100 protein-coding genes, 1 tRNA gene and 2 pseudogenes (2 of these 103 running past the window's edge) are annotated in these 114,537 nt (G+C 62.8%); 48 read left to right on the top strand and 55 right to left on the bottom strand.

The genetic code is table 11. The features are described from left to right. From mutS to MKD49_RS02145, 4 genes are all read right to left on the bottom strand, one after another. Positions 1–1,792: the 5' portion of a DNA mismatch repair protein MutS gene (gene mutS / locus MKD49_RS02160; protein WP_252695327.1), read on the bottom strand. The gene continues 890 nt to the left of window position 1, outside the view; the window shows 1,792 of its 2,682 coding nt (coding positions 1–1,792); the start codon lies at positions 1,790–1,792; its stop codon lies beyond the left edge, outside the window. Between the two features lie 379 nt (positions 1,793–2,171). Continuing rightward, complete coding sequence (locus MKD49_RS02155) at positions 2,172–3,755, bottom strand: DHA2 family efflux MFS transporter permease subunit (protein WP_199725124.1); 1,584 nt, start codon at positions 3,753–3,755, stop codon at positions 2,172–2,174. Between the two features lie 27 nt (positions 3,756–3,782). Next, entirely contained in the window at positions 3,783–5,015 is a 1,233-nt protein-coding gene (locus MKD49_RS02150; RefSeq protein WP_166675609.1) for an HlyD family efflux transporter periplasmic adaptor subunit, read from the bottom strand. 5 nt (positions 5,016–5,020) lie between these two features. Further along, positions 5,021–6,580, bottom strand: a complete 1,560-nt coding sequence (locus tag MKD49_RS02145) for an efflux transporter outer membrane subunit (RefSeq protein ID WP_256497418.1) — start codon at positions 6,578–6,580, stop codon at positions 5,021–5,023. 243 nt (positions 6,581–6,823) lie between these two features. Here MKD49_RS02145 and MKD49_RS02140 point away from each other — a divergent pair, with 243 nt between their 5' ends. Next, positions 6,824–7,426 carry a TetR/AcrR family transcriptional regulator gene (locus tag MKD49_RS02140; RefSeq protein ID WP_039784739.1) on the top strand — a complete coding sequence of 201 codons (603 nt, stop codon included), beginning with the start codon at positions 6,824–6,826 and terminating at the stop codon, positions 7,424–7,426. 79 nt (positions 7,427–7,505) lie between these two features. Here the strand turns inward: MKD49_RS02140 and MKD49_RS02135 are convergent, their stop codons facing one another. The 7 genes from MKD49_RS02135 to MKD49_RS02105 form a co-directional block, all read right to left on the bottom strand. After that, positions 7,506–7,769 carry a hypothetical protein gene (locus tag MKD49_RS02135; RefSeq protein WP_034338522.1) on the bottom strand — a complete coding sequence of 88 codons (264 nt, stop codon included), beginning with the start codon at positions 7,767–7,769 and terminating at the stop codon, positions 7,506–7,508. 136 nt (positions 7,770–7,905) lie between these two features. Next, positions 7,906–9,204 (bottom strand): guanine deaminase, encoded by a 1,299-nt coding sequence (gene guaD / locus MKD49_RS02130; protein ID WP_252695326.1) that lies wholly within the window; start codon positions 9,202–9,204, stop codon positions 7,906–7,908. A gap of 188 nt (positions 9,205–9,392) precedes the next feature. Beyond that, entirely contained in the window at positions 9,393–10,460 is a 1,068-nt protein-coding gene (gene xdhC, locus MKD49_RS02125; RefSeq protein ID WP_252695325.1) for a xanthine dehydrogenase accessory protein XdhC, read from the bottom strand. Between the two features lie 19 nt (positions 10,461–10,479). Next, positions 10,480–12,849 (bottom strand): xanthine dehydrogenase molybdopterin binding subunit, encoded by a 2,370-nt coding sequence (gene xdhB / locus MKD49_RS02120; protein ID WP_252695324.1) that lies wholly within the window; start codon positions 12,847–12,849, stop codon positions 10,480–10,482. 31 nt (positions 12,850–12,880) lie between these two features. Beyond that, entirely contained in the window at positions 12,881–14,365 is a 1,485-nt protein-coding gene (gene xdhA, locus MKD49_RS02115) for a xanthine dehydrogenase small subunit (RefSeq protein WP_252695323.1), read from the bottom strand. 326 nt (positions 14,366–14,691) lie between these two features. After that, positions 14,692–15,993 (bottom strand): NCS2 family permease, encoded by a 1,302-nt coding sequence (locus tag MKD49_RS02110; protein ID WP_039784743.1) that lies wholly within the window; start codon positions 15,991–15,993, stop codon positions 14,692–14,694. 847 nt (positions 15,994–16,840) lie between these two features. Then, a complete protein-coding gene (locus MKD49_RS02105; protein ID WP_252695322.1) occupies positions 16,841–17,758 on the bottom strand; it encodes a LysR family transcriptional regulator in 918 nt (305 codons plus the stop codon). Between the two features lie 161 nt (positions 17,759–17,919). On the opposite strand from MKD49_RS02105, the gene gcl reads away from it, so the two are divergent. From gcl to pyk, 4 genes are all read left to right on the top strand, one after another. Continuing rightward, positions 17,920–19,695 (top strand): glyoxylate carboligase, encoded by a 1,776-nt coding sequence (gene gcl, locus MKD49_RS02100; protein WP_252695321.1) that lies wholly within the window; start codon positions 17,920–17,922, stop codon positions 19,693–19,695. Between the two features lie 17 nt (positions 19,696–19,712). Continuing rightward, positions 19,713–20,501, top strand: coding sequence for a hydroxypyruvate isomerase (gene hyi / locus MKD49_RS02095; protein WP_252695320.1), 789 nt, complete (start codon positions 19,713–19,715; stop codon positions 20,499–20,501). Positions 20,502–20,543: 42 nt separating this feature from the next. After that, positions 20,544–21,431 carry a 2-hydroxy-3-oxopropionate reductase gene (locus tag MKD49_RS02090; protein ID WP_252695319.1) on the top strand — a complete coding sequence of 296 codons (888 nt, stop codon included), beginning with the start codon at positions 20,544–20,546 and terminating at the stop codon, positions 21,429–21,431. 195 nt (positions 21,432–21,626) lie between these two features. Further along, complete coding sequence (gene pyk, locus MKD49_RS02085; protein ID WP_252695318.1) at positions 21,627–23,045, top strand: pyruvate kinase; 1,419 nt, start codon at positions 21,627–21,629, stop codon at positions 23,043–23,045. A gap of 79 nt (positions 23,046–23,124) precedes the next feature. Here the strand turns inward: pyk and MKD49_RS02080 are convergent, their stop codons facing one another. From MKD49_RS02080 to MKD49_RS02050, 7 genes and pseudogenes are all read right to left on the bottom strand, one after another. After that, positions 23,125–23,556 (bottom strand): DUF2846 domain-containing protein, encoded by a 432-nt coding sequence (locus MKD49_RS02080; protein ID WP_252695317.1) that lies wholly within the window; start codon positions 23,554–23,556, stop codon positions 23,125–23,127. Between the two features lie 43 nt (positions 23,557–23,599). Further along, positions 23,600–24,094 carry a hypothetical protein gene (locus MKD49_RS02075; protein WP_252695316.1) on the bottom strand — a complete coding sequence of 165 codons (495 nt, stop codon included), beginning with the start codon at positions 24,092–24,094 and terminating at the stop codon, positions 23,600–23,602. Positions 24,095–24,310: 216 nt separating this feature from the next. Then, a pseudogene (locus tag MKD49_RS02070) lies at positions 24,311–25,857 on the bottom strand (methyl-accepting chemotaxis protein). Positions 25,858–25,879: 22 nt separating this feature from the next. After that, positions 25,880–27,256 carry an 8-oxoguanine deaminase gene (locus MKD49_RS02065; RefSeq protein ID WP_252695315.1) on the bottom strand — a complete coding sequence of 459 codons (1,377 nt, stop codon included), beginning with the start codon at positions 27,254–27,256 and terminating at the stop codon, positions 25,880–25,882. 666 nt (positions 27,257–27,922) lie between these two features. Then, a complete protein-coding gene (locus tag MKD49_RS02060; protein ID WP_252695314.1) occupies positions 27,923–29,686 on the bottom strand; it encodes an allantoate amidohydrolase in 1,764 nt (587 codons plus the stop codon). A gap of 255 nt (positions 29,687–29,941) precedes the next feature. Beyond that, positions 29,942–31,336 carry a nucleobase:cation symporter-2 family protein gene (locus tag MKD49_RS02055; protein ID WP_252695313.1) on the bottom strand — a complete coding sequence of 465 codons (1,395 nt, stop codon included), beginning with the start codon at positions 31,334–31,336 and terminating at the stop codon, positions 29,942–29,944. A gap of 277 nt (positions 31,337–31,613) precedes the next feature. After that, entirely contained in the window at positions 31,614–32,558 is a 945-nt protein-coding gene (locus MKD49_RS02050) for a LysR substrate-binding domain-containing protein (RefSeq protein WP_034332623.1), read from the bottom strand. Positions 32,559–33,064: 506 nt separating this feature from the next. Here MKD49_RS02050 and MKD49_RS02045 point away from each other — a divergent pair. After that, a complete protein-coding gene (locus tag MKD49_RS02045; protein WP_252695312.1) occupies positions 33,065–34,306 on the top strand; it encodes a urate hydroxylase PuuD in 1,242 nt (413 codons plus the stop codon). A 28-nt stretch (positions 34,307–34,334) separates the two neighbouring features. Then, on the top strand, positions 34,335–35,963 hold the full coding sequence (gene hutH, locus MKD49_RS02040) for a histidine ammonia-lyase (protein ID WP_252695311.1): 1,629 nt from the start codon (positions 34,335–34,337) through the stop codon (positions 35,961–35,963). A 119-nt stretch (positions 35,964–36,082) separates the two neighbouring features. On the opposite strand, the gene MKD49_RS02035 is transcribed toward hutH, so the two are convergent. From MKD49_RS02035 to MKD49_RS02025, 3 genes are all read right to left on the bottom strand, one after another. Next, positions 36,083–36,763, bottom strand: a complete 681-nt coding sequence (locus MKD49_RS02035; protein ID WP_252695310.1) for a Fe2+-dependent dioxygenase — start codon at positions 36,761–36,763, stop codon at positions 36,083–36,085. Between the two features lie 145 nt (positions 36,764–36,908). Continuing rightward, a complete protein-coding gene (locus tag MKD49_RS02030) occupies positions 36,909–39,146 on the bottom strand; it encodes a catecholate siderophore receptor Fiu (RefSeq protein ID WP_252695309.1) in 2,238 nt (745 codons plus the stop codon). 419 nt (positions 39,147–39,565) lie between these two features. Further along, positions 39,566–41,845, bottom strand: coding sequence for a catecholate siderophore receptor Fiu (locus tag MKD49_RS02025; protein WP_252695308.1), 2,280 nt, complete (start codon positions 41,843–41,845; stop codon positions 39,566–39,568). Here MKD49_RS02025 and MKD49_RS02020 point away from each other — a divergent pair. Next, positions 41,844–42,182 carry a hypothetical protein gene (locus MKD49_RS02020; RefSeq protein ID WP_252695307.1) on the top strand — a complete coding sequence of 113 codons (339 nt, stop codon included), beginning with the start codon at positions 41,844–41,846 and terminating at the stop codon, positions 42,180–42,182. The two genes, MKD49_RS02025 and MKD49_RS02020, sit on opposite strands and share 2 nt — an antisense overlap. On the opposite strand, the gene MKD49_RS02015 is transcribed toward MKD49_RS02020, so the two are convergent. Continuing rightward, positions 42,173–42,991 carry an outer envelope protein gene (locus tag MKD49_RS02015; RefSeq protein WP_371925422.1) on the bottom strand — a complete coding sequence of 273 codons (819 nt, stop codon included), beginning with the start codon at positions 42,989–42,991 and terminating at the stop codon, positions 42,173–42,175. The two genes, MKD49_RS02020 and MKD49_RS02015, sit on opposite strands and share 10 nt — an antisense overlap. A 261-nt stretch (positions 42,992–43,252) precedes the next feature. Here MKD49_RS02015 and uraH point away from each other — a divergent pair, with 261 nt between their 5' ends. From uraH to MKD49_RS02000, 3 genes are all read left to right on the top strand, one after another. After that, a complete protein-coding gene (uraH, locus tag MKD49_RS02010; RefSeq protein WP_034333215.1) occupies positions 43,253–43,606 on the top strand; it encodes a hydroxyisourate hydrolase in 354 nt (117 codons plus the stop codon). Between the two features lie 34 nt (positions 43,607–43,640). Beyond that, entirely contained in the window at positions 43,641–43,796 is a 156-nt protein-coding gene (locus MKD49_RS02005; RefSeq protein ID WP_158601279.1) for a hypothetical protein, read from the top strand. A gap of 312 nt (positions 43,797–44,108) precedes the next feature. Further along, positions 44,109–46,433, top strand: a complete 2,325-nt coding sequence (locus tag MKD49_RS02000) for a TonB-dependent receptor (protein ID WP_252695306.1) — start codon at positions 44,109–44,111, stop codon at positions 46,431–46,433. 107 nt (positions 46,434–46,540) lie between these two features. Here MKD49_RS02000 and MKD49_RS01995 read toward each other — a convergent pair whose 3' ends face one another. Both MKD49_RS01995 and MKD49_RS01990 read right to left on the bottom strand, forming a co-directional pair. Next, entirely contained in the window at positions 46,541–46,729 is a 189-nt protein-coding gene (locus MKD49_RS01995; RefSeq protein ID WP_034333213.1) for a hypothetical protein, read from the bottom strand. A gap of 308 nt (positions 46,730–47,037) precedes the next feature. Beyond that, complete coding sequence (locus MKD49_RS01990) at positions 47,038–47,931, bottom strand: LysR family transcriptional regulator (RefSeq protein ID WP_252695305.1); 894 nt, start codon at positions 47,929–47,931, stop codon at positions 47,038–47,040. Positions 47,932–48,086: 155 nt separating this feature from the next. Here MKD49_RS01990 and MKD49_RS01985 point away from each other — a divergent pair, with 155 nt between their 5' ends. Then, a complete protein-coding gene (locus tag MKD49_RS01985; RefSeq protein WP_252695304.1) occupies positions 48,087–48,752 on the top strand; it encodes a peroxiredoxin-like family protein in 666 nt (221 codons plus the stop codon). A gap of 37 nt (positions 48,753–48,789) precedes the next feature. Here the strand turns inward: MKD49_RS01985 and MKD49_RS01980 are convergent, their stop codons facing one another. Genes MKD49_RS01980 through MKD49_RS01955 form a run of 6 tightly spaced genes read right to left on the bottom strand, consistent with a single transcriptional unit; the run spans position 48,790 to position 54,175 of the window. Further along, positions 48,790–50,103, bottom strand: coding sequence for a tetratricopeptide repeat protein (locus MKD49_RS01980; RefSeq protein ID WP_252695303.1), 1,314 nt, complete (start codon positions 50,101–50,103; stop codon positions 48,790–48,792). Positions 50,104–50,144: 41 nt separating this feature from the next. Next, the gene (locus tag MKD49_RS01975) at positions 50,145–51,773 is read right to left on the bottom strand and encodes a methyl-accepting chemotaxis protein (protein WP_252695302.1); all 1,629 of its coding nucleotides are present in this window, start codon (positions 51,771–51,773) and stop codon (positions 50,145–50,147) included. Positions 51,774–51,792: 19 nt separating this feature from the next. Continuing rightward, positions 51,793–52,263, bottom strand: coding sequence for a DoxX family protein (locus tag MKD49_RS01970; RefSeq protein WP_252695301.1), 471 nt, complete (start codon positions 52,261–52,263; stop codon positions 51,793–51,795). A 12-nt stretch (positions 52,264–52,275) separates the two neighbouring features. Then, the gene (locus tag MKD49_RS01965) at positions 52,276–53,031 is read right to left on the bottom strand and encodes a DNA-binding domain-containing protein (protein WP_252695300.1); all 756 of its coding nucleotides are present in this window, start codon (positions 53,029–53,031) and stop codon (positions 52,276–52,278) included. Beyond that, positions 53,028–53,879 carry a DUF692 domain-containing protein gene (locus MKD49_RS01960; protein ID WP_252695299.1) on the bottom strand — a complete coding sequence of 284 codons (852 nt, stop codon included), beginning with the start codon at positions 53,877–53,879 and terminating at the stop codon, positions 53,028–53,030. Before MKD49_RS01960 ends, MKD49_RS01965 begins: the two co-directional genes overlap by 4 nt. Positions 53,880–53,899: 20 nt before the next feature. Beyond that, positions 53,900–54,175 (bottom strand): DUF2282 domain-containing protein, encoded by a 276-nt coding sequence (locus tag MKD49_RS01955; protein WP_121044835.1) that lies wholly within the window; start codon positions 54,173–54,175, stop codon positions 53,900–53,902. Between the two features lie 238 nt (positions 54,176–54,413). Here MKD49_RS01955 and MKD49_RS01950 point away from each other — a divergent pair, with 238 nt between their 5' ends. The 5 genes from MKD49_RS01950 to MKD49_RS01930 are packed head-to-tail and all read left to right on the top strand — an operon-like array spanning position 54,414 to position 57,849. Further along, on the top strand, positions 54,414–55,079 hold the full coding sequence (locus tag MKD49_RS01950) for a DUF1109 domain-containing protein (RefSeq protein WP_252695298.1): 666 nt from the start codon (positions 54,414–54,416) through the stop codon (positions 55,077–55,079). Positions 55,080–55,094: 15 nt separating this feature from the next. After that, positions 55,095–55,724: a sigma-70 family RNA polymerase sigma factor gene (locus MKD49_RS01945; RefSeq protein ID WP_252695297.1), complete on the top strand. Its 630-nt coding sequence runs from the start codon at positions 55,095–55,097 to the stop codon at positions 55,722–55,724. Next, positions 55,721–56,362, top strand: a complete 642-nt coding sequence (locus tag MKD49_RS01940; RefSeq protein ID WP_252695296.1) for a DUF1109 domain-containing protein — start codon at positions 55,721–55,723, stop codon at positions 56,360–56,362. The genes MKD49_RS01945 and MKD49_RS01940 overlap by 4 nt, the downstream gene beginning before the upstream one ends. Positions 56,363–56,380: 18 nt before the next feature. Further along, a complete protein-coding gene (locus MKD49_RS01935) occupies positions 56,381–56,965 on the top strand; it encodes a chlorite dismutase family protein (protein WP_252695295.1) in 585 nt (194 codons plus the stop codon). Then, entirely contained in the window at positions 56,962–57,849 is an 888-nt protein-coding gene (locus MKD49_RS01930; RefSeq protein WP_199725121.1) for an HD-GYP domain-containing protein, read from the top strand. Before MKD49_RS01935 ends, MKD49_RS01930 begins: the two co-directional genes overlap by 4 nt. Before the next feature lie 61 nt (positions 57,850–57,910). On the opposite strand, the gene MKD49_RS01925 is transcribed toward MKD49_RS01930, so the two are convergent. Both MKD49_RS01925 and MKD49_RS01920 read right to left on the bottom strand, forming a co-directional pair. Next, complete coding sequence (locus tag MKD49_RS01925) at positions 57,911–59,719, bottom strand: methyl-accepting chemotaxis protein (protein WP_252695294.1); 1,809 nt, start codon at positions 59,717–59,719, stop codon at positions 57,911–57,913. Between the two features lie 250 nt (positions 59,720–59,969). Beyond that, positions 59,970–60,743: a YdcF family protein gene (locus MKD49_RS01920; protein WP_371925421.1), complete on the bottom strand. Its 774-nt coding sequence runs from the start codon at positions 60,741–60,743 to the stop codon at positions 59,970–59,972. 146 nt (positions 60,744–60,889) lie between these two features. Between MKD49_RS01920 and MKD49_RS01915 the strand changes: the two genes are divergently transcribed. Both MKD49_RS01915 and MKD49_RS01910 read left to right on the top strand, forming a co-directional pair. Next, the gene (locus MKD49_RS01915; protein ID WP_252695293.1) at positions 60,890–62,308 is read left to right on the top strand and encodes an HdeD family acid-resistance protein; all 1,419 of its coding nucleotides are present in this window, start codon (positions 60,890–60,892) and stop codon (positions 62,306–62,308) included. After that, positions 62,305–63,153: an alpha/beta hydrolase gene (locus MKD49_RS01910; RefSeq protein ID WP_252695292.1), complete on the top strand. Its 849-nt coding sequence runs from the start codon at positions 62,305–62,307 to the stop codon at positions 63,151–63,153. Before MKD49_RS01915 ends, MKD49_RS01910 begins: the two co-directional genes overlap by 4 nt. 137 nt (positions 63,154–63,290) lie before the next feature. Here MKD49_RS01910 and MKD49_RS26405 read toward each other — a convergent pair whose 3' ends face one another. From MKD49_RS26405 to MKD49_RS01900, 3 genes are all read right to left on the bottom strand, one after another. After that, the gene (locus tag MKD49_RS26405) at positions 63,291–63,422 is read right to left on the bottom strand and encodes a hypothetical protein (RefSeq protein ID WP_256497413.1); all 132 of its coding nucleotides are present in this window, start codon (positions 63,420–63,422) and stop codon (positions 63,291–63,293) included. Positions 63,423–64,102: 680 nt separating this feature from the next. Further along, positions 64,103–64,522 (bottom strand): hypothetical protein, encoded by a 420-nt coding sequence (locus tag MKD49_RS01905; protein ID WP_039784805.1) that lies wholly within the window; start codon positions 64,520–64,522, stop codon positions 64,103–64,105. Between the two features lie 35 nt (positions 64,523–64,557). Then, entirely contained in the window at positions 64,558–65,157 is a 600-nt protein-coding gene (locus tag MKD49_RS01900; RefSeq protein WP_252695291.1) for a gamma-glutamylcyclotransferase, read from the bottom strand. Positions 65,158–65,395: 238 nt separating this feature from the next. Here MKD49_RS01900 and MKD49_RS01895 point away from each other — a divergent pair, with 238 nt between their 5' ends. Then, complete coding sequence (locus MKD49_RS01895) at positions 65,396–65,539, top strand: hypothetical protein (protein WP_157845704.1); 144 nt, start codon at positions 65,396–65,398, stop codon at positions 65,537–65,539. A gap of 71 nt (positions 65,540–65,610) precedes the next feature. Here MKD49_RS01895 and MKD49_RS01890 read toward each other — a convergent pair whose 3' ends face one another. The 4 genes from MKD49_RS01890 to MKD49_RS01875 form a co-directional block, all read right to left on the bottom strand. Further along, positions 65,611–66,678, bottom strand: coding sequence for a quinone-dependent dihydroorotate dehydrogenase (locus tag MKD49_RS01890; protein ID WP_252695290.1), 1,068 nt, complete (start codon positions 66,676–66,678; stop codon positions 65,611–65,613). A 153-nt stretch (positions 66,679–66,831) separates the two neighbouring features. After that, complete coding sequence (locus MKD49_RS01885) at positions 66,832–67,560, bottom strand: arginyltransferase (protein WP_034341208.1); 729 nt, start codon at positions 67,558–67,560, stop codon at positions 66,832–66,834. Between the two features lie 120 nt (positions 67,561–67,680). Then, positions 67,681–68,424, bottom strand: coding sequence for a leucyl/phenylalanyl-tRNA--protein transferase (gene aat / locus MKD49_RS01880; protein WP_252695289.1), 744 nt, complete (start codon positions 68,422–68,424; stop codon positions 67,681–67,683). A gap of 17 nt (positions 68,425–68,441) precedes the next feature. After that, on the bottom strand, positions 68,442–69,008 hold the full coding sequence (locus MKD49_RS01875; protein WP_252695288.1) for an NUDIX hydrolase: 567 nt from the start codon (positions 69,006–69,008) through the stop codon (positions 68,442–68,444). A 200-nt stretch (positions 69,009–69,208) separates the two neighbouring features. On the opposite strand from MKD49_RS01875, the gene MKD49_RS01870 reads away from it, so the two are divergent. Beyond that, positions 69,209–69,285: transfer RNA gene (locus MKD49_RS01870), tRNA-Met, on the top strand. Between the two features lie 115 nt (positions 69,286–69,400). Here MKD49_RS01870 and MKD49_RS01865 read toward each other — a convergent pair. Beyond that, positions 69,401–69,661, bottom strand: coding sequence for a tyrosine-type recombinase/integrase (locus tag MKD49_RS01865; protein WP_252695287.1), 261 nt, complete (start codon positions 69,659–69,661; stop codon positions 69,401–69,403). 53 nt (positions 69,662–69,714) lie between these two features. Between MKD49_RS01865 and MKD49_RS01860 the strand changes: the two are divergent. Further along, a pseudogene (locus tag MKD49_RS01860) lies at positions 69,715–70,100 on the top strand (capsid portal protein); the annotation flags it as partial. 155 nt (positions 70,101–70,255) lie between these two features. Here the strand turns inward: MKD49_RS01860 and MKD49_RS01855 are convergent. From MKD49_RS01855 to MKD49_RS01845, 3 genes are all read right to left on the bottom strand, one after another. Further along, positions 70,256–70,510, bottom strand: a complete 255-nt coding sequence (locus MKD49_RS01855; RefSeq protein WP_252695286.1) for a hypothetical protein — start codon at positions 70,508–70,510, stop codon at positions 70,256–70,258. Between the two features lie 71 nt (positions 70,511–70,581). Further along, complete coding sequence (locus tag MKD49_RS01850; RefSeq protein WP_252695285.1) at positions 70,582–70,896, bottom strand: hypothetical protein; 315 nt, start codon at positions 70,894–70,896, stop codon at positions 70,582–70,584. Positions 70,897–71,039: 143 nt separating this feature from the next. Further along, positions 71,040–71,396 carry a hypothetical protein gene (locus tag MKD49_RS01845; protein ID WP_252695284.1) on the bottom strand — a complete coding sequence of 119 codons (357 nt, stop codon included), beginning with the start codon at positions 71,394–71,396 and terminating at the stop codon, positions 71,040–71,042. Between the two features lie 423 nt (positions 71,397–71,819). Here MKD49_RS01845 and MKD49_RS01840 point away from each other — a divergent pair, with 423 nt between their 5' ends. Then, the gene (locus tag MKD49_RS01840; protein ID WP_252695283.1) at positions 71,820–72,296 is read left to right on the top strand and encodes a hypothetical protein; all 477 of its coding nucleotides are present in this window, start codon (positions 71,820–71,822) and stop codon (positions 72,294–72,296) included. Between the two features lie 31 nt (positions 72,297–72,327). Here the strand turns inward: MKD49_RS01840 and MKD49_RS01835 are convergent, their stop codons facing one another. The 3 genes from MKD49_RS01835 to MKD49_RS01825 all read right to left on the bottom strand — a co-directional run bounded on the left by MKD49_RS01835 (position 72,328) and on the right by MKD49_RS01825 (position 75,625). Beyond that, positions 72,328–72,552, bottom strand: coding sequence for a hypothetical protein (locus MKD49_RS01835; protein WP_252695282.1), 225 nt, complete (start codon positions 72,550–72,552; stop codon positions 72,328–72,330). A 220-nt stretch (positions 72,553–72,772) separates the two neighbouring features. Next, positions 72,773–73,696 (bottom strand): GGDEF domain-containing protein, encoded by a 924-nt coding sequence (locus MKD49_RS01830; protein ID WP_252695281.1) that lies wholly within the window; start codon positions 73,694–73,696, stop codon positions 72,773–72,775. 294 nt (positions 73,697–73,990) lie between these two features. Further along, positions 73,991–75,625: a methyl-accepting chemotaxis protein gene (locus MKD49_RS01825; protein WP_252695280.1), complete on the bottom strand. Its 1,635-nt coding sequence runs from the start codon at positions 75,623–75,625 to the stop codon at positions 73,991–73,993. A gap of 711 nt (positions 75,626–76,336) precedes the next feature. On the opposite strand from MKD49_RS01825, the gene MKD49_RS01820 reads away from it, so the two are divergent. Beyond that, positions 76,337–76,585, top strand: a complete 249-nt coding sequence (locus tag MKD49_RS01820) for a hypothetical protein (protein ID WP_121042233.1) — start codon at positions 76,337–76,339, stop codon at positions 76,583–76,585. A gap of 79 nt (positions 76,586–76,664) precedes the next feature. Here the strand turns inward: MKD49_RS01820 and MKD49_RS01815 are convergent, their stop codons facing one another. Then, complete coding sequence (locus MKD49_RS01815; protein ID WP_252695279.1) at positions 76,665–77,156, bottom strand: response regulator; 492 nt, start codon at positions 77,154–77,156, stop codon at positions 76,665–76,667. 518 nt (positions 77,157–77,674) lie between these two features. Here MKD49_RS01815 and argE point away from each other — a divergent pair. Further along, complete coding sequence (argE, locus tag MKD49_RS01810) at positions 77,675–78,877, top strand: acetylornithine deacetylase (protein WP_252695278.1); 1,203 nt, start codon at positions 77,675–77,677, stop codon at positions 78,875–78,877. A 79-nt stretch (positions 78,878–78,956) separates the two neighbouring features. Here the strand turns inward: argE and MKD49_RS01805 are convergent, their stop codons facing one another. Together MKD49_RS01805 and MKD49_RS01800 are read right to left on the bottom strand one after the other, a co-directional pair. Then, positions 78,957–80,114 carry an MFS transporter gene (locus tag MKD49_RS01805; RefSeq protein WP_134136150.1) on the bottom strand — a complete coding sequence of 386 codons (1,158 nt, stop codon included), beginning with the start codon at positions 80,112–80,114 and terminating at the stop codon, positions 78,957–78,959. Positions 80,115–80,210: 96 nt separating this feature from the next. After that, positions 80,211–80,867, bottom strand: coding sequence for a 7-cyano-7-deazaguanine/7-aminomethyl-7-deazaguanine transporter (locus tag MKD49_RS01800; RefSeq protein ID WP_252695277.1), 657 nt, complete (start codon positions 80,865–80,867; stop codon positions 80,211–80,213). A gap of 158 nt (positions 80,868–81,025) precedes the next feature. Here MKD49_RS01800 and yddG point away from each other — a divergent pair, with 158 nt between their 5' ends. The 6 genes from yddG to MKD49_RS01770 all read left to right on the top strand — a co-directional run bounded on the left by yddG (position 81,026) and on the right by MKD49_RS01770 (position 87,820). After that, positions 81,026–81,922 carry an aromatic amino acid DMT transporter YddG gene (gene yddG, locus MKD49_RS01795; RefSeq protein ID WP_252695276.1) on the top strand — a complete coding sequence of 299 codons (897 nt, stop codon included), beginning with the start codon at positions 81,026–81,028 and terminating at the stop codon, positions 81,920–81,922. A gap of 169 nt (positions 81,923–82,091) precedes the next feature. Next, positions 82,092–82,814, top strand: a complete 723-nt coding sequence (locus tag MKD49_RS01790; RefSeq protein ID WP_252695275.1) for an energy transducer TonB — start codon at positions 82,092–82,094, stop codon at positions 82,812–82,814. Between the two features lie 22 nt (positions 82,815–82,836). After that, a complete protein-coding gene (locus tag MKD49_RS01785) occupies positions 82,837–83,571 on the top strand; it encodes a MotA/TolQ/ExbB proton channel family protein (RefSeq protein ID WP_252695274.1) in 735 nt (244 codons plus the stop codon). Then, positions 83,571–83,984, top strand: coding sequence for a biopolymer transporter ExbD (locus tag MKD49_RS01780; RefSeq protein ID WP_134136219.1), 414 nt, complete (start codon positions 83,571–83,573; stop codon positions 83,982–83,984). The genes MKD49_RS01785 and MKD49_RS01780 overlap by 1 nt, the downstream gene beginning before the upstream one ends. Before the next feature lie 108 nt (positions 83,985–84,092). Continuing rightward, positions 84,093–86,207 carry a TonB-dependent siderophore receptor gene (locus MKD49_RS01775; protein ID WP_252695273.1) on the top strand — a complete coding sequence of 705 codons (2,115 nt, stop codon included), beginning with the start codon at positions 84,093–84,095 and terminating at the stop codon, positions 86,205–86,207. A gap of 38 nt (positions 86,208–86,245) precedes the next feature. Continuing rightward, positions 86,246–87,820 (top strand): histidine-type phosphatase, encoded by a 1,575-nt coding sequence (locus MKD49_RS01770; RefSeq protein WP_252695272.1) that lies wholly within the window; start codon positions 86,246–86,248, stop codon positions 87,818–87,820. Here the strand turns inward: MKD49_RS01770 and MKD49_RS01765 are convergent. Then, positions 87,811–88,365 carry a hypothetical protein gene (locus MKD49_RS01765; RefSeq protein ID WP_134224133.1) on the bottom strand — a complete coding sequence of 185 codons (555 nt, stop codon included), beginning with the start codon at positions 88,363–88,365 and terminating at the stop codon, positions 87,811–87,813. The two genes, MKD49_RS01770 and MKD49_RS01765, sit on opposite strands and share 10 nt — an antisense overlap. Before the next feature lie 468 nt (positions 88,366–88,833). Between MKD49_RS01765 and hemN the strand changes: the two genes are divergently transcribed. From hemN to MKD49_RS01710, 11 genes are all read left to right on the top strand, one after another. Further along, positions 88,834–90,285, top strand: coding sequence for an oxygen-independent coproporphyrinogen III oxidase (gene hemN, locus MKD49_RS01760; protein WP_209583689.1), 1,452 nt, complete (start codon positions 88,834–88,836; stop codon positions 90,283–90,285). 13 nt (positions 90,286–90,298) lie between these two features. Then, on the top strand, positions 90,299–91,141 hold the full coding sequence (locus MKD49_RS01755; RefSeq protein WP_252695271.1) for a sulfite exporter TauE/SafE family protein: 843 nt from the start codon (positions 90,299–90,301) through the stop codon (positions 91,139–91,141). Between the two features lie 2 nt (positions 91,142–91,143). Next, the gene (locus tag MKD49_RS01750) at positions 91,144–93,660 is read left to right on the top strand and encodes a heavy metal translocating P-type ATPase (protein WP_252695270.1); all 2,517 of its coding nucleotides are present in this window, start codon (positions 91,144–91,146) and stop codon (positions 93,658–93,660) included. Then, positions 93,660–93,833, top strand: coding sequence for a cbb3-type cytochrome oxidase assembly protein CcoS (gene ccoS, locus MKD49_RS01745; RefSeq protein WP_039784822.1), 174 nt, complete (start codon positions 93,660–93,662; stop codon positions 93,831–93,833). The genes MKD49_RS01750 and ccoS overlap by 1 nt, the downstream gene beginning before the upstream one ends. 152 nt (positions 93,834–93,985) lie before the next feature. Further along, entirely contained in the window at positions 93,986–95,413 is a 1,428-nt protein-coding gene (gene ccoN / locus MKD49_RS01740; protein WP_252695269.1) for a cytochrome-c oxidase, cbb3-type subunit I, read from the top strand. A gap of 12 nt (positions 95,414–95,425) precedes the next feature. Next, a complete protein-coding gene (gene ccoO / locus MKD49_RS01735; protein WP_039784824.1) occupies positions 95,426–96,040 on the top strand; it encodes a cytochrome-c oxidase, cbb3-type subunit II in 615 nt (204 codons plus the stop codon). Positions 96,041–96,044: 4 nt separating this feature from the next. After that, on the top strand, positions 96,045–96,239 hold the full coding sequence (locus MKD49_RS01730; RefSeq protein WP_252695268.1) for a CcoQ/FixQ family Cbb3-type cytochrome c oxidase assembly chaperone: 195 nt from the start codon (positions 96,045–96,047) through the stop codon (positions 96,237–96,239). Then, on the top strand, positions 96,232–97,164 hold the full coding sequence (ccoP, locus tag MKD49_RS01725) for a cytochrome-c oxidase, cbb3-type subunit III (protein ID WP_252695267.1): 933 nt from the start codon (positions 96,232–96,234) through the stop codon (positions 97,162–97,164). The genes MKD49_RS01730 and ccoP overlap by 8 nt, the downstream gene beginning before the upstream one ends. Positions 97,165–97,304: 140 nt before the next feature. Continuing rightward, positions 97,305–98,801 (top strand): cytochrome c oxidase accessory protein CcoG, encoded by a 1,497-nt coding sequence (ccoG, locus tag MKD49_RS01720; protein WP_209583697.1) that lies wholly within the window; start codon positions 97,305–97,307, stop codon positions 98,799–98,801. 53 nt (positions 98,802–98,854) lie between these two features. Then, positions 98,855–99,400: a FixH family protein gene (locus MKD49_RS01715; RefSeq protein ID WP_134136138.1), complete on the top strand. Its 546-nt coding sequence runs from the start codon at positions 98,855–98,857 to the stop codon at positions 99,398–99,400. A gap of 75 nt (positions 99,401–99,475) precedes the next feature. Beyond that, complete coding sequence (locus MKD49_RS01710; protein ID WP_121042204.1) at positions 99,476–99,733, top strand: hypothetical protein; 258 nt, start codon at positions 99,476–99,478, stop codon at positions 99,731–99,733. A 91-nt stretch (positions 99,734–99,824) separates the two neighbouring features. Here MKD49_RS01710 and fnr read toward each other — a convergent pair whose 3' ends face one another. The 4 genes from fnr to MKD49_RS01690 form a co-directional block, all read right to left on the bottom strand. Continuing rightward, the gene (gene fnr, locus MKD49_RS01705) at positions 99,825–100,676 is read right to left on the bottom strand and encodes a fumarate/nitrate reduction transcriptional regulator Fnr (protein WP_039784830.1); all 852 of its coding nucleotides are present in this window, start codon (positions 100,674–100,676) and stop codon (positions 99,825–99,827) included. Between the two features lie 362 nt (positions 100,677–101,038). Next, complete coding sequence (locus MKD49_RS01700) at positions 101,039–102,157, bottom strand: fatty acid desaturase (protein WP_252695266.1); 1,119 nt, start codon at positions 102,155–102,157, stop codon at positions 101,039–101,041. A gap of 204 nt (positions 102,158–102,361) precedes the next feature. Then, the gene (locus MKD49_RS01695) at positions 102,362–102,988 is read right to left on the bottom strand and encodes an OmpW family protein (RefSeq protein WP_134222903.1); all 627 of its coding nucleotides are present in this window, start codon (positions 102,986–102,988) and stop codon (positions 102,362–102,364) included. Positions 102,989–103,219: 231 nt separating this feature from the next. Then, positions 103,220–104,287, bottom strand: coding sequence for a 1-aminocyclopropane-1-carboxylate deaminase (locus MKD49_RS01690; RefSeq protein ID WP_039784832.1), 1,068 nt, complete (start codon positions 104,285–104,287; stop codon positions 103,220–103,222). A 198-nt stretch (positions 104,288–104,485) separates the two neighbouring features. On the opposite strand from MKD49_RS01690, the gene MKD49_RS01685 reads away from it, so the two are divergent. Then, a complete protein-coding gene (locus MKD49_RS01685; RefSeq protein WP_017454720.1) occupies positions 104,486–104,947 on the top strand; it encodes an Lrp/AsnC family transcriptional regulator in 462 nt (153 codons plus the stop codon). A gap of 67 nt (positions 104,948–105,014) precedes the next feature. Then, positions 105,015–105,983, top strand: coding sequence for a prolyl aminopeptidase (gene pip / locus MKD49_RS01680; protein WP_252695265.1), 969 nt, complete (start codon positions 105,015–105,017; stop codon positions 105,981–105,983). A gap of 93 nt (positions 105,984–106,076) precedes the next feature. Here pip and MKD49_RS01675 read toward each other — a convergent pair whose 3' ends face one another. Further along, a complete protein-coding gene (locus MKD49_RS01675; protein ID WP_121042196.1) occupies positions 106,077–106,601 on the bottom strand; it encodes a MarR family winged helix-turn-helix transcriptional regulator in 525 nt (174 codons plus the stop codon). A gap of 191 nt (positions 106,602–106,792) precedes the next feature. Here MKD49_RS01675 and MKD49_RS01670 point away from each other — a divergent pair, with 191 nt between their 5' ends. The 4 genes from MKD49_RS01670 to MKD49_RS01655 form a co-directional block, all read left to right on the top strand. After that, on the top strand, positions 106,793–107,998 hold the full coding sequence (locus MKD49_RS01670) for an HlyD family secretion protein (RefSeq protein ID WP_252695264.1): 1,206 nt from the start codon (positions 106,793–106,795) through the stop codon (positions 107,996–107,998). After that, positions 107,995–109,563 carry an MDR family MFS transporter gene (locus tag MKD49_RS01665; RefSeq protein WP_134136131.1) on the top strand — a complete coding sequence of 523 codons (1,569 nt, stop codon included), beginning with the start codon at positions 107,995–107,997 and terminating at the stop codon, positions 109,561–109,563. Before MKD49_RS01670 ends, MKD49_RS01665 begins: the two co-directional genes overlap by 4 nt. Next, complete coding sequence (locus MKD49_RS01660; protein ID WP_121042190.1) at positions 109,563–111,041, top strand: efflux transporter outer membrane subunit; 1,479 nt, start codon at positions 109,563–109,565, stop codon at positions 111,039–111,041. The genes MKD49_RS01665 and MKD49_RS01660 overlap by 1 nt, the downstream gene beginning before the upstream one ends. A gap of 402 nt (positions 111,042–111,443) precedes the next feature. Beyond that, positions 111,444–114,537, top strand: the 5' portion of a protein-coding gene (locus MKD49_RS01655) for a S8 family serine peptidase (RefSeq protein ID WP_252695263.1). It continues 1,082 nt past the right edge of the window; the window shows 3,094 of its 4,176 coding nt (coding positions 1–3,094); the start codon lies at positions 111,444–111,446; its stop codon lies beyond the right edge, outside the window.

Genomic DNA, 114,537 nt, shown 5'->3' with positions numbered 1-114,537 from the left:
GGATGCAGGGCTCATCGACCAGTTGCGGCGCGCACCAGTTGTTGCGCACGGCATGGTCGGCCAGGGCCACCAGGGTGTCGAGCTGGGCCAGCGCATGGGCGATGGATTGCAGGCGCACGATGTGCGCGCCCATGTCATTGAGGAGCTGCTCGTAGAGGAATTTCTCGCGCGACAGTGACCGTTCCTGCGCGGAGAGCGCCTTGTCCTCGAAGGCTTTCAGCTCGGGGATGATGTAGCGTTCGGCATTCTTCAGGGTCTGGCGGCGGCGATAGTCTTCCGGCACCTTGTCGGTCTGGCCGTGGGTGACCTCGATGTAGAAGCCATGCACCTTGTTGTATTCCACCCGCAGGTTGGCGATGCCGGTGCGTTCACGCTCGCGCGCTTCCAGTTCCAGCAGGTACTGGCCGGCGTTTTCCGACAGGCCGCGCAGTTCATCGAGTTCAGCGTCATAGCCGCGCGCGATCACGCCGCCGTCGCGCACCATGGCGGCTGGCTCCAGCATGATGGCGCGTTCCAGCAGGTCCAGGCATTCCACGGGCGTGGCCAGGTCTTCGTGCAACTGGCCCAGCAGCGGTGCTTCAGCGTCGCGGGCGCACATCTCCACGTAGGCACGCAATGAACCCAGCTGCTGCAGGCCGCTGCGCAAGCCCGCCAGGTCGCGCGGACGGGCCGAGAGCAGGGCGATGCGGGTGGTGATGCGTTCGATGTCGGGCACGGCCGCCAGCGTGGCCGACAGGCCCGAGCAGGCATCGGTGCGCATCAGTGCATTGATGGCGGCATGGCGTTCGCGCGCGACTTGCTGGTCGCGCAGGGCGTGATGCAGCCAGTGGCGCAGCAGGCGCGAGCCCATCGCGGTACGGCAGTGGTCCAGCGTGGAGAACAGCGTCGGGGCCAGGGCATTGGCATCCTGCGCGCGGATGGTTTCGGTCAGTTCCAGGTTGCGGCGGGTGGCGGCATCCAGGCCGATGAATTCATTTTCGGATTCGACCGTGAGCGTGCGCACGTGCTGCAGGCCGCGTCCCTGGGTCGATTGCGCATAGCGCAGCAGGGCACCGGCGGCACAGATGGCCGGGCCCAGGCCATCGGCACCGAAGCCGTGCAGGGTGGCCACGCCCAGTTGATCGAGCAGGGCCTTCTCGCTGCTGGGCTGGTCGAAATGCCAGTCCGGCACTGTCACGGCGCGGTTGGGCAGGAGCGGCTCGCACTGCTCCAGCTGGCCATCGGCCACCAGCACCTCGGCGGCCGAGATGCGTTCCAGTTCCTGCTTCACGCGGCCATCGAGCAAGCTGCTCTCGACCGTGATTTCCATCATCTTCAGCGCGCCGCTGGCCATGGACAGCCAGGCCAGGCCGACCTGCATCTGCTTGCGCGACTTCGAGGGCAGCAGCTGCATGGCCAGCAGGCAGCGCTCGGATTTCTCGGGCAAGAGGTCGGAATCGGTCAGGGTGCCGGGCGTGACGACCCGCACCACCTTGCGCTCCACCGGGCCCTTGCTGGTAGCCGGGTCGCCGATCTGTTCGCAGATCGCCACCGATTCGCCGAGCTTGATCAGGCGTGCCAGGTATTGCTCCACCGAATGGAAGGGGACACCTGCCATCTTGATCGGGTTGCCGTTGGAGGAGCCGCGCTGGGTGAGGGTGACGCCCATCAGGCGCGAGGCCTTTTCGGCATCCTCGAAGAAGAGTTCATAGAAATCGCCCATGCGGTAGAACACCAGCGTGTTGGGATGGTCGGCCTTGATGCGCAGGTACTGCTGCATCATTGGCGTGTGGGCGGCGAGGTCTTTGGTCATGAGTCTGGGTGGCGATGCAGGGATCGCTTCTTGCAAGTTCGGGAATGCAGGGCCGCGCGGGCAGGCCACGGTGTGATCAGGCCACGGCGGGCGGCGGGAAGTCAGCCTGGCGGCCGCGCCGGGCGGGCCACCATAAATCAAAAATGCGGACCTTGGTCCGCATGCTTGAGCCGGGATTGTACGCGCATTGGGGGAGTGCAGCCAAGGGTAGCGCCCTGCATGGGGCTGAAGCAGGACAAAGAAGCGAGCGCATGTCCAGAAAGTTCGATTTTTTTGACTGTTCAATCAAGCCTTGGGCCCAAAAAAACAGGCGGCCACCGAAGTGGCCGCCTGCCCAGTCCGCAGGGGGGAGACGGACTGTGGGGGGAGAGCTTGTCGATCAGTGCGCCGAGCTCGTATCGGCCACCCGTGTCGGTTTCGGTGCCAGCCACACCGCCAGCGCCGCCAGCGAGAAGGACACCGCCGCCATCATGAAGATGTGGTTGGTGGCCAGCATCACGGCCTGGTTCTGCACCGTCTGCGCCAGCGAGCCCGTTGCCTGCTCGGCACTCATGCCGGAGGCCATCATGGCATTGACCGCATCGCCGCTGCGATCCACCAGGCCGGACAGTTCGGCGTGGAAGTAGGTGGCGTCGTTTTCCCAGCTGGTATTGACGATGGAGGTCGCAATCGCCCCGGCCATGGTGCGGCAGAAACTCATCAGGCCGGCCGCCGATGCGGTCTCTTCCTCGTTCACGCTGGAGAGCGCCAGGCCGGTGAGCGGCACGAAGAACAGCGGCAGTCCGATCCCCTGCAGGAACAGCGGCCAGCCGATCTGGAAGAACGACATGTCGGTGTTGTTGAAGGCCCGCAGGAAGGTGATGAAGCCCAGCCAGGTCACGCCGATGCAGACCAGCTTGCGCGCATCGACGGTGGTGGACATCTTGGCCACCATGGGGGCGGTCAACACGGCCAGGATGCCGGTCAGCGCCGAAATGCAGCCCGACCAGGTGGCGGTGTAGCCCATGTAGCCCTGTAGCCAGAGGGGTGTCAACACCACCGAGCCGAAGAAGGCACCGAAGGCCAGGCAGATGGTGGTCACGCTGGCGGTGAAGCCGCGATGGCGGAACACCCGCAGGTCGACGATGGGATTGTGCTCGGTCAGCTCCCAGATCAGGAAGGCAATGAAGAACACCACGGCGGTCACGGCCAGCAGCACGATCTCGGTGGAGGCGAACCAGTCCTTCTCCTTGCCTTCATCGAGCATCAGCTGCAGGGCGGCCACCCAGACCACCATCAGGATCAGCCCCACGCGGTCGATGGGCAGCTTGCTGGTTTTGGTCTCGAAGCGCTTGAGCATGCGCCAGCCGAGATAGCCGCAGATCAGCGCCACCGGCACGTTGATCCAGAAGATGTAGGGCCAGCTGTACTGGTCGCACAGCACCCCGCCCAGGATCGGGCCGGCAATCGGCGCCACCAGCGTGGTCATGGCCCACAGCCCCACGGCAGCCGGCGCTTTTTCCTTGGGGAAGATGCGCAGCAGCAGGGTTTGCGACAGCGGCATCAGCGGCCCCCCGGCCAGGCCCTGCATGACGCGGAAGGCGATCAGCATGCCCAGCGAATTGGCCAGGCCGCACAGGGCCGAGAACAGCCCGAACATGACCATCGACAGGATGAACACGCGCACCGTGCCGAAGCGATTGGCCAGCCAGCCGGTCAGGGGCACGGTGATGGCTTCGGCCACCGCATAGGAGGTGATGACGTAGGTGCCCTGGCTGGTCGAGGCGCCCAGCGCCCCGGCGATGGTGGAGACCGAGACGTTAGCAATGGTGGTGTCGAGCACCGCGATGAAGTTGGCGGCGGCCAGCAGGATGCCGGCGCCCACCAGCTGGCCGCCGGTCAGCGGGGCCTCGAAGGGGCCGGGCTGGGCGGCAGGCTTGGGGGCGGGCAGGTCGCCCGCCGCTGCGCTTGTTGTGGATGACATGATGAGTCTTTCCTTGTGCTCGCCGGATTACAGCGCGCCGGCCCGGGTCTCGGTGCTGGCCGACTTGGTCTGGGCGTCACCGGCCTGCATCTGGCCGCGCGTATCGATCTCCACCACCATCGACAGGCCCACCGACAGCGGACGCTGCGCCAGTTCCTTGGGATCCAGCGAGATGCGCACCGGCAGGCGCTGCACCACCTTGATCCAGTTACCGGTGGCGTTCTGCGCCGGGATCACCGCAAAGGCCGAACCGGTACCACCGGAGAGGCCGGTGACCACGCCGTGGTATTCCACCGAGCCGCCATAAATGTCCGCCTTCATGGTCACCGGCTGGCCGATGCGCACCTTGGTCAGTTGTCCTTCCTTGAAGTTGGCATCCACGTGCATCTGCTGCAGCGGCACCACCGACAGCAGGCTGGCGCCGCTCTGCACGCGCTGGCCGACCTGCACCTGGCGGCGGGCAATGACGCCATCCACCGGGGCGCGCAGCACGGTGCGCTCCAGGTCCAGCTTGGCCTGATCCAGCTTGGCGCGGGCCAGGACCACTTCCGGGTTGTCGTCCACGGTGGTATTGGCCGTCAGCACGGTACTGGCCTTTTGCGCACCCTGGGTCGCCTTGATGTTGGCGCGGGACTGCACTTCGGCAGCTTCAGCGGCTTTCAGGTTGGCCTGGGCGGTCAGCAGGGCAGTGCGCGCATTGCTCAGTTCTTCACCCGACACCGAACCCGACTTGGCCAGCGCCTCGCGGCGCTGCAGGTCGATCTCGGCGCGCTTCATATCGGCCTGCGCCGACAGCAACTGGGCACTGGCACGCTTCTGCTCGGCCTCACGGGCCAGCACCTGGGCGGCCAGGCCGGCATCGTTGGCGAAGTAGCCCTTGACCTTGCGCTCGGTGCGGTCCAGGTCGGCCGCGGCCTGGTCCACGGCCAGCTTGGCATCGGCGTCGTCGATGCGCACCAGCACGTCGCCCTTCTTGACGGCCTGGGTATCGACCACGTCAACGGCGGCCACGATGCCATTGATGGCCGGGGTGACGGTGGCCACTTCGGTGGCAGTGTAGGCATTGTCGGTCTCGACGTAGCGCGAGCCGATCAGGTACCAGTAGCTGCCATAGCCGATGGCGGCGATGGCGACCACGCCGCCGAAGATGGCAAAGAGCTTCTTGCGCTTTTGCGCAGCGGCGGCCTTGGTGGCCGCTTCATTGCGCTGACGGGTTTCTTCGGCCAGGGTATGGGCCGCTTGGGAATCGCTGTGGGACATGATGTTCAACCTTTCGCTTGCTGTTCGGTGTGGGGCGCGGTGGCGCTGTCTTGGCTCTTGCTGTCGTCGGCGGCGCGGTAGCCGCCGCCCAGGGCGCGCACCAGCGCGACATCCAGGGTGAACAGGCGCGAGCGCAGGTCGGAGAGCTGGCGCAGGTTGCTGATGAGCGTGTCCTGCGCATTGAGCACGTCGAGGTAGGTGTTGAGGCCGCCGTTGTAGCGGTTGCTGACGATGCGATAGGCCTCTTCGGCAGCGTCGGCTGCAGCTTGTACGTCCTGCAGTCGGCCGGCCAGGGCCTTCTCGCTCACGCCGACGTCGGCCACATCCTGCAGGGCCTGGGTGACGGCCTGGTCATAGTTGGCCACGGCTTCGTCATAGCTGGCGCTGGCCGAGCGGAACTGACCGCGCAGGCGGCCGCCATTGAAGATGGGGAGCGAGATCGCCGGGCCGAAGCTGCCGATGTCGGAGCCGCTGCGGGTGAGCATGTCGATGCCCAGCGACTGGAAGCCGAAGTAGGCCGACAGGTTCACATTCGGATAGAAGGCAGCACGCGCCACCTTGATCTGCTTGCCGGCCGCTTCCGCGCGCAGGCGCGCGGCCACGATGTCGGGACGACGGCCCAGCAGTTCCACCGGCAGTTGCGCGGGCAGGCCGAAGGGCTTGGACAGGTCGATCTGCGGACGCGCCAGCTGCAAGCCGCGATCCGGGCCGGCCCCGGCCAGTGCGGCCAGCTTGTTGCGTTGCAGGGCGATGGATTCGTCGGTGGCTTTGAGGTCGGCCTGGGCAATGGCGCGGCGCGCTTCCATCTGCTTGACCGAGCCACGCGTCTCCAGCCCGTTGGTGAAGCGCTGGTTGAACAGATCCAGCGTTTCTTCACGCACCTTGAGCGCGGCTTCATTGGTATCGCGCTGGGCGTAGAGCTGGGCCAGGTCGGCGTAGGCCGAGGCAATCGAGGTGGCCAGGGTGATGCGCGCCTGGGCGGCGTCCGCACGGCTGGCTTCCAGTTCCGAGGTGGCTGCGGCCAATGCGGCGCGGTTCTTGCCCCAGAAGTCGATTTCATAGCTGAAGTCCAGCGTGGTGCGGGTCTCGTTGTTGTAGCCCTTGGGCACGAAGTCCGGCGGCACGCCGTTGTTGTAGGACTGCTTCATGCGGTCCAGCGAGGCATTGCCGCTCACCTGCGGATAAAGCGCCGCCCCTTGTTGCTGGGCCGTGCCCTCGGCCTTCATCAGGCGGGCCTTGGCGACGGCCATGGAGGGTGCGCTCTGCAGGGCTTCGGCGATGAGCGCATTGAGCTGGGCATCACCGTAGACCGTCCACCACTGGTCGTTTGGCCAGGCCGCTTGCACTCCCGTGGCGGCCAGGGTCTGGCTGCTCTGGTAGTGGTCGATGGACTTGGGTTCGGCGCGCGCACCGAGATCGGTGAAGGAAGCACAGCCGGCCATGAGCGCCGCTGCCAGCACGGCCGCCGAGACCGCCGCCGCCCGCCGCCACGGCAGGGTAGGCCGCTCGGACCGCAGCGCCGGATAGGGCGCGCGCTGGTCGGGGAGAGATGAGTTCTTGTTCATTTGCGTGGAGAGTGGAGTGAACGACTGAATCAGAAAATCAGGTGTTTATTAACTGTACAGTTCAGTATAGTATTGGCTTTCATGAAGTGTCAAGGCGCTTTGCGATAAATTGCTCGTCTTTTCACGGCATTGCCGCAACAGGTTTTTTTGGCCGCGATTTGAGGGCAATCAGGCGGCTTTCGGCGGCATCGTCGCCTATAATTCGGGATTGGCCGGTTTTCTGGCCGGCATTACAGGACAATCATGCGCAAGAAGAGTGAAGAACGGCGGCAGCAGATGATCGACATCGCTGCCGAGGTATTCAACGAAATCGGTTTCGAAGGCGCCTCCATGGCGGAAATCTCGGCCCGTATCGGGGGCTCCAAGGCCACGCTGTACAACTATTTCAGCTCCAAGGAAGAGATCTTCGTGGAGGTGATGATCAAGCAGGTGGGTTGCCAGTTTGAAGAATTGTTCATGGCCTTGCGTAACGAAGACGAAGTACGCGCAGGTTTATTGCGGCTGGCGAATCATTATCTGGGCGTGGTGTTCCGGCCGGAGATTGTGGCGGTGAAGCGGCTGGGGATGTATTACGCCGGCAAGTCGGAACTGGGGCCGCTCTTGTACGAGCGCGGACCCAAACGTGGCTGGACGCGCATTGCCGATTTTCTGAAGGTCAAGATGGACGAGGGCAAGCTGCATGCGGGCGATCCCTGGATTGCCGCCATGCAGTTCCGCGCGCTGATCGAAGCAGAATGGATGGACGTGCGCATGCTCAATGTGGTCACCGAGATTCCGCCGGATCAGCTGCGGACTTCGGCGGAGCGGGCGGTGGAGGCTTTCCTTTATCTTTATCAGCCGCGCTGAGGGGATTCAGAAGCACTCGGTGACCCGGGCGACTGCAAGGCGGGTGTCGGTCAAGTCATCTAAGCAGAGCATTCAATCGCTACTTCTCGCTATGGCAACTCTTTGCCCAGTACATTTCGCGGGCCTTGACCAAGCTGTCTTCCATTTCCATTGTCTGGAAACTTTCTTTGCAGCGCTCGCAGGAGAAATATTGCACCGGTACGATGAACGTCTCTCCTCTGAATGTGCGGTTTTCCGTCGAGACGACATAGTGAACAGTTCCTTGACCGGCACAGGTCGGGCAAATATTAAAGGGCTTCATAGGCTTCGCACATTCCTCGGCAGACCAGAATTGATCCGGCATGGATCTTCCTTTAATTCACGCTTCCACGCATGCGAAAAAGTTGGATCAATGGTCACAAAATGAAGCCGATAAAAAAGCCGGGCTCGCCTCAACGGCAAGCCCGGCTTCCCCCGCATCGGGGCAGATATGAATGATTTCAGCGCTGATGCACCCGCACCCCCGCCGAATAAGTCGCGGCGATGGCACGGTCGTCACCCAGGATGGCCAGTGCGAACAATTGTTCCTCCAGGCTGTCGGTGGTGGCACTGCGGCGCGCCAGCAAGGGTGTGGCCTGCGGATCGAGCACGATGAAGTCGGCATCGCAGCCAGGCGTGAAGCTGCCGATGGTACCTTCCAGCTGGAGCGCGCGGGCACCGCCCAGCGTGGCCAGATAGAACATGCGCTGCGCCGGCAGGTAGGTGCCGCCCATGCGCGCAACCTTGTAGAGCTCGTTCATGGTTTGCAGCATCGAGAAACTGGTGCCGCCGCCCACGTCAGTGGCCAGCGACAGCGGCACCCGCGCCGCATCGGCACGGGCAAAATCGAACAGGCCGCTGCCCAGGAACAGGTTGGACGTCGGGCACAAGGTGGCGGCCGGCTGCGTGGCTGCCATGCGGGCGCGATCCTGGTCGTCCAGCCAGATGCAGTGCGCATACAGCGCACGCTGGCGCATCAGGCCGTAGCCGTCATACACGTCCAGGTAGCTGCGGGCATCGGGATAGAGCTCCTTGACCCATTTCACTTCGTCCGTATTTTCGGCCACGTGGGTTTGTATATACGTGTCCGGATACTGCGCCGCCAGCTCCCCGGCCAGCTTCATCTGTTCATGTGTGGAGGTCGGGGCAAAGCGTACGGTGATCGCGTAATGCTGGCGGCCCTTGTTGTGCCAGCGCGCGATCAGCTCCTCGCTCTCGCGCACACCCGACTCGGCCGTATCTCGCAGGAAATCCGGCGCATTGCGATCCATCAGGCACTTGCCGGCCACCATGCGCAGGTTGCGTGCATGGCTGGCGGCGAAGAAGGCATCCACCGACTGCGGATGCACCGTGCAATACACGGCCGCACTGGTGGTGCCGTTGCGCAGCAGTTCGGCCAGGAAGAAATCGGCCACCTCGGAGGCGTGTTCCGGCTGCTCGAAGCGGCGCTCGGCCGGGAAGGTGTAGTTGTCCAGCCAGGGCAACAAGCCCGGTGCGGGCGAGCCGATGATGTCGGTCTGCGGATAGTGGATGTGGGTGTCGATGAAGCCGGGGCAAAGGATCTTGCCGCGCAGGTCTTCGATGACGGTGCCGGGCGGCAGGGTTGCGGCCAGCGTGGCGTAGTCGCCGGTGGCCTGGATCTTGCCGTCTTGTACCAGCAGCAGGCCATCGCTGTGCCATTGCGTGGCGTGTTCGTCGAAGGCGGGATCGTTGGTGAAATACAGCAGGCTGGCGCGGTAGGCTTGCAGGGATGGGCTCATGGTGTTTCCTCGATGCAGGCGGCGCCGCGCGCAGGGGCGCGGGCCGTCGATTCAGTGGTCATCATACTGGAAGGCATCGTCGTGACGATGCTTTCCGTGTTGCGAGAGTGGAATCGAAGGGGAGTCCGGTGCGATCAGCCAAAAAGTGTCGACAGGATTCCCGGAAGGGGTGACGGCAGGGTGTTCCTTCAGCCTCTGCCGTCCAGAGCGTGTGTGGCCAGACTCAGTGGCCATGCCTTGGGTTTGGGTTGGGTAAAGCGCAGTTCCCACAGTTGCATCAGTTGTGCCACCACCGCAATGGCGATGCTGGCCGGTTCCTTGCCATAGATGCCGGGGATGCCGATGGGGCAGGTGATACGTTCCAGCTGCGCCGCCGAGAAACCGCGCTCCGAGAGGCGATGCTCGAACTGCTTGCGCTTGGTGATGGACCCGATCAGCCCGAACCACGCCGCATCTTCACGCTTGAGGATGCGTTCGCTCAGTTGCTGGTCGAGGGCGTGGCTGTGGGTCATCACGAGATAATACGCGCCGGGTTCGGCCATGTCGACCGCGGCATTGGGCACGTCGGTGGCCTCGATGCGGATCTGCGGCGGCAGGCCCGGCGGGAACATGTCCTCGCGCTCATCCACCCACAGCACCCGGCAAGGCAGGGTCGACAAGACCTTGACGATGGCCGCTCCCACATGCCCGGCGCCGAACAGCACCACCTGCGGCTGATGTGCCCGGCACAGGTCGAGCAGCCAGCGGCGGCCCTGGTCGTCGCGCACCAGCTGTGTCTGGTGTGCGTGACGGATGACCTCCGGCGGCAGGCTGAGGTCAGATGCATCGTTCTCCAGCAGTTGCAGGGGCGCGTCGTGATCCAGCGGCAAGGCGCGCCAGCGGTCAGTTCCGCTGCACCACGCCTGTTCCAGCGCCTGCCAGGTGTGCAAGGAGGTAGCCTCGGTATCGATGCGCTCGAAACAGAGAAACACCACACCGCCGCAACACTGTCCCAGGCTCGGCCCGAGCGCGATGCGCTCCAGTCGTCGCTGATCGGCCAATTCCTCGGAGCCGGCCGCCAGCATGGCCCGCGCGATCTGCGCCGCACGCCATTCGAGGTGGCCACCGCCGATGGTGTCGAACTGGCCCTCGGCGGTGTAGAGCATGCGCGCCCCTGGCTCGCGCGGGGTCGATCCCTGGATCTGCGCCACCGTCACCAGCACTGCCGGGATGCTGTCCTGCTGCATCAGACGTAATACGGTCAACCATGTGCTCATGATGTTTCTCCGCCGCGTATTACTGGGTCAGCGTGGCCGCGCGCACGGCATCGACCGCATCGAGGATGGCCTCACTGGTGGCCGGTGCGCGCAGCGGAGGATTGATGCGATGCGCGCCTATCGACGAGACCGCATCGCGGATCGCCAGGAACACCGAGAACGGCAGCAGCAGCGGCGGCTCACCGACCGCCTTGGAGCGGTGGATGGTGTCGGACACATTGCTGTTGGCATACAGTTCCGTGCGGAAGGCTTCCGGACAATCCGAGATGGCCGGGATCTTGTAGGTGGAAGGGGCATGCGTCATCAGCTTGCCGTCCTTGTTCCACCACAGTTCCTCGGTGGTCAGCCAGCCCATGCCCTGGATGAAACCGCCTTCGACCTGGCCGATGTCCAGCGCCGGGTTCAGGCTTTCGCCGGCGTCATACAGCAGGTCGGCCTGCAGCAGTTTCCATTCGCCGGTGAGGGTGTCGATGACCACTTCCGACACCGCCGCCGCATAGGCGAAATAGAAGAAGGGATGGCCGTGCATGCGCTTGGCATCCCAATGCACCTTCGGTGTGGAATAGAAACCGTCGGACCACAATTGCACCCGTTGCAGGTAAGCCTTCATCACCAGTTCGACGAAGGGCAGGGATTGTTCGCCCGCCAGCACCAGGCCATCGGCAAAGCGCACCGTCGCGGCCTCCACGCCAAAATGACGAGCGGCCACCTCGGCCAGCCGTGCGCGGATCTGCAGGGCGGCATCCTGCGCCGCCTTGCCGTTGAGGTCGCTGCCGGTGGAGGCGGCGGTGGCCGAGGTGTTGGCGATCTTGCTGGTATCGGTGGCGGTGCAGCGCACCTTCTCCAGCGGCACGCCCAAGGCGTTGGCCACTACCTGCGCGACCTTGGTGTTCAAGCCCTGGCCCATCTCGGTCCCACCGTGATTGACCAGCACCGAGCCATCGGTATAGACGTGCACCAGCGAGCCGGCTTGGTTCAGGTGCGGCACGTTGAAGGAAATGCCGAACTTCACCGGCGTGAGCGCCAGGCCTTTTTTCAACACCGTGCTGCCCGCATTGAACTCGGCCACGGCGCGGCGGCGTTCCTGGTAGCGGCTGCTGCGTTCGAGCTGATCAACCAGGCCGTGGATGACGTTGTCTTCCACTTTCTGGCCATAGTGGGTCACGTTGCGCGCCTCCGGTCCCTCGGCATCGCTGGGCCCGTAGAAATTGTTGCGACGGACCTCCAGCGGATCGCGTCCCAGATTGCGGGCGATGTCATCGAGGATGTATTCGATGGCCAGCGCGCCCTGTGGTCCGCCGAAGCCGCGGAAGGCGGTATTGGATTGCGTGTTGGTCTTGCCGCACATGGCGTGGATTTCCACGTCCGAGAGATAGTAGGCATTGTCGAAGTGGCAGACCGCGCGCGTGGCCACCGGGCCGGACAGGTCGGCCGAGAAACCGGCGCGCGAGATCATGTCGATCTTGGCCGCGACGATGCGCCCGTCATCGTCATATCCGATCTCGTAGTCATAGGCAAAACAGTGGCGCTTGCCGGTGACCATCATGTCGTCGTCACGGTCGGCACGCAGTTTCACCGGGCGCCGCAGCTTGGCCGCCGCCACCGCCGCTGCGCAAGCCCACAATGCCGACTGCGATTCCTTGCCGCCGAAGCCGCCGCCCATGCGCCGGCATTCCACCAGCACATCGTGCGAAGCCAGTTTCAGAACGGTGGCAATGTGGTGCTGCATCTCGCTCGGGTGCTGGGTCGAGCAATACACGTGCATGCCGCGTCCCTCCTTGGGGATGGCATAGGAGATCTGTCCTTCCAGATAGAACTGTTCCTGCCCGCCCACATCGAATTGCCCGCGCAGCTTGTGCGGTGCCAGTGCCAAGGCCACCGCCGGTTCGCCACGCGACAGATGCATCGGCGGCAGCACGTAGGATTGCGCCGCATGGGCATCACGCGGGGTCAGGATGGGCGGCAGTTCTTCGTAGTCGATCACGGCCAGGCGCGCCGCGCGGCGGGCCTGGTCATGGCTGTCGGCCACCACGATGAAGACCGGCTGGCCCACGTATTGCACCAGGCCATCGGCCAGTACCGGGTCGTCGTGGATGATGGCACCACATTCGTTCTCGCCCGGAATATCGGCAGCGGTGAAGACGGCACGCACACCGGGGGCAGCCTTGACCTTCTCCAGGTCGATGCCGCGCACCCGCGCATGGGCCTTTTGCGACAGGCCCAGCGCTGCATGCAGGGTGCCGTGCAGCTCGGCGATGTCATCGGTATAGGTGGCTTCGCCGGTCACGTGCAGGATCGCCGATTCATGCGGATGCGGCTTGCCCACGGTGGCCCAGTCCTTGGGCGGCTGCACCAGGGTGTTGAGGAATTGTTCGGTTTGCTTGTTCATGCGGTTCTCCTGCAGGTTCGGTCCAAGGACTTCACGCGGCGCTGACCGCGAAGGCGCGCACATCCTGGCGCGCCAGGGGCGCATCGGTGCGCGTTTCCAGCCAATAGCGATAGAGCAGGTTCTGCGCCGTGCGCAAGCGATAGGCGGCGCTGGCCCGCATGTCCGACAGCGGTGCGTAATCCTGCGCCAGGGCGGCCATGGCCGCCTGCACTTGCGCTTCGCTCCAGGCGCCGCCGTGCAGCAGCGCTTCGGCGTGGGCCGCGCGCTTGGGGGTGGCGGCCATGCCGCCGAAGGCGATGCGCGCCTCGGCGATGGTGTCGCCGTCCATGCGCAGCGCGAAGGCGGCGCAGACTGCAGAGATGTCCTGGTCGAAGCGCTTGGAAAGTTTATAAACCCGGAAGCGCAGGTCCTTGCGCGGCAGCGGGATGCGCACGGCCTGCACCACTTCATCGGGCTGCAGGGCCGACTTCTGGTAAGCCAGGTAGAAGTCTTCCAGCGGCATGACGCGCTGGCCACGTACGCTGGCCAGCACGATCTGCGCGCCCAGTGCGATCAGCCAGGGCATGGAGTCGCCGATGGGCGACCCGTTGGCGACGTTGCCGCCCAGCGTGCCGGCATTGCGCACGGGCAGGGAGGCGAAGCGCTGCCACAGTTCCGACAGCTCTTCCGGATAATGGCGCGCGGCTTCGGCGTAAGCCTCTTCCAGCGAGACGCCGCCGCCGATCTCCAGCATGCCGTCCTGCGCCTGCATGGCGCGCAGTTCTTCCACGCGGCCGATGTAGACGATATCGCCCAGCTCGCGCATCTGCTTGGTCACCCACAGGCCCACGTCGGTGGAGCCGGCCAGGATGCGGGCCTTGGGCAGGTCGGCGCGCAGCTGCACCAGCTGTGCCAGGGTGCGCGGGGCGTGGAAGGTCTGGCCGGCATGCGTGACGGCCAGCGGCGTGTCCTGATCGATGGCGCGCAGGGCAGTCTTGACGGCCTCGCGGTCGAACTCGACCTTGGGCAGTTCGCCCATGCGGCGCGCCGCATCGATGATGGGGCGATAGCCGGTGCAGCGGCACAGGTTGCCGGAGAGGGCGTCGTCGATCTCGCGCTTGTCGGGCGTGATGCCGTCCTTGTCATGCTTCAGGTACAGGCCCCACAACGACATCACGAAGCCCGGCGTGCAGAAGCCGCATTGCGAGCCATGGCATTCCACCATGGCCTGTTGCACCGGATGCAGGCAGCCGTCGGACTGCTTCAGGTCTTCCACGGTGAACAAGGCGCGGCCGTCCAGCGTCGGCAGGAATTGGATGCAGGCATTGACCGTCTTCAGTTCCAGCTGGTCATCGCGCAGTTCACCCACGACCACGGTGCAGGCCCCGCAATCGCCTTCGGCACAGCCTTCCTTGGTGCCGGTGCAATGCAGGTCCTCGCGCAGATGCTGCAGAACGGTGCGGGTCGTGGGTTGGCCTGCTACTTCGTGGGTCTGGCCGCGAAAGTAGAACTGTATGGGGCGGGTGGTCTCTGGCATTTGGCTTTACTCGAATTTGGATTGTCTACAAAACAGACTGCTTTATGGCGCGCTCCAGGGCGTATCGTGGGGCGTGCTTCTTGTTGTTGGATCTGCTTTCAGGCGGCACCTCCGCTTGGGGCGGTGGCCGGCCTGTGGTGTCTCCCGTGGCCAGATGGCATTCAAGAAACGTGCCGGGGTCGTCAAAAGAGGAAACGGATTGTCCGCACGCGATTGTTGCGGACGATTGTCGGGCTCCCTCTTGTCACGATCCCGAAGAGGCGGCCGGTTTGTCACCGGGCTGCCTCTTCGATTTTTCCTTTTGCTTCATGAGGCGTCGTGGCCGCTCATTCACCGCCGAGGTAGATGATCTTGAACAGGAAGATTGCGGCGATGATCCAGATTACCACTGATACATCCTTCATACGACCCGTCAGCAGCTTCAATCCGGCATAGCTGATGAAGCCCAGTGCCAGGCCATTGGCAATGGAGTAGGTGAAGGGCATCACCAATGCGGTGATCACGGCCGGTACGCATTCGGTGGTGTCTTCCCAGTCGATGTGCACCAGTTCGCGCAGCATCAGGCAGGCCACGAAGAACAGTGCCGGTGCCGTGGCGTAGGCGGGGACCACGCCGGCCAGCGGGGCGATGAACAGGCACAGCAGGAACAGCACGGCAATGGCGACCGCAGTCAGGCCGGTGCGGCCACCGGCCTGCACGCCGGCAGCGCTTTCGATATAGGCGGTGGTGGAGGAGGTGCCCAGCAGGGAGCCGGCGACAATGGCGGTGCTGTCGGCCATGAGGGCCTTGTTCAGGCGTTCCATCTTGCCGTCCTTCATCAGGCCGGCACGGGTGGCCACGCCCATCAGGGTGCCGGTAGCGTCAAACAGCTCGACCAGGAAGAACACCAGCACCACATTCAACAGGCCCATGGAAATGGCACCCTTGATGTCCAGCTGCAGGAAGGTCGGGGCGATCGAGGGCGGGGCGGCGAAGATGCCGGAGAAATGGTTGCCGCCAAAGACGAAGGACAGCACCGTCACCAGCAGGATGCCGATCAGCAGTGCGCCACGCACCTTCAATCGGTCCAGCGCCACGATGACCAGGAAGCCGATGATGGCCATCACCGGGGCCGGCTGGTGCAGGTCGCCGAGGGTGACGAAGGTGGCTGGGTTGGCAGCGACGATGCCGGCGCTCTTCAGGGAAATGATCGCCAGGAACAGTCCGATGCCGGCCGGGATGGCCGTGCGCAAGGACTGCGGGATGCTCTTGATGATCAGCTCACGTACCCGCAGTACGCTCACCAGCAAAAACAGGCAGCCCGAAATCAGCACCGCGCCCAGCGCAGCCTGCCACGGGAAACCCATGCCCTTGACCACGGCATAGGCAAAGTAGGCATTCAAGCCCATGCCAGGGGCCAGGCCAATCGGATAGTTGGCATACAGGCCCATGATCAGCGTGCCCACCGCCGCCGCCACACAGGTGGCCACAAACACCGAGTCCTTGGGCATGCCGGCATCGCCCAAAATGCTGGGGTTGACGAAGATGATGTAAGCCATCGTCAAAAAGGTGGTCAGGCCGGCCAGCAACTCCGTGCGGACGGTGGTGCCGTTCTCTTCCAGGCGGAAGAACTTGTTCAAGGCGTTCATTGTGGGTTGTCTCCGTTTGGTCCGTTTTTATGCGCCGGAAAACTTGCCTGGCATTGGCGCTGTGCATGCGCTTGTGCATGCGTCAGGGCCGGGGGCAGGCAAAAAATGGGCGGTGCTGGTGGGGGTGCTTTTCGCATTGTTTTGGCAGCGTTGCTAATGTCGTTGAATTTCATCTGAGGGATGTAAGGGATGGCACATAGCCATTATTAACCTGGAGTTATAAGTGGGATCTTCGGCGGAAATCAGCGCTGGCGCTGGAGATTGTTGCTGCGCATTGGTGACACGGAGGTATGGAATCTTGTGTTTCGCAGGCGAGATTTTGCCAGTTTTATCCGGGTGGGGCTTTTGGGGGCTTGTTTTGTTGTTTCGTGGAAATTATTTACTTGCTTGCTTGTTTGCTTGCTTGCTTGAGTAGTCTGCACGGAATGCTTTCCTGCGCTCTAGCTTAATTCTTGTCTCTCTCCGGTCGGGAGAACGCGCCGGGAGCGGCCCGGCAGCCGCTCACTTTTCTTGTCTCGCCAAGAAAAGTAAGCAAAAGAAGGCGACCCCAAAGAGCCAGCCCTCCTGCGGAGGGTCCCCGCCGCAGCAGAGCGAAAAGTGGGAAGGATAGAGTCGCTTCGCTCCCACTATCCTTCTGATCCACTTTTCGCTCCGCTGCGGCGGCTGGCTCTATGGGGACGGCACCCCCACGGGCTCGCCTGCGGCATCGCCCTTTCTCGCTCGCCTTCGGCCTCGCTAGTACTCGCCTGCGGCTTCGTCGGCTTTGGTTTTTCACCTTGTTTCATCGACGCCCGTTCGTACTGAGTAGGCCCTTCAGGGCCGTACCGAAGGCGCACCATCCCCTGTTTCACACATTCCGCGCCCGATTCCAGTAATCCTGTTGCCCGTAAACGTCCTTCAAATAATCAATGAAGAAACGCGTCTTCGCCGGCAAATGCCGCTGCTGCGGATACACCGCCATGATGTCGTAATGCGGCAAAGCATACTCATCCAACACCGTCACCAACTCCCCCGACGCCAACTGCGCCTGGATCTCCCACGTCGACCGCCACGCCAGCCCCAATCCCTCACTGGCCCAACGATGCAGCAATTCCCCATCGTTGCAATCAAGATTACCCTGTACCTTGGCAATCACCGGCTTGCCGTTCTGCTGGAAATACCATCCGCGCTGCTGCCCACCCTGCAAATTGAACGCCAGGCAGTTGTGCTGCGCCAGATCATCCAGCGTGCGCGGAACACCATGACGATGCAAATACTCCGGCGCCGCACACACCACCCGCCGGTTGCTCGCCAACCGCACCGCCACAAAGCTCGGTTCAATCGCGCCGCCAATGCGGATGCCCAGGTCATACCCCTCACGCACCAGATCGACCACACGATCCGTCAGATTGAATGAAATCTGTACCTCCGGATGCGCCGCCAAAAACGCCGGCGCATGCGGTGCCACATGCAGCCGCCCATACGCCGCCGGGGTCGAGACCACCAGGTGGCCTGTGGCCTTGTGGCGCCCCTCGGCAATGCTCTTCTCGGCCGTGTCCATCTGCTCCAACAACTTGCGGCAATGATCCAGGAACACGCTGCCCTGCTCCGTCAACGTCAAATGCCGCGTCGTGCGATGCATGAGCTTGGTGCCCAAACGCTTCTCCAACGCATCAATGCGCCGCCCCATCATCACCGGCGTCACCTTGTCTTCCAGTGCCGCCGCCGCCAGGCTGCCCTTGTCCACCACCAGCACGAATGCTTCGATCTGCTTGAGTTTGTCCATCAATCCCTCCCGGCCTGAGTGTAATTCAATACTTTTTGGATGTTTCCATACTTTTACTCAGTAATCAGTGGACTCGGATGATACTTATCATCCGGATTTGTAATGACTAGCATGGCCTCCAGCGATCACACATCCACCAACGGACATCCTGGAGAACGAGCATGGCAAAGATGAGAGCAGTCGACGCGGCAGTGCACGTATTGGTCAAGGAAGGCTGCCTGCAAGCCTTCGGCGTGCCCGGCGCCGCCATCAATCCCTTCTACTCGGCATTGAAGAAACACGGCGGCATCAGCCATATCCTCGCCCGCCACGTCGAAGGCGCCTCCCACATGGCCGAAGGCTATACCCGCGCCAAGGCCGGCAACATCGGGCTTTGCATCGGCACCTCGGGTCCGGCCGGGACCGACATGATCACCGGGCTCTATTCGGCCCAGGCCGATTCCATCCCCATCCTCTGCGTCACCGGCCAGGCGCCCCGCGCCCGGCTCTACAAGGAAGACTTCCAGGCCGTCGACATCGAATCCATCGCCAAGCCCGTCACCAAATGGGCCGTCACCGTGCGCGAACCAGCCCTGGTGCCGCGCGTTTTCCAGCAAGCCTTCCACCTGATGCGCTCCGGCCGCCCCGGCCCGGTCCTGATCGACCTGCCCTTCGATGTGCAGATGGCCGAGATCGATTTCGATCCCGATACCTACGCGCCGCTCCCGGTCTATCGTCCCGCCGCCACCCGCGCCCAGATCGAGAAGGCTTTCGACATGCTCAACGCGGCACAGCGCCCGCTGCTCACCATCGGCGGCGGCGTGGTCAACGCCGATGCGGCCGCACTGGCGGTGGAGTTCGCCGAGCTCACCGGCATCCCCGTGATCCCGACCCTCATGGCCTGGGGTGCGATCGCCGATGATCACCCGCAGATGGCCGGCATGGTCGGCCTGCAAACCAGCCACCGCTATGGCAACGCGACCCTGCTGGCCTCGGACTTCGTGCTCGGCATCGGCAACCGCTGGGCCAATCGCCATACCGGTTCCATCGATGTCTTCACCAAGGGCCGTACCTTCGTCCACGTCGATATCGAACCGACCCAGATCGGCCGCGTCTTCGGTCCGGATTACGGCATCGTCAGCGATGCCGGTGCCGCGCTGAAACTCTTCGTCGAAGTGGCCAAAGAGTGGAAGACCGCCGGCCGCCTGCCCGACCGTTCTGCCTGGCTGGCCGAATGCCAGCAGCGCAAGAAGTCGCTGCAACGGCGCACCCACTTCAATGACACGCCCGTCAAGCCGCAACGCGTATATGAGGAAATGAACCGCGCCTTCGGCCGCGAGACCTGCTATGTGGCCACCATCGGGCTCTCGCAGATCGCCGCCGCGCAATTCCTGCACGTCTATCATGATCGTCACTGGATCAATTGCGGCCAGGCCGGGCCGCTGGGCTGGACCATTCCCGCTGCACTGGGTGTGGTGGCGGCCGATCCGCAGAAGAAGGTGGTGGCCATCTCGGGCGACTATGACTTCCAGTTCATGATCGAGGAACTGGCCGTGGGCGCGCAGTTCAAGCTGCCTTACCTGCACGTGCTGGTCAACAACTCCTACCTCGGCCTGATCCGCCAGGCGCAGCGCGGTTTCGAAATGGATTACTGCGTGCAGCTGGCCTTCGAGAACATCAACGCCCCCGAACTGAACGGCTATGGCGTGGACCACGTGGCCGTGGTCGAGGGCCTGGGCTGCAAGGCCATCCGCGTCACCGATCCCAATGCCATCCAGGATGCCTTCGCCCAGGCCCGGCGCTGGATGGCCGAATACCGCGTACCAGTGGTGGTGGAAATCATCCTCGAACGTGTCACCAACATCGCCATGGGCACCGAGATCGATGCCATCAATGAATTCGAACCCCTGGCCGAGCGCGCCGATGATGCGCCCACTGCCATCAGCCTGCTCGACTGAAAACCAAGGAGACTCGCATGACCAAACTCGCCGCCAATCTCACCATGCTGTTTACTGAACAGCCTTTCCTGGAACGCTTCCAGGCCGCATCGCAGGCCGGCTTTCGTGCAGTGGAATTCCTCTTCCCCTACGCCTTCGCGTCGGAACAGATCGCCGATCAATTACGCACGCATCGACTGCAACTCGTGCTGCACAACCTCCCGGCCGGCAACTGGGACGCCGGTGAACGCGGCATCGCCTGCCATCCCGATCGCGTGGCGGAGTTTCGTGCCGGGGTCGATGAGGCGATCCGCTATGCCCGCGCGCTGGAGGTGCCGCAGCTCAATTGCCTGGTCGGCATCCTGCCGCCGGGCGTCTCGCGCGAAGCGGCGCGCGAGGTGCTGGTCGGCAATTTGAAATACGCGGCCACGCGCCTGAAGGAGCAGGGCATCCGTCTGCTGATCGAGCCGATCAATCACTTCGACATTCCCGGCTTCTTCCTCAACACCACGCGCCAGGCGGTGGAGCTGATCCTGGCCACGGGCTCGGACAATCTCTTCGTGCAATACGACATCTATCACATGCAGCGCATGGAGGGCGAACTGGCCAACACGCTCAAGGCCAACCTCTCCCTGATCGGCCACGTGCAACTGGCCGACAACCCCGGACGCGGCGAACCCGGTAGCGGCGAAATCAATTACCGCTACCTGTTCAAGTGGCTGGAGGAGATCGGCTATCGCGGCTGGATCGGCTGCGAATACAAACCGCAGGCCGGGACCGTTGCAGGACTGGGCTGGATCACGCAACACGGATTGCAGACAGCCTGAACACATGACAGCAGGATTTCATCTTTCTTGAGGAGACACAGCATGGCAAAAGTTGGATTCATCGGCCTGGGCATCATGGGCGCACCCATGGCGGACAACCTGCAGAAGGGCGGCCACAAGCTCTACCTGCACGACCAGAAAAATCCCCCGGCGCCCTTGCTGGAGAGCGGTGCCACCGTCTGCACGTCGGGTGCGGAAGTGGCGCGGCGCGCTGACATCGTCATCGTCATGGTGCCGGATACGCCCCATGTGCAGGCCGTTCTCTTTGGCGAGAAGGGCGTGGCCGAAGGCCTGTCGCCGGGCAAGATCGTGGTCGACATGAGCTCCATCTCGCCCATCGCCACCAAGGAGTTCGCGCAGAAGATCAATGCGCTCGGCTGCCAGTACCTGGACGCACCGGTCTCGGGCGGTGAAGTGGGCGCCAAGGCGGCCTCGCTCACCATCATGGTCGGAGGTTCGGAATCGGCCTTCAACGACGTCAAGCCGCTGTTCGAACTGATGGGCAAGAACATCACCCTGGTCGGTGGCAACGGCGATGGCCAGACCACCAAGGTCGCCAACCAGATCATCGTGGCCCTGAACATCCAGGCCGTGGCCGAGGCCTTGCTCTTCGCTTCCAAGGCCGGAGCCGATCCGGCACGGGTGCGGCAGGCGCTCATGGGGGGATTTGCCTCCTCGCGCATCCTTGAAGTGCACGGCGAGCGCATGGTCAAACGGACTTTCGCGCCGGGCTTCCGCATCGAGCTGCACCAGAAGGATTTGAACCTGGCCCTGCAAGGCGCCAAGGCACTGGGCATCAGCTTGCCCAATACTGCCGCGACCCAGGAGCTGATGAACGCCTGCGCGGCCAATGGGCTGGCGGGGATGGATCACTCGGCGCTGTGCCGGGCGGTGGAGATCCTGTCCAATCACGAGATCGCCAAGGCCTGAGCGAATGATGATGTCAATGTGAAGTGAGACTGCGCGTATTTCGCCTCGGCTTCACTTCACATCCCGTTCGGACTGAGTAGCCGCGCATGCGGCGTATCGAAGGCGCACAGACGACTGCGCGCCTTCGATACGATCCTGCGGATCTACTCAGTCCGAACGGTTTTTTTTGTATCCAACCAGAACAAGAGGATTTCCATGCGCCGACTACGCCAGGCCAAAATCGTCGCCACCCTCGGTCCCTCCAGCGCCACGCCGGAGATGATCCGCGCGCTCTTCGACGCCGGGGCTGACGTATTTCGTTTCAACTTCAGCCACGGCAGCCACGCCGATCATCACGCGCGTTACCAGATCGTGCGCCAGGTGGAGCGCGAAGTCGGCCGCCCCATCGGCGTGCTGGCCGACCTGCAGGGACCCAAGCTGCGCATCGGCCAGTTTGACGGGGGCAGGGCAGTGCTGCAGGCCGGACAGGCGTTCACGCTCGATCGTGATGCCTCCCCCGGCGACCAGCACCGCGTCTGCCTGCCCCATCCAGAATTGTTCGAGGCCATTCAAGCAGGACAAAGCCTGCTCATTGATGACGGCAAGCTGCGCCTGCAGGTAGAAGCCAGCGATGGTCATGCCATTCGCACGCGCGTGGTCAATGGCGGCGAGGTCTCCGACCGCAAGGGCGTCAATGTGCCCGACGCGGTCTTGCCGATTCCGGCGCTCACCGCCAAGGATCGCCGTGATCTGGACTTCGCGCTGGAGATGGGGGCGGACTGGATCGCGCTGTCCTTCGTGCAGCGCCCCGAGGATGTGCTGGAGGCGCGGGCTTTGGTAGCGGGCCGCGCGGCCATCCTCTCCAAGCTGGAGAAACCGGCCGCGCTGGAGCGGCTCGACGAGATCGTGGCGGTGTCGGACGCCATCATGGTGGCACGCGGCGACCTCGGCGTGGAGCTGCCGCCGGAGTGCGTGCCGGGCACGCAGAAGCGCATCCTGCGCGCCTGCCGCCAGCAGGGCAAGCCCATCGTGATCGCCACCCAGATGCTGGAGTCGATGATTGCCGCGCCGGTACCCACGCGCGCCGAAGTCTCGGATGTGGCCAGTGCCATCTATGATGGATCGGATGCGGTGATGCTGTCGGCCGAGTCGGCCAATGGCAGCTATCCCTTGCAGGCGGTCACGATGATGGACCGGGTGATTGCTGAGGTGGAGAAGGATCCGTTGTATCGCACCCTGATGCAGGCGCAATACGCCACCCCCGAACGCAACCGGCCCGACGCCATCTGCGCGGCGCTGCGCGACGTCACCGGCATCCTCGGGGCCAGCGCCACCGTGACCTATACCAGCTCGGGGCATACCAGCCTGCGCGCGGCGCGTGAACGTCCCGCTGCGCCCATCCTCTGCATCACGCCGCAACTGGCCACGGCGCGGCGGCTGGCGCTGGTGTGGGGCGTGCATTCCACCATCAGCGAAGCCGTGCATGACGAGCGCCAGATGGTCAGCGCGGCCTGCCAGGCGGCGGTGCGCGAAGGGTTTGCGCGCCAGGGAGACCAGATCGCGATCACCGCGGGCATGCCCTTCGGGCAGCCGGGCAGTACCAATCTGTTGCGGGTGGCGGAGGTGTGGGGGTAGGGGGCCGACACAATGAAAACGACCCCTTGCGACGTTCTGGAGGAGGACGTCACAAGGGGCCGTGCTTCATCATGGCGGCTTACTTTGATTCAGCCAGCTTGCTTTCCTTGACGCCGGCCTGTCCTTCTTCTTCATCGACCAGGTGCAACTTGTTGCGCGCCATCAGGATACCCATCTTCACTTCCTGCCAGATATAGGTCAGTACGCCCGGCTTGGCATCGATCTCCAGCGTTTCGGTATTTTCGGCGGTGGAGGTGATGACGTGCTTGCCAGGCGTCAGCTCCTTGTAGAGATAAGTGTGTGCAGCCGTGCGGCCCAGGGGCGCGCCATCCACCGCGACATCCATGCGCACGGCCGCGCCCATGGTTTCATTGCGATAGATGTAGACGGCACTCTTGTTCTTGTCGATCTTGAATTCCTTGAGTTGTGCATCCTTGGCCGGATCGGCCATGGGTACGGCGCAACCGGACAGCGCTGAGACCAGCGCGAGACTGAACAGCATGGCTTTCATTGGTTTTCCCCTTGGGTTGTGACGGCGATGTCTTTCTTGCTTCTTATTTCTGTAAGGCGCCTGCTTTGGCGGAGCCATTCGTCTCGATCTTCTTGTCGATCACGGTATGCGTTTGTTCTTCCTCGATCCATACCGCGGAATAATCTTCGCCCAGTTCCCCCTTGACCACGTAGACCTTGCCGGCTTCCGGCGTGAACTGGACCTTGCCCTCAACGCGATAGACAGGATTGGTCAAGGCCAGGATGGGCGCGGCATATTGCGTCTCGCCGCGAATGCCCAAGGTGGTGGGTTGGATCGGGAAGTCGTGGCTGATCAGGTAGACACGCATGAACAAAAACTTGCCCTGGTTCTCCGCACGCGTACGCATGGGGGAAGTGAGGACTGACTCGCCATCAACGGTATCGATGTAGAAGATATCGGCTTTTTGGGACGAGTGGCGCTTGGTCGAATCCTTGATGGTCGCCTTGGGCCCCTGATAGTTTTCCGGCAGCGTCTGCTTGAGACTTGCGCAGCCTGTCAATGCGATGGCCGTGGCCAAAGCCAATCCAGTCAATCTCATTTTTCCCCTGACATCTGTGTTGTTGAATGTCTTATTTTTCTACTTCTTCATTTTTCGCCACTGCCCTGCGCTCTCGGCGCAGCTCAGCAATGACGGGAGAAATAATAATCCATCTTGCAAGAGTTGTCAGGGCACCGCTTGCACCTGCGCCGGTTGCAGAGGATCGTGGCGAACCGGCGTTGCGCTCCCCGAGCCTCACGCCTCAAGCCTGAACACTTCCACCGCCTCCCGCAACTGTCCGGCCTGATGGCGCATGGCCTGGGCCGCTGCGGCTGCTTCTTCCACCAGCGCCGCATTCTGTTGGGTCGATTCGTCCATGAGGGTGATGGCACGGTGGATCTCTTCGATGCCACTGCTCTGTTCCCGGCTGGCGGCGCTGATTTCCGTAATGATGGCGTTGACCCGCTGCACGCTCTGCACCACGTCATGCATGGTGCTGCCGGCCTGCTGTACCAGCGTGGCGCCGCTGTCGATGCGGCCCACCGAATCGTTGATCAGCTCCTTGATTTCACGGGCGGCGGTGGCACTGCGTTGTGCCAGTGACCGCACTTCGGAGGCCACCACCGCGAAGCCGCGTCCCTGTTCGCCTGCGCGCGCTGCCTCCACGGCCGCATTCAGGGCCAGGATGTTGGTCTGGAAGGCAATCCCATCAATGACGCTGATGATGTCCACGATCTGGCGCGAGGAGGCATTGATGTCGGCCATCGTCCTGACCACCTGCTCCACCACTGCGCCGCCCTGTACCGCTATGTGCGAAGCATTTCCGGCCAGCTCGGTGGCCTGGCGGGCATTGTCGGCGTTCTGCCTGACGGTGGAGGTCAGTTCTTCCATGGCGGCCGCAGTCTCTTCGATGGAGCCTGCCTGCTGCTCGGTACGCGCCGACAGGTCCAGGTTGCCGCTGGCGATTCTTCAGCAGCATGATGGATGGTGTCGGTGCCAAGGCGCACGCGGCTGACGATGTTGCGCAGGTTGTCGTTCATCAGTTTCAAGGCCATCATCAGTTCGCCTGTCTCGTCCCGTGACCTCACCTCGACCCGCGCCGACAAGTCGCCTTGCGCCACCCGCCGCGCCACGTCCACCGCATTGACCAGCGGCCGCGCAATGCTGCGCGAGACCAGCCATGCCACGCCCGCCGCCAGCAGCAGGGCAGCCAGCGCCAGGCCGTTGATGATGTTGCGGGCGCTGGCGGAGTCCTGGGTGGCGGCCTCGCCGGCTGCATCCATCAGGCCGCCCTGGTAGTCGAACATGGCATCGAGCGCGATGAAGTACTTGATCTGTACCGGCATGAATTGCTGCGGCAGGTATTGTTTGGCCTCGTCCACCTGGCCCGCCAGTGCCAGGGCCAGGAGCTTGTCGCGCGCCGGTACGTAGGCCTGGCGCGCGGTCATGGCAGCGTCGACGTAGCGCTTGTCTTCTTCGGACCGCGCTACCTCCTTGAGCCTGGCCAGCGACTCGTTCATCTTGCGGTCCGCTGCGGTGGCGTCGGCGACCAGGGCCTTGATGCGTTGCGGATCATCAGTGAGCAGGATGTCGCGGATGTCGAGCGCGATCTTGTTGACCTGGATCTGTACCGTGTTGGCCATCACTGTCTTGGGGTAGCGGTCCTTGACGATCAGGCCGATCCCATCGGCCAGTCGCCCCAGTTGAAGATTGCCCAGTACCGCAATGGCCAGCAACAGCACCATGACGGCACCGAAACCCAGCGCCAGTCGCGCCCCTATTTTCATGTCTGCAATACGCATGCTGCTTTTCCCTTTGCCCATGTCAGCGCGCCGCTTCGGCGAGCTGGTACGCGAGATGATTGTGCCGCTCCAGCACCGCCCCCAGGTCAATGGTGGTGAGCTGTCCCTCGCGCACGATCACGCGGCCGTTGATGATGCTGGTGTTCACGTTGGCGGGGGTGCAGAAAACGAGTGCGGCCACCGGATCATGCAGTGCGCCGGCAAAGGCGATCTGGCGCGTGTCGAACATCACGATGTCGGCGGACATGCCGGGCTTGAGCGCGCCGATGTCGTCGCGATTCAATACCTTGGCGCCGCCCAGGGTGGCCACTTCCAGCGCCTGGCGTGCGGTCATGGCGTCGGGGCCGAAGCCGACACGCTGCAGCAGCATGGCCTGGCGGACTTCGCCCAGCATGTGGGCACTGTCATTGGACGCACTGCCGTCCACGCCCAGGCCGACCGGTACGCCCGCGTCCAGCATCTTGCGGATGGGCGCAATGCCGGAGGCCAGCCGCATGTTGGAACAGGGACAGTGCGCCACGCCCGTGCCGGTGCGGGCAAACAGGTCGATGCCATGCTCGTCGAGCTGCACGCAGTGGGCGTGCCAGACGTCATGGCCGACCCAGCCGCAGTCTTCGGCATATTCCGCCGGCGTCATGTTGAATTTCTCGCGGCTGTAGGCGATGTCGTTGACGTTCTCGGCCAGGTGCGTGTGCAGCGATACGCCATAGTGACGCGCCAGGTCGGCGGCCTCGCGCATCAGGTCGCGTGAGACCGAGAAGGGGGAGCAAGGGGCGACGACGATGCGCTGCATGGCGTGGCGCTGGCTGTCGTGGTAAGTCTCGATGAGGCGTTGTGTGTCCTTGAGGATGGCGGGCTCTTCTTCCACCACACGGTCCGGCGGCAATCCGCCCTTGGACTGGCCGACGCTCATCGCACCCCGCGCTCCGTGGAATCGCATGCCGATCTGGGTAGCAGCCTCCAGGCTGTCGTCCAGGCGGGTCTGGTTGGGGTAGATGTAGAGGTGGTCGCTGCTGGTAGTACAGCCCGACAGGATCAACTCGGCCATGGCCGTCAGCGTCGATACCCGGATCATCTCGGGCGTCAGGCCCGCCCAGATCGGATACAGATTGGTCAGCCAGTTGAACAGCTCGCCATTCTGCGCGCTGGGGATCGCACGCGTCAGGCTCTGGTACATGTGGTGGTGCGTGTTGATCAGGCCCGGGATGACCACGTGATTACTGGCATCGATGATCTCGTCCGCCTCTTGCGGAAGATCCTCCGTCTTGCCAACCTGCTCGATGACCTTGCCCCTGATGTAAAGCGCACCATCGGCGATCTCTTCACGGCCCTCGTTCATCGTGACCAGGACGCGCGCGTTCCTGATCAACAGCGTTTTGCCTGTTGCTTGCTCTTGCATGATGTTGGACTCCTTCTTGGCTTCCTTGTTGATGTGTTTGACTTGCGGGTCGGCGCAGGTGACAGGGGGGAGTCCCTTTCTTGCCCTATTAACGACTGCGACGGGTGGGGTTGTTGGGAGGGTTTAGGTCCGTTTAATGCTGGTTTTGTTTTGCGTTAAGGTTTGCTTAATGCTGGTGTTTCGCTGTTTTTGCTGGTTTTGTGTTTTGTGTTTTGTGTTTTGTGTTTTGGGTAGTCTGCACGGATCGCTTTCCTGCGCTCTAGCTTAATTACTTTCTCTCTCCGGTCGGAAGAACGCGCCGGGAGCGGCCCGGCAGCCGCTCACTTTTCTTGTCTCGCCAAGAAAAGTAAGCAAAAGAAGGCGACCCCAAAGAGCCAGCCCTCCTCCGGAGGGTCCCCGCCGCAGCGAAGCGAAAAGTGGGAAGGATAGAGTCGCTTCGCTCCGGCTATCCTTCTGATCCACTTTTCGCTCCGCTGCGGCGGCTGGCTCTATGGGGCCAACACCAACTCGGGCTCGCCTGCGGCTTCGCCCTTGTCTTGCTCGCCTGCGGCTTCGGTCTTACTCGCCTGCGGCTTCGTCCGGACCGCTGCTGCAAATTCCCGTTCGCACTGAGTAGCGGCACAGCCGCGTATCGAAGACGCGCAGAACACTAAATCATATAAATCATTAACGCTTCGCCTCAAAACTGCGCAGGAAATCCAGCAAAATCTGCCCCGATACCTCCGCATCATCCGCCGTCATCGTCTCCAGCGGATTGTGGCTGATGCCTCCATTGCCACATCGCGTAAACAACATGCAGACATCCGTCAGCTTTGCTATCGCCATCGCATCATGCCCGGCTCCGGAAGCCAACGCGAACGGCGTCACCCCGGCACGCTCCGTGGCAGCACGCAACTGATCCATCAACCACGGCGCACACGGCGCAGCCGCTGCGCTCAAGGTCTCCTCCAGCTTGAAATCGATACTGCGGCGGCCACAGATCTCCTCGATCTTGCCCAGGATGTCCTTCACCGCCGCCATACGCACCTCATCCACCGCCGCACGTATGTCCAGCGACAACTGGCACGCACCCGGAATCACATTCGTCGACCCGCGCGGTACCTGCAACTGGCCTACCGTGCCCACCAGCGCCGCATGCTTGTCCTGCGAACAACGCTGTTCCACATAGAGGATGATCTCGGCCGCCGCTGCCGCCGCATCCTTGCGCATGTCCATCGGCGTGGTGCCGGCATGGCTGGCCACTCCCTTCAACTCCACCAGATAGCGCGAACTTCCCGCAATCGAGGTGACAATGCCCACCGGCAAATCACGATTGAGCAATACCGGTCCCTGCTCGATGTGTACCTCCACATAGCCCAGGATGTCGGCCGGATCGCGCGCAATCTGCGGGATGGCCGCGACATCATGGCCCGCCTGGGAGATCACCTCGCGCATGCTGATGCCATCCTTGTCCTGCAGGTCCAGCAGCTTCATGTCGAAATGGCCGGTCACCGCATTGCTGCCCAGGAAGGTGCTCTTGAAACGTACGCCTTCTTCTTCCGAAAATCCAATCACCTCGAAATGGAAAGGCAAGGTCTCGCCACGTTCATGCAAATGCTTCACCACCGCAATGGGCAGCAAGATTCCCTCGCGCCCATCGTACTTGCCGCCATTGCGCACCGTGTCGTAGTGCGAACCGGTCAACAAAGTCCTGGCCTGCGGATCGGTGGAAAGATAGCGCCCCACCACGTTGCCCACCGCATCGATATGCACATGCATGCCCGCCTCGCGCATCCACTGCGCAATCTGCTGGGCAGTACGCTGGTGCGTCTCGGTGAGATAAGTGCAGGTGAGGGCGCCTTCGTCTTCCGACAGGGCGCCGATTTCTTCCGCCCACTGCATCACCGTGGCCCCCATCGCCGGGCGATAGCCCAGCAGGTCGTTGATGCGCATCTCGGCAATGCGGCCGATCTGGCGCAGGGCTTCACGCACTTCGTCTTCCGGCTGGTTGCGCAGGCGGCGGGCAAAGGTGGCGATGATCTGCTGGCGCGTCAGGCCCGCACCAGTGGGGCCCTTCACCGCCAGGATGAAGGGAAAACCGAATTTCGCGTTGTAGTCGGCATTGAGCTGTTGTAGCCGGGCAAATTCTTCCGGGCTGCACAGGTTCAGTCCGGCCTTGGCCTGCTCACCCGTGGACTCGGCCGTCAGCTCGCCGGCAATCGCGGCGCGGCCGGCCAGTTCGGGGTGGGCGCGGATCAGGCCCAACTGCTCGGCTCGGCTGGCGTCGGTCACGACCTTGTGCAAGGCCAGCTTGAAGGCGGTGAGATTGCGGAACGGACGCTGCAGCGCCGCCCGCTCGGGAATCCAGGGAGAGTGCTCGTAAATGCCGTGCAAGGCGGCGATGAAGGCCGAAGTCTCGGCTGCGTTCAGGTGTTCCAGTGTCGTCGTCATGTGCTGGCCGGTCGGCTCGCCGCCGGCTCCCTCGCTGTGTTCATGGGTGATGCCGCAAAGCCGACGCCGACATTCCTCATGAAAATCAGGATTGTCGGCACCGATTGTTGTCTGCGGCTGTCGTCTCACGGTCTGCGCCAAAGCCCGCCCGGTGCGGTCTGCAGCGCAGATGAGACTTTAAAACATCTTGGCCCGGATGGCATCAACGGTTTCATCTGGGCCGTATGCGCAGCGGCATATCTCGCCGCACCCGCTTCAGTGATCCGAACTCTGCGCCGCCGCCACCGCATAGCGGGCCACGTCCTCTTCACTGCCCGGGCCATTGAAGAACAGGTTCAATCCGACCGCCATGGCCGAGGCCAGCAGGATGCCGCTGTGGAAAATGGTGCCCAGCAGATGCGGCATCTTGTCGAAGAAGGTCGGCGCAACGATGGGGATCATGCCCACGCCAATGCTGATGGCGACGATGAAGAGATTGTTGCGGTTGCCGTGGAAATCGACCTTGGACAGGATCTTGATGCCGGTCGCCGCCACCATCCCGAACATCACGATGCCGGCACCGCCCAGCACGAATTGCGGAATCGACGCGGCCACGTGCGCCATCTTGGGGAACAGGCCAAACGCAATCAGGATCACCCCGGCCGCCACGCAGACGAAACGGCTGCGAATGCCGGTCACGCCCACCAGCCCGACGTTCTGCGAGAAGGAGGTGTAAGGGAAGGTGTTGAAGAGACCGCCGATCACCGTGCCCAGGCCATCCACGCGCAAGCCGCTGGCCAGCGTGCGGTCGTCGATGCGGCGGCCGACGATGTCGCCCAGGGCCATGAACATGCCGGTCGATTCGATCATCGTCACGATCATCACCAGGCACATGCTGATGATGGAGGCAATGTCGAATTGCGGCAGCCCATAGTGAAAGGGCTGGATGAAGGCGAACCAGTCCGCCGCATCCAGCCCGTCAAAGCTGATCTTGCCCAAGGCAAAGGCAATCACGAAACCGACCACCATGCCCATCAACACCGATATGTTGGAGATGAACCCCCGCGTGTACTTGGTGATGAGCAGGATCGACACCAGTACTACCGCCGCAATCGAGAGCGACAGCGGGGAGCCATAGTCGGGATTGGGGACCTTCACGAACACCCCGTCGACCAGCTTGCCGATCACCGGCTGTCCACCTGCGGCCCAGTTGATGCCCACGCCCATGAGCGAGACGCCGATCACCGTGATGACAGTGCCGGTGACCACCGGCGGAAAGTAGCGCATGAGCTTGCTCATGTAGGGCGAGGCGAGGATGCAGAATACGCCCGAAGCAATCACCGCCCCGTAGATATGCAGGATGTTCAGCTGCGGATTGTTGGCCATGGCCACCATCGGCCCCACGGCGGCAAAGGTCACGCCCATCATGACGGGCATGCGGATGCCGAATTTCCAGAGACCGGCACTCTGGATGATGGTCACCAGCCCGCAGCAGAACAGGTCGGCACTGATGAGGTAGGCGATCTCGGACTTGGGCAGGTTGAGCGCACCACCGATGATGAGCGGCACGGCAATCGCACCGGCATACATTACCAGCACGTGCTGCATGCCGAGGGCAAAGAGCTTGAATACGGGTAGGCGTTCATCCACCGGATGGCGAGTGGCTTGCATGGGATTGTCTCCTGGTATTTTTTATCGATGGAACCTGGCATGTGACCGCGCCACCGTGATCATTCTGAGAGGGTGGCGTGCCTTGCCGCTTGAAGGTGGTTCCGGCCCAGTACCTTGCTCCGCGTCTTGGTGGGGCTTGTGTGCGGATGCCGGTCTGATGCTGGCGATACTAATGCAATCCGGGGAGTGCGATATATAAGCCCCGGCATACCGGCTGGCGCGCCGCCGATATATGCCGGAATGCCCGTTTCCTTTGCCGGAGCGGCCCGGCACCGCTTCAGGCGCGGCCCTGCGCCATCATCTTGGCCGCCGCGCTGACCTGGGCGCGCAGCCATTTGTGCTCGGTGGCCTGGTGCACCCGCTCGTGCCACAGCTGGTAAAAACGCAGCGGCGGGAACTTGATGGGTACCGTATAGCTTTTCAGGCCCAGGAGTTTTTCGTAGAAGCTGGCGAACTGCTGGCCAGCCGTCAGCACCAGGTCGGTCTGCGCCACCATGTAGGGCAGCATGCGGAAGTGCGCCGATTCCACCACCACATTGCGATGCAGGTTCTGCTTTTCGAGGAAGGTATCGATGGTGCCGTGATAGCCGGGCAGGATCTGCGAGGGCGCGGCGTGCGGCAGCGAGAGATAGTCCTCGATGCTCATGGCGTCGCGCGCGGTGCGCTTGGCGTAGGCACAGTCGGCGCGCATCAGGCAGACGATGGGGTCGTCAAACAGCTTTGACAGGTGCAAATGCGCAGGCGGCTCGTCCCAGTTGGCAATCACCAGGTCCAGTTCCCCGTCCGAGAGCAGGCGCACGTAATCGGTATCCGGACCCAGCGCATGGATGACGATGCGGCTGCGCGGCGACTCGCGCCGCAGGCGGGCGATCACTTCGGTGAAGAAGGGCGTGTTCATGTAATCGGGCGCGGCGATGTGGAAGGTGCGCTCTTCCTCCTGCGGTACGAAAGCAGTCTTGGGCACGAACAGGCGCTCGGTCTCGTCGAGGATGCGCTTGGCGGGTTTCAAGAGGCTCTCGCCATGCTGGGTCGGCACCATGCCGCGCGCACCGCGTACCAGCAGCGGGTCTCCGGTCAGCTCGCGCAGCTTGCGCAGCGAGGCTGAAATCGAGGGCTGCGGCTGGTTCAGTTTCAGGGCGACCCGCGATACGTTCTTCTCGCAGAGCAGGAGATAGAGGATGCGGATGAGGTGGATGTCGAGATGGTCAGGCAGCCTGGACATGGGAATGTCTCCGGGGTCTTGTGGTGCGGGGCAGGTGACGGTTTTTCGTTCACTCTGGGGCGGCTGCATCGGGGCAGGCGCATTATCGTTGTCGTGTGCCGGGCCGGCTCGGGCGGCGGCCTGGCGTGATGCGAGCGCAAGCGTCCCACATCCAGGGGGCATTTTTGTATATCGTCATTCGTATGTCAAATATACGTTGATGACCATGTTTTGCGTGACCCTCACGTTTATCTTTCCTGCAACCGTCCCGCATCAGCAGGATGGCCAAAAAAACAGATGGCATCAGCCATCGGGTCGTAGCGGCAGCACGACGGGAGACCAGCCAGGGCGCCATCAAGGCGCCTGCGCTTCCCGGCGCGCGGGAAGCCTTCACTCCACTCATCCAGTTGCAGCCTTGGTACACGCAGGGCGGTGGGAAGGCTTCCATGGCGGCCCATTCCTGAGGCAATGCCTCGCCTGTCCGGAGTAGGTCGCGGTGGCGGACAGCAATCCTGCGTGGGGAAGACATGGAAGCACTCCTGGTTTCATATGGCATCGACTGGGCCAACCTGCTGGTCCGCTGGCTGCACCTGATCACGGGCATCGCCTGGATCGGTGCCTCGTTCTATTTCGTCTGGCTGGACAACTCCATCCGCCCGCCCAAGCCGGGCAGCGACCTGGAGAAGAAGGGCGTCTCCGGCGAGCTGTGGGCCGTGCACGGCGGCGGTTTCTACAATCCGCAAAAGTATCTCGTCGCGCCGGCCGAGCTGCCGGAAGAACTCCACTGGTTCAAGTGGGAAGCCTATGCCACCTGGATCACCGGTGTGGCCATGCTCTTCATCGTCTATTACTTCAACGCCTCGGCCATGATGGTCGACAAGTCCGTAGCCAACCTCACCGGGCCGGAAGCCGTCGGTGTGGGCATCGGTACCCTGGTGCTGGGCTGGATCGTCTACGACCTGCTGTGCAAGTCGCCGCTGGGCAAGCGCGAAGGGCTGCTGGGGCTGGTGATGTTCGTCTTCATCGTGGCGGTGGCCTATCTGCTCACGCACCTGCTGTCGGGCCGCGCGGCGTATATCCACGTGGGCGCGATGATCGGCACCATCATGGTGGGCAATGTGCTCATGGTCATCATCCCCGGCCAGCGCAAGCTGGTGGAGGCGATGAAGGCCGGCCGCTCGCCCGACCCCATCCACGGCCGCAAGGGCAAGCAGCGCAGCGTGCACAACAACTACTTCACGCTGCCCATTCTCTTCATCATGATCAGCAACCACTACGCGATGACCTACACGCATGCCCATAGCTGGCTGGTGCTGGCGGCGATCATGGCGGCCGGTGTGCTGATTCGTCACTTCTTCAATTTGCGGCACAAGGGCAAGGTGTCGGTGGGCTATCCCATCGCCGGAGTAGTCCTGTTGCTGGCGGTGGCCGTGGCGATTGCCCCGCGTCCCGTGGCACCTGCTGCGCCTGCTGCCTCCGCAGGTGAGGGCGCAGCGCCGGTGGCCGCTGCCGCACCGGACTTTGCACGCATCCAGGCCATCGTCACCCAGCGTTGCGCCAGCTGCCATTCGGACAAGCCGACCCAGGCCGGCTTCGCCACCGCACCAGCCGGGATGATGCTGCAAACGCCCGAGCTGATTCATCAGCACGCGGCCAAGGTCTTCCAGCGCGCCGTCCAGACCAAGGACATGCCGCTGGCCAACATGACCCAGATGACCGATGCGGAACGCGCCGAGCTGGCCGCATGGTTCCAGGCTGGGGCCAAGTAATCGCACCCGATTCCATCAGAGATCACTCATGCAAACCATTACCATCGACGGATTCAACCTCACCGCCGCGCAAGTTGTCAGCGTGGCTCGTGCGCCTCGCCTGAAAGTGGCGCTGGCCGCTTCTTCGCGTGCCGCCCTCAAGCAAAGCCGCGATTACATCGAATCTACCTGGATGCACGACGAAGCGCCCATGATGTACAGCTTCAATACCGGTGTCGGTTTGCTCAAGGACACGCGCATCAAGGTCGAGCATATCGAGCTGTTCCAGACCCAGCTGATCCGTGCGCACAGCGCGGGCATCGGCGAACCCTTCTCCGAAGAGGTCAGCCGCGCCACCATGCTGTTGCGCGCCAATGCGTTCGCTTCGAATTATTCCGCGCCACGCGTGGAAGTGTTGGATCGCCTGCTGGCCTTCATCAATGCCGGCATCCATCCGATCATGCCGCAGAAGGGATCGGTCGGTGCCTCCGGCGATCTGGCGCCACTGGCTTACCTGGCGGCGGCCATTGCCGGGTTTGATGAAGCCGAAGTGATGTATCAGGGCCAGCGCATGCGTGCTACGCAAGCCATCGAGCAGGCCGGGATAGGTTCGGTCAAATTTGATCTTAAGGCCAAGGATGCCTCGGCCCTCATCAATGGCTGCACCGCCTCGCTGGCGGTCGCCATCCTCGCCGCGCACGATGCGCGCCATCTGCTGACCGATGCCTGCCTGTCACTGGGGCTGACGCTGGAAGCGATGCGGGCCGAAATGGCCGCCTTCGATCCGCGTATCCAGCAGGCGCGTCCGCATGCGGGGCAGATCAAGACGGCTGAAGTCATTCGCAACTTGTTGAAGGGATCCACGCGTACTACACATGAAGCGCGTGCAATACAACTGTCCGATGAATTGCGCCGTACCGATATTCCCTACACCGCGCGCATTCAGGATGTGTATTCGCTGCGCTGCGCACCGCAAGTGTATGGCCCGGTATTCGATGCACTTGACTACATCGATACCATCATCGAGAAGGAAACCAACTCCGCCACCGACAATCCCCTGATCTTCAACAAGGAAGTCGGCGAAGGTTTCGAAATCATTTCCGGTGGCAACTTCCACGGCCAGTATCTGGCGCAGGCGATGGACTTGCTGGCCATGGCCATCACCGATCTGGGCAGCATCTGCGAACGCCGCATTGCGCGTCTGATCGATCCGACCTTGTCGTGGGGACTGCCGCGCAACCTGATGAGCGGCGTGCGCGGCGTCAACACCGGCTATCCGGTGGTGCAGTGTTCCATGAGTTCGCTGGTGATGGAAAACCGTACCCTGTGCATGCCCGGCAGCGTCGACAGCATCCCCTCCAAGGGCAACAGCGAGGATCACATCTCCAACTCGACCTGGTGCGCCCGCAAGGCGATGACGGTGGTGCAGAACACGCAATACATCGTCGGCGTGGAAATGCTGCTGGCGGCGCAGGCGCTGACCATGACCGAGGACTTGCTCAAGGACTTCAAGCTGGGGCAGGGTACGCAGGCGGCCTATGAGGAGATCCGCCGCCAGATTCCTGCGTGTCTGGAGGGCGATCGCTGGTTCCATGATGACGTGCGCGCTGCGCATGACTTCGTGGTCAGCGGATCGGTGCGGGAGGCAGTGATCGGTGCAATCGGGAGTTTCGTCTGATCCCGCACTGGCTTGCATGAAAAAGGCCGTCCGGTGCAATGCCGGACGGCCTTCGTATTTGGCGTATCGAGCTACGCCAATTCAAAAACGATATAAAACAAATAAACAATTTGGCGTGGTCATACATCCGCCCACTGTCGCAGCAGGTTGTGATAATGCCCGGTCAGTCCCACCACTTCTTCGGTATCGCCCAGTTTCTGCCGCAGGCCGAAGATGTTGCGATCCAGTTCGAAGAGCATGCTGCGCTTCCAGTCGTCGCGGATCATGCTCTGGGTCCAGAAGAAGGAGCACACGCGTGCCCCGCGCGTGACTGGTTCGACCCGGTGCAGGCTGGTGGAGGGATAGACGATCATGTCTCCCGCCGGCAGTTTCACCTCATGGGTGCCATAGGTATCGACCACCACCAGTTCACCGCCATCGTATTCGTCCGGCTCCGACAGGAACACCGTGGTCGAGACATCGGTACGGATGCTGCCCGCCGCATTGGGCAGCATGCGCACCGAGCCATCCACGTGCAGGCCGTAGTGCTCGCCGCCTTCATAGCTGTTGAACAGCGGCGGCATGGTCTTCTTGGGCAGCGCGGCGGCAAAGAACAGGGGATTCCTGCGCAGTGCTTCCAGGATGATCTCGCCCAGCTGGAAACCCAGCGGCGAATGTTCCGGCAACTGCCGGTTGCGCTTCACGCGCGCCCCCTGTTCACCCACGGTCTCGCGTCCGTCCACCCAGTCGGCGCGCTGCAGTTCGGAGCGGATGTGGCTGACCTGTTGCGGGGTCAGGGCCTGGGGGATGTGCAGCATCATGATGGAATTCTCCTGTAGCGAATGAAAAAACCCCTCCGCACGGGAGGGGCCGTCAAGTCGCCGATCACTGGCTCACCGGAGGGGACACGAACTCTTGCGAGTCAGAGCACCCCACCCGGTGAGGGCTTCAATGCCAGGGGCAGGATCAGAACTTGAAGTTGGCGGTCAGCGCCACCGAACGCGGCGTGCCTGGGGTGTAACGATAGCCGCTCTTGTTGATTGCCGCTACGTAGTCTTTATCGAAAATATTGTAGATATTGAGCTGTAGATCAACGTTCTTGTTCACGATATAACCAACCATGCCATCGAAGACCCAATAGCTGTTGGCGTACTTGGGCGTACCGACCGCACCATCGGTGCCGCGCAGCAGCGAACTGACGTAACGTGCACCACCGCCGACGGTGAAGCCCTGCGGCAGGCGATAAGTGGCCCACGAAGTGAAGGCCTGCTTCGGCGTATAGGCAAGATTGTTCTCGCCGGCGGCCGTGGTGATGGCACCGTTGTTCACTTTGGTGTCCATCCAGGTGTAGCCCGCTGCCAGCGACAGGTTGCTGGTCACGTCACCGGTGACGCCCAGTTCGATACCCTGCACGGTCTTCTTGCCGGTCTGGAAGTACTGCAGCGAGGTCGGATCCTGCTCGACTTCATTGGTCACTTCGGTGTGGAACAGGGCCGCCGTGAGGGCCAGCTTCTTGTTCATCAGATCCCACTTGGTGCCCAGTTCGGAGGTCTTGGTCTTTTGCGGGGCGTAGTTGCTGTTGGCCGCGCTGTTGGCCGAGGCCGACAGGGCAAAGTTGCTGCCGCCCGGCGGCTGCTGCGAGGTGGCGTACAGGGCATAGATGCTGCTGTAGTCGGTCGGCTTGTAGATTGCGGCCAGCTTCCAGTTGAACAGATTGCCCGAGGTCGACAGGTTGGTGATGGTGCCGGCGGCGTTGGAATAGTACGTGGTGCGGTAATGGTCCTCGCGGATGCCGGCGTTGATCGACCACTGGTCGTTGAACTTGACGGTGTCGAACAGATAGGCCGAGACGGTGTCGGTCTTGCCATCGTTGTAGCCGGTGGCCGTCATCGTGTAGGTCTTGGCGTCGTTCGGATTCGGGTTGTACAGGTTGGCCACCGACAGCGTGCCGCTGCGGGTGAAGGACAGCGCGTGCTGCTTCTCCTGGGTGAACTCGACACCGCCCACCAGCGTGTGCTTGAGGCTGCCGGATTGCAGATCGGCCGTGATGTTGGTCTGGTTGGTGATGATTTCGTTGCTCTGGTCCTTGCGCGTCGGGTTGGAGCGCGACAGGGTCCAGGCCGAGGGATTGCTGGCCGACGGCGTGACCAGGTTGGCCGATGTGCCCATGAAGGCGGTCAGCAGGTAATCCTGGCTGGTCTTGGCATAGCGCGTGGTGTTCTGCAGCTTGACGTTCTGCGAGAAGTCATGCTCCACGCGCGCCGTGAACATGTCGGCGGTCACCTTGTCGTAGTCGCCCGACAGGCCGTAGAAATTCGACGAGTTCACCCGCGCCGCGCCGCTCAGGAAGGAGCGCGAGGCATCCGGCGAGGTATAGCCCGGCAGGCCGATGGTGGGCACGCCGCCATCGGGCACGTTGTCCTGGTCGATGTGCAGATAGTTCAGGAATACGCGTGTCGGGCTGTTCAGGCCAAAGGCCAGCGAGGGCGCCACGCCCCAGCGGTCGTTCTTGACTTCATGGCGGCCGGGGACGCCGCTGTCCTGCTTCATCACGTTCAGGCGCATGGCGATGCCGCGCTCTTCATCGATCACCTTGTTCCAGTCGGCGGTGGCGCGCTTCTGGTTCCAGCTGCCATAGGTGGCCGAGGAATTGAAGAAGTTGCTCATCTCGGCCTGCTTGGTGACCATGTTGATCGAGCCGGTCGGCGAGCCGCGGCCATTGTCGGTGCCCGCCGGGCCCTTCAGGACTTCCACTTGCTGGATGTTGAACATGTCGCGCGAGATCGAGCCGAGGTCGCGCACGTTGTCCACGAAGATCGCGCTGGAACTGTCGAAGCCGCGCATGTAGATGGCGTCGCCAGTGTTGGTAGTACCGTTTTCACCGAGATAGAAAGTCCCGACGCCCGGGCTGTTGCGCAGGGCTTCGGTCAGCGTGGTGGCACCCTGCTGGTCGATCAGCTGCTTCTTGATCACGGTCAGGGTCTGCGGGGTGTCGACCAGCGGCTGGCTGTACTTGGCCGAGGAAGCCTTGTCGGCCTTGTAGTCCGATTCCTGGGTGGCGGTCACTTCGACCTTGGGCAGGGCGGTGCTGGTCTGTGCGTGCACGCCCACGGCCGGCAGCAGCAGGGCACCGGCAACGGCGGCGGACAGACGGGTCGAAGCAAAGGCAGGCTGCGCGTGCTTGCGGCTCTTGATGTAACTCATGGCAGGGTTCCGAGAGAAAATGTTGAGAGTTCTCTTGGCTGGCTATGAGTCGAACGGGCAATCGCATGGTCTGGTGAGACCTGGCAGGCTCCGCCGTAATGGCTGGCGAGATTGTAGTTTTTGTATCTCGTTGATATCGCAATGTTTCAAATTGCTACGAGATTTTTACAATTATAGCCACGGTTCCAAATAAAAGTGATTCTTATTCTAAAAATTTCTGTTCCCTGATCGTCTGCTCTTGGGCTTCCATTCAGAACATCCCGCGCAAAGCCGCACCGCATCCGGGAAGGCGGAAGAGGAAAGTCGAAACTGCATTTGTTGCATAAAAAATACGAAGCCTCACGGCAGTGCGCTGCCGTGAGGATGGCGTGGGAGAGTTCACCGGTGGCGGCAGAACGCCGCCACCGCCGGGCAGGAGATCAGAAGCGGAAGTTGCCGGTCAGCGAGAAGGCACGCGCACCGCCCGGGGTGTAGCGGTATCCGCTCTTGTTGATCGCGGCGGCGTACTGCTTGTTGAACAGGTTGGTCACGTTGAACTGCAGTTCCACGGTCTTGTTGATGGCATAGCTGGCCATGGCATCGACCAGCCAGTAGGCATCGGTCCTGGTGGGCGTGCCCAGCGCATTGCTGTCGGTGCCGCGCAGCAGGCCGTCGGTATAGCGCAGGCCGCCGCCCAGCGCCAGGCCCGGTGCCGCGCGCCAGGTGGCCCACGAGGTCAGGGACTGGCGCGGTGCGTAGGCCAGGTAGTTCTCGCCGTTGGCGGTGACCACGCGTCCCTTGTTGACGCGGCTGTTCATGCGGCTGTAGCCGGCGGTGAGCGAAATGTCCCGGGTGAGCTCGCCGGTAACGCCCAGTTCCACCCCTTCGGTACGTTTCTCCCCGATCTGGAACCAGGTGTCGGCCAGCGTTCCCGGCTCGATCTCATTGTGCACGTCGGTGCGATAGAGCGCGCCGGTGACGGCCAGGCGGCGGTCGAGCAGGTCCCACTTGGTGCCGATTTCTGCGGTACGGGTCTTTTGTGGCGCGTAGTCGGGGTGGGAGGGATTCCTGCGGCTGGCACTGAGGGAGAGATTGTTGCCGCCCGGCGGCTGCTGCGAACTCGCCAGCAGGGCGTAGACGCTGCTGTAGCTGGTGGGCTTGAAGACGGCCGCCAGCTTCCAGCTCAGCAGGTTGCCCGAGGTTTTCAGTGCAGTGGCGGTGCCGGAGGCGATGCCGTCGAAGGAGGTGCGGTAATGGTCCTCGCGCAAGCCCAGGTTCAGTGACCAGCGCTCGCCGAACTTGAGCGTGTCCAGCACGTACAGCGCGACGGTATCGATCTGGCCCTCGTTGCGGCCGGTGGCCTGGATGCTGACTTCCGATTCGTCGAAGCGGGGATTCGGCTGGTACAGGTTGGCCGGGGGACGGAATCCGTCCACCGTGAAGGCCAGCGCATGCTGGCGTTCGCGCGTCAGTTCCAGGCCGCCAACCAGGGTGTGCCGGATCGTGCCGGTATTGAACTGCGCCGTGGCATGGGTCTGGTTGCTGAGGATCTCGTTGGCCTGGTCGCGCCGCGTGACGATGTTGCGCGCCAGTAGCCAGGTGGTGCGGTCAGTGGCCGAGGGCGTGCGGATGCCGGACTTGTACTTGCCCCGGTCGCTGCCGGCGGCAATGAAGGAGGCCAGGCGGTAATCCTGGTCGGTGCGGGCGTAGCGGGTGCTGTTTTCCAGCTTCAGGGTGGGCGAGAAGTCGTGCTGCACCCGCAGGGTGTACATGTCGGCGTTGACCCGGTCATAGTCGTCCACGTGGCCATAGTAGTTGCTCGGATTCACCTTGGGCGCGTCGCCAATGAAGGGACGCGCCGGGTCCGGCGAGCGATAGCCGGGCAGGCCCAGGGTGACTACACCGCCCTCGGGGACGTTGTCCTGCTGCATGTGCACGTAGTTGAAGAGGATGCGGGTGGGGCCGTTCAATCCCCAGGCCAGCGACGGCGCGAAGCCGTCGCGGCTGCTGTGCACCTGGTGGCGGCCTGGTACGCCGCTGTGCTGTTTCATCAGGTTCAGGCGCAGCGCCAGGCCCTGATCGGGGTTCAGTACCTTGTTCCAGTCGACGGTGGCGCGCTTCTGGTTCCAGCTGCCATAGGTGCCGCTGGCGCTGACCGCATCGGCCAGTTCAGGCTGTTTGGTGACCAGGTTGACGGAGCCGGTCGGAGAACCCCGGCCGTTGTCGGTGCCCGCGGCTCCCTTCAGGACCTCCACCTGCTGCAGGTTGAAGACGTCGCGCGAGATCGCGCCAAGGTCGCGCACGTTGTCCACGAAGATGGCGCTGGAGATGTCGAAGCCGCGCATGTAGATGGTGTCGCCGGTACTGGTGCTGCCGTTCTCGCCGAGGAAGAAGGTGCCCACGCCGGGCGTATTGCGCAGCACCTCGGTGAGCGTGGTGGCACCCTGCTGTTCCATCAGCGGACGCTTGAAGACCTGCAGCGTCTGCGGCGTATCCACCAGCGGCTGCGTGTACTTGGGGGAGGCCGATTGCTCGGCCTTGTAGGGCGATTCCTTGACGGCATCGACCTGTACCGAAGGCAGTTTGCCGCCAGCGGACTGGGCCTGGGCGGTGACTGCCGGCAGCAGCAGGACGCCCGCCAGCGCCGCCGACAGGCAGCAGCTGGATGAGGCAGGAGAGGGCGGGGAAGAGGGGTGCTTTTTGCTCTTGATGAAGCTCATGTCAGGTTCCGAGAGTAAGGGTGGCGAAATCTCTGGGCTGGCGATGAGCGGTGTCCGGGACGATATGAAGCTTTGTGAAAAAAGCGGGATGCGCGTCCGGACGGGGGCTGGCGGTCAGATGTCAGGGGGAATCCGGCCGGCGATGGCGACGTGCCGGGAGCGGATCCGGCTGAGTATAGGAAGCGGGGAGGAAAAAAGAACTCCTGCAAATTTCGATTTTTTGCAGGAGTTTTTGAAGATTGAAATTTGTATCGGAAGCTCGATTTTTTTCAATCAGGAGCGGCCAACTCCTTGGCGCAACGGGCGGCTTCCCGCTGCCGGAGGCGATCAGAAGTGATATTCGGCGCGCACCATCGGCGTTTTGGCCAGCGAGCCCGGCACGTTGCTCGGGTTGCCGAACTTGTTGCGCCAGTACTGGTATTCCAGACCCAGGCGCAAGGTGTTCTTGCCCAGTCCCATGGCCGTGCCGAGGTCGTACATGAGCTGTCCGTCGAAATTCAGTTCGGGCGCAGTCGACCCGCCGAACTCGTTCCTGCCCTTGGCGGCGATGTAGTTCAGGTAGCCCTCGAAGGCCCATCCGCTGCCGCCCAGCGGGATCCCCCAGGCCAGGTTCAGCATCGGATGCGTGTCATAGGTGTAGCGGCTGCTGATGCCCTTGGGCTGGTTGCTTTCGAACAGGGCCAGCACGCTCACGTTGAGAAAACCCGGCACATCCATCATCAGGGTCGGGCCGACCACCCACATGCGTTTCTTCGAGGCATAGCTGTTGTCGTTCTTGGTGTTCCAGTCAAAGCCCAGCGTCAGGCCGACGCCGCGCGCCGGTCCGAAGGACAGGTCACGGCCGCTGATCTTGCCGATGTCCAGCGTATGGCGATAGGTGACATAGGCTTCCTGGGCATTGTCATCCTTGCTGTCCGACATCAGCAGGTCGACGTTGAGGAAATTGGTGCCGAACTTGTAGCCGCTGGCATGCTGGAAGTTGACGATGTTCTTGCTGATGTCCTGCGTATTGAAGGGCTCGGCAAACTTCGTGCCGTAACGGTAGCCGATCGAGTTGTCGGCCCAGTCGGCCGCCAGTGCGCTGCCGCCGGCCATGAGCAGGACGCCCGCGAGCGTGCCGTGCAGGCGCAGGGATGGAATGGGCATGGTGTCTCCTCCAGTGATGGATGTTGTTTGATATAAATGATTTAGATGATTGCCGCGCCGGGCCCGTGCTGGTATCTGCGGTCCGGATGTCGGCTCCGGTTTGGCAGGGGGCTGCGCGGTAAGGCATTATGTCCGCTGCATCGATGGCCGGTATAAGCGCACTCGTATAGGGTTTGGCGGGCGGCGGTATATCATCGGCGCTCACGATCACTCATCCTTACTCATCCTCACTCATCCATTACACAGCGAAAGGACAGCAATATGGGCAAACTGAGCACGCACGTGCTGGATATCACCAAGGGCAAGCCCGGCGCGGGCGTCAAGCTGGCGCTCTACGCGGTGACTGGCGGCGGCAAGACGCTGCTCAAGCACGCCGTCACCAACAGCGATGGCCGTTGCGATGCGCCGCTGCTGGAAGGCGAGGCGCTGCAGCCCGGCAAGTACGAACTGGTCTTTGCGGCCGGTGATTATTTTGCGGAACAGGGCGTGAGCCTGCCGGAACCGCGTTTCGTCGACGAAGTGGTGATTGCCTTCGGCGTGGCCGATGCCTCGCAGAACTATCATGTGCCGCTGGTGGTGTCGCCGTGGGCTTATTCGACTTATCGCGGCAGTTGATGATGCGCACCTGATTCATCTCTGGAATCGATGAATGAAAAATCCGGCCTTCGCGCAAGAAGCCGGATTTTTTTATTTCCGCAAAAGGCGGCGCAGGCGTGGCGATGCGCAATTCACCCGCGGCTTCTGGTGGCGTGACCGGATGTTGTGCGTGAAGGTAAAAGGGCAAGGATCAGCGCAGCGTGTTTGATGTGGATTAAGGGACGGAGCACGGAAATCGGGTCCAATCACACCTCCTCTCTGTTGTATTTGCGGGCTGCGGCAATATGTCGCAGCCCATTTTTTTTGTTGTTCGCTGCCGCTAACTGCTTGTGCCAAAAGGACTTTCTTCGGATCCGCAAGCCGCTCTTGCCGGACGGCAGCACGGCCACGGGATTGCAGCGCACAGGCTGCGTGATAGATTGCGCCGATGAAAAAACAGGGAGTGCGAACGTCACGGCGGTCGCGGGTGCGGCTGCGCGCGCTTCCCTCACAACACCAAGAAAAGTCAGACATCCTCGCCATGAACACGCTGCCTGTTTGCTCCTCATTGTCTCCGTCTTCGCCGGCTTCTGCCGTCTCCCGTCCGCTTCGCCTGCATCCCTTGCTGCTGGCCGTGCTCTGCGCCTGGAGCGGCAGCACCCTGGCCCAGCAGGCCGCCGCCAGTGACGGCAGCAGCGAGGCCGCGACCTTGCCCACCATCGAAGTGCGCAGCAGTGGCTCGGTCGCGGAGCGCAAGCAACTGCCGCAGACCACGGCCAGCGTCACTGCCGATACCGCTGCCAACAGCATCAACGTCACCGACAGCTCGGATGTGCTGAAGTATCTGCCCAGCCTCTCGGTGCGCAAGCGCTACATCGGCGATACGCAATCCCCGCTGGCCACTCGCACCACGGGCGTGAACGCCAGTGCGCGCAGCCTGATCTATGCCGACGGCATCCTGCTCTCGGCGCTGGTGAACAACAACAATGGCAATGGCTCGCCGCGCTGGTTCATGGTGGCACCGGAAGAGATCGAGCGCATCGACGTGATGTATGGACCGTTTGCGGCGGAGTATCCGGGCAATTCCTACGGTGCGGTCACCGAGATCACCACGCGCATGCCGCAGCAGTTCGAGGCCAGCATCAAGGCGCAATATGCGCAGCAGGATTTCAGCCAGTACGGCGCGTCCGGTACCTATCGCGCGCAGGAGTACAACGTCGGGTTGGGCAATCGCAGCGGGGCGCTGGCCTGGCGCTTCTCGGTCAATCATCTGGACAGCTACTCGCAGCCGGTGACCTGGATCACCGCCACCAGCCTGCCGGCCGGCACTACCGGCGCGGTGCTGGCGCAGGATCGTACCGGCAAGAACCTGTATGTGCTGGGCGCCGGCAATCTAACCCATACGGTGCAGGACACGGCGCGGCTGAAGGTTTCTTACGACTTCACGCCGGCGCTCACGGCCACTTATACCCTGGGCTTCTGGCAGAACCAGGCCAGCGCCAATCCGCAGAGTTTCCTGAAGACCGCCAGTGGCGCCACGGCCTATACCAGCGGCTTTTCCAGCAACGACGTGGACCAGCAGCAATGGATGCAATCGCTGGAATTGCGCAGCAAGACCGGGGGCGAGTGGGACTGGCAACTGGCGGCGTCGACCTTGTCCGCGTCGCGTGACCTGACGCGCACCTCGACGGCCACCTTCCCGGCGGGCCAGAGCGGCGGGGCCGGCACCATCGCCGATGCCAGCGGCACCGGCTGGAGCACCGTCGATGCCAAGGGCATCTGGCGTCCACAGGGCAGTGCCCAGGTCATCAGCTTTGGTGCGCATCTGGATCGCTACACCCTGGCCACGCCGACCTGGAACACCAGCAACTGGATCAGCGGTGGCAACGGCACGCTGGCCTCCGACTCGCGCGGCAAGACCGAGACTTCCGCGCTGTGGGCACAGGATGTGTGGCGCTTGTCGTCTTCCCTGAAGGCCACGCTGGGTGCACGGTACGAATGGTGGCGTGCCTTCGATGGCCGCAATGTCTCGACCTCAGGCAGCACCGTCTTCGCGGTGAACCAGCCGGAGGTCAGCCACAGCGGACTCTCGCCCAAAGCCTCGCTGGCCTGGGCCCTGGCGGACGACTGGGTGGCCACGCTCTCCACCGGCCGCGCGCTGCGCTTCCCGACCGTGGGCGAGCTGTACCAGAACGTGCTGCTCAATGGCGTCTATCTGCAGGCCAATCCCAACCTGAAGCCCGAGAAGGTCTGGTCCACCGAACTGGCCATCGAAAAGCAGTTGCAGGAAGGGCAGGGCAAGTGGCGCGTTTCGCTGTTCGAAGAGCGGGTGTCGGATGCGCTGATTTCGCAGAGTTCCACCATCGGCAGCGGTGTCGCCTCCTTCACGCAGAACGTGGATCGCACCCGCCAGCGTGGCATCGAGGCGGCCTTCGAGCGCAACGATCTGCTGGTACGGGGTTTCTCGCTGAACGGCAGCGTGACCTGGGTCGATGCCCGCATCCTGGAAAACAAGGGCTATGTCGCCACCACGGCGGGCGCGACCTCGGTGGGCAAGCGCACGCCCTACGTGCCGGAATGGCGCGCCACGCTGGTGGCCAGCTACAAGCCGGATGACCGCTGGACCTATACGGTGGCAGGGCGCTACAGCGGGCGGGTCTACGCGACCGTCGACAATACCGACATCAACACGCACACCTATCAGGGCTTCGATGGCTATACCGTGTTCGATGCCCGCGTGCGCTATCGCATCGACCGCCACTGGAGCGGTGCGGTGGGCGTGGACAACCTGACCAACCGGGATTACTTCCTGTTCCATCCCTTCCCGCAGCGCACGGTCTTTGCCGAACTGAAATATGACTTTTGATGAGGGAGGCCGCTGCTGTGGCTGGGTGGCCGGTTAGCCGGGCAGGCCGGAATGAATCCGGCTGCCGGATGAGGTGAGTTGCAGGGAGATGCGGGCGCGGCGTGGGCTTAGCTGCCGCGCGCCTTCTCGATGGTTTCGCGGGCCGCTTCCATGAGGGCGGCTGGTTCCGGGGCGTTGGATTCCAGGTAGGAATTTTCCAGCGTGACCGAGAGATTGCTCATCTTCTCCGACAATTCCGCCAGCGCCACGCTGAGCTCACACATCAGGGCCGAGATGTTTTTGGGTGACTGCGTCATTACGTTTCCTTTTCAGATGTCGCACCTGGGCGGCCTGTCCAGGGCGACGAAAAGGGGGAATTCATCGCGCATCAAGCCGGTGCGTACCAATCGATTACGTCGTGAGCTTTGGCTATTCTAAGCCATGCCGGATGCCGGTACGACTGTACCTTGGTCTAAAAGTGCGACAAAAAGTGAAACTTTCTTCATCCGTGTTGCACGGTGGATATGGCTCGTGCCCCTGCGTTGCCGTCCTGGCATGGTTGGGTCGGCAGGCTTGCCGCGATGCGATGCAGGATCCATGCCACGCGCCTTGATCGACGCGTGCTTCAGGTCAGGATCTGCTGCTGCAGCATGATCTCCTCGACGAAATCAGCAAAGGCACGCGCCTTGGCACTGGCCAGCCTGCCGGTGGGAAAGACCGCCCACAGGGCGATGTCCGGCAGCGTCCATTTTTCCAGGACGCGTACCACGCTGCCGGCCGCCAGTTCAGGGGCGAACATCCAGTCAGAGGCAATGGCCAGACCCATGTCGGCCAGCACGGCCGCGCGGATGCCCTCGGCGGCGTTGAAACGCACCCGCCCCTGCACCATGACCGAGACTGCGGTACTGGCACGGGTGAAGGTCCAGACATTGTCCAATTGGCTCAAGACCAGGGTCTCGTGCCTGGCCAGATCTGCCGGTACCCGTGGTGCCGGGACCCGCTCCAGATAGGCGCGGGTGGCCAGCACCGAGCGCCGCGTCGTGGCCAGTTTGCGCGCGACGCTGGCGGAATCGGCCAGGTTCCCCATGCGCAGCGAGACGTCGATGCCTTCGGCCACCAGGTCGATGGTGCGGTCATCCAGGATCACGTCCGCCTCCAGTGCCGGATGACGTGCCAGAAACAGCGGCAGGAAGGGAATCACGAACAGCCGCGCAAAGGTGGGGGCGGCCGAAACCCGCAAGCGTCCGGCCAGGCCTGCGCCGGCACCGCGTGCGGCCAGTTCGGCTTCCTCCGCTTCCTGGATGGCCACGCGGGCGCGCTCGAAGAAACGCATCCCCGCTTCGGTCGGCGTGAGACCGTGGGTGGAGCGCAGCAGCAGCCTGACCTTGAGCTTGTCTTCCAGCTGCGCCACGGTCTTGGAGACCGCCGGCTGTCCCACGCCCAGCACCCGCGCCGCCGCCGAGAACGATCCCGCCTCTACGACACGTACAAAGGCCGTCATGGCCAGCAAGCGATCCATAGTGATCTCATTTATTCCAAAGTGGAATAAGCATTATAGCCATTGCCTGTCTGCCATTCCCGTCACCAGAGGACCAGAATGCGCTGCATCGGTGGTGAGGAACACCGCCGAGCAGCCTTATCCCATTTACCGACCTCAATGACAGGAGCCTCATCATGACTCTGCAAGACAAGCTGGACGCCTTCAAAGCCGACTTCGTGGCCGGCAAGCCACCCTACAACGTACCCGCACCGGTCATTGCCACCATGCAGCGCGCCACCGATGAACTGATCGCATCAGGGGCGGCCGCACGGGCGCTCAAGGCGGGTGACCGTGCACCGCAGTTCACGCTGGCCGATCCGGACGGCAAGCCGGTCTCGTCCGCCGAGCTGCTGGCCCGAGGACCGCTGGCGGTGAGTTTCTATCGTGGTGTGTGGTGCCCTTACTGCAATATGGAATTGCAGGCGCTGCAGGAAGTCCTGCCGCAGTTGCAGCAGGCCGGAGCCAGCCTGGTGGCGATCTCGCCGCAGCTGCCGGCCAACAGCCGCAAGGCGACGCGCCAGAACGGCCTGGAATTCCCCATCCTCTCGGACGCGGGCAATGAGGTAGCCGCCGCCTTCGGACTGCGCTTCACCTTGCCGGACTATCTGGTGGAGCTGTATCGCTCGCTCAAGAATGAATTGCCCGCTTTCAATGGCGATGCCAGCTGGACGCTGCCCATGCCGGCCCGCTACGTGATCGCGCCGGATGGCGTGATCGTTTATGCCGAAGTCAATCCTGACTACACCCGCCGTCCGGAACCGTCGGACATGTTGCCGGCCATCGCTCGCGCCATCGGCTGAGCGCGGCCAAGTCGCGCCGGCGCTCCGGCGCGATCGTTCACCCCCGTGCCAGGACCACCAGTCCCGGCACGGCTTGCTGCATTTCGACGCGCAGGCTTTCTTCGCGCACCAGCAGCACCTCCAGGCCCGCGGCTTGCAGGCAGTGTTCGACATAACTGCGCTGGTGGCGGAAGCGGCCGCTGGGATGGAGCGTGTAGGGAGCGGCGTGTTCTTCGCCAGCCAGTTCCACCGTGAAGATCAGATGGCCTTGCGGCTGCAGGGAGCATCGCGCCGCTGCGAAGAAGGACGCCAGCTCCCCGCAGTAGATCAGCACGTCACAGGCGGCGATCAGGCCATAGCGTGCCGGATGGGCTGCCATCCATTCCACCACGTCCGCCTGTTCCAGCGCCGTGTACTGCGGGTGTTGCGCGGCATGACGCAACATGTTGGGGGAGAGGTCCACGCCTTCCAGAGCCAGCGCGTAAGGCGCGAGGACCGGCGCACACAGCCCGGTGCCGCAGCCGGCGTCCAGCACCGTACTTGGCGTTATCTCCGACAGGAAGGCGTTGAGCAGCATGCCCAGCACTTCCGGTCCGCGATAGTCCAGGTGGCTGACCAGGTTGCTGTCGAAGTGATCGGCATACTCGTCGAAGCGACGCACGATGTAATCGCGCGGCACGCTGTGGCTGGGCAGACCCGCGTACGCCGCATGCATGTGGCTGGCGATGGGGTGGCCTGGCTCTTCCCGCAGCCATTGGCGGCAGACTTCCGCCGCTTCTTCCACCCGTCCCAGGAAGTAAAAGGAAATGGCCAGCAGCTCGCGTGACATGCCCTCATGCGGCGGCAGCACAAAGGCCAGGCACTGGTAACGCGAACTCTGCATGCGGTCGCCCAGCGCAGCGTAGAGGTCAGCCAGCTGGTACAAGGCAGGGAGGCAATGCGGATCTCGCAACAGGGCCTGCTCGCAGGCGGCGATGGCGGCCTGCGGCTGGTGCTGCGCGCGCCGTGCGGCGGCCAGGTTGGTCCACAGCTGGGCATCGTCGGAGTGCAAGGTCAGGGCTTGTCCGTAGGCCAGCTCTGCCTGGTCGAAGCGCCCGCAGGCGAACAGGACGTTGCCCAGATCATTGCACCAGGCGGCATCGGGCGGGCTGGTGCGCGCGGCTTCGTGCATCAGCGCCAGGCCTTCCTCATGCCGTCCGCACTGGTGCAGCAGTACGCCCAGGTAGTGCTGGGCCGGGGCGTACTGCTCCTCCATGGCGAGGACCAGGCGATAATCCTCCTCGGCAGCTTGCAGGCGACCCGCAGCATGGTGGTTGAAGGCCGAAGTGAAGCTTTCTTCAATCAGCTCTTCCAGGACCCCGGTAGACGGCATGGGTTCGCTCCTTCTCTTGTTATCGGTCATGCGGGGTGAATTCATTGACTCAACGCGGCCAGCGGAGGAAGTGGCAAAGCGGGACTGCCGTCCGTGTCGGCCAGCATCACCGCTGCCGGTGCGGTCAGCGTGAACACCGCCACCGACGCCGTGAGTGTGGCCGCCCGTTCGGTCAGGGCATCGGCGGCGGCAGCGGTCTGTTCGACCAGGGCAGCATTCTGCTGAGTCGCGCGATCCATCTCGACCAGGCTGAGGCTGACCTGGGAAATCCCCTCGGCCTGCTCACGCGTTGCCATCGCAATTTCGTTGACGGTGGTCATGACGTTGCCGAAGGACTGCACGATCTGCACGATGGCCTGGTCGGCCTCCTTGACCTGTTGCGCAGCCTGGTCGACTGAACCGATCGAGGTGGCGATCAGGTCCTTGACTTCGCGAGCGGCCTCGGCGCTGCGCAGTGCCAGCGAGCGCACTTCCGATGCCACGACCGCGAAACCCCGGCCCTGGCTGCCGGCACGGGCAGCTTCGACCGAGGCGTTCAATGCCAGGATGTTGGTCTGAAAGGCGATGCCGTCGATCAGGCTGACGATGTCGGAAATGCGTCCCGCCCCGGCGGTAACCTGGGCCATCGCCCCGGCGATGCCGCTCATGACCTGTCCGCCGCGCTCCGCATCGCTGGCGGCAGCAGCGGCCAGCGCGTTGGTGCGCTCGGCATTTTGTGCATTGTTGCGCACCGCACCGGAGAGCCGTTCCAGGGTCGCGGCGGTGGTCTCCAGCGTACTGGCCTGCGCTTGTGTGCGTTGTGCCAGTTCGCCGTTGCCTTGGGCGATGTCGGCGGCCCCGTGATGCAGGTCCCGGGTCGCTTCGCGAATGTCGCCCACGGTAAGGGCCACGCCATGCTGCATGCGCCGCAGAGCCGCCAGCAGGACGCCGATTTCATTGCCGGAGATGCCTTGCACCGCCTGGCTCAGGTCGCCATCGGCGATCCGGTCGAAATGGTCGGCTGCGCGTTTGAGCGGCTGCAAGAGCAGACGATCAAACAGCAGCCAGCAGATCGCGATGAGCAGGACCGAGGCCGCCAGCATGGCCACCGCCAGCAGTGTGGCCTGGTCCGAGCGGCGTTCGGAGGCCAGGCGCAGGCCATCCTTCACCTGTTCCGCATGCTGGATCACGGCGCGCAGCGTGGCGGCGAATTCGCGGTCGGCGGCTTCGGCGCTGACGGTGGCGGCGGCGTAGTCCTCCAGCGATACGTCATAGAGGGCGACCTCGCGCAGGTTCAATACCTTGATGTAGCTGTCGTAGGCAGCCGAAACGCGCACCGCTTCCGGTTCCGCCAGTGCCGATGGCGTCAATCCCTGACGATAGCCGTCGAAGGCCTTGCGTGCGTCCTGCAGGGCTGCCGAGGCGCGCCGGCTGTAGTCGTTGGACTTGATTTCATCGCCCTTGACCAGGTTGATGTAGGCATTGTCCATGTTGATCAGAGTGTTCAGGAACAGGCGCTCGGTGTCATGCAGCGGCTGGATGTGGCGGTCCGAGAGTTCGATCAGCGCGACGGTGGCGCGGCTGGCCGAGCGCGCACCCTGCCAGGCCATGCCGGCAGCCAGCCACAGCGCCAGCGTCAACAGTCCCAGTACCAGCATCAGGCCGGTACGCAGCTTCATTCTGTTCAACATGATGCTTTTCTCCCCGTGATCAACGCAGTCCCAGGCGCCGGTCCAGCGACCAGGCCCCACCGCCGCGCGCGACCAGGAGCAGCAGCAAGCCAGCCCAGGACAGGTGCGTGGGCCAGGCATCGGGATAGACGAAGATCTCGATGACGGTGGTCATGCCCAGCAAGGCCAGGGCCGCGCCCCGGGTGCAGAGGCCGAGGATCAGCAGCAGCGGGAAGAAGTGTTCCGCATAGGTCGCCAGGTGTGCGGCCAGGTCGGGTGGTACCAGCGGCAGGTGGTATTCCTCCTGGAACAGGACATAGGTGCTGTCCTTGATGTCAAGGAAACCGCTGACCTTGGTGCGGCCCGAGAGGAAGAAGATCGCTGCGATCGCCACGCGGGCGACCAGCGTCAGCACGTTGTCGCTGATCACCCGCGTGGCCAGGTCGGCGGCGCGCGACCACAGCGAGGGAGAGGGCTGCACGTCGGCAGGCAGGGTGGCGGGCTGGTTCATGGAAGTCTCCGTTCAGTGAAACGAGGTAAAGGCATCGGCCTGGATCAACTGGCCCAGCATGGTGCCGATCTCCAGGCCGGGCTCCCGGGCCAGCGCCTGGCCGGCAGCGCTGGCGATGCCGCAGCCATCGCGGCAGGCATCGAGAAAGCCTGATGCGCCCGCACTCAGCGGCTGCCATTGCACCTGGCCGTGCGGCCGCGTGAGCAGGGCTCCTTCGCCCTGCCATTCGGGGGCGATTTCGGTGTCGTCAGCGTCGCTGCGGTTGATGCTCCAGATGGTGTAGACCGGATGCTGCGGATCGTGATGCCAGCGGCTGGCGGCATGCGGTACCAGCGTGATGTCCTGGCCGGCGGCCAGCGCCGTGTGCAGGGCCGACACGTCCAGCAGCGGGTCGTCGGCGGCCAGGTGCGCTTCGGTCCAGCAGCGGTCCAGGGTGGCGACGCCCGGCAGGTAGGGCAATTCCCGTGCTGCTTCCAGCGTGGCAAGGAAATCGGCAAAGCCCGCCCCATAGCAGATGAGGCTGGCTTCTTGTGGCAAGTGCTCGCGCGCAAAGGCCTGCGCTGCAGACTCCATCCAGGGGCTGCCGACCAGCCGGTGCACCGCCGGATAGTTGGCCAGCAGTGCGTCGACACAGCCCTTGAAGACGGTATTGCGATAGACCGCGAAGGCCGGTTGCGCCAGCAGTGCGGCAACGCCTGGGTCGTCGCTCTGCCCGTTCAGCAGGGCCTGCAGGAAGCTGGCGTAGTAGCGATGGTCGGGGGCATTCATGCGGCTTGCTCCTCGTGCGTGGCCGCTGCCGGATGCAGCAAGGTGCCGGCCATGTCGCGCTCGGCCAGCAGCACGTCGAACGTGGGCACGTTGCCATCCCGTTCGATCAGGGTGGGACGCTTCCCGGTGCGTGCCAGCAGATGCGCGTAGAGCTCCCAGACCGCTGCCGCAACCGGAGCGTCATGGGAATCGACCAGCAGGCCGGGCAGGCTGGCATCGGCACTGTGGCCGGCCAGATGGATTTCGAGAATGTCATCGAACGGCAACTGTTCCAGGTAGTGGTGCGCGTCGGTGCCGAGATTGCAGGCGCTCACGTGCACATTGTTGACGTCGACCAGCAAGCCACAGCCAGTCCGGCGCACCAGTTCACGCAGGAAGTCCGGCTCGCTCCAGCTGTGCTGTTCTATGTGCAGGTAATGCGACGGGTTCTCCAGCGCGATCCGGCGCTGCAGAACATCCTGAGTGCGGCTGATGTTGTCAGCCAGGCGTGCCAGTGTGTCGTTGGTACGCGGCACCGGCAGCAGGTCGGGCAGGTAGTGGCCGCCGATGCGCGACCAGGCGAGGTGTTCGGACACCAGCACCGGTTCGATGCGCGACACCAGTTGTGCCAGTTTGCGCAGATGCAGGGGATCGGGCGCGTCGGGCCCGGCCAGTGACATCGACACCCCGTGCAGGGCCACCGGATGATGCTCCCGGATCGCCTGCAGCCAGGCCAGGCGGGGGCCGCCGTCCATCAGGTAGTTTTCCGGATGGACTTCGAACCACAGTCCCGCTGCCTTGCAGGCCAGCGCTGCATCAAAATGCTGGGGTTTGAGACCCAGGCCGGCGGTGAGGGGTGACGTTGTCATGGCCGATGGCTCCGGAACGATCAGACCGGCTTGAGCGAGCCCATGCCGCGCGGCGTCTTGATCGAGGTGCAGGTGCCGGCCGGGACGTTCTTCCAGGCATTGCCCTGGTAATCCATCTTGGCGGTGCCGGCGCAGGTGGTGCCTTCACCAGCCTTGCAGTCGTTCTGGCCGGCCAGGGAGACGCCGTAGCACTTCTCGACGGCGGTCTTGTTCATCGGTTGCTTGTCTTGCGCCATGGCGACGCCGGAGGCGAGGGTGGCGAGGGTCAGTGCGGCGGTGGCGACGAAGTGGTTCATGGTGTGCTCCTGAAAATGGATGAAGTGGAAGATGACACTGACCGGCGTTTCGCTTGCTGCTGCTTTGCGTCCGATCTGCTTGTTAATTCGCAGGGAGTGGCTGGCCGGTTACAGCACGATGAAGATTTTTTGAAAAAATATTTTTCGCGCCTGCTGTAACCGCAGCGCTGTTGTGAACGAATACAAAAGAGAGCGCGCCATTGCGCAGTCCGCCCGCACGGGCCCAAAGGGGATGTGAATGAAAACGATGGAACTGGTCAATATGCTGGCAACGGGAACGGGCGAGCCCCCCGGCCCCGTCCAGCGCAGCCTGGTGCGCAACGTGGCCGCGCGCATGGCGGTGGCGCTGGCCTTGGGCCTGATGGGGGCGGCCCTGCTGCTGGCCATACTCTATGGGGTGCGCAGCGACCTGCGTGAACTGTTGCAGCAGCCGCTGTTCTGGATGAAGGTGTCGTTCCCGCTGGCGGCCTTGCTGGCCGGGCAGCTGGCGGCCTCGCGCCTGGCCCTGCCGGGCATGCGCATGGGGCTGGCTCCGGCGGCAGGACTGCTGCTGCCACCGGCCCTGCTGTGGCTGGCCGGTGGCAGCTGGCTGGCACTGGCACCGCCTTCGCAGCGTCTGGACCTGCTGCTGGGCAGCAGCTGGGAAGTGTGTTCGGCCAATGTGGCCTTGCTGTCGCTGCCCACGCTGGCCAGCATGCTGTGGTTCCTGCGCGGGATGGCGCCCACGCAATTGCGTGCCGCCGGTGCGGTGGCCGGTTTGGTGGCGGGTGCCCAGGGCGTGCTAGTCTATTCGCTTTATTGCGTGGAGATGGCGCCGCCGTTCTGGGGCGTCTGGTATGTACTGGGGGTGGCGCTGCCGACGGCGGCCGGCGCCTTGTGCGGCCCGTGGCTGCTTCGTTGGTGATCGGGTGGCATGCCCATGACTGAAAGTCCATTCCTGTTGGCGACTGGGGGACCGGCCGTGCCGGATGAGGTGGCCGGCCGTCCTGGCAAGCCCTCGCATCCCGCCGAGGAGCGCCTGCGCATGCTGCTGCTGGCCGGTCTCGACGGCGACGCCGTGGCCTATCGCCAGTTTCTGGCCGAATTGAGCGGCCGCCTGCGCGCCTTCCTGCGCAAGCGCCTGGTGCATCTGCAGGATGACGTCGAGGATGTGGTGCAGGAAACCCTGCTGGCCATCCACAACGCCCGCCATACCTATCGCCACGATCAGCCGCTGACGGCCTGGGTGCATGCCATCGCGCGCTACAAGCTGATGGACTTCCTGCGCGCCCGTTCGCGCCGCGAAGCCTTCAACGACCCGCTGGACGAAGAGCACGACCTGCTCACCACCTGTGATGATGAACCGGCCCAGGCGCGGCGCGATGTCGGTGCGCTGCTGGAGGAATTGCCCGACAAGCAGCGTTTGCCGATCGTTCACGTCAAGCTGGAAGGCCTGTCGGTGGCCGAGACGGCACAACTGACCGGGATGTCGGAATCGGCCGTGAAAGTCGGCATCCATCGTGGCCTCAAGGCCCTGGCCCTGAAGATCCGGGAGAAACTGCAAGCATGAAGACCGAAGACCTTATTTCGATGATGGCCAGCGGCGTGGCACCGGTGGACCGGCGTTTGCCGGTCAAGCAGATGGCCCAGGCCCTGGTGCTGGGCGGCTTGGGTTCGCTGTTGCTGATGCTGAAGATCTACGGGCTGCGTCCCGATCTGGCGGTGATGCTGGGCGTGCCGCTGTTCTGGATCAAGCTGGCCTTTCCCACCACATTGGCCGTGGGGGCCATGCTGGTGCTGCGACGCCTGGTGCGTCCGGGATTGCGCGTGGGTGCCAATTGGTCAGGCATCGCCCTGCCTGCCATGGCAGTGTGGCTGGGTGGGGCAGCCGTGTTGCTCAGTGCACCGGTAGCCCAGCGGCTGCCGCTGTTGATGGGGATCAGCTGGCGCAGCTGCCCGTTCAACATCGCGCTGCTGTCGATTCCACTCTTCATCGGCATCTTCTGGGCCGTGCGCGGCATGGCCCCGACCCGGCTGCGCCTGAGTGGTGCGGTGGCTGGCCTGCTGGCCGGTGCCACGGCGACCATGGTGTATTGCCTGCATTGCCCGGAGATGGGCGTGCCGTTTTGGGGAATCTGGTATTTCCTCGGGATCCTCATTCCGGCAGCACTTGGCCTGCTGCTGGGTCCGCGCCTGTTGCGCTGGTAAGTCCTGGAGAGATTGAGCATGAGCGTGATCCATACCGCATTCGTCGCAGGACTCAGTGGAGGCTGGCGCATCTTGCGCGTCGACGCCGTGGTCGGCGAATCGCTGGCAATGGCGGGAAGGCTTGCCGTCGCCGGTCCCGGCGAGGCGCAGTCCACCGCTACGCCCGGCGTGCAGTGGCGCCTGGACGGTGCCACCGGTCATGCGCGTTATGCCACGCGGCACGAACTCGATACGCTGGGCGCGGTGCAGCAGGGCCTGGGGCGGCCCGAGGCACGCTGCGCAGCCCTCATCCCGATCCGCAAGAACCCGGCCTGGTGGGCGCTGGCGCAGGATGAGCGCCGCGCGATCCTGGAGGAGCAGTCGCACCACATCGCCATCGGGCTGGAGTACCTGCCACCGATTGCGCGCCGTCTCTACCATGCGCGCGAACTGGGCGAGCCTTTCGATTTCCTGACCTGGTTCGAGTACGCGCCGGAACACGCTGAAGCATTCGAAGAGTTGGTCGCGCGATTGCGCCGGAGTGCCGAATGGCAGTTCGTTGATCGCGAGGTCGATATCCGCCTGGTCTACGATGAGCCTGCCCGACAAGGAGCTGCCGGATGAATCTGCTTTCCCTGTGGCAGCGCGCCACCCGCAACAAAGCTGCGCGCCAGGCGGCGCACGACGAGCAACTGCTGATGAGCCTGTTCCTGCTGGCCTGGGCGGTGGAGGCGCGCGATCCCTATACCGGCGGGCATCTGTGGCGGGTGGCGCGATTGTCGCGTCTGCTGGCGCATTCCGCCGGACTGCCCGCGGAGCAGGTGGCCCGCATCACCATCGGTGCCTTCCTGCATGATCTCGGCAAGATCGGCATCCCCGATGCCGTACTGGGCAAGAAATCGCGGCTGGATGAGGCGGAATACGCGGTCATCAGGACGCATCCCGAGATCGGCCACCGCATGCTTGCGGGCCACCCGCTGGCAGCCCTGGCCGAAGAGGCGGTGCTGCTGCATCACGAAACACCGGACGGGCGCGGCTATCCCTTCGGACGGCGCGGTGAGGACATCCCGCTGGCTGCGCGCATCGTCGGCATCTGCGACGCCTTCGACGCCATGACCAGCACGCGTCCCTATCGCAGCGGGATGCCCATTGCACGGGCCATGGAAATCATCGAGGGTGAGCTCGGCAAGCAGTTCGATGCCGAGTTGGGACGCCGCTTCATCGGCCTGCAGGCCGATGCGGAACTGGCCCACATCGTGGGCCACAGCGATGAGGGCATTCCTCTGCAGCGCTGCCTCTCATGCGGCCCGATCATCGTACGGCCCCGGGAAGCCGTGGCCGGCGATACGCTGTACTGCCCGGCCTGCCATAGCGAATACACCATTGCTCCCAATGAGCAGGGCCTGCTGGCCAGCGGCAAGCAGGATACGGCGCGCGCACTGGCGGTGGCACCCGACTCCGGGCTGATCAGCCGGCTGGTGGGGGAAAGCCGCGCCGCCCTGGCCTGAATGGCGTCCCCATGAAAAAAGCCCGCATGAAGCGGGCTGGTGTTGCGCAAGGCAAGGGGGCTCAGAAGGTTTCCCAATCTCCTTCATCGTCGCCCGCAGGCAGGCGCGAGGGTTTGGCGGCAGGCTTGGCTGCGGGTGCGTCCGCCTTGGGCGCGGCTGCTGCAGCGGGTTTGGCCGGGGCGGCCTTGGGTGCTGGAATGGTCGCACGTGCCGCCGGAGCCGCTGCCGGCTTGCGCGGCGCAGCGCTCGCCGACGCGGCAGGTGCCGGGCGTGCGGCCGGCTTGACCGCCGCCGGTGCAGCCGCAACGGTGCGCGCCTGGCTGCCATCAATCTGGAAACGTCCGACCAGACCGGCCAGGGTGGTCGCCTGATCCTGCAGCGATTGCGCCGCAGCCGCGGCTTGCTCCACCAGGGCGGCGTTCTGCTGCGTCCCCTCATCCATCTGCGTGATGGCACGGCCGACTTCGGCGATGCCGGCGCTTTGTTCCTGGCTTGCCGAGCTGATTTCCCCCACGATGTCGGTGACGCGGCGCACGCTGGCCACCACTTCGGTCATGGTGGCACCGGCCTGTTCGACCAGCTTGCTGCCGGTATCGACCTTGGCCACCGAGTCATCGATGAGCGACTTGATCTCCTTGGCGGCCGAGGCCGAACGCTGGGCCAGTGAGCGCACTTCCGAGGCCACCACCGCAAAGCCGCGTCCCTGCTCGCCGGCACGGGCGGCTTCCACTGCCGCGTTCAGCGCCAGAATGTTGGTCTGGAAGGCGATGCCGTCGATCACGCCGATGATGTCGGCAATCTTGCGCGAGCTGTCGGTGATGCCTTCCATGGTCTGCACCACCTGGCCGACCACGCTGCCGCCCTGGATCGCCACTTCCGATGCCGATTCAGCCAGCTGGTTGGCCTGGCGCGCGTTGTCGGCATTCTGCTTGACGGTGGCGGTCAGTTCTTCCATGGCCGAGGCAGTTTCCTCGATGGAGCCGGCCTGTTGCTCGGTGCGGCTCGACAGGTCGAGGTTGCCGCTGGCGATTTCCTGGCTGGCAGTGGCGATGGTGTCGGCCGAAGTCTTGATGTTGGCGATGGTACTCAGCAGCGAATCGCGCATGCTGCGTACTGCGTAAAGCAGGCTGCTCTGGTCGCCCGGTGCGGTTTCGATGTTGGGGGTGAGGTCGCCTTGGGCGATGCGGTTGGCGACCTCGGCCGCCTTGGCCGGATCGCCGCCAATGGTGCGCAGGATGCCGCGGTTGATCACGATCACCAGCGCTATCAGGGCCGCCGCCACCACGGCAAAGAGGATCGCCATCTGTGTCAGCGTACGCATGAAGGCGGCGTTGATGTCATCCATGTAGGCCCCGGTGGTCAGGTTCCAGTCCCAGGGCTGATAGGCGATCACGAAGGAGGTCTTGGGCACCGGTTCGGCCGCCCCGACCTTGGGCCACAGGTAATTGACGAAGCTGCCGCCGGGCTGGCTGCCGGCCTTGGTGATCTCGACGAACAGGTTCTTGCCGGCCGGATCCTTGAAGTTGGTCAGGTCCTTGCCGTCCAGTTCGGTCTTGATCGGATGCATGACGATGATCTGCGCCGAGGTGGAAATCGAGAAGTAGCCGTCGGTGCCGTAGCGCAGGCTCTTCATGGCGGCTTTGGCGCGTTTTTGCGCTTCTTCCTTGGTCAGCGCGCCGGATTCGGCCAGCGCGCCATAGCCCTTGACCATGGATAGCGCGGTCTGGCCGATGTTGGTGAGGTCGTTCTTGCGCTCTTCCAGGCGCACATCGCGCACCATGACGGCGCTGAAGATGGATATCGCCAGCAGTGCGATGAGGCTCAAACCGAGTGGCAGCCACAGTTTTTTACTGAAGGACAACTGGCCCATGATGATATCTCCCATTGTGTAGAGGCGCTCGCTGGCATCGTTGTGCCGGGACGATGGCACCTGGCCTGGCGGGCCGGGTACATCGCCTTGCGTGAGCTTGTTGTTGCTAGGTCAAGTAGTGTGCACGGGCGTTTACGGACGAAATGCGCGCGACCTTGTCACTCTACGCCGCTGTCGTTGTGCTGAATGGCGGAACAAGAGGCGCAAGGGCATTCATTTTATGGGTTGGCTTGTGCTGCAATCCTTGTTTTCACTGCCCCACGGCGCGCCTGAGGCTGTACCACAGCTGGCCGACCCACTCGCGCAGGGCGTAGCTGGCCAGCTCCAGGTTGCCGGCGCGCGGCAGGTAGTCGGTCAGGCGCGGGCGCGACCGCCCGGCGAACACGGTCGGCGCGGCCTGCACCTGCAAGCCGGTATACGCAAAGACGCGCATGGCGCGCGGCATGTGGATGCTGTCGGTCACCAGCAGGATGCGTTCGATGCCGTCAGCCTTGAGCATGGCGGCGGAATAGCTGGCGTTCTGGGCGGTGGTATCGGCGCGCGTTTCCTGCCAACGCACCGGCACCCCGAAGTCGCGCTGCAGGTTGCGCGCCATCAGCGCGGCTTCGCTTTCGGGCGAGCCGTCGGGGCTGCCGCCCGTGACCAGGATCGGCAAGCCGGTGCGGCGCGCCAGATAGGCCGCGTATTGCAGGCGCTTCATGCCGATGGCGGTGGAGTCATCGCTGCCGCCGTATTCCGGTGCCTGGTCGATCCGGCCCGATCCCAGGACGACGATGGCTTGCGCATTGCCGGCGCTGGCCAGTGGCGCATATTGCGCTTCCAGTGGCCGGATCACCCACAGGGCCCCGATGCGCGTACTGAGTACCAGCAGGATCAGGGCCCCCAGCAGCATCAGGGCCAGGCCTGTGCGGGGCGCGCGACGGCGTAGCCAGAACCCGGCCAGACACATCAGGAAGGGCGAGACGGGCGGCAGCAGCAGGCTGCTGGCAAGGGCGGAGATCAGGACCGGCAAGGACATGGACATGGGCGGCAGCAAGGGAAGACAGCCCGGCATTGTGCGCGATTGCGCCCGCTTCGGCCAGCCTTGCGGGCAGGGCGATTTGCCTCGCCGCAGGGAATCCCCCAGAATGCGGGATCGCAAAGGGAAGGGCGCATGCCCCGGAGAATGCCGTGATACGACTTGTCTTGTTATTGCTGGGTGCCGATTTCATTCGCCGCAACTGGCATGCGCTGGCCGTGGCCGGCCTGGCCTGGGGTGCCGTTGGCGTCTCGCTGATGATCGATGCGCTTGATGGCGTGCTCAATTTCCCGCTGACCCTGTTCGGTTATCTGCTGCTGGTGGAAAGCCTGGTAACGCTGTGGATGGCCAATAGCGGCGTGGGAGCACAGAAGACACTGCGCTATGCCAAGGGCGGACTGTTCCTGCTCATTGCGGTGCTGGTCATCACCCAGCACCAGGCCAGCAACATGGCGCTGGCCATGCTTTTTGGCATTGCCTTCACCATCGGCGGCTCGCTGCAGATCACTTCGGCGCTGGTGGTGCGCTTTCCGCGCTGGCGCACGGCCATGTTCGGGGGGATCGTGCAGATCCTGCTGGCGATCTTCTTCTTCCAGCCTTACCCGACGCATTACAAGGGCACGGTACCGTATTGCCTGGCGCTGGGCCTGATCTTCGGCGGCTGGAACATGATCTGGCTGGCGCTGCGCAGCCGCATGCTGCCGCAGCAGGCCTCGGCCGATGTGCTGGTTGCGCGCAACAGCGGCGATGACCGCCCGTTCGATGCCGGCTTGCATGACGGTGCGCCTGACCTGCAGGCGCAACTGGGTGCCGGGGCGCCGGCCCCGGCAAAGCCGCCTTCCGGGGCACAGCCCCCGCTGACCGTGCACGTGTGGACGCCCGCCGGCAGCGCCAAGGGCCCTGCCCGACGGCAGCCGCTGATCGACCGCTACATCGCCGCCGTCGACAACCAGGGGGTCATCTCGACCGGCCATGCGGCGCTGGAAATCCTGCCCGAGCTCTACATCAGCCTTTATCCGGCCGAAGAAATCGACCGCTCGCCGGACCAGTTTGCCCGCCTGCTGCGCGCCACGGCCGACAATGACGTCAAGGGCCGCTACCTGACCGACTACCGCAGCGAAGCCGCCGCCTGGTGTGAATCGACCGAGAAGATCGTTTTCCGTGATTACCGCCGCGCCTCGCTGGACCGCTTCTGGCAGCACTACCGCCAGACCGAGATTTACAACCTGACCTATCGCAACTGCTCCAGCACCGTGGCGCATGCGCTGGAGGCCGCGCTGGAAGGCGTCATCGGCGGACGCGACCGGCACTGGTTCAATGCGGTCAGGATGATGTTCACGCCGGAGATCTGGGTCGCCAGCCAGATCCGCAAACGCGCCGTGACCATGGCCTGGACCCCCGGCATGGTGCTGGACTATGCCCGCGCGCTGCGCGCCGTGGTGCATCCGCGTCCGCTGTCCTGGGCCGCATCGCTGCACCTCGCCCTGCGCCAGAGCCGCCGCCTGCGCAAGGCCTGGCGCACCGCGCGCCGCCAGGCCGACGTCAATTCCACTCTTCTCGACAAACCATGACGCTTCCCCTCCCGGTACAGGAACACTGGATCGACGCCGCCGACGGTACCCGGCTGTTTTGCCGCGACTGGCTGCTGCCCGGGGCCACTTCGGCCGTGCAGATGGTGCATGGGCTGGGCGAGCACGGCGGGCGCTATGCCGCGCTGGCGCACTTGTTCAATGCAGCGGGTTGTTCGGTGCGCATCTGCGACCATCGCGGCCATGGCAATTCAGGAGGGCGGCAGGGCAGCCTGATCCAGCCGGATGACCTGCTGCGGGACCTGAAGCAGGCCTTCGATGACTTCAGCCGCCGCACCCAGTGTACGCCGCTGCTGTTCGGCCACAGCATGGGCGGGCTGGTGGCGGCGCGGTTTGCCACTGGTGGTTTCAGTCCGGTGCGGGCACTGGCGTTGTCTTCGCCGGCCCTGGCGCTGGATCTGTCGGGCTGGCAGCGGTTGCTGCTGAAGGTGTCGTCGGCCATCGCGCCGGGGCTGGCCCTGCCGACCGCCTTGCCGGCCGAGCGCATCTCGCACGATCCGCATGAGGTCCGGGCCTACCGGCAGGACCCGCTCAACCACGGCAAGATTGCGCCGCGCATGCTCAATTTCATGCTCGATGCCATGCGCCATGTGGCGCGCGATGCCGCCCAATTCACGCGGCCGGTGCTGTTGCAGGTGGCGGGAGACGATGCCTTCGTCGCCCCGCGCGGCAGCCGGGCCTTCTTCGAGGCGTTGCCGGGCGAGCGCAAGACGCTGCACTGGTATGCCTCGGCCTATCACGAGATCTTCAACGAAGAAGCCGGGCTGCGCGAGCAGGCCATGCACGATTTGCGGGAGTGGCTGGGGCAACTGCCGCCTGCGGAGTAAAAACCGGACAAAGCAGGCGGGATGGAAAGATGAACGCTGAAATCAGCGTGAAGAAGGGTTCAGGATTTAACCTGAAATTACGCATGTAAAGCGCCGTGACGGGCTCCGCCAGGAGCCGATCCGGCGCTTTTGTTCATTCAGGGTTGCCCGCTGGGAACGTTGATGAACTGGCAGCGGCTGTCAAAGCCGACGAAGCCGGGCGCGCAGGCGCAGCCTTGCACGGCCAGCAGCAGGGCGGAGGCGGCGAGGAGAGAGGCAAGTCGCTTCATGCTTCACTTTCGTTGCGTTGGCAAAGCTTGCGAGTGTAATGCGCTGCAGCAGCTTTGCAAGTGAGGCCGCGACCTGACATTTACCTGCAGGCGGCTACCAACATTGCACCAGGGAACATCACCCAGATATCAATAATGATGATAATGGTGCAATTTTGCGCCAGAATGGTGCGGATCATGCGGCCGATCCGGACCAAAAGAAAAAGCGGCTTGTCAGCGTTGCAACGCGACAATGACCGCTTTCAGGACTGCTCCGGGATGCCAGCGGATCTCCTTGCGGAGACCGGCGATCACCCGGCCAGGAGGCTGCTTACTTGACCGAAATCAGGTAGCGCGCGACCATGGCGCCGATGAGCAGGGTGTACGGGAGGATGTCGGCGACGATGTTCATGGTGAGCTCCGTGAGGAAGAAATTGATCTGTTGCATTGCAATATATTCGCTTCACGGGCGTGCTTCCACTTTTGAATCCCAATACCAGTTATCTGATTTGTGAATAATGTCGCCTTGCGTCGTCAGGGGCGTCCGGATTTAAAAAATATTTCCTTTTAAATCAATGGCTTGATAATTCCGTCTGGCCAGAAGCGACCAGCCCCTGTGATACGGTGTGTCGTCCGTACCACAGGGGCTGAAGTGTAAAACTGCGCAATCCGTCGCAATTTGTTGCGTCGGAGGATCAGGCTTACTTGGCCAGTTGCAGGTTCAGGCCGCGCAATTCGGTACTGATCTGTATCTGGTAGCTGCCGCCCTGGGCGACTTGCAGGGTCAGCTTGTCGGTGGTCGGCCCGGCATTGCTGCCCAGGCTGTTGACGCGTTTGACGCTGAAATCGTAGCTGCCGGGCTTGAGCCAGATCGACAAGCGCTCGCCACCGGCGATCTGGGCCAGCACGACATCGTTGATGGCCAGTTCCAGCATGTCATTGTTGAGCAGGCCGGCGGCGCGCGTGAAGCTGATCTGCGACAGGCCGGCGGCCTGTTCGGTCATGCTCTTGATGTAGACGCGGGCGGCCGGGATGTCGCCGCTGGCGGTGCGTTCCACCGGGGTGGTGCAGGCGGTCAGCGCCATGAGGAGGGTGAGGCTGGCAGCGAGGGACTTGATCATGTTCTTCTTCCTTGTGGGCGTGTTCAATGCGGTGCTCAGGGGCGAGGGGCAGACGATAGCACGGCTGGCTGCCCGGTCAGTTGCAGCAGATGTTGTTCGATGGCGAACACGTGGCGGTCTTCGGCACCCAGTTCGCGCAGGGCCTGGGCCAGTTTGAGCAGGTATTCGCTGTTGCGGCCGCTGGGACCGGCCGCACCGGCGATCTGGCGCGCGATCTCCAGTTCACTGGCCGGGCCGGCGAAGGCTTCATTGTCCTCGGCGGCGATGTAGATCAGGCCTTCTGCCGCCTGGCCGTCCTCGAAGCGCATGGTGGTGGCCAGGCGCAGATAGCCGTTCTTTTCGCGATGATCCAGATGGGCAAAGACTTCTGGCGTGATCAGGTAGGCCATGCCGGCACAGTCGGCGCCTTCTTCAGGCACCAGGGTCACGACCCGGCCCGGTGCCTCGGCGGTGCCGCGGTGATCGTGCGAGCCTTGCCAGAAGCGTCGCGCCCAGCCGGTGATGTGGGCCGGACGGCGTTCCAGATAGGGGAAATCGGCCTTGAAGATGATGGAGCCGTAACCGAACAGCCAGACGCTGGCCTGGTCATCGAAACGGCGCATCTGGCGGTTGATGGCGATGGTGTTGACGGACATGGAGACTGAGCGGGGCGACGGCCGGGCGTCGGAAGTTTGCCATTATAGAGGGGAACGGGCAGGCGTTTTTGAGCGAAAACTTTCAGGGATAGTCATCGAATTCTGAACTTTTGCGCATAAAATGCAGCCTGCCGGCCCCCCTGCTGGCCGCAACGGTCCATGCGGCGGCGCTGTCCGCCTGCCCTTGGGAGGGGAGTGCGGCCATCCGGGGCCTCATCCGAATCTTCAGGGGAATATCATGCGTGTCGTCGTCATGCTGCTGACGCTGGTCGTCGGTGTTGTGCTGGCCGGTTGCGAAAAGACCGACTTTGAAAAGAAATCCGAATCCGATGCCAATGCGCGCCGGATCTTCAATCTCAAGAAGGAGTCGTCCAAGGACTGAACGCGGCGATTTCCCAAAGAAGAACAGCAGGCACGCGGCCTGCTGTTTTCATTTGCGCGCGACGGATGGTTTCAGTGATGCGCGGCGACCGGGCCCTGCGGGGCGCGCAGGGCCTCGGCACATTCATGCACCAGCGCCGGTCCCTGGTAGATCAGGCCGGTGTAGAGCTGCACCAGTGAAGCGCCGGCATCGATCTTGGCGCGCGCATCGGCACCGCTGAAGATACCTCCCACCCCGATGATGGGCAGGGCGTCGCCGATTTCCGCCTTCAGGCCACGGATCACCTGGTTGGACAGTTCCAGCACCGGCTTGCCCGACAGGCCGCCGGCTTCTTCCCCATGCGGCATGCCTTGCACGGCATCGCGGGTGATGGTGGTGTTGGTGGCGATGACGCCATCGATCTGGTGACGCAGCAGCGCGTCAGCAACATTCTTCACTTGCTCCAACTCCATGTCCGGCGCGATCTTGAGCACGACGGGCACGTAGCGCCCGTGGTGATCGGCCAGGCGGCGCTGGGCCGACTTCAGCTGCGACAGCAGGGAATCCAGTTCAGAGGCCCCCTGCAGTTGGCGCAGGTTCTTGGTGTTCGGAGAAGAAATATTCACCGTCACATAGCTGGCGTAGGGGTAAACCTTTTCCAGGCAGGCCACGTAATCCTCGGCGGCGCGCTCGATGGGGGTATCGGCGTTCTTGCCGATGTTCAGGCCCAGCACGCCCTGACGCTCTTGGTAGAAACGCGAGGATTGCACATTGGCCACGAAGGCATCCACCCCGCCATTGTTGAAGCCCATGCGGTTGATCACTGCGTTGGCGGCCGGCAGCCGGAACATGCGCGGCAGCGGATTGCCCGGCTGGGCGCGCGGCGTGACCGTACCGACCTCGATGAATCCGAAGCCCAGTGCGGCCAGGCCGTCGATGTAGGCGCCGTCCTTGTCCAGCCCGGCGGCCATGCCGACCGGATTGGGGAAGGTGATGCCCATGACGGTACGCGGATCGGCGGCCGGCTTTTTGGTGACGAAGTCCGTCAGGCTGTAGCGCGCGGCACAGCGCAGGGCGGGCAGCACCAGATGGTGAGCGGTTTCAGGTTCCAGAGAAAACAGCAGCGGGCGCGCGAGTGCGTAGAGGAATTTGTCGGACACGATGGGACGATCAGGAAAGAAGAGGGCCAAAAAAACTGCCGCTATTCTAACGCGTGCCACCGCCCATTCCCTGCCTTGGCGGAGTAGTTGCCCCCAATTTGATCCCGCTACCCCTGTTTTTGCAGACGTTGCGCCACAAAGGTGAAGCTTGCTTCAGCCTTCCAGCAGGCTCCATTCCCCTTCATGGAGGGCTTCCAGCGGCTGGTAGTTGGTTTTGTAGGCCATTTTCTGGCTTTCCTTGATCCAGTAGCCGAGGTAGACGTAGGGCATCTCCAGCTGGCGCGCCTGTTCGATCTGCCACAGGATGTTGTAGGTGCCGAAGGACGCTGCGGGCAGGTCGGGATCGAAGAAGGTGTAGACCGAGGACAGGCCGTCATTGAGTACGTCGATGATGCTGACCATGCGCAGGGTGCCGTCAGGCTCGCGGAATTCCACCAGGCGGGTATTGACCTTGCTCTGCAGCAGGAACTGCGCGTACTGATCGCGGCTGTCCTGATCCATGCCGCCGCCGGCGTGGCGGGCGCACTGGTAGCGCAGGTAGAGCTCGTAATGTTCGTGGGCGTAGGTCAGGTTGGTGACCAGGGTTTGCAGGCCGCGATTGCGTTCCCAGGCACGGCGCTGGCTGCGGTTGCGTTCGAAGTCGGCTACCCGGATGCGTACCGGGGTGCAGGCATTGCAGCCGTCGCAGTAGGGGCGGTACGTAAAGATGCCGCTGCGGCGGAAGCCGGTCTTGACCAGTTCCGAGTACACATCTGCATTGATGAGATGGGAGGGGGTGGCCACTTGCGAGCGGGCCTGCTGGTCATCGAGATAGCTGCACGGGTAGGGCGCGGTTGCATAGAACTGCAACGTGGAGAACGGCAAGTCTTTGAGATGCGTCATGTGCGTCCTGTCCTGTCTTGCGGGAGGCCGGCGGCGAGGTCTCTGCTGCCCCGTGCGGTCCCTGGAGTCAGGTTCCAATTTACACCATTTTGATACCTGCAGTGAAGAACCGCGCCAGGCTCAGTCGCGTCGGGCCGACGGGATGCCGTGCTCCAGCAGGTTCAGCGGCTCCCAGCCCCGTATCTGAGGCCACTGGATGGCTGCGCGCAGGTGGCGCAGGAAGTCGCTGCGGGGGATCGGGCGTGCGCCCAGCGAGGCCAGGTGTGAGGTTTCCTGCTGGCAGTCGATCATCTCCACGCCGTGGCTGCGCAGGAAGAACACCAGATGCGCCAGCGCCACCTTGGAGGCGTCGCTCACGCGGGCGAACATGGATTCGCCGTAGAACATGCGCCCGATGGAGACGCCATAGGCGCCGCCGACCAGTTCGCCGTTGAGCCAGACTTCGGAGGAGTGGGCGTAGCCGGCGCGATGCAGGCCGGTGTAGCCGGCCATGATCTCGGGCGAGATCCAGGTGCCCTGTTCATGGCGGCGCGGTCCGGCGCAGCCTTGCATGACCTGTTCGAAGACGGTATCGAAGGTGACTTGCCAGAGGCCGTCGCCGTGGCGGCTGCGTTCGATGCGGCGCAGGGTCTTTTTGAGGCTGTCGGAGACGGCGAAGTGATCGGTGCGCAGGACCATGCGCGGATCGGTACTCCACCAGAGGATGGGCTGGCCTTCGGAGAACCAGGGGAAGATGCCATGGCGATAGGCTTCCAGCAGCCGCTGCGGCGACAGGTCAGCGCCCGCCGCCAGCAGCCCGGCCGGGTCGGCGAGGGCGCGGGAGACATCGGGGAAGGGCGTATCGAGGTCCAGCCAGGCGATCATCCGCGTGCTCCTGCGGATCAGATCATGCGGCGGCGGATGTCTTCGGTGTGCAGCGTGAAGCTGCCTTCACCGTTGCGCACGTTCTTGAGATCGGCAAAGAAGGCGCGCAGGGTGAATTCCACCGTGGGGAAGGCGATGTCCTGCCAGGGGATCTGGTCTTCTGTATAGAGGGCCACTTCCAGGCTTTCGACACCGGCCTGGTAGTCGAGGTCGAGCAGGGTGGCGCGGTAGAAGAGGTGGACCTGGTGTACGTGGGGCACGTTGACCAGGGAGAACAGTTCGTGCAGTTGGATGTGCGCGCCGGCTTCCTCTTCGGTTTCGCGGCGGGCGGCGTCTTCGGTGGTTTCGGCGTTTTCCATGAAACCGGCCGGCAGGGTCCAGTAACCGAGGCGCGGCTCGATGGCGCGCTTGCAGAGCAGGACCTTGGTTTGGCCATCCTGATCCCAGACGGGGATGGAGCCGACCACCATCTTTGGATTCTGATAATGGATTGCACCGCAGTTGCCGCACACATGGCGCAGCCGCGTGTCATCGGGAGGGATCTGCAGGGAGACTGTGTGGCCGCACTCGGAACAGAATTTCATAGAGGCTCGGAAGGTGTCTGTCTATATATATAGTAGGGAAGTGCCCTTGGTGCATTTTCCTGCTGCGGCGACAGGGCGTTGGGACGCTGGTCTGGACGGCTGCGGGAAGCTGTAATGCGGTTAGGAGTGTATCACTGTAAAAAGATTGCAGAAAATGTTTGCATTCCGATTTTACCTGCCCTATAATTGTTTTCTTCAGACGCGGGGTGGAGCAGTCTGGCAGCTCGTCGGGCTCATAACCCGAAGGTCGTAGGTTCAAATCCTGCCCCCGCAACCAAATGCACTAAGGCGAAAGCCTTGCAGATAAAGGCCTCTAACGGTACCGCGTTAGAGGCCTTTTGCTTTTGCGTGACTCTGCAAAAACGGCCTGCGTGACTTTTGCGTGACCTTGTTCAGCCGTTGACCACGCGCAAGATCGTCATCCTCTTCCGCGTGAGCTCGACCTTGTTGGCCTGGTCGACCAGGCGCTCGACCGTTCCAGTCGCGTAGTGCTCGGGCATGCTCTTGCTGGCGTGGCCCAGCAATAGCGCCCGGTCTTCCTCGGAGACGCCGGCGGCGCGCAGGCGGGTGCCATATGTGTGCCGCAGGTCATGCACGCGCACTTGCGGCAATTTCGCCCGCTCGCGCGCCTGGTTCCCGCCGTTGTTTCCCATCTCCACGATCCGGCCGCCCCGATAGGGGAAAAACGTACTTGAGCAACGTGGCTGATGTGGACAAGCTGCGCGAGGCCATGCGCAACAGCAAGGGGCCGGGGAATTTTCGGAATTTGTTTCTCTATGCGCCTGGCGGGAAGAGGGGTGGGGGCAGATTCTGCCGGTGGCGGAGATCGCGGCCAAGGATGAATTCTTCAATATCAAGAACTGCACGCGGGATAATGTGCTGGCCGCGCACCGGGTGCCGCCGCAGTTGCTGGGGACGATGCCGAATAACACCGGAGGGTTCGGAGATGTGACGAAGGCGGCTGCTGTGTTTGGGCGCAATGAGATTGAGCCGTTGCAGGGACAGTTTCTTTGTTTGAATGAGTGGGCCGGTCAAAAGGTGGTCCGCTTCCGTCCCTATCAACTTCCTGCCAATGAGGGAAGACAACCATGAGCGATCACGCCGGCAACGCGGACGGCAGAATCTATCGAACCATCGCAGTTGGTCTCGCCGTCGCAAGAAGAGCTCCAGGATAGGAAGTTGCTACGCTGGAAAATTCACGGAGATTCAGGACTGGCAGCAGTCGCCCCCAAAGTGGACACAGGAATTTACTGGTCGTGCTTCGGCAAGAAGTCGTCAATCTCTTGATCGGCAGCTGCCCATTTGGGACCACGCGCTTCATACATGCTCACAAGCCCAAGTAGTTCTATCAAACTTTCGGCCTGAAAACTCATGCCGTCTTTCTCGGCGTACCAGCCGTCATTTCCGGTTGCGGTAACGATGTAAGCCTTCTGGCTGAGGACGAGGTAGGCCGGGACTTCCACGTTTGCAGCCGCGCACAGTAAAGGTTGGGCTTGAGCCATACATATACTCCAATAAGTCCGAGGTCTGGTTGTCTGAAGGTCACCTACGTCCGCTGCTGGCCGATTGCGGACTATCTATCGCTGACAATATCTGTCAAATCGTAGTAGAAGGCTGGATACGCATCATGAGAGGCGTAATAACAAACGAACTCAGCCTTCGTTTCCCTTGAACTGCGCTTCTTGCTCATCATTTCCAGCAACTCGACTATGCCGTCCGTTTCGAGAAAATAAACATAGCCTTCTTGCTTGACGTGCGCAGGAATCCCCCCGTTACTTTCCATCTGTACTATCACAGCCTCACAACTTTGATGAAATGGTTCACGAGCACATACGACTGAATTTTCCGGCATCTGTGCCGAGAGGAAGATCGCATCAACAAGCTTCATTGGTAATGATAGAAAAAGACCTTTGGTAGGTAAGTAGCATCCGGTAATGGCCGATTGCGGACATCTTAGCTCAAAGAACAATGGGGGAGCTGAACGTGGACTTCTCGCCGAACTGATTGTCCATGTTCGCTGAAATGCACCGTTCATTGCCTGCCGTCGCCACTCTGCTTGAAAAACCTCTCCCGCGAAGTCTCCAGCAAAGGCGTCACCGCTTGCACGCAGAGCCGGGCCTGCGCGAACTCCACCACCCCGCGTTCGGTCTGCCGTCGCTCGATCCCCTTGATGACCATGCGAGAGGCCTTGATGGCATCCACCTGGACATCCACCAGCTCCACGATGACCTCGCCGCTGTCACGCTGCAGCCGGGCACCTTTGGTCGGCCGGTGGCGGTCGCCATCCTCGAAGACGCCCACGCGCAGCTCCCCGATGTTGCGCGCCTCATCGCCCAGCAGCTCGCAGGCAATCTCCACGCCGTTGCGGCGCATCTGATAAACGATCACTTGTCCTGCGCCAGTAGAGACAGAAAAAATTTTAGACAATACGTGCTACTTCGAAGGCAAGGCATATCCGAGTGGCAGGTTTGTAAGGATAGATGGCGGTCTGATCAACGAATGCATATACGACGCGACCATCAGTAAATCATTGTGGTTCAAGCCGCGATAGTAAATCCAAGCTGCTCCCCGAGATGATCTCCCTGCTTTCCTATCTTCGCGCATTCCAATGCAGCGCGACTTTTAGGGCCTATCCTTGGTAATCAATTGGTGTGTCTTGACGTGCAGGCATTTCATATGTCACGTCATGAAATGCAAGATGTCTCGGAAATTGAAGCGTTTAAATCTTGGAACGCCTTGCAGATTTCAGTTGTAATAAAAATGCGACAGCACGAAACAGAGCGGTAACCTAGCCATTGCATGATGTTTTCCATGGCCCAGCGATTGACGGGGCCACTACCTGACCAGGAGAAAACCATGCGCCGCTTTTTGATTGCTATCATGTTGATGTTCTCGTTGAATGCATACGCAGCCGATCGTTACGATGGCATCCCTGAGCGTTTCTTGTCTCTGTATCAATCCGGAAAGCCGATGGAAGCGCTGGACTACCTCACGAAGACATCTCCCTATGCGAAGGAGCTTTCTGACCAGATCCGGAGTCTGCGCGAAGTGGTCAAGACCTACCAACAGTCAATGGGGAAGTTCGGTGACGCCGAGATGATCTCGGAACGTACCATCGGCACCCGTTACGTCTACATGAAGTACATGTTGAACTATGAACGCCAGCCTGTTCTGTTTGAACTGACTCTGTACCGCTTCAAGGATCGCTGGGCTTTGCAGAATGTTTCTTTTAATGCCAACTTCAGCGAGGAAATTGCACGCGAGTCGAACGCTACAACGGCGAAGTAATGTAGATGAGGTTGTAAAGGCCAACGATGATTTAGAGGAAAACCCCTACTGGAGTTTTCCTCATTTTTATTCTTGATGAATCTTGCTTGTTTTCCGAGATGATCTCGCGGACCTCTTTGATTTTGGCCTGATGTAGAGCCGCGGCACGTTTCGCACTTTGCTTGATGGTGTAAGTTCGTTTGAGCGTTTTCATATTGTGGACCTTGCTAACCAGCTCAATGCCCTTGTTGTTCTTCTTTTTGGCTTTGTCCGCCACTTCGCTTTCACGCCGGTGATGCCTTCCTCCGGATCATGATCGAGCTAGCGCTCAGTGTCGCCCGCTTGGGTTTTTTTCTTGAACGCGATGCGCAAAGTAAAGCCGCTTCCCGTGATGCAATGCGTGACGGTCTTCGACCACCATTCCGTAGCATCGATCTCTTCCTTGGGGCCAGAAACCACTACAGGCGACTGCGGCATGATCCTGGTAACACCTTGAGCTACCGGCCAGATTTTCCTTCGACCCGATTGCGACCGTTCGCTTTGGCGCGATAGAGATGTTGATCAGCCTCAAAAAGCAGGTTCTCGGTCGAGATGTTGCTGGCAATCTCCAAGGTGGACACGCCGATACTGACGGTGATAGTCCCGAAAGAAGATCCATTGTGTGGAATTGCGAGATCTTGGATTGCTTGTCTTAGTCTTTCACCAAATATCAAAACATTATTTGGAGACATGCCAGGCAGAATGCATACAAATTCTTCCCCTCCGTATCTCGCGGCCAATTCATTCGTCGATTGAATCAATGCGCTGATCGTGGCCGCTACGCGTTTTAAGCAATGATCTCCCTGTATATGCCCGTATAGATCATTGAATGCTTTGAAATAATCGACGTCGATAAGAACCAAAGAAAAAGGAATGTTCTGTTCTAGCGCACGTTGAAGCTCTCTTTTAAACACCTCATCAAAATAGCGTCGATTCGCTATTTGGGTCAGGTCATCGGTAATGCTCAGCAAATAGATTTGCTTGTTCAGCGCGAGCAGTGAGGCTTCAGTACGCTTCCTTTCAGAGATATTTCGAACGATAGAGCAATTAAATTTTTTTCCTTCAAATTGAACCAGGCTTGCATTCACTTCGATTGGAATAATCTGGCCAGATTTGTTCCTGTTGGTCGTTTCCAAACAAACGGACTGCTTTATCTCAAGCTCCTTCCAATGATCTTTCCAGCGTACCTCGTCAAAGTCTGGATCAATATCACAGACTCTCAATTGACTTAGCTCTTGAGATGTAAAGCCTAAAAACTCTGTGGCAGCCTTATTGACGAATACGTAAAATCCGTCTTCATCGAGCCAAATAATCATGTCGCTCACTGCGTCAATTGAATATAACGCTAGCTCGGCACCAAGTTCCGTTAATGTCGATCTCATTTACTTATACGCCTGATGCCTCTGCAATGCTGCCGGAAAAATTGGGTAGTCGACATTATATTTAAATTTCTTTGAGACATCCTTCGCTCCAAACAGCGGAATAAATGGCTTTGTTATGCTCGGTTGCGTTGTTTTACCTTTATTTGAAATTCCGAATAAAAGGGGGGGGAAGAAGTCATGTTGACGCTACCCCCATTATTGGTGATGTGATCCCGTCAAAAAAAGCCCCGCACGAGGCGGGGTGAATTGCCAGTGGTATGTCAGCACTGGCAAGGGGTTCTGTACGGTGCGTCTCTATCGGGGCAGTCCTGCTGGATGCGGAGTGATATCCACACTGTTGCGTACCAGAGTGGCAACCGCCGCGGTGGCGTGGCGCACGTCATTGCCGCTGAGTTTGAAGATGCCGACGGTCTCCTGCAGGCGGCTGGATTGTTCCTGCAATGATTGGGCGGCAGCGGCGGCTTCTTCTACCAATGCTGCGTTCTGCTGCGTTACTTCGTCCATCTGCACGATGGCCTGATTGATCTGCTCGATGCCATCACTCTGTTCTCCGCTGGCAGCGGTGATTTCGGCGACGACATCGGTGACGCGTTTGACGCTGGCGACCACCTCGTGCATAGTCGCCCCCGCCTGTTCCACCAGCCGGCTGCCGTTTTCCACACGCTCGACCGAGGTATCGATCAAAGCCTTGATTTCCTTGGCGGCTGCAGCACTGCGTTGCGCCAAGGTACGTACTTCGGAAGCCACCACGGCAAAGCCACGTCCCTGTTCTCCAGCTCGTGCTGCTTCCACTGCAGCATTCAGGGCCAGGATATTGGTCTGGAAAGCGATGCCATCGATAACCGTGATGATGTCTACGATCTTGCGTGAGGCATCATTGATCTGGCTCATGGTCTGAACTACCTCACCCACCACGCTGCCACCTTGCACGGCGACCTGCGAGGCGCTCGCGGCCAGGGTGTTGGCCTGACGGGCATTGTCGGCATTCTGCTTGACGGTAGAGGTGAGTTCTTCCATCGCCGAGGCGGTCTCTTCCAGTGCACCGGCTTGCTGTTCGGTCCGCGAGGACAGATCGAGGTTGCCGGTAGCAATCTGGCCCGACGCGGTGGCAATCGTGTCGGTACCCTGGCGAACCTCGGTGACGATGCGATGTAGGTTCTCGTTCATGGTTTTGAGTGACGACAGCAGCGCGCCCGTTTCATCCCGGGAGGTGGCGGCGATCTGCACAGTGAGGTCACCCGCCGCCACCGCGCTGGCCACCCCAACGGCTTCATTGAGGGGACGAATGATGGAGCGCGTGATCAGGATGGCGCAGGCCGTCGAGAGCACAATGGCGATGCAAGAGAGCACAACCATCAGATTGATGGCATCGGCCGATGCGGCATCACTTTTGGCCACGCTCTTGTCCATCAGCGACACCTGAAAAGCCGACATTTCCTTCAGTGCAGCGAAGAACTTGTCTTGCGCGGGAATGACTTCCTTGAAAAGGTAGTCGGCGGCCTCAGCCCTTTTCTGTAGCCGGATCATTTCGAGCACGTTATCCCGTGGCTTGGCATATTCTGCACGCGCGTCCCTGATGCGCTTGAATAACTCGCTGCCCTTCGGCGTATTGATGCGTTTTTCGAGATCAGCCAGGTGCTGTGTCACTTCGCTGGTATTGCTGACAGCACGCTCCAGGTACTTGTCGATCGTCGCCTGGTCCGGGGCAATGATCGCATTGCGAATCGCTCGCGCTGCAATGTTGACCTTCTCAGTGGCCTGATTGACCAGCGCGACTTTGACATAACGATCATTGACGATTTCATTTGTCGCATCGCTGATGGTCCACAGATTCTTCACACCAACGCCTGCAATTACGCACGTCACCAGGATCAGCGTGGCGAAGCAGATGCAAAGTCTCACGCTAATTTTGATATCGGTCATCTTCATAATGCCCCCTTAAATTGCCTCTTTCACGAGGCCTGATTAGACATGCGCATCTGATTCAGATGCATCGTCGTTGATCGAGCAGGGAAACTATACGACAAAAAAAGTATTTAAATCACTTTATTTGAGTTTTTTGTTGGATTTCTGTGTTACGTCAACCAAATGCTTGCTCAGCAAGAAACCTTCTATTGAGAGAAGAAACGGGATAAGCCGCAAATGCTGCATTTTTGGCAAATTTTAGCCCATTTTCACATCCCCTTGCCAAGCAACGAGGTGGCTTGCAATAGCAACCGCTCGGGGTAGTTTCCAATAAGAAAAACGGCTGTTGTTATGCTTTTAAAATATTAAAATTGATTTATTTGTTTTTTTGATCCGTATCGGGATTAAAGCCGATTTCGAGACCAGGACGGGTGCTATTGCTAAGGTTGTCCAGACGGTGCATGCGATTGGGAACAGCCGTTTTGCTTTACGTGACTTCCGATTCACTTTTTGGCCGTTGACCCTCAGTGAAGTTTTTTTCTCCTCGGCAGGTTCTTTTTCGTTTCTTGAAAATGCCTGTGTCAGTCGTTTCCCCGCCTCGGTCTGAAACCTGGAGTCGCTTCCGCCGCCGCCGTCAAAGAGAAGGGCCCTGGTGCACCTGAATCGCCTCTCGGCTGTGAGCAGCCCTCTTCGTGATAGCATCCGACACATTATTCACACCAAGGAAAGCCGCCCATGTCAGAACTGGAACAAGATCCCTGGATCGTCCGTGCCGAAGAGTTGAAAACGCAGATGGAATCGCTTCTCATCGCCCAGCTGGAAGAATATGAAAAGATGACCGCCAAGCTCGAACAGTGGAAGCAGAATCCCGGCGGCTCCTGGCTCACCGAGGCGGATTACCAGCCTTGGCAGGAAGCCCTCAAGAAGCTCGAAGCCGCGCAGCGCGAATTTGATGGCCACATCAGTACGCGCGTGAAGAAATAAGCATCACCTCGCCCGCCCATCGCGCGGGCACAAGAACAACGCCGTGAGCACTGAAGCACACGGCGTTTTTTCTTTCCGCTCAGGATGTTCCCGCTTCTCCATCCGCCTCCCCTGTGCCTGCACTTGCATTGGAAGTCGACGTTGAAGCCGATCGCCTGCGCCGCCGCTTGCTCCAGCGCCGCGCACGGTCTAGTACCACCTCCATGAACTGCTGGGCCGTCTCGGGTTTGAGCAGATATTCCACGGCTCCGGCTTCCAGCAAGGCAGGCATCTCCGGCGGATAGTCACTGTCCGGAAATACCACGATCGGCACCGCACGCGTGTCGCGGCCCGCCTTCATGGCCTGGATGAAGTCCAGGCCGTTGTTTTCCATCATGCCCGGGTCCAGAAAGATCATGCCCGGCAGCTGCATCTCGCCATCCGCACGACGCTGCAACAGTCCCTCGATGGCCGCGTCTGCTTCGTCAACCCACTGCAATACACAGTGAAAATTGTTGCGCCAGAGCGCAAAGCGCGCCAGCTCTACTGCTTCGCCGTTCGACTCAATCATCAGTATGATCGGCGGTTTCATGGTCTTGTCCTTCTCTTGTAGTGACCCTGATCACCATTCCTGTGCCGCGGGAATCCATGCTGGCCTCTGCGGGCGCTTCTCCGGGCACAAAACTTCATCTGCAGTCTGACAAAAATGCGAAAAAGCTCCTAGCAGGAAATTCCTGATAAGCGCTGTTGTCACTGTCTACAAGACGGTTGAGCGAGTTTCAATTGGCTCTGAAGGCAAATCCTTGCCGGCGGGCATCCAGGCCTCCGCCGTCAAGATCCTTCATCTCCCCAACCCCTATCTGCATTGCGGTGTAAGCTAAACCTTCATTGGCACGCCAGCGAACCCGGTTGCATCATGCAGTTCCCGTCAGGTGAGATTGTGAAAATCGGGGAATTGATCAGCGCGGGCACCGTTTGCCTGGACCGGCCGCTATGCCAGCATGCGCCCGCCGTGGCACGCCGCTTGCTGCACTTCTGAGGGAACATGCAGCCTGCTGTCCTGTTGACCGCTGGCCCGCCGTTCCGGATTTGAACAGGCACACCATCATCATGAATGCACCACTGACATCAGCCGCCGCGCAACCGACCGAGGCGACGCTGGACATCCTCAAGACCCTCATCGGGTTCAACACCATCAGCCGCGAATCCAACCTGGGCCTCATCGAATGGGTCCGCGATCTTCTCGAACGCCACGGTGCCACCACCCGCCTGACCTACGACGCCGAACGGCGCAAGGCCAATCTCTTTGCCACCCTGGGCGATACCGGTCCCGGCCGCTTCGGTACGGTCTTCTCCGGACATACCGATGTGGTGCCGGTCAAGGGACAGAACTGGGATACCGACCCTTTCGTGGCGCATGTGGCCGATGGCAAATTGTTCGGCCGCGGCGCTTGCGACATGAAAGGTTTCATCGCGGTCTGTCTGGCGCGCTTGCCGGCCATCGCACAGGATCGCCTGCACACACCACTGCACTTTTCGTTCTCTTACGATGAAGAAGTGGGCTGTCTGGGGGTGCGCGAGCTGCTGGCTGACCTGCAGCGTAACGACATCAAGCCCACCGGCGTCATCATCGGCGAGCCCACCATGATGCAGCCCGTGATCGCGCACAAGGGCAAGCGCTCCTATCGCTGCTCGGTGCATGGCCATGCGGCGCACTCGTCGTGTCCGCACCTGGGCATCAACAGCATCGACTATGCGGCCATGATGCAGCTGAAGATCCGCGAGATCGCGCTGCGCGTGCGCCATTCGGAAGCGCAGGATTACGACTTCGACGTGCCGTATTCCTCCATCGTCACCACGCTCTCCAATGGCGGCAACGCGCCCAACATCATTCCGGACAAGGCCGAGTTCGTCTTCGAACACCGCTTCCTGCCCGGTATCGATCCGGCCGGGGTGTTCGACGAAGTGAAGCGTTATGCAGAACAGGAAGTGCTGCCGCAGATGCAGATCGAAGGTGCGCAAGGACGCATCGAATTCGAAACGCTGACGGCCTATCCGGGCATGAGCACGTCGCCCGATGATCCGCTGGTGAGTTCGGCACTGCGCATCCTGGGTAGTGAACGCGCGCGCAAGGTCGGCTTCGGCACCGAAGGCGGGCTGTTCGGTCAGGCCGGCATGCCGGCGGTGATCTGCGGGCCGGGCGACATCATCCATGCGCACAAGCCCAACGAGTTCGTGACACTGGAGCAATTGGCCCGATGTGAAAGTTTCTTCGACAACTTCGTCGCTTCGGCGCATCTGAAGGCGGGTTGACCGCTCAGTTGTCTTGGCCAGGATGAACAAAGGCGCTTGCCCGTGAGGGTCAAGCGCCTTTTTTCCGGAGCGGGAAGAATCAGGCCGGAGCGCGAACGCGCTTGTCCAGCGAGGCCGAGACGGCCACCGTCACCAGGCCCAGCAGGGCGAAGGCCGAGCCGATCAGGGGCAGGTCGGTCAGCGGCAGGCCAGCCGAGATCGCCAGTCCACCGACCCAGGCGCCAGTGGCATTGCCGAGGTTGAAGGCCCCCTGGTTGAGGGTCGAGGCGAGGTTGGGCGCGCCGCGTGCGGTGTCGAGCACGCGGATCTGCGCACCGGGCACCACCGCAAAGGCGAAGGCCCCCCAGGCGAACATCGTTGCCAGCGTCGGCCACTTGTAATGGCTGGTGAAGGAAAACAGCCCCAGCACGATGGCGATGCACAGGAACACGCCGCACATCACCGGCATCAGTTTCCAGTCCGCCAGCTTGCCGCCGACCAGGCCCCCCACGGTGATGCCCGCACCGAAGAGCAGCAGCACCCAGCTTTCTTCACGGGCGCTGAAGCCGGTCACGTCCAGCAGGATGTAGGCGATGTAGGTGATCACGCTGAACATGCTGATCGAGGCCAGCGTCGAGGTCAGCAGTGACAGCTGCACGCGGGTATCGATGATGGAGCGGAACTCCTGGAAGATATTGCCGGCCTGCATGGGGATCTTCTTGGGCAGCATGGTCCACAGCATGACGGCAGCCAGCAGGCCGATGCCGGTCACCACGCCGAAGGTGGAGCGCCAGCCCGCCGCATGGCCGAAGGCGGTGCCCAGCGGCACGCCCAGGATGTTGGCGACGGTCAGGCCGGTGAACATCAGCGCCACTGCCTGCGCGCGCTTCTGCGGCGTCACGAGTTCTGCTGCCACCACCGAGCCGATGCCGAAGAAGGCGGCATGGCAGAAGGCGGTGACCACTCGCGCCACCATCAGGAACGGGTAATTGGGGGCCAGCGCGCACAGCACATTGCCGAGGATGAACAGGCACATCAGCCCTACCAGCGCCTGCTTGCGCGGCCACTTGGCAGTAAGGATGGCGAGGATGGGCGCACCGGCGGCCACGCCCAGGGCATAGCCCGAGACCAGCATGCCGGCGGCCGGAGCCGTGACACCCAGATCAAGCGCAACGTCGGGCAGCAGGCCCATGATGACGAATTCAGTGGTGCCGATGCCGAAGGCGGCAACGGCGAGGGCAAACAGGGGCCAGTTCATGCTCAGTCCAGGTGGAGGGTGGAGAGGAGGAGGGCGCGGCCAGGGCAGACCGCGCAAAGCCGCAAGTTTACCGTTGGATGGAAATCGCTGCAGGACTCAAGCCGGATCGGCCGCCAACGGGCGGCCAAACCAGCTCTTCAGGAAGGACATCAGCGCGCCATATGCCGGCAGGAAGAACAGCAGGCTGATGGCGATCTTGAAGCCATAATCGACCAGCGCGATCTCCACCCAGTGCTCGGCCATGAAGGGATCGCTGCTGCGCCAGAAGGCGATGGAGAAGAAGGCGATGGTGTCGCTGGCATTGCCGAAGATCATCGATACCGACGGTGCCAGCCACCAGTGGCGCGAAGCCCGCAGGCGATTGAACACTTGCACGTCCAGCACCTGCCCCAGCACATAGGCCATGAAGCTGGCCGCCGCGATGCGCGCCACGAAGACATTGAAATGCGCCAGCGCGCCGAAGCCCTGCCATTGGCCCATGTAGAAGAGAGCCGAGATGCCGTAGGAGATGAACAGGGCCGGCAGCATCACCGCGAAGATGATGCGGCGGGCCAGTGGCGCACCGAAGAAGCGCACCGTCAGATCGGTCGCCAGGAAGATGAAGGGAAAGCTGAAGGCACCCCAGGTGGTATGCAGCCCGAAGATCGAAACGGGCAATTGCACCAGGTAGTTGCTGGAAGTGATCACCAGAAGGTGAAACAGCGAAAGGCAGGTCAGCAGCGCGGCATGGCGGCGCAGGTCGAGTGTTGTCATATGAACCTTTTTGATGAATGGGGGCGAGGGAACCCATGGAACACGTCCGGCCGCCGCGCGGGCAATGGCCGCCGAAGACCGGACAGAAGGGGCAGGATTTTATCACAAGGCCCGGTCCCGGCCCTTGAGGTAAACTCTTGCGCTTTTGGGCAGGTGCAATGAACAGCAAGAAGGCAACCCTGATCGGTTTGAGCGCCGTGGTCTTGTGGAGCGCCATCGTTGGCCTGATCCGCGGCGTGAGCGAACATCTCGGTGCCACCGGCGGCGCGGCAGCCATCTATACGGTGGCCTCGCTGATCCTGATGGTGTCGGTCGGTTTCCCGCGCCTCTCCAGCTTTCCGCGCAGGTATCTGCTGTGGGGCAGCGTGCTGTTCGTGGCGTATGAACTGTGCCTGTCGCTCTCGATCGGCTACGCCCATACCGGCCGCCAGGCCATCGAAGTGGGCATGGTCAACTACCTGTGGCCGACCTTCACGCTGGTGGCGGCGATTCTCTTCGGCGGGCAGCGCGCGACGCTGCTGGTGGTGCCGGGCTTCATCCTGTCCATGCTGGGCATCTGCTGGGTGCTGGGCGGCAATCAGGGCCTGGACCTGCCGGTCATGCTGGCCAACATCCAGGACAATCCCTTGAGCTATGGCCTGGCCTTCATCGGTGCCCTGATCTGGGCGGCCTACTGCACCGTGACCACCCGCATCGCCGAGGGCAGGAACGGTGTGACGCCTTTCTTCATGCTGGTGGCCTTGGCCTTGTGGGTGAAGGTCCTGCTGGGCGGTCATGCCGCTGAACTTTCCTTCAGCGTGCCCGCGCTGGTCTATCTGCTGCTGGCGGCTGCCGCCATGGGGCTGGGTTATGCGGCCTGGAATGTGGGCATCCTGCACGGGAACGTGACGGTGCTGGCGGGGGCTTCGTATTTCATCCCGGTGTTGTCCTCGGCACTGTCGGCCGCGCTGCTGCGTGCGCCGCTGCCGCCGTCGTTCTGGGTCGGCGCGGCACTGGTGTGCGCCGGATCGATCCTCTGCTGGCGTGCCACCTCCGCAGGACGCAGAGAGGCGTGATCTCCCGATCTGATCCGCAGACTTCACTGCCTCGGCATGCTGCCAACAAATTTTTACATCGCATGGGGCTTTCCTGACGCCGTTGTCATCAATGCGTAACGGCGAGGTCATCTTGACTGCCTAGACTCCTGCTTTTTTCAGAGCAAGGCCGCGCGACGCGGCGAGAGTCATGCTGTCATCCCTTCCTCTTTCTCCACAGCGCACGGTACCCGGTGCGGCCATGCTGCGCAAAGCGCAGCCGGCGCTGCTGGTGCTGGCTGCGCATCTGGGCTTGCTGTGGCTGGCCACGCAGATGCACGCCTTGCCCGCGCCCATCTCCACGCCACCGGTACCGCCCACCGTGATGCTGGCACTCCTCGAGTCCGCACCGCAGCCGCCCTTGCCTGCGACATCACCGCATCCTGCAGCCCCCGTGCGCACTGTGCCATTGCGGCCGACACCCGTGCCGCACACCCGTCAGGCCGTGGCACCCGCGCCGGCCATGGTCACTTCTGCCGACACGTCATCTGCGCCATCCGCGCCATCTGCTCCTTCCTCGCCAGCTGCTCCAGCGTCTGCGCCCGAGGCCGCCGCTGCCGCGGTGACGCCGGCCGCCCCGATGATCCGCCCGCCCGTCATTACCAGCGGCGTTCAGTACCTCACTGCACCGCAGCCGGTCTATCCCGCTGCGGCCCGCCGTCGCGGCGATGAAGGCGAGGTGCTGCTGCGCGTGCTGATCGATGCCCAGGGCGGGGTGGAGCAGATTGCACTGGAACGCTCTTCCGGCATCGCCAGCCTCGACCAGGCCGCGCGCGAGGCCGTCCGGCGCGCGCGCTTCCAGCCCTATGTGGAGCAGGGCAGGGCGCTGCCTGCCTATGTGGTCGTACCGATCAAATTTCAATTGACGCAGTAACCCCGAACGAAAGGAATCAGCAATGGATGCAAGTCCCTACGGCCTCACGGCCCTGTGGTCGCAAGGCGATGTCGTCACCAAGGCGGTGGCGCTTCTGCTGACGATGATGTCGATGGCATCGTGGTATGTGATCGTGACCAAGGCCCTGCAATTGTGGCGCTACCGTACTCCGGCGCACGCCGCAGGCCACGCGTTCTGGGAGGCCGGCAACGTCGCCGCCGGCATCACTCTGCTGGGCCGCGACAATCCCTTTGCGGCGCTTGCCGGCGCCGGCCAGGGCGCAGTCGATCACCACACCAACCACCAAGGCCAGTTGCAGGATCGTCTGCCGGTCAGCGAGTGGGTCACGCTGTCGCTGCGCCAGGCCATCGATGAAGCCTCGGCCAGCCTGCAGTCGGGCATGGCGGTGCTGGCCTCGGTCGGTTCGACGGCTCCCTTCGTGGGCTTGTTCGGCACGGTCTGGGGCATCTACCACGCCCTGGTTTCCATCGGCAGCAGCGGCCAGGCCAGCATCGACAAGGTCGCCGGACCGGTCGGCGAAGCGTTGATCATGACGGCGCTCGGGCTGGCAGTGGCCATTCCCGCCACCTTTGGCTACAACGCGCTCCTGCGCGGCAACAAGAGCATCATCGCGCGACTGAACAAGTTCGGTTTCGAACTGCATGCGCTGTTCGTCACCGGGGCGCGCGCCGATGCCGCCTCTGCCGCGGCGGAACAGGCCCCGGCCCTGCGCCTGCGCACGCGGGGAGCTGCATGATGGGCATGGGTTCCCTCTCCGATTCGGACGATGACTTCAATCCCGAAATCAACACCACACCGCTGGTGGACGTGATGCTGGTGCTGTTGATCATCTTCATCATCACGGTCCCGGTCATGAACAACGCCGTCAAGATCGACCTGCCGCGCGCCACCGCCCAACCCGATACGCTCAAGCCGGACAGCATCAACCTCGCCATCGATGCCGACGGCAAGACCTTCTGGAATGACGAACCGGTCGATCAGTCGCAACTGCAGGCTCGCATCGGCAAGGCAGCCTCTGCACCGCAGCCGCCGGAACTGCATCTGCGAGCAGCCCGCACCACGCCCTACGAAAAAGTGGCACAGGTGATGGCCATGGCACAGGCCGGCGGGCTGGCCAAGATCGGCTTCGTGACTGATCCGCGGCCATGAACCCGAAAACGACCCGATAAAAAAGAGAAGACTGACCGGCATTGCCCGGTCGGTCCATTGCATAGCCAAATCAACTCCCTCTCTCTCCACATCCACTGCGAGTCCGACATGATTTCCACACGCATTGTCCGTTTCCGTCCGTCCACCATGCGCCGCGCCCTGCTCGGCGCCGGCCTCCTGCTGGGCAGCGCCGGCCCGCTGATGGCGCAGGCCGATGACAGCGTCCTGCCCCAGATCACCGTCACCGACAGCGCCGACAAGAAGAAATTGGCCGAGAAGGTCAGCAGCGGTGCCCTCGGTGATCGCTCCGAACTGGAGACGCCGTTCTCCACGCGTGCGGTCAAGAGCGACGAGATCGAAGATCGCCAGGCCACCTCGCTGGCCGAGGTGCTGAAGTACGACGCCAGCGTCAGCAACAACAGTCCGGTCAATGGCACGCACCCGGCCACCATCTCGGTGCGCGGCCTTCGTCTGGATGACCTGAACGGCTACAAGATCGATGGCCTGGCCAACATCAACCGCGGGACCGAAATGCCGCTGGAGATGTTCGAGCAGGTGGAAGTGCTCAAGGGCCTGTCCGGCTTCATGTATGGTTTCGGCTCGCCGGGCGGGATCATCAATTACGTCACCAAGCGCCCGACCGATGACACCTTCTTCGCCACCGATCTCGGCTATGCCAGCGGTGGCACCTGGAAGGAACATGTCGATGCCGGCGGGCGCTTTGGCGAGGACCAGCGCTTCGGTTATCGCGTCAACCTGGTCAACGAAAGCGGCGATACCGAGGCCGATCACGGCAGCATCAACCGCCAGTCCATCGGCGCATCCTTCGATGCCCGTCTCACCAGCGACCTGACCGTGCGCCTGGATGCCATCTACCAGCGCCGCATCGCCACCGGCGGTACCGATGTCATCGTCAGCGGATTCAGGATTCCTTCGCCGCTGGATGGCACGACCCGGCTCTACAGCAATGGCTCCTTCACCGATGTCGATTACCGCCTGGTGACGCTGAGCGCCGACTACCGTCTTTCGGATGACTGGAAGGCCAGCGTCGCCGTGCGTCACTCCGAATCGGTACGCATCTACAAGAAGGACCAGTACTACATCACCAGCAACAGCGGCAATTACCGTGATCGTGTGACCTCGGAATACCACGGCTATGAATTCAACGAGGCGCAAGCCATGGTGCAGGGCAAGGTGCGCACCGGATTCCTCCAGCATGAGCTGGTGTTCGGTGCAATGGCGCAGAACCTGCTCTCGACCTCTTCGGTCAATACCCCCAAGCCCTACATCGGCACCGGCAACCTGTATGCCCCGACGATCTACTCGGCCGACAGCGTCAACTACAGCGGCGGCACTTATCGCGATGAAAAGACCACCCAGACCGCGCTGTTCGCCAGCGACACGATGAAGTTCGACGACCGCTGGTCGGTGCTGGCCGGTGTGCGCTATACCAACTACATCGATACCGCCTACAGCACTGCCAACACCACCAGCGCGCGCTTCACCGCCAATCCGCTGAGCCCGACGGCAGCCGTGATGTACAAGCCGCGCGCCGATACCACGGTCTACGTCAGCTATGCCGAAGCACTGGAGCAGAGTGCCTCCGCCCCGACCACTACCGTCAATGCCAACCAGACCTTCGCGCCGATCAAGAGCAAACAGGCTGAAGTCGGTGTCAAGACCGAGCACGATGGCTGGAACGGCAGCCTGGCACTGTTCCGCATCGAGCGCGGCTCGCAGTACATCAACAGCGCCAACGTCTACGTGGCCGATGGCCAGAGCGTGTATCGCGGCGTGGAAGCCAATGGCTCGCTGCAGCTCACGCGTGATTTGAGCCTGGATGGCAGCGTCATGGTCATGGGATCGGAGATCACCCACGCTGCGGCCGCGGTCAACGGCAAGCGTGCCGTCGGTGCGGCCGATATGCAGGCCGGGGCGCAACTGAGCTATCGCGTGGCGGCCTTGCCGGGCTTGCAATTGCATGCCGGCGCGCAGTATGTCGGCACCATGGCGCTGGATTCGGCCAATGCCAACATGCTCTCGCCGTACAGCCTGTTTGATGCCGGGCTGAACTATCGCACCCGCATCGGTGGCCACATGACGACCTGGAGCGCCAACATCACCAACCTGGCCAATCGCAAGTACTGGACCTACTATCAGGAAACCTACCTGAACGTGGGTGCGCCGCGTACCCTGAACCTGAACGTGCGCGCAGACTTCTGAGTGCCAAGGTTTTCCTGATTCGGAAAGGATGAAACAACATGATCGGTGGCCTGTTCTCCCATCAGCCCGCAAGGGCCTGTGTCTGGCTGAGCGGCTTGCTGCTGGCCGCCAGCCTGGCGCAGGCCGCCGATCGTGATGATCGCCAGACCAAGACCCCCTACGCACCACGCCAGACGATGGCCAGCCTGGAGCCGGTTCCGCCTGGATATGAACCGGTGTTCACGCAACTGCTGGCGCGCCATGGATCACGCGGCCTGACGGGGATGAAATCCGATCTGGCCTTGTATCACCTGTGGCAGCAAGCCGAACAGGAGGATGCGCTGACCCCGTTGGGCCGCGAACTGGGACCGGCCTTGCAGGCCATGCTGCGCGCCAACTTCCTGCTGGGGGCCGGGGTTCCAGGAATCAGCCAGCCCGGCTATGGCAACGAGACCCGGACCGGCTTGCAGGAGCATGCCGATCTGGCGCACCGGATGCTGCAGCGCCTGCCCGGCCTGTTCGATCAGGCCGGCAGCGCCGGGCGCGCGGTGGTCGTGGTCAGTTCCGGCAAGGATCGCGCAGTGGACAGTGCCGAGGCCTTCACCCGGGCGCTGCTGGTGGTCCGCCCTGGTCTGCGCGACCAGGTGCAGGGGCCGTCCAGCGATGCCTATCTGCTGTATTTCCACCGTTTGCCCAAGACTCCCCCGGCAGAGACCTCCGGCGCGGATCCTCAGCAGGCGCTGCGCCTGCAGACCTGGCGCGACAGCCAGGCCTACCAGGCTTATGCCCGCAGTACCGCGCTGCAGGCGCAACTGGCCCGCATCCGGCAGGATCCGCGCTTGCAGGAGGCGGCCGATGTGGTCCTGGCACAGCTGTTCAAGCCGGATTTTCTGAGCCGGCTGGGGCAGGGGAGCTACCGTTTCAGCAACAGCGGCACGCTGACATTTTCCAGCGCCGATGGCCGTTACACCAGCACGCTGACCGGCGATGGCCGCAGCGTGATCGTCAACGGCTTGCAGGCCGCCTGGGCGCTGTATGACCTTTATGCCATCAGTGCCGGCATGCGCAGCGAACTGGCGCAGGCTGGCAGCGATGTGAAGGAGTTTGAACGATTCATGCCGCCGTTGGCGGCGCAGCGTTACGCCGAGGCTGAAGATGCTGAAGACTTCTACAGCAAGGGGCCGGGCATGGTGGAGCAGGGCGATGTGACCTGGCGCATGGCGCGCATCCTGCTGCAGGATTTTTTTGATGAGGCCGATGCCATTGAACGCGGGCAGCGCCGCCATCTGGCCAAGCTGCGGTTCGCCCACGCCGAGATCGTGATCCCGCTGGCTGCGCTGCTGGGCCTGCCCGGCGCATCGCAGCAGGTGACCGAGCGCGAACCCTATGCCCCGGCCAGCAATGGCTGGCGTGGCGCGCTGATCGCGCCGATGGCCGCCAACCTGCAGTGGGACATGTTCGCCAATGCCGCAGGACGCACCGTGGTGCGCCTGCTGTACAACGAAGCGGAGATGGATTTCAAGCCGGACTGCGATGCTGCGCGGCTTTCGCCGGACAGCCATTACTACGACTATCGCGCCTTGCGGGCCTGTTACGGATCGGTCCGCAAGGCCGAAGAGCACAATCAGAACTGATAGCTCACGCCCACCCGCAGCACCGGATACAGGTTGTAGCCATGCACCTTGTCGCTGAGCTGGGCGTTTTCGGCCGCCACGTCGGTGGCCAGGCGCGCGCAGATTGCGGCGGGGGCGTTGCAGCCGGAGTTGCTGACCGAAGTCGAGGCATTGCCCTGGAACATCACGCCCAGGTCGGCCGTGAAGCCCCAGCCCGGCTTGGCCGGGGCGACTGCGTTGCCCCAGCCCAGGCCCACGTAGGGCGCGAACTTCTTGAAATCGATGCGGCCATCGACCTGGCCTGCCTGTGAAGCGGTATAGACGTTGCCATTGATGGTATAGATGCCGTTGGCCTTGGGTTTGCCGGTGGCGTCGATCTTGTTGCCGTTGTAGACCACGCCGCCGGAGAGACGGAAGCCGTTGTCGAACGGGAACCAGTCCAGCAGCGCATCGAAGGTGCGCAGCTTGGCTTTGGCATCGTAGTTCACATCATTGGTGCTGGAGTTGAAGGAATAATCAAAATAGTTGACCCCGAAGCGGGCATTGAGCTGTTGCGCCAGCGGCACGCTCAGGTGGACGCCCACGCCGGTAGTGCCGAGTTCGCCACTGAGGCCGAGATTGGCGGCCTGGGCGGTGCTGCCAAGGGCAGCCAGGCTGATGAGACAAGCGCAGGAAAGTTGGAAACGGTGCACGAAGAAATCCCCCGGGATTGAAGATGAAAGACGGTCAGATGCCGTCCATCGCAGCCTAGGGTTTGGCGCATCGCTCTGTAAAGCGCGACAATGCCGAAAAGCAATCGAAAAGCGGCACGACGAAGACGCCGCGTGACATTGGCACCACAGAGGGCGGATTGAGGCGTGCTGTAGATGCCGTTCCGGCAACAGGTCCTGACCCTTTGATGCACATCAATGCGGTCCTGCAGTGATCTGTCTATTCTGCAAGCTCCAGTCAATACCAGCTCGCCCGGTGGGCTCGCGGCCCAGCGCATGTGCGCGCCGCGTCAGTCCGGCGTGGCAGCCGGCCAGGAGCATCGCATGCAAGTCGCCCATCCGTCCATCCTGCATCCATCCGCCAGTCTCGCCGGCATGAACAAGGCCGTCCTGCGCAAAATGGACCAGCGTGGTCCGCGTTACACGTCCTATCCCACGGCAGATCGCTTTTCGAGTGACTTCGCCGTCACCGACTACCTGCATGCGGTCTCCGACCGCCGCAACATGAGCGCCTGGCGGGCGCTGTCGCTGTACCTGCACATCCCGTTCTGCGACACCATCTGCTATTACTGCGCCTGCAACAAGATCGTCACCAAGAACCGCGCCAAGGCCTCGCTCTACCTGAGCTATCTCAAGCGCGAGATCAGCATGCAGGGTTCGCTCTTCTCCGGCATGAACCAGGTCGAGCAGCTGCATTTCGGTGGCGGTACGCCGACTTATCTCTCGGACGAGCAGATGTCGGACCTGATGAACCATATCCGCCACAGCTTCACGCTGGCTCCGGATCACGTGGGTGAATATTCGATCGAGATCGATCCGCGCACGGTGTCGGTGGCGCGTGTCCACAAGCTGCGCGAGCAGGGCTTCAACCGCATCAGCCTGGGCGTGCAGGATTTCGATCCGGAAGTCCAGCTGGCGGTCAATCGCGTGCAATCCGAAGAACAGACCCTGCAGATCATCGCTGCCGCGCGTGAAGCCGGCTTCCGCTCGGTCAGCATCGACCTGATCTACGGGCTGCCCAAGCAGAACGTGATGTCGATGTCGCGCACGCTGGCCAAGGTCATCGCCGCCAGCCCGGACCGCATCGCCGTCTACAACTATGCGCACATGCCGGCGCTGTTCAAGACCCAGCGCCAGATCAAGGAAGAAGACCTGCCCAGCGCCGACAGCAAGCTGGACATGCTGTCGCTGTGCATCCGCCAGCTGACCGGCGCCGGTTACGTCTATATCGGCATGGACCACTTCGCCAAGCCCACTGACGATCTCGCCATCGCCCAGCAGCAGGGCCGCCTGCATCGCAATTTCCAGGGCTACTCCACCCATTCCGAGACCGACCTGGTCGCGTGCGGCGTCTCGGCCATCAGCGCCGTGGGCGGCAGCTACAGCCAGAATGAAAAGACCCTGGATGGCTATTACGCCCGCCTGGAAAATTCCACGCTCCCCATCGCCCGCGGCATCCAGCTGGGCATGGACGACGTGCTGCGCCGTCTGATCATCCAGCGGCTGATGTGCAATTTCGAGCTGTCGATCAATTCGCTGGAGATCGCCTATCCCATCGTTTTCCGCGAATACTTCGCGCCGGAGATGGAAAAGCTGAAGCAACTGGAAGAGGACGGCCTCATCAATATCGAACCCGAATGGATCACGGTCGAGCCCAAGGGCCGTCTGCTGATTCGCAACATCTGCATGGTGTTCGACCGCTACCTGAACCAGGACCGCGAAAAAGCCGCAAGCCAGAACAAGGACACACCACAGCGTTATTCGCAGACCGTGTGAGCGGGGCGCGTCGATGAACCTGCTGCCGATCTTCCTGGTAGGCCTGATGGGCAGCGTCCATTGCATCGGCATGTGCGGCGGCATCATCGGTGCGCTCAGTTCAGCCGCGCCGCCGCGTGCCCCGGCGGTCGCCACCCAGGCGCTGGCCATGGCCGCAGCGCCGGGGCGTGCGGCGCATCGCATCATTCCCCTTCATGTCGCCGGCTCCGCCCAGGTCCAGGCCTTCGGGCAGGATCTGGTGCGCGTGCTGGGCTACAACCTCGGTCGCCTGTCCAGCTACGCGCTGGCCGGCGCACTGGCCGGTGGCATCGCCGCCGGCCTGCTGCGCGGTGCCGATGTGCTGGGCTGGCTGGCACCGGCGCAGACGGTGGCCTACGTCATCACCAATCTTGTCCTGATCCTGCTGGGGCTGTACCTCACCCAGTGGTGGAGCGGCCTGTCCCGCATGGAGCAATGGGGTAGCGGTCTTTGGTCCCGACTGCGTCCCCATGCAGCGCGGCTGGTGCCAGTGGATACGCCGGTCAAGGCGCTGCTGCTGGGCAGCCTGTGGGGCTGGCTGCCGTGCGGGATGGTCTACAGCGCCTTGCTCACCGCCCTCATGGCCGGCAGCGCCGTGCAAGGCGCGCTGATCATGCTGGCCTTCGGGGCGGGCACCTTGCCGGTGCTGCTGGTGGCCGGCATGTCCGGTGCACGCTTGCGCCAGTTGGCTGCGCGCCCTTGGGTGCGGCGCAGCGCCGGCGTGATCGTCTTGGCCTTCGGGTTGTTGGGTTTGCTGCGTGCCGCCGAGATTGGCGGCCTGGGCATTGCGCGCGGCTGGATCGACGTGTTCTGTGTCAGTCCGGTGCACGGAGGATGAGCATGCACAACGACGGGAGTGATGCGGCGAACCTGTGTTTCCATTGCGGCCAGACGGTGCCGGCGGGGGAGTCCTGGACGCTGGACATTGGTGGGCTCAACCGGACCCTGTGCTGCGTGGGCTGCCAGAGCGTGGCCCGGCTCATCGTCGAGAGCGGATGTGAAGATTTCTACCTGCGGCGGACCGTTCCCTCTGCCCGCATCGATCCAGAACAGTTGCTGCCGCCAGAGCTGGCCCTGGTGGATCTGCCCGTGCAGACAGCCGATGGTGAAGTTTCTGACGCAGGGGACCACGCGCAGGAACTGGTGCTTTCCATTGATGGCTTGCGCTGCGCCGCCTGCGTCTGGCTGATCGAGAAATACCTGGCCCGGATGCCCGGCATCGACATGGCCGAACTCAACGTGGCCAGTGCGCGCCTGCATATCCGCCGCGATCCTGCGCGCTGTTCTACTTCCACCATCCTGCGCGGCCTGCACGGCCTGGGTTATACGGCCTATCCCTTTGATCCGCTGCGCCAGGGCGAGCAGGCGCGCCGCGCCGGCCGCCGCCTGTTCCGCCAGTTGTTCATCGCCGGGCTGTCGATGATGCAGGTGATGATGTATGCCATCCCGGTCTACATGACGCATGAAGGCATCGATCCCGACATGATGGCGCTGATGCGCTGGGCCAGTCTGTTCCTGACCATTCCGGCGGTGTTCTATTCGGCCTTGCCGTTCTTTACCGGTGCCTGGGCGGGGCTGCGGGCGCGTGCGCCCGGCATGGACCTGCCGGTGGCGATCGGCATTGCTGCGGCCTTCACCGGCAGCGCCATTGCCACCTGGCGCGGCGAGGGTGAGATCTGGTTCGACAGCGTGAGCATGTTCATTTTCCTGCTGCTGGCCAGCCGCTACCTTGAGACTGCCGCGCGGCGCAAATCGGCGGCCGCGCTGGAACGCATGCAACAGGCTTTCCCGGCATCGGCGCTGGTACTGCGCGGGTATCCGCTGCAACGTGAGACGACGCTGGTGGCCGCCAGCCAATTGCAGGCCGGTGACGTGATCCTGGCTCGCCCCGGTGACACCATCGCCGCCGACGCCTGTCTGCTCGAAGGCGTGGCTGAACTGGACCTGGCGCTGCTGTCAGGCGAAAGCCGTCCGCAAGCTTTCCAGCCCGGTCAGGAAGCGCCGGGCGGCGCGGTCAACCTGAGCCAGCCGGTGCTGCTGCGTGTGGTGCGCACCACACGCGACAGCACGCTCGCGTCCATCACCCGCCTGGCGGAGCAGGCCGGGCAGGGCAAGCCGGCACTGGCGCAGTGGGCCGACATCGTGGCCTCGCGTTTCGTGGTGGCCTTGCTGCTGCTGGCGGCGATCACTTTCATTGCCTGGCATCTGATTGATCCGGCGCGCGCCTGGGCTACCGCGATTGCCGTGCTGGTGGTGTCCTGCCCTTGCGCGCTGTCGCTGGCCACGCCATCGGCCCTGGCTGCCGCCACCGACCGCCTGTTGCGGGAAGGCACGCTGGTCGTGCGCGGCAACGTGCTGGAATCCTTGCAGCGTGCCGATACCATCCTTTTCGACAAGACCGGCACGCTCACGCAAGGCCGGCCGCAGATGACGGCGTTGTGGAGCTGCATTCCCCAGGCGCAGGCCCTGTCGGTCGCCGCCGCCATGGAGCGCGGCAGTCTGCATCCGCTGGCCAAGGCGCTGGTGGAGGAGGCCGACCGTCGCGGCAGTGCAGCGTGCGACGTCGCCGAGCTCGGCTCCGTCACGGGCGCGGGCATGCATTGTGTCATCGATGGCGTGCCGCATCGCCTGGGCGCGCGCCACTTCGTGGCCGAGATCGCAGGACAATCCGTGCCTGCCGAACTGAACCAGCCCGCTGCGGCAGCGGCCGGTTCGGTCTACCTGGGCAACAGCCAAGGTTGGCTGGCGCGCTTCGACCTGGCCGATGCATTGCGTGCGGATGCCGTGGATACCGTGGCTGCGTTCCGTGCGCAGGGTTTGCGGGTGATCCTCCTGAGCGGTGACCAGCCCGAGGTCTGCGCCGAGGTAGCAGCGGCCGTCGGTATCGACGAAGTGATCGCCGGCTGCACGCCGCAACGCAAGCTGGAGGTGGTGCGCCAATTGCAGCAGGGCGGGGCGGTGGTGGCCATCGTCGGCGATGGCATCAATGACGCCGCCATGCTGCGCGCAGGCGATGTCTCCTTCGCGATGGGCAAAGGTGCGGCTCTGGCCCAGGTCAGTGCGGATGCCGTCATCATGAGTGATCGCCTGTCGGCCGTGGCACAATGTGCGCAGATGGCCCGCCGGACCATGCGCATCGTGCGCCAGAACCTGGTGTGGGCCAGCGTCTACAACTTCCTCGCCATTCCGGCAGCGGCCTTCGGGCTGCTTGATCCGTGGATGTCGGCGGTGGGCATGTCGGCCAGTTCGCTGCTGGTGGTCGGCAATGCACTGCGCCTGAGCCGTGCCACGCGCGCGGCACGGCAGGTGCCGGCAAGTGCTCCAGCGGTCCAGCCAGCGCTGGCGGGAGGGGCCTGATGGAAGCGCTCTATCTCCTCATTCCACTCAGTACCTTGCTGGTCTTCCTGGCGATCTGGGTGTTCTTCCGCGCCTCCGACAGCGGTCAGTTCGATGATCTCGAAGGACCGGCCATGCGCATCCTCCACGACGACGACATTCCCCCGCAGCAGGACCGGCACGATCCCGCCTGAGCTGCTCTCGCGCCTGCCCGTTCGTGCAAATAACGCCGCAATTGCCTGCATTTTTCTTTGCCTCTCTTTCCACTTGATACACGTCAATGCCCCCCGGAGGCTTGCCCCGTAAGCTCGCATTGAACAGTACTCAACAAAGTGGGGAGAGTTTCGTGAGCAAAGAAAATAGCTACAACTACACGGTTGTGCGCCAATTCACCGTGGCGACCATCCTGTGGGGCGTAGTCGGTATGCTGGTCGGCGTGATCATTGCCGCCCAGCTGGCATGGCCCGAATTGAACATGGGGATTCCCTGGCTGAGCTTCGGCCGGCTGCGTCCCTTGCATACCAACGCAGTGATCTTTGCCTTCGGCGGCTGTGCGCTGATGGCAACCTCGTATTACGTCGTGCAGCGCACCTGCCAGGTGCGGCTGTTCTCCGACTTCCTGGCGGCCTTCACCTTCTGGGGCTGGCAGCTGGTGATCGTCGGTGCAGCCATCACGCTGCCAATGGGACTGACTCGCGGCAAGGAATACGCCGAGCTGGAATGGCCCATCACCATCCTGATCGCCGTCGTCTGGGTGGCCTACGCCGTGGTGTTCTTCGGCACCCTCATCAAGCGCAAGGTCAAGCACATCTACGTGGCCAACTGGTTCTACGGTGCCTTCATCATCGCCGTGGCCATCCTGCACATCGTCAACGGCATGACCATGCCGGCCACGCTGACCAAGTCGTACTCGATGTACAGCGGCGCACAGGATGCCATGATCCAGTGGTGGTACGGCCACAACGCGGTGGGCTTCTTCCTGACCGCCGGCTTCCTGGGCATGATGTATTACTTCATCCCCAAGCAGGTCAACCGTCCGGTCTATTCCTACCGCCTGTCGATCGTGCACTTCTGGGCTCTGATCTTCACCTACATGTGGGCCGGTCCGCACCACCTGCACTACACCGCATTGCCTGACTGGACCCAGTCGCTGGGCATGGTGTTCTCGCTGATCCTGCTGGCACCGTCCTGGGGCGGCATGATCAACGGCATGATGACCATGTCGGGCGCCTGGCACCAGCTGCGCACCGATCCCATCCTGAAGTTCCTGGTGGTCTCGCTGTCCTTCTACGGCATGTCCACCTTTGAAGGTCCGATGATGGCCATCAAGACCGTCAACGCCTTGTCCCACTACACCGACTGGACCATCGGCCACGTGCACTCCGGTGCCCTGGGCTGGGTCGGCTTCGTCACCATGGGGGCGATGTATTACCTGATCCCGCGCCTGTCCGGCAAGACCCAGATGTGGAGCAAGGACCTGATCGAGATCCACTTCTGGGTGGCCACCATCGGCATCGTGCTCTACATCGCCGCCATGTGGATCGCCGGTGTGATGCAAGGCCTGATGTGGCGTGCGGTCAATGCCGACGGCACCCTGACCTACAGCTTCGTCGAAGGGGTCAAGGCAACCTACCCGTATTACATCATTCGTCTGATGGGCGGCCTGATGTACCTGTCCGGCATGCTGGTGATGGCCTACAACACCTGGCGCACCATGCGCGGCACCGAACTGGCTGTCGCACCGATTCCTGCCGTGACCAACGCTGCGCACTGATTGGGGGAAAGTATGAAGTTTTCGCATGAATGGATTGAGAAGAACCCCTGGCTGCTCATCGGCCTGGTGCTGCTGGTGGTCAGTGTGGGTGGCCTGGCCGAGATCGTGCCGCTGTTCTTCCAGAAATCGACCACCGAACCGATCGCCGGCCTCAAGCCTTATTCGGCCCTGCGCCTGGCCGGCCGTGACGTGTACATCCGCGAGGGCTGCTACAACTGCCACTCGCAGATGATTCGCCCGCTGCGCGCCGAGACCGAGCGCTATGGCCACTACTCGGTGGCTGGCGAGTCGGTCTATGACCACCCCTTCCAGTGGGGTTCCAAGCGTACCGGTCCGGACCTGGCCCGCGTCGGTGCCCGCTACAGCGATGAATGGCATCGCGCTCACCTGCACAACCCGCGTGACGTGGTACCGGAGTCCAACATGCCGGCCTACCCGTGGCTGGAGCAGGCCAAGCTGGACAACTACGACATCGTCTCGCGCATGAAGGCATTGAAGCGCATCGGCGACCCGTACACCGAAGAAGACATCAAGAATGCCCCGGCCGAGCTGGCCGGCAAGACCGAACAGGATGCGCTGATCGCCTACCTGCAAGGCCTGGGCATCCTGATCAAGGCGGAGAGATAAGACCATGATTGAAATGTTGACCGACCCACGCAGCCTGATCACGCTGATCAGCTTCATCACCTTTGCCGGCATCCTGTGGTGGACCTATGTCGGCCACAAGCCCGCTGATTTCACGCAAGCCGAGATGATCCCCTTCGCCGACGGCGACATGGGCCAGCCCGCTGCCGACAGCAGCGACAAGGAGGTGCGTCATGGCTGATTTCACCAGTGGTTTCTGGAACATCTGGATCATCGTCCTGACCGTGCTGGGCATCGCCGGTTGCGCGCTGCTGCTGTGGCAGCAGTCGAGCTGGAAGGTCAAGAAGGGCGACCAGCCGGTTGCCGGTTCGACCACCGGCCACGTCTGGGACGACGACCTGACCGAACTGAACAACCCGCTGCCGCGCTGGTGGATGTGGCTGTTCTACCTCACCATCATCTTCTCGGTGGGCTACCTGATCGCCTATCCGGGCCTGGGCAACCTGCCCGGTACCCTGGGCTGGCGTTCGACCGGCGAGCATGATGCCGACGTCAAGCAAGCCGAAGCCAAGTATGGACCGCTCTTCGACAGCTACCTCAAGCAAGACCTGAAGGTGGTAGCCGCCGACCCGCAGGCCCATGCTATCGGCCAGCGCCTGTTCCTGACCTATTGCGCGCAGTGCCACGGTTCGGATGCGCGCGGCAACAAGGGCTTCCCCAACCTGACCGACAACGACTGGCTGCATGGCGGCACGCCCGAGATCATCAAGGAAACCATCCTCAAGGGCCGTCACGGCGTCATGCCACCCATGGCGGCAGCGGTGGGCACCGACAAGGATGTCGACAACGTCGCCAACTACGTGCTGAGCCTGTCCAATTCGGCCCATGATCCGATCAAGGCCGAACTGGGCAAGTCCAAGTTTGCCGCCTGCATGGCTTGCCACGGCCCTGGCGGCGTGGGCAACCAGGCCCTGGGCGCGCCCAACCTGTCGGACAAGATCTGGCTCTATGGCGGCAGCATCGACACCATCAAGGAGACCATCAACAAGGGCCGCGACAACACCATGCCGGCGTTTGGTGAATTCCTCGGTGAACCCAAGGTGCACGTACTGGCGGCCTATGTCTGGAGCTTGTCCAACAAGCCCAGCAATGCAGAGGCCAAGTAGGCCCCGATGAGCAGTTGAACCCGCGCCGGGGCCGACGCAGACACAGAGCTGCGCGGCCCCGGCGTTCTTCGTGATGGCCATATCGGCAGCGCCCGGCCAAGGGGCGCATGACAGAGAGCGAAAGCAGAGCAGGCAAGACCATGAACAAGGCCGCAATGACACCCAGGCAGGGCAAGGAAGGGGACCCGCCACCCGAGGCAGGAACGCAGCAGGAGGCGCCAAAGAAGGAAGGCAAGAACGGCAAGGATGAATACGCCGTCATCCGCATGTATGCCGCGCGTGAACAGATCTACCCGCGCGAGATCCAGGGACGTTTTGCCAGCCTGCGCTGGCTGTGCGTATTCCTGACGCAGCTGGTGTTCTACGGCCTGCCGTGGATCAACTGGAACGAGCGCCAGGCCGTGCTGTTCGACCTGGCATCACGCAAGTTTTACCTGTTCGGCCTGGTACTGTGGCCGCAAGACTTCATCTGGCTGGCCGCGCTGCTGATCATCTGCGCCTTCAGCCTGTTTCTCTTCACGGCCATCGCCGGCCGCGTCTGGTGCGGCTATGCCTGTCCGCAGACGGTCTACACCGAGATCTTCCTGTGGATCGAACGCCGCATCGAAGGCAACCGCAGCGCCCGCATGCGCCTGGACCGCCAGCCCTGGTCGTTCGACAAGCTCTGGCGCAAGTCCGCCAAGCACCTGGCCTGGGGTAGCGTGGCCCTGTGGACCGGCATCAGCTTCGTCGGCTACTTCTCGCCGATGCGCGAGTTGTTGCCGGAAATCGGCCAGTTCGCACTGGGCCCGTGGGAGAGCTTCTGGATCGCCTTCTACGCCTTCGCCACCTATGGCAATGCCGGCTGGATGCGCGAGCAGGTCTGCAAGTACATGTGCCCCTATGCCCGTTTCCAGAGCGCCATGTTCGACCGCGACTCCCTGGTCATCACCTATGACAACGCCCGTGGCGAGCCGCGCATGCCTGCGGCCAAGGCAGCCAAGCTGCAGGAGGGACGCAAGGCGGGCGATTGCATCGACTGCACCATGTGCGTCCAGGTCTGCCCGACCGGCATCGATATCCGCCAGGGCCTGCAATACATGTGCATCGGCTGCGCGGCCTGCGTGGACGCCTGTGACAGCGTGATGGACAAGATCGACCGTCCGCGCGGCCTGATCCGCTATTCCACCGAGAACGCCATCGAGCAGGGCTTCTCGACGCCGGAAATCCGCCGCCGCCTGTTCCGTCCGCGCATCCTGATCTACACCGCCATCTTGGGCGCGGTGATCGCGCTGTTCCTGGGCTCGCTGGTGGTGCGCACGCCGCTGAAGCTCGATGTGATCCGTGATCGCGGTTCCATGGGCCGCGAGGTGGAGGACGGCATCATCGAAAACGTCTACCGCTTGCAAGTCATCAACACCGATGAGCGCGGCCATCGCTATCGCATCAGTGCGAGCGGCATCGAAGGACTGACCGTCGATCCGGCCGGCCCCATCGAACTGGCCGCCACCCAGACCCTGATGGTGCCGGTGCGGGTGAGGGCGCCGCATGGAGCGGGTGAGTCCGGCTCCAACAAGATTCATATCGAATTGCAGGCAGAGGACCAGCCGGCGCTGCATGTCAGCGAGAAGGCCGTGTTCCTGGTGCCGCGCCGCTGAGTGCGGCAAGCGTTGCAACACACGTGAACCAAACTTCATATCGAGAGGAAACCATGACCACCATCTCCCCCAAGCTTGGCAACACCGCTCCCTGGTACCGCCACCGCTGGCCCTGGCTGCTGATGTCCGGCCCGGCCGTAGTGGTGGTAGCGGGGATCTTTACCGCCTGGCTGGCCATCTCGCGGGCCGATGCCCTGGTGGCCGACGATTACTACAAGCAGGGCAAGGCCATCAACAAGGACCTGCGCCGCGATCATGAGGCGCAAAGGCTGGGCGCGGCCATCGGCATCGCCTATGACCCGGCCGCTGCCGTGCTGCGAGGCCGCCTGCAGCTGCGCCAGGTGCCTGCCGTCGGCGAAGAGGGCCAGACCCTGGTGCTGAACCTGGTGCACCCGACCCAGCCGGCCAAGGACCGCACGCTGCTGGTGCGTCCGGCCGCCGATGGCAGCTTCTCGGTACCGCTGGCGGAGATGGAGCAGGCACGCTGGCGCCTGGTGGCCGAGGACGGCAGCCATCGCTGGCGCCTGCACGGGTCCTGGGTGTGGCCGCAACAGCGCAGCATCGAAATGAATGCGGAGGCCTACGCACCGGCCGAATAATGCGCTAAGCTGGAGTGAAGCCGGCTTCAAGACCGGCCATCTTCGGATGAAACTTCATGCGTCAAGGAGACAGCCATGCGCAAACAGCAACGCAATCTCGCCATCGTGGTCTGGGTGGCTTTCCTGATGGCCATCGCGGCCGAGGGTGTGTTCTTTTCTCTGTTCAATCCCGAGGAACTGGCCATGGCGTCCGGCCATGAATGGGAAGCGCTGGGCGCCTACACCGTTGGGTTCTTCTGTTTCTGGGGAAGTTTCGCCGTCTGCGGCCTGCTGGCCGTGAGGCTGACACGCGCCCTGCCGAGAGAGCGCTTGCGTCATTACGTCCAGGGCTGAACGCCTTGGAGCGCTTCAATCAACTTTGAACAGTCTGGGGTTGGCTCGAAGCCGGTGCTGCTACCGGTTTCAAGCCTGTCAGCCCTTAGCCTTAGCTGGCTGCTCGTGCGGTAGCTGCTGCCGCCGGTGCCGGTGTGCAGGCATCGACGCCGGCAGCCAGGCGCTTGAGCGCGGCCAGGTCCACCACTTCCACATCGCGTTGTTCCACCGCCAGCAGGCCCTGCTTGCGGAACTTGGAAATCAGGCGGCTGATGCTTTCGATGGTCAGGCCCAGATAGTTGCCGACGTCCTGACGCGTCATGCGCAGCTGGAAGCGCGTCGAGGAATAGCCGCGTGCGGCATAACGTGAAGACAAATTCACCAGGAAGGCAGCAAAGCGCTGCTCCGCACGCATGTTCCCCAGCAGCATGATGACGTTCTGTTCGCTGGTGATCTCGTGGCTCATCATGCGATGGAAGTGGCGCAGCAGATGGGGAATCTGGCCGAACAGCTGTTCCAGGCGCGCAAACGGGATCTCGCAGACTTCACTGTCCTGCAGGGCCACTGCATCGCATTGATGCTGCTCGGTGCTGATGGCATCCATGCCCAGCAGTTCGCCAGGCATCTGGAAACCGGTGATCTGGCGGTCGCCGTCGAGGTTTTCCTGATAGGTCTTGAAATGGCCCACACGCACGGCGTAGAGCGCGGTGAAGCGGTCGCCGATACGGTACAGGAAGTCATCGCGGGCCACCTTGCGGCGGCCGATGATCTTGTCCAGGCGTTTCATGTCGGATTCATCCAGGCCCATGGGCAGGCACAGCTGGTGCATGCCGCAGGCGGTGCAGCTGCGCAGCGCAGAGCTGGCGGCGGCTTCGCGCGCGGCGGTCAGCGGCGAGCATTGGGTCAGGGGCGCGGCGGCGTTGTTGGCAGCGGCGAGCGAAGTGGAGTGGCAAGGCTGGTTCATACGATGTTCCCGGCGGACTTGTGGCAATCGAATGACTCGATTTTAAGTGCGCGGAACGTGATAGGCAGCACAGTATTCCCGAATCAGACGGCATTTCTTGTCCCAGATCAAACTTGGTCCAAGTAAGCGCCCGAAAGGGCGGGCAGGCTTACCGTGTGATGGCGGATTTCACCTAAAAACATCAGAACTGACGGCCAATGACGACGGCTGACAGTACGTGGAAGAGAAGCGGCCTTGATGGGGGAAAGTGGGCGGTATCGCGGGGTTACCGGGGACCCGCGAATGCCCTTCCATGCGACCGTCTTGTTATTGAAACTTCAGAACTTTCGTGGCTTCCTGAATGGGGCTGCCTTGGCTCCCGTTCAAACTTCTGCCGTAGGTTTGCTCATGTCCGGCAACGGCAGCGGAGTACTGGTCGGGCGGCCACGATAGTCGGTCCAGCACAGGCGCTTGAAGTCATACAGCTTGCAGCGGCGCGCCGTGTCGAAGTACCAGCGCCAGGAGAAGCGCTGGATCACGATACGGCCGGGCAGCATGGTTTCCAGTTTCTTCTGGGCTTGCTTGAGGCGATACAGCGGCACGCTCATGTCCACGTGGTGCGCGGTGTGTTCCATGATGTGATGCAGCAGCGAACCCCAGTAGCGGCCAAAGGTCAGGTGTACGGTAGTGGAAACGAAGGGTTGTGCAGCGGCCCAGGTGATCTTGTCTTCATACCAGGCCACCGAGGTATGCGTATGGTGCACATACACCACGAAGCCGATCATGGCCTTCCAGAACAGCAGCGGAATCGCAAAGCCGGTCACCAGCAAGATCCAGAAGGATTGTTCAGTTGCCTGCGCGGCCCAGGCCAGGCCGGCAATCCAGACGGCGGCTACAGCCGTCACCAGTACGCCATCCCACATGAATCCAGCACGGCGGGTCGGCATCTGTTTCTTCGAGGGGAAGTACATGCGCTTCCACCACATGTCGATCATGTAGTACAGGCCAGGACCGAAGCCGCTGCGGTAGATGCGCTCCAGGCGCTGACGCCAGCGCGGCAGGGCGCGGAATTCTTCCAGCGAGCGCGGCTGCCAGACGAAATCAAAACCCTTCAGGTTGGTGTAGCCGTGGTGCACCACATTGTGACCGACTGCCCACAGGCTATAGGGCGTGAGCGAGGGCATGAACAACAGGCGGCCCAGCCAGGTATTGAGCTTGCGGCTGGGTGTGAAAGCCTGGTGGCAGGCATCGTGGCCGAGGATGAACAGGCGGCCGATGATGAAGCCATTGACCACGCCCAGCGCGATCTTGGCCAGCAGCCACGGGGCCCAGACGATGGCCGCCAGGCTGGCACCGAACAGGCAGAAATCCAGCACCGACAGTGCCAGGGCGATGGCCGTGCTGCGCTGGCTGATGGGGATCACCCAGGAGCGGATGATCTTGCGATGGGGCATCGGCGCGCCGGGCGCGACCGGGGTATTGGGGTGCGAAGTCGTCGACATCGTAATTACCTCTTCCTACTATCAAACGGTGGACAGGCGGAGCATGCCGCGGAGACTGCTCCAGCTAACGCTGCAAGGGCGGATGGCATTGCAAGAAATGGCGGCCGGAAAATCGGTGGCGGGACGTTAGCGCGAATCCCAAAAAACAACGCGACCGGTCATCATCGATGACGGATCGCGCCGTTTGGGTGCGGCAAGAATACCTTAGAAACGGTAACCCACGCCAACGCCGATCAGCCACGGGTCGATCTTGACGCTGGAAATCTTGGTGCCGGAAGCAGTCTTGACGTCGCTGGAGATCTGCACCTTCTTGATGTCGAAGTTGATCAGCCAGTTCTTGTTGATCTTGTAGTCGGCACCGATCTGCAGGGCACCGCCGACGCTGTTGCTGTCCAGTTGCAGGCCGTTGGCCAGATCCACGCCGGAGATGCGGGTGTAGTTGATACCGGCACCGACGTAGGGGCTGAAGACTGCTTCAGGCATGAAGTGGTATTGCAGCAGCAGGGTCGGCGGCAGGTGCTTGAAGGTACCGATCTTGGTGCCGTCCAGGCGCACGTCCTGCTTTTGCGGATAGGTCAGCACCAGTTCGGCGGCGATGTTCGGGGTGAAGAAGTAGCTGATGTCGAGTTCCGGAATCACCTTCTCGTTGATGGTGATGCGGTCCGAGGCGCCGGCGCCGTTGACCTGGTCGGACTTGTTTTCCGGGCTCAGATCAACGGCACGCACGCGCACCAGCCACGGGCTTTGCGCTTCTTGCGCGAACACGGGAGCAGCGGCGAAGGAGGAAGCCAGGGCGGCAACGGCGGCAGTGATGGTGACGATTTTTTTCACGGTGTTTTACCTGTCGAGTGAGGATGTCCGAAAGGTACGCGTGAAGCTTTCTGCAGGCTTTGATGCCGATCAAGCGCGTGGATACATGGGGCGAAAATGCCCCGCCGGCGGGAACTTGCCACGCAAAAACGACACAAGCCCCGGCCTGGATGAACAGGCCGGGGCTTGGTAGGCAGCGTGGCGAATATCCGGATCGCTATCAGGATATCCGCCTGTGCGCGGGGACTGCGCTTACTCCTTGTAACGCGCTTCGCGGGCCAGCTTGGTCAGGTTTTCCGGATCTTCGAAGGCCTTGTAATAAGCGTTCAGTGCCGGGGCCCCGCCGAGGTGGGCATACAGCACGCGCTGGCCCTTGAAATGGCCCTTCTTGGCCATGTCGATCAAGCCATCGATGGATTTTCCTTCATACACCGGATCGGTCAGCATGGCTTCCATTTCGGCGGCGGTGCGGATGGCGGCGATGGTCTGCTCGCTCGGCAGGCCGTAGGCCGGGCCACTGTAGTCGGGGATGATCTCGATGTCGGCATCGCGCACCACCACGCGCTGGCCACCCTTGGCGGCGATCAGTTCGCTGGTGTCGTTGGCGATCTTGGTGACGGCGCGGCGGGTCATGGCTTCATCGTCGGCGGTATCGATGCCGATCACGCGGCGGCGCTTCTCCTGGGCGGCGAAACCGACCACCATGCCGGCCTGGGTGGAACCGGTACAGGTCGCCACCACGATGTTGTCGAAGAAGATGCCCAGCTGCTGTTCCTGCATCGCCACTTCGTCGGCGAAGTTGGCATAGCCCAGGCCGCCCAGCGGGTGGTCCGACGCGCCGGCCGGAATCGCATAGGGCTTGCCGCCCTTGGCGCGCACTTCTTCCAGGGCACGGGCCCAGGTGTCCTTCTCGGTGGTGGAGTAGCCATAGCCGCCCATGATCGGGTTGCCGCCCATGATGCGGGTCAGCAGGATGTTGCCGACCTTGTCGTAGACCGGATCATCCCATTCCAGCCAGGTTTCCTGCACGGTATAGGACTTCATGCCCACGGCGGCAGCGGCCGCGCAGACCTGGCGCGTGTGGTTGGACTGGATGTTGCCGATCGAGACCAGGGTGTCGCAGCCCTTGGCCAGGGCATCGGCCACCAGCCATTCCAGCTTGCGGATCTTGTTGCCGCCGAAGGCCAGGCCCGAGGAGACGTCATCGCGCTTGGCCCACACTTCCACGCCCAGCATGGCGGACAAGCGTTCCAGCTTGTGGATGGGGGAGGGGAAGAAGCCCAGGGTCTTGCGAGGGAAGAGTTTGTCGAGTGCCAGCATGGAGTGCTCCGGTTCAGTTGGATGGTCGAAAGGGGTCCGAATCTGGTTCGATTCATGGTGAATCGCCGGGATCAACTTTACGCCGGAGGATTAAAATGGTGCTTCCGAATTTATGGCATGATTCGTGATGAAAAAGCGATGTAAATTATTTCAGGCAAAGAAAATTGCGATAAACAATATTTAAGGGAAAGATTCATCATGTCACTGGACCGCATGGACAAGCGCATCCTCAAGGCGCTGCAGAAGGACGGCCGCATCGGCAATGCCGAGCTGGCCAAGAAGCTGGGCATGAGCGCCACCGCCTGCTGGAACCACACCAAGCGGCTGATGGATGAGGGCTATGTGAAGGAAGTGCGCGCCATCCTCGACCCCGAGAAACTGGGCCTGCCGGTGCTGGTTACCGTGGGCGTGGTGCTGGACCGTTCCACTCCCGAAAGCTTTGCCGAGTTCGAGAAAGCGGTGCGCGAGATCGCCGCCGTGCAGGAGTGCCTGCTGCTGGCCGGGGAATTTGACTACTGGATCAAGCTGCGCGTGAAGGACCTGCAGGCCTTCAACCGCCTGCACGCCAATACGCTGCTGCGGCTGCCGGGCGTGCGGCAATTGCGTTCATTCTTCGTGCTCAACGAAGTGAAGAACAATCCGGAACTCGTGGTGGAATGAGGACTCTGCGTTCCTTTCACGCACACCCTATACTGCATCTTTTGTCTTCACCCTCAAGGATCTGCTGATGACCACTTCTGCTCCTGCTACCCTGCGCGGCCTCTATCCTCCCATCGAACCGCATGACCACGGCCTGCTCGACGTCGGTGATGGTCACCAGGTCTACTGGGAAGTCTGCGGCAACCCCAAGGGCAAGCCGGTGGTATTCCTGCACGGTGGCCCCGGTGGCGGTTGCGGTCCTTCGCATCGCCGTCTCTTCAACCCGGAGAAATACCGCATCGTCCTGTTCGACCAGCGCGGCTGTGGCCGCTCGCTGCCGCATGCCAACCTCGATGCCAACACCACCTGGGATCTGGTGGCCGACATCGAACGCCTGCGCGAACTGCTGGGCATCGAGCGCTGGCAGGTCTTCGGCGGCTCCTGGGGCAGCACGCTGGCGCTGGCCTACGCGCAGACCCATCCGCAGCGCGTGACCGAACTGGTCCTGCGCGGCATCTTCCTGCTGCGCCAGGCCGAGCTGGATTGGTACTACCAGGAGGGCGCTTCGTGGATGGTGCCGGATCGCTGGGACGAATTCCTGGCCCCCATCCCGGCCGCCGAGCGCGGCAACCTGGTGCATGCCTATCGCAAGCGACTCACCGGCGACGACGAAGCCGCCAAGCTGCAGGCCGCCCGTGCCTGGAGCCGCTGGGAAGCCAGCACCATCACCCTGGTGGCCGATGAACGCCTGATCGATTCCTTCAACGATGCGCAATTCGCGCTGGCCTTTGCGCGCATCGAGAACCACTACTTCTTCAACAAGGGATTCATGGAGGAGGGGCAGTTGCTGGCCAATGCCTCGCGCCTGGAAGGCATTCCCGGCGTGATCGTGCAGGGCCGCTACGACCTGGCCACCCCGGCCAAGTCGGCGTGGGATTTGCACCAGGCCTGGCCCGGTTCGCAATTGCACCTGATCGACAGCGCCGGTCATGCCTACAACGAACCCGGCATCCTCGATCAGTTGGTCGCGGCCACCGATCGATTCGCCGAACTGTGATGCCATGGCGGTGAACGCGGCCAGCGATCTGGCCGCGCAGTCTGTCTGACGCTCCCCTTTGCGGGAGCGTTTTTTTTTACCTGTTCGTTCGTTTCAGCTTTTCTTGCGGCTGCGTTTGGCGGGTAGCTCATCCGTTGCTGCGGCTGGCACAGGGGCGTTCGAGGAATACACCTCTTCCAATTCAGCCAGCCGATGGTTGAGTTTGCCCAATACAGTGGTCAGCGCCCCGATTTCCTCGTCGCTCAGGGCAGCGAACAGTCCGTCGATGAAGGTTTTTTTCACCGGCTCCGAGGCCCGCAGCACTTCTTTTCCCGACGCTGTCAAAGCGATGTATTTGACCCGGCGGTCAGTGGTGTCGCCATTGCGCTGGACCAGTCCGTCGCGCTCCAGGGCATCGATGGCCTCGGTGATGGTGCGCGGCGCGAAGCCAAAGGCCGTGGCCAGGTCGGCCGCGCGTACCGGGCTGTTGCGTTCGATGTGGCCGAGCATCTTGTTGCGCGCCAATGAGGCTCCTTCGCCGGCCATGAGCTTGTCCAGCGTGCGGTGCGAGCGGATGTAGAAGTCGCGCAGCGCCTCGGCGGCACTGCTGCTGTCATCGTTTGTAAAGCCTGTAGACATGATTTTTCCAGATACCATATCATATGGTACCTCATTAATTTCCCCGTTCGGTTGGGGAAAGCTGTATTGACCCCGTATTGCCACTGTATTGGTGCTGGCGCGTGAAGTGTATTGCTCCGTATCAATACAGTGTTGCCCAGTGTATTGATTCAGTTAGCAGCCCTCCGCGCCCAGATATTAGGATAAAAAAGATGACCGACGCCACACCCAGCAACACACCGACCACTACAGAAGCCAGTTCCTCCCGGCCGGATGCCTCCACCAACGGCAGCAACAAGAACAACGCTCCCAAGAAACGCATGAGTCCGCGCGCCCGCTTCATCCTGCGTACGCTGGGCTTGCTGGTGCTGGTGATCGTGACGGCCTGGGTGCTGTACTACCAGTTCCGCGGCAAGTATCTGGAGAGCACCAACGATGCCTTCGTCCAGGCCGACAGCGTGACGGTGTCCTCCAAGGTGACCGGCTATGTCGACCAGGTGCTGGTGGCGGACAACCAGATCGTCAAGGCTGGCCAGCCGCTGGTGCGCATCGATGCGCGCGATTATTCGGCGCAAGCCGCCCAGGCCAAGGCCCAGATCGACGCCGCCAGCGCCAGCGAGGAAGCTGCCCATGCCCAATTGGCCGAGCAACAGGCCGCCATTGCGCAGGCCAAGGCCCAGCTTGCCTCAGCCGATGAAGATGCCCGCTTCGCTACCGCAGAAGTGGAGCGCTACACCCCCTTGGCGGCCTCCGGTGCCGAAACCCGTGAACGCCTGACCACCCTGCGCAACCAGCAGGCCCAAGCCCGCAGCACGGTCGCCGCACGTCGTGCTGCGCTCGATGCGGCGCAGCTGCGGGTACGCTCGCTGCAGGCCCAGGTGCGCCAGGCGCAGGCCCAGGGCGAGACGGCCAAGGCGCAATACGATGCTGCCAGCGTCAACCTCGGCTATACCGAGATCCGCGCCGCCGTCGATGGCCGCATCGGTGACAAGCAGGTCCGCGTCGGCCAGTTCGTCTCGCCCGGTACGCGCATGATGACCGTGGTGCCGACCCGCTTCTACGTCTCGGCCAATTTCAAGGAAACCCAGATCGGCATCATGCGCATCGGCCAGCCTGCCATCATCAAGGTCGATGCCTTGCCGGGCGTGGAATTCCACGGCCATGTGGAAAGCCTCTCGCCGGGTACCGGCGCCCAGTTCTCGCTGCTGCCGCCGCAGAATGCCACCGGCAACTTCACCAAGATCGTCCAGCGCGTGCCCGTGCGCGTGGCCGTCGATGCTACGCCGGAAGAAACCCGTGCCTTCGTGGCCGGCCTGTCGGTGACGGTGGAAGTCAACACCATCGCGGCCAAAGATGAATTGCGTGAACTGCGCGAACGCAACAGCGAGACCAACGCCACCCGCAAGGAGTCGCAGTGAGCGGCGCGGCCCCCGCCCAGCCCATCGGGCAGGGCGCCCAGCCGGAGAAAGCCGATGCCTCCGCCTGGCTGGCGGTTGCGGCCGGCACGCTGGGTGCGCTGATGGCCACGCTGGATATCTCCATCGTCAATTCCTCGCTGCCCACCATCCAGGGTGAAATCGGAGCTTCAGGCACTGAAGGCACCTGGATCGCCACCGCCTACCTGGTGGCCGAGATCGTCATCATCCCCATGTCAGCCTGGCTGGAACGGCTGCTGGGATTGCGCGTGCTGCTGCTGACGGCGGCCAGTCTCTTCACCTTGTTCTCGGTGCTGTGCGGCCTCTCGACCACGCTGCCGATGATGATCGTGGGCCGGGTCGGACAGGGTTTCACCGGTGGCGCGCTCATTCCCACCGCCATGACCATCATCGCCACGCGCCTGCCGCGTTCGCAGCAGCCGGTCGGCAATGCCCTGTTCGGTGCGACCGCCATTCTCGGTCCGGTGCTGGGGCCGGTGATGGGTGGCTGGTTGACCGAGAACGTCAGCTGGCACTATGCCTTCTTCATCAACCTGCCAGTGGGTGCGGCCCTCATCACCTTGCTGCTGGTGGCCATTCCCTATGAACGTCCCAAGTTCGAACAATTGGCCGAGGCCGACTGGTTCGGCATCGCCGGACTGGCACTGGGGCTGGGTGGGCTGACGGTGGTGCTGGAAGAGGGCGAGCGCGAGCAGTGGTTTTCCTCCCCGGATATCCGCTGGCTGGCGGCTACCTCCGTACTCGGCTTCATCCTGCTGGCCATCGGACAGGTGCGCGCGCGCCATCCTGTGATCCAGCTGCGGCTCTTGCGCGACCGCCAGTTCGGTTCCGTGGTGATGATGGCCATGATCGTCGGCGTGGCGCTCTATGGCACGGCCTACGTGATCCCGCAATTCCTCTCCGGCATTGCCGGCTACAACTCGCTGCAATCGGGCTGGATCGTGCTGCTCTCGGGCGTGCCGATGATCCTCATGATGCCTTTCACGCCCTTGCTGATGCGGCTGGTGGATATCCGCATTGCCGTGGGCACCGGCTTCCTGCTGCTGGCCACCTCGGCCTTCATCGAGACCGACCTGAGCCCGCTGTCCTATGGCGGCTCCTTCGTGGCCTCGCAGTTGATGCGCGGGGTGGGCACGGTGCTGGCGATGCTGTTCCTGAATCAGGCGGCGATCCGCTCGGTGCCGCCGTCGCAGGCCGGGGATGCATCCGGCCTCTACAGTGCCGCGCGCAACCTGGGTGGCTCGCTGGCGCTGGCAGCCATTGCCGTGATCCAGGACCAGCGGCTGTGGTTGCACAGCCGCCGCCTGGAAGAAAGCCTCAACGCCAATTCCGACCTGGTGCAGTCCGGCATCGCCGCGCAAGCCCATCTGCTGGGCGGGCAGGATGTGGCAATCCAGCTCATGGGCGCGACCATCCAGGCGCAGGCGCTGACCATGACCTATGCCGACCTGTTCTGGATGCTGGGCGTGGCCATCCTCTGCGTGACTCCGCTGGTGCTGTTCCTGCGCCCCTTGCCGACCAATGCCGCACCGGTGGCTTCTCATTGATGATCAACATGGACAAGACTTCTTCTTCCTTCCCCGCCGTACGCCTGATCGCGCTGGCGGCCGCCGCGCTGCTGGCCGGCTGTTCCGCCCTCGGACCGGACTACGCCGGCCCGCCCGAAGCTGCCCCGCAAGCGGCACACAGCCAGCAATTCGTGCGCGGCGGCGACAGCGCCAATAGCGCCGCGCCGATCAATCAATGGTGGCAGGGCCTGGGCGACAGCGAACTGAACAGCCTCATCGAGCGTGCCCTGCAAGCCAATCCGAACCTGGGCGTGGCGCGTGCCCGCCTGCAGCAATCGCGCGCGGGACTGGCGCTGGAACAGGCCAATGCCGCCCCCAGCGTCGGTGCCTCGGCCCTGGCCGGGCATGCGCGCCTGCCGCCGGCCAACCTGGGCGCGCTGACCGGCGGCTCCAGCTCCGGCAATGGCTCGCCGACCAGCGCCAATCTCTACAGCGTGGGTTTCGATGCCAGCTGGGAGATCGATCTGTTCGGTGCCCGCCGCCGAGCGGTAGAAGCGGCCACGGCCACGGCCGATGCGGCACAAGCCTCGCTGGCCGATGTGCAGGTGAGCCTGGCGGCTGAAGTGGCCAATGCCTACATCAGCCTGCGCGACCGCCAGTTGCGTCTGTCGCTGGGCCAGGAAGCGGTGCAGGCGCAGGAGCAGATGCTGCAGCTGACCGGGCAGCGTGTCGAGCGCGGCACGGCCTCTTCGCTGGATCAGCTGCGCGTGCAGAACCAGCTTGATGCCAGTCGTGCCGACCTGGTCCCGCTGCAGGCCGAGCGCGATGCCTACCTCAACCAACTGGCCACGCTGCTGGGACAGGAGCCGGGCACGCTGGACAGCGAACTGGCGGCCACAGCCCCCGTGCCGCTGCCGCCGCAGCAGGTGGCGGTGGGAGATCCTGTCTCGCTGCTGCGTCGTCGTCCTGATGTCCGAGCTGCTGAACGCACGCTGGCCGCCGATACGGCCAAGATCGGCCAGGCTGAAGCGGCGCGCTATCCGAGCCTGAAGCTGTTCGGCGTGATCGGGCTGGGTGGAACACATCCTTCGGACCTGACGCGCCTGGATGATTTTGCGGCGCTGGGCGCACCCATGTTGAGCTGGAATTTCCTCGACTTTGGCCGCGCCAAGGCACGTGTCACGCAAGCAGAGCGTTTGCGCGACGAGGCCGAGATGAAGTATCGCCAGTCCGTGCTGGAAGCCCTGCGCGATGCCGAGGACGCGCTCTCGCGCTTCCGCTATGGCCGGGTGAGCGTGGCCACCATCGCGCGTTCCAAGGTCTCTGCCGACCGTGCGCTGGTGTTGGCGCGGCAGCGTTATCAGGCGGGTACCGGGACGCTGATCGAAGTGCTCGACACCACGCGGCAGCAGATCACCGCGCAGCAGAATCTGTTGCAGGCCGAGGCCAATCTGACGCGCAGTTTTGTGGGAATTCAGAAGGCGCTGGGGCTGGGGTGGTCGGAGGAAGCGCTCTGACATGCGGCAGCCGATACGGGTGATGAGCCCCGTATCAGCCACCTCCGTTTTCTTCACATCGCCGCAGGCTGCAATGCCTGCGGCGATTTTCTTATCCGCTCTTTTGCCCGGTGCCTTTGCATGGACGGCACTGACGCTTCTTCCTTTTGGCAGTGACCCGCCGACGGGTTTCGCGCGTCATCCTCCCTTCGGTCGCCCCCTCACCTGAGGTACGAAGCTTCACCTCCCTCCGCCCTGAACAGCACCAAAAGACAATGTCCAGAAAGGCCTTGTCCCCCGACAATGCGCCCCTACAAAAGCCGGTCCGAACCGGCACCAAGGGGCGACGACAAGAAGGACGGGGGACGGGGTTGCCTTCCCGATGACCCGGCCAATTCCAAAAGATCGACCGAGGAAGGGAAGATGAAAAACAAGAAGAAGCAGGGCAAGTCCGCCTGCACCACGCCGCCCGCCGGCTTGCGCCTACACCGTCTCTGCACCGCCGTACTGCTGACCCTGAGCCCGGCCCTGAGCCTGCCCGCTGGCGCCCAGAGTTTCGTCAACTACGATGGCAGTACCACCACCGACTCTGCCGCCGCCCTGGCCAGCTGGACAGGCAACAAGGAATTCCAGACCGATTGGGGGCTGGGGGCCATGAATGCCCAGTACGCCTACGCGGCCGGCTTCTCGGGCCTGGGCATCAAGCTGGGCGCGGTCGATTCCGGGCTCTTGCTGACCCATGCCGAGTTCGTCACCCGCAACGTCAAGGCCCTGGCCGTCAGCGGCACCTACGCCAACGACGGCGCGCAATACCAGGACGGCAGCCAGGCCTGGAAGGCGGGAGATGCCTTCAGCACCACCGGAGCACTGAGTTCCCTCAACGACAAGCACGGCAGCCACGTCTCCGGCACCATCGCGGCGGCCAAGAATGGCGCGGGCATCATGGGGGTGGCTTTCGCCAGCGACTATCACATCACCAATACCAACGGCACCGACAGTTCGGTCTATGGCGTGAACGTGGACTACAACTACTTCAAGGCAGCCTACGGCAACCTCGCCAATGCCGGTGTGCGGGTCATCAACAGCAGCTGGGGCAGTCCGGATTCGCGCGATGACTTCAGCAGCATCGGCGGCGTGGCCGCAGCTTACGAGCGCCTGCAAGGCGGTAACAAGAAAAGCTGGCTGGACGCCGCCGCCGATGTGGCCAGAGAATCCAACACGCTGATGGTCTGGGCGGCCGGCAATTCCGCCAAGGCCAACATCAATATCCGTTCGGCGCTGCCTTACTTCCGGCCGGAGCTGGAACAGAACTGGATCGCGGTGGCCGCCATCAATGCCAGTTCGGTGCTGCCCAGCTTCTCCAACCAGTGTGGACTGGCCAGGTACTGGTGTGTGTCCGCCCCCGGTTCGGCCATCACCAGTCTGAACATCACTTCCGACACCGATCTGGTCAACGCCTCCGGCACCTCCATGGCCGCCCCGCACGTGACCGGCGCACTGGGGCTGCTCATGGAGCGCTATCCCGACCTCGACAACCAGGCCATCCGCACCATCCTGCTGACTACCGCCAAGCATCTGGGCAGCGGTCCGGCGGACGTGCCCAATGCCATGTTCGGCTGGGGCGTGCCGGACCTCAACAAGGCCCTGAATGGTCCGGGACAATTGCTGGGTGTCTTCAACGCCAACATCGCCGCCGGCCGCAGCGACACCTGGAGCAACGACATCTCCGAAGCCGCGCTGATCCAGCGCAAGAGCGATGACCGTGCCCAGCTGGCAGCCCGTGAGGCTGCCTCGCCCGATGCCCTGCAGGCGGCCGCTGCCAGCGCGGCGGTCCAGATCGCATCGAATGTGGAGAGCGGCTATGGCCAGGCCATGGCACTGGTGCAGACACGCGCGCAGCGCAATGCCACCTTCCAGGCCAGCAAGAAGAAAGAGGACAACACTGCCTTCCAGCAAGCCGACAAGGCAGTTGCCGCCAATCCGCTGGCAGCGGCCCTGCTCAAGCAGTCCGGCAGCGGTCCCACGCTGAGCAAGGAGGAGTTGATGGCCAGGCTGATCGCCGCAGATCCGGCCACGGTGGCGCTGGGCGACTATCACGCCCAGGCCACCTATCTCGACGCCGCCCGCAAAAAGACCGATGCCGATTACGTCGGCAGCCTGGTCAAGACAGGCGAGGGCAGCCTCACCTTGTCTGGCAACAACAGCTATTCGGGGGGCACCCGGCTGGAGGGCGGCACGCTCGGCGTGGCGTCTTCCACCGCGCTGGGCACCGGCCCGCTGGCCATGTCCGATGGCACCACCTTGCGTGCGGCGGCCGACCAACTGGCCATGGGCAATGTGGTCAGCGTCAGTGGCGAAGGACGCTTCGATACCCAGGCTTTCACGCTTACGCTCAATGCCGGCATCGCCGATGGCCGCAGCAAGGGCAGCCTGGTCAAGCAGGGGGAAGGGACATTGCACGTGCTCGGTCCGCTCAGCTACAGCGGCAACACCACCATCGCCGCGGGCACTTTGAGCGTTCCGGCCTTCAGCCTGGCGGCGGACCAGACCCTGAGCGTGGGCGTGGCCAGTGCCAGCCAATACGGCAAGCTGTCGGTCACCGGTGCGGCCAGCTTCGCGCCCGACGCGCACCTGGCCGTGGATGTCTACAAGACCTCCAGTCTGGGAAGCGGCCAGACGCTGGCCGGCGTGGTCACTGCCGGCAGCCTCACGGCACCGCGCCTGAATGTCACGGACAATTCCCTGCTGTTCGACTTCAAGCCTGTGGTGTCCGCTACTGCGCTTGACCTGAACATCGTCGATGCGACCAGCATTCAGCAGGTCGCCCAGGCGGTGCTGACGCCGGATGCGGCGGGGACACCGGCCCCTGCCATACAAGCAACGGGCACGCAGCCGGCCGCTACACCTGCTCCGTCCGTACAGCCAACGAACACGGATGCGTCCAGTACACCGGCTTCAACCGTACAGGCGACCAGCGCGCAGGCGTCCAGTACACCTGCGCCAGCCGTACAGGCAACTGGCACACCGGCATCCACTACACCAGTGCCAGCTGTACAGGCCACGAGCACTCAGGCGTCCACTCCACCTGCACCAGTTGTACAGGCCACGAGTACTCAGGCGTCCACTCCACCAGCGCCAGCTGTACAGGCCACGAGCACTCAGGCGTCCACTCCACCTGCACCAGCTGTACAGGCCACGAGCACTCAGGCGTCCACTCCACCTGCACCAGCTGTACAGGCAACGAGTACTCAAGCATCCACTGCACCGGCTCCAGCTGTACAGGCTACGACCACCCAAGCGTCCACCACGCAAGCACCAACAGGTCCGGCCGCAAATAAACCAGTACCGGCAGCATCGGCAGCACCAGCAGCACCAGCAGCGCCCGCAGCACCGGCAGCACCGGCAGCAGCACCCGCAACCCCTGCAGCAGCATCACCGGCTCCAGCGCCCGCCCCCACAGTGCGCCCTTCGGCCACGCTCATCGCCGCCGCCACGGCCGCTGCACGGGTCGCCCCGG

Origin of the sequence: Herbaspirillum sp. WGmk3, assembly GCF_023952535.1 — a bacterium.
GTDB lineage: Bacteria > Pseudomonadota > Gammaproteobacteria > Burkholderiales > Burkholderiaceae_D > Herbaspirillum > Herbaspirillum huttiense.
The sequence above is the reverse complement of the archived record's forward strand: the minus strand, read 5'-3'. Positions and strand labels throughout refer to the sequence as shown.

Coding starts and splice junctions, on each gene's coding strand:
- MKD49_RS02155 (WP_199725124.1), bottom strand. CDS start 3,755: ATGTCATCCACAACAAGCGCAGCGGCGGGCGACCTGCCCGCCCCCAAG.
- MKD49_RS02150 (WP_166675609.1), bottom strand. CDS start 5,015: ATGTCCCACAGCGATTCCCAAGCGGCCCATACCCTGGCCGAAGAAACC.
- MKD49_RS02145 (WP_256497418.1), bottom strand. CDS start 6,580: ATGAACAAGAACTCATCTCTCCCCGACCAGCGCGCGCCCTATCCGGCG.
- MKD49_RS02140 (WP_039784739.1), top strand. CDS start 6,824: ATGCGCAAGAAGAGTGAAGAACGGCGGCAGCAGATGATCGACATCGCT.
- MKD49_RS02135 (WP_034338522.1), bottom strand. CDS start 7,769: ATGCCGGATCAATTCTGGTCTGCCGAGGAATGTGCGAAGCCTATGAAG.
- guaD (WP_252695326.1), bottom strand. CDS start 9,204: ATGAGCCCATCCCTGCAAGCCTACCGCGCCAGCCTGCTGTATTTCACC.
- xdhC (WP_252695325.1), bottom strand. CDS start 10,460: ATGAGCACATGGTTGACCGTATTACGTCTGATGCAGCAGGACAGCATC.
- xdhB (WP_252695324.1), bottom strand. CDS start 12,849: ATGAACAAGCAAACCGAACAATTCCTCAACACCCTGGTGCAGCCGCCC.
- xdhA (WP_252695323.1), bottom strand. CDS start 14,365: ATGCCAGAGACCACCCGCCCCATACAGTTCTACTTTCGCGGCCAGACC.
- MKD49_RS02110 (WP_039784743.1), bottom strand. CDS start 15,993: ATGAACGCCTTGAACAAGTTCTTCCGCCTGGAAGAGAACGGCACCACC.
- MKD49_RS02105 (WP_252695322.1), bottom strand. CDS start 17,758: ATGGACAAACTCAAGCAGATCGAAGCATTCGTGCTGGTGGTGGACAAG.
- gcl (WP_252695321.1), top strand. CDS start 17,920: ATGGCAAAGATGAGAGCAGTCGACGCGGCAGTGCACGTATTGGTCAAG.
- hyi (WP_252695320.1), top strand. CDS start 19,713: ATGACCAAACTCGCCGCCAATCTCACCATGCTGTTTACTGAACAGCCT.
- MKD49_RS02090 (WP_252695319.1), top strand. CDS start 20,544: ATGGCAAAAGTTGGATTCATCGGCCTGGGCATCATGGGCGCACCCATG.
- pyk (WP_252695318.1), top strand. CDS start 21,627: ATGCGCCGACTACGCCAGGCCAAAATCGTCGCCACCCTCGGTCCCTCC.
- MKD49_RS02080 (WP_252695317.1), bottom strand. CDS start 23,556: ATGAAAGCCATGCTGTTCAGTCTCGCGCTGGTCTCAGCGCTGTCCGGT.
- MKD49_RS02065 (WP_252695315.1), bottom strand. CDS start 27,256: ATGCAAGAGCAAGCAACAGGCAAAACGCTGTTGATCAGGAACGCGCGC.
- MKD49_RS02060 (WP_252695314.1), bottom strand. CDS start 29,686: ATGACGACGACACTGGAACACCTGAACGCAGCCGAGACTTCGGCCTTC.
- MKD49_RS02055 (WP_252695313.1), bottom strand. CDS start 31,336: ATGCAAGCCACTCGCCATCCGGTGGATGAACGCCTACCCGTATTCAAG.
- MKD49_RS02050 (WP_034332623.1), bottom strand. CDS start 32,558: ATGTCCAGGCTGCCTGACCATCTCGACATCCACCTCATCCGCATCCTC.
- MKD49_RS02045 (WP_252695312.1), top strand. CDS start 33,065: ATGGAAGCACTCCTGGTTTCATATGGCATCGACTGGGCCAACCTGCTG.
- hutH (WP_252695311.1), top strand. CDS start 34,335: ATGCAAACCATTACCATCGACGGATTCAACCTCACCGCCGCGCAAGTT.
- MKD49_RS02035 (WP_252695310.1), bottom strand. CDS start 36,763: ATGATGCTGCACATCCCCCAGGCCCTGACCCCGCAACAGGTCAGCCAC.
- MKD49_RS02030 (WP_252695309.1), bottom strand. CDS start 39,146: ATGAGTTACATCAAGAGCCGCAAGCACGCGCAGCCTGCCTTTGCTTCG.
- MKD49_RS02020 (WP_252695307.1), top strand. CDS start 41,844: ATGTCAGGTTCCGAGAGTAAGGGTGGCGAAATCTCTGGGCTGGCGATG.
- MKD49_RS02025 (WP_252695308.1), bottom strand. CDS start 41,845: ATGAGCTTCATCAAGAGCAAAAAGCACCCCTCTTCCCCGCCCTCTCCT.
- MKD49_RS02015 (WP_371925422.1), bottom strand. CDS start 42,991: ATGCCCATTCCATCCCTGCGCCTGCACGGCACGCTCGCGGGCGTCCTG.
- uraH (WP_034333215.1), top strand. CDS start 43,253: ATGGGCAAACTGAGCACGCACGTGCTGGATATCACCAAGGGCAAGCCC.
- MKD49_RS02005 (WP_158601279.1), top strand. CDS start 43,641: ATGAAAAATCCGGCCTTCGCGCAAGAAGCCGGATTTTTTTATTTCCGC.
- MKD49_RS02000 (WP_252695306.1), top strand. CDS start 44,109: ATGAACACGCTGCCTGTTTGCTCCTCATTGTCTCCGTCTTCGCCGGCT.
- MKD49_RS01995 (WP_034333213.1), bottom strand. CDS start 46,729: ATGACGCAGTCACCCAAAAACATCTCGGCCCTGATGTGTGAGCTCAGC.
- MKD49_RS01990 (WP_252695305.1), bottom strand. CDS start 47,931: ATGGATCGCTTGCTGGCCATGACGGCCTTTGTACGTGTCGTAGAGGCG.
- MKD49_RS01985 (WP_252695304.1), top strand. CDS start 48,087: ATGACTCTGCAAGACAAGCTGGACGCCTTCAAAGCCGACTTCGTGGCC.
- MKD49_RS01980 (WP_252695303.1), bottom strand. CDS start 50,103: ATGCCGTCTACCGGGGTCCTGGAAGAGCTGATTGAAGAAAGCTTCACT.
- MKD49_RS01975 (WP_252695302.1), bottom strand. CDS start 51,773: ATGTTGAACAGAATGAAGCTGCGTACCGGCCTGATGCTGGTACTGGGA.
- MKD49_RS01970 (WP_252695301.1), bottom strand. CDS start 52,263: ATGAACCAGCCCGCCACCCTGCCTGCCGACGTGCAGCCCTCTCCCTCG.
- MKD49_RS01965 (WP_252695300.1), bottom strand. CDS start 53,031: ATGAATGCCCCCGACCATCGCTACTACGCCAGCTTCCTGCAGGCCCTG.
- MKD49_RS01960 (WP_252695299.1), bottom strand. CDS start 53,879: ATGACAACGTCACCCCTCACCGCCGGCCTGGGTCTCAAACCCCAGCAT.
- MKD49_RS01955 (WP_121044835.1), bottom strand. CDS start 54,175: ATGAACCACTTCGTCGCCACCGCCGCACTGACCCTCGCCACCCTCGCC.
- MKD49_RS01950 (WP_252695298.1), top strand. CDS start 54,414: ATGAAAACGATGGAACTGGTCAATATGCTGGCAACGGGAACGGGCGAG.
- MKD49_RS01945 (WP_252695297.1), top strand. CDS start 55,095: ATGACTGAAAGTCCATTCCTGTTGGCGACTGGGGGACCGGCCGTGCCG.
- MKD49_RS01940 (WP_252695296.1), top strand. CDS start 55,721: ATGAAGACCGAAGACCTTATTTCGATGATGGCCAGCGGCGTGGCACCG.
- MKD49_RS01935 (WP_252695295.1), top strand. CDS start 56,381: ATGAGCGTGATCCATACCGCATTCGTCGCAGGACTCAGTGGAGGCTGG.
- MKD49_RS01930 (WP_199725121.1), top strand. CDS start 56,962: ATGAATCTGCTTTCCCTGTGGCAGCGCGCCACCCGCAACAAAGCTGCG.
- MKD49_RS01925 (WP_252695294.1), bottom strand. CDS start 59,719: ATGGGCCAGTTGTCCTTCAGTAAAAAACTGTGGCTGCCACTCGGTTTG.
- MKD49_RS01920 (WP_371925421.1), bottom strand. CDS start 60,743: ATGTCCATGTCCTTGCCGGTCCTGATCTCCGCCCTTGCCAGCAGCCTG.
- MKD49_RS01910 (WP_252695292.1), top strand. CDS start 62,305: ATGACGCTTCCCCTCCCGGTACAGGAACACTGGATCGACGCCGCCGAC.
- MKD49_RS26405 (WP_256497413.1), bottom strand. CDS start 63,422: ATGAAGCGACTTGCCTCTCTCCTCGCCGCCTCCGCCCTGCTGCTGGCC.
- MKD49_RS01905 (WP_039784805.1), bottom strand. CDS start 64,522: ATGATCAAGTCCCTCGCTGCCAGCCTCACCCTCCTCATGGCGCTGACC.
- MKD49_RS01900 (WP_252695291.1), bottom strand. CDS start 65,157: ATGTCCGTCAACACCATCGCCATCAACCGCCAGATGCGCCGTTTCGAT.
- MKD49_RS01895 (WP_157845704.1), top strand. CDS start 65,396: ATGCGTGTCGTCGTCATGCTGCTGACGCTGGTCGTCGGTGTTGTGCTG.
- MKD49_RS01885 (WP_034341208.1), bottom strand. CDS start 67,560: ATGACGCATCTCAAAGACTTGCCGTTCTCCACGTTGCAGTTCTATGCA.
- aat (WP_252695289.1), bottom strand. CDS start 68,424: ATGATCGCCTGGCTGGACCTCGATACGCCCTTCCCCGATGTCTCCCGC.
- MKD49_RS01875 (WP_252695288.1), bottom strand. CDS start 69,008: ATGAAATTCTGTTCCGAGTGCGGCCACACAGTCTCCCTGCAGATCCCT.
- MKD49_RS01865 (WP_252695287.1), bottom strand. CDS start 69,661: ATGGGAAACAACGGCGGGAACCAGGCGCGCGAGCGGGCGAAATTGCCG.
- MKD49_RS01855 (WP_252695286.1), bottom strand. CDS start 70,510: ATGGCTCAAGCCCAACCTTTACTGTGCGCGGCTGCAAACGTGGAAGTC.
- MKD49_RS01850 (WP_252695285.1), bottom strand. CDS start 70,896: ATGAAGCTTGTTGATGCGATCTTCCTCTCGGCACAGATGCCGGAAAAT.
- MKD49_RS01840 (WP_252695283.1), top strand. CDS start 71,820: ATGGCCCAGCGATTGACGGGGCCACTACCTGACCAGGAGAAAACCATG.
- MKD49_RS01830 (WP_252695281.1), bottom strand. CDS start 73,696: ATGAGATCGACATTAACGGAACTTGGTGCCGAGCTAGCGTTATATTCA.
- MKD49_RS01825 (WP_252695280.1), bottom strand. CDS start 75,625: ATGAAGATGACCGATATCAAAATTAGCGTGAGACTTTGCATCTGCTTC.
- MKD49_RS01820 (WP_121042233.1), top strand. CDS start 76,337: ATGTCAGAACTGGAACAAGATCCCTGGATCGTCCGTGCCGAAGAGTTG.
- MKD49_RS01815 (WP_252695279.1), bottom strand. CDS start 77,156: ATGAAACCGCCGATCATACTGATGATTGAGTCGAACGGCGAAGCAGTA.
- argE (WP_252695278.1), top strand. CDS start 77,675: ATGAATGCACCACTGACATCAGCCGCCGCGCAACCGACCGAGGCGACG.
- MKD49_RS01805 (WP_134136150.1), bottom strand. CDS start 80,114: ATGAACTGGCCCCTGTTTGCCCTCGCCGTTGCCGCCTTCGGCATCGGC.
- MKD49_RS01800 (WP_252695277.1), bottom strand. CDS start 80,867: ATGACAACACTCGACCTGCGCCGCCATGCCGCGCTGCTGACCTGCCTT.
- yddG (WP_252695276.1), top strand. CDS start 81,026: ATGAACAGCAAGAAGGCAACCCTGATCGGTTTGAGCGCCGTGGTCTTG.
- MKD49_RS01790 (WP_252695275.1), top strand. CDS start 82,092: ATGCTGTCATCCCTTCCTCTTTCTCCACAGCGCACGGTACCCGGTGCG.
- MKD49_RS01785 (WP_252695274.1), top strand. CDS start 82,837: ATGGATGCAAGTCCCTACGGCCTCACGGCCCTGTGGTCGCAAGGCGAT.
- MKD49_RS01780 (WP_134136219.1), top strand. CDS start 83,571: ATGGGCATGGGTTCCCTCTCCGATTCGGACGATGACTTCAATCCCGAA.
- MKD49_RS01775 (WP_252695273.1), top strand. CDS start 84,093: ATGATTTCCACACGCATTGTCCGTTTCCGTCCGTCCACCATGCGCCGC.
- MKD49_RS01770 (WP_252695272.1), top strand. CDS start 86,246: ATGATCGGTGGCCTGTTCTCCCATCAGCCCGCAAGGGCCTGTGTCTGG.
- hemN (WP_209583689.1), top strand. CDS start 88,834: ATGCAAGTCGCCCATCCGTCCATCCTGCATCCATCCGCCAGTCTCGCC.
- MKD49_RS01755 (WP_252695271.1), top strand. CDS start 90,299: ATGAACCTGCTGCCGATCTTCCTGGTAGGCCTGATGGGCAGCGTCCAT.
- MKD49_RS01750 (WP_252695270.1), top strand. CDS start 91,144: ATGCACAACGACGGGAGTGATGCGGCGAACCTGTGTTTCCATTGCGGC.
- ccoS (WP_039784822.1), top strand. CDS start 93,660: ATGGAAGCGCTCTATCTCCTCATTCCACTCAGTACCTTGCTGGTCTTC.
- ccoO (WP_039784824.1), top strand. CDS start 95,426: ATGAAGTTTTCGCATGAATGGATTGAGAAGAACCCCTGGCTGCTCATC.
- MKD49_RS01730 (WP_252695268.1), top strand. CDS start 96,045: ATGATTGAAATGTTGACCGACCCACGCAGCCTGATCACGCTGATCAGC.
- ccoP (WP_252695267.1), top strand. CDS start 96,232: ATGGCTGATTTCACCAGTGGTTTCTGGAACATCTGGATCATCGTCCTG.
- ccoG (WP_209583697.1), top strand. CDS start 97,305: ATGAACAAGGCCGCAATGACACCCAGGCAGGGCAAGGAAGGGGACCCG.
- MKD49_RS01715 (WP_134136138.1), top strand. CDS start 98,855: ATGACCACCATCTCCCCCAAGCTTGGCAACACCGCTCCCTGGTACCGC.
- MKD49_RS01710 (WP_121042204.1), top strand. CDS start 99,476: ATGCGCAAACAGCAACGCAATCTCGCCATCGTGGTCTGGGTGGCTTTC.
- fnr (WP_039784830.1), bottom strand. CDS start 100,676: ATGAACCAGCCTTGCCACTCCACTTCGCTCGCCGCTGCCAACAACGCC.
- MKD49_RS01700 (WP_252695266.1), bottom strand. CDS start 102,157: ATGTCGACGACTTCGCACCCCAATACCCCGGTCGCGCCCGGCGCGCCG.
- MKD49_RS01690 (WP_039784832.1), bottom strand. CDS start 104,287: ATGCTGGCACTCGACAAACTCTTCCCTCGCAAGACCCTGGGCTTCTTC.
- MKD49_RS01685 (WP_017454720.1), top strand. CDS start 104,486: ATGTCACTGGACCGCATGGACAAGCGCATCCTCAAGGCGCTGCAGAAG.
- pip (WP_252695265.1), top strand. CDS start 105,015: ATGACCACTTCTGCTCCTGCTACCCTGCGCGGCCTCTATCCTCCCATC.
- MKD49_RS01675 (WP_121042196.1), bottom strand. CDS start 106,601: ATGTCTACAGGCTTTACAAACGATGACAGCAGCAGTGCCGCCGAGGCG.
- MKD49_RS01670 (WP_252695264.1), top strand. CDS start 106,793: ATGACCGACGCCACACCCAGCAACACACCGACCACTACAGAAGCCAGT.
- MKD49_RS01660 (WP_121042190.1), top strand. CDS start 109,563: ATGATCAACATGGACAAGACTTCTTCTTCCTTCCCCGCCGTACGCCTG.